Source organism: Actinoplanes rectilineatus (assembly GCF_000962825.1).
Taxonomy (GTDB): domain Bacteria; phylum Actinomycetota; class Actinomycetes; order Mycobacteriales; family Micromonosporaceae; genus Actinoplanes; species Actinoplanes rectilineatus.
Map to the genome: position 1 here is coordinate 1 of NZ_JZKF01000038.1, position 85,878 is coordinate 85,878.

At 69.2% G+C, this 85,878-nt stretch carries 92 protein-coding genes and 3 tRNA genes; 59 read left to right on the plus strand and 36 right to left on the minus strand.

Annotated features, from left to right (window positions below):
* The first annotated feature begins 340 nt into the window (after nucleotides 1-340).
* The gene (locus tag WH85_RS50700) at nucleotides 341-502 is read left to right on the plus strand and encodes a hypothetical protein (RefSeq protein ID WP_157411216.1); all 162 of its coding nucleotides are present in this window, start codon (nucleotides 341-343) and stop codon (nucleotides 500-502) included.
* Here the strand turns inward: WH85_RS50700 and WH85_RS25955 are convergent.
* From WH85_RS25955 to WH85_RS25975, 5 genes are all read right to left on the minus strand, one after another.
* Nucleotides 499-1,665 carry a calcium-binding protein gene (locus WH85_RS25955; RefSeq protein ID WP_052720794.1) on the minus strand — a complete coding sequence of 389 codons (1,167 nt, stop codon included), beginning with the start codon at nucleotides 1,663-1,665 and terminating at the stop codon, nucleotides 499-501. The two genes, WH85_RS50700 and WH85_RS25955, sit on opposite strands and share 4 nt — an antisense overlap.
* A gap of 656 nt (nucleotides 1,666-2,321) precedes the next feature.
* Nucleotides 2,322-2,570, minus strand: coding sequence for a YrhB domain-containing protein (locus WH85_RS50705; protein WP_157411217.1), 249 nt, complete (start codon nucleotides 2,568-2,570; stop codon nucleotides 2,322-2,324).
* 363 nt (nucleotides 2,571-2,933) lie between these two features.
* Nucleotides 2,934-3,383, minus strand: a complete 450-nt coding sequence (locus WH85_RS53155) for a helix-turn-helix transcriptional regulator (protein WP_245674093.1) — start codon at nucleotides 3,381-3,383, stop codon at nucleotides 2,934-2,936.
* A gap of 820 nt (nucleotides 3,384-4,203) precedes the next feature.
* Nucleotides 4,204-4,395, minus strand: a complete 192-nt coding sequence (locus WH85_RS25970) for a DUF397 domain-containing protein (protein ID WP_045744626.1) — start codon at nucleotides 4,393-4,395, stop codon at nucleotides 4,204-4,206.
* 14 nt (nucleotides 4,396-4,409) lie between these two features.
* Complete coding sequence (locus WH85_RS25975; RefSeq protein WP_245674101.1) at nucleotides 4,410-5,384, minus strand: helix-turn-helix domain-containing protein; 975 nt, start codon at nucleotides 5,382-5,384, stop codon at nucleotides 4,410-4,412.
* A gap of 154 nt (nucleotides 5,385-5,538) precedes the next feature.
* Between WH85_RS25975 and WH85_RS53810 the strand changes: the two genes are divergently transcribed.
* Together WH85_RS53810 and WH85_RS52375 are read left to right on the plus strand one after the other, a co-directional pair.
* Nucleotides 5,539-5,709 carry a DUF6879 family protein gene (locus tag WH85_RS53810; protein ID WP_342669804.1) on the plus strand — a complete coding sequence of 57 codons (171 nt, stop codon included), beginning with the start codon at nucleotides 5,539-5,541 and terminating at the stop codon, nucleotides 5,707-5,709.
* The gene (locus WH85_RS52375; RefSeq protein ID WP_063775541.1) at nucleotides 5,703-6,059 is read left to right on the plus strand and encodes a DUF6879 family protein; all 357 of its coding nucleotides are present in this window, start codon (nucleotides 5,703-5,705) and stop codon (nucleotides 6,057-6,059) included. The genes WH85_RS53810 and WH85_RS52375 overlap by 7 nt, the downstream gene beginning before the upstream one ends.
* A gap of 101 nt (nucleotides 6,060-6,160) precedes the next feature.
* On the opposite strand, the gene WH85_RS25985 is transcribed toward WH85_RS52375, so the two are convergent.
* Nucleotides 6,161-6,673 (minus strand): hypothetical protein, encoded by a 513-nt coding sequence (locus tag WH85_RS25985; protein ID WP_045744628.1) that lies wholly within the window; start codon nucleotides 6,671-6,673, stop codon nucleotides 6,161-6,163.
* Between the two features lie 12 nt (nucleotides 6,674-6,685).
* Between WH85_RS25985 and WH85_RS25990 the strand changes: the two genes are divergently transcribed.
* From WH85_RS25990 to WH85_RS25995, 3 genes are all read left to right on the plus strand, one after another.
* Nucleotides 6,686-7,006 (plus strand): hypothetical protein, encoded by a 321-nt coding sequence (locus tag WH85_RS25990; protein ID WP_045744629.1) that lies wholly within the window; start codon nucleotides 6,686-6,688, stop codon nucleotides 7,004-7,006.
* A 779-nt stretch (nucleotides 7,007-7,785) separates the two neighbouring features.
* On the plus strand, nucleotides 7,786-8,421 hold the full coding sequence (locus WH85_RS50710) for a hypothetical protein (RefSeq protein WP_157411218.1): 636 nt from the start codon (nucleotides 7,786-7,788) through the stop codon (nucleotides 8,419-8,421).
* A gap of 370 nt (nucleotides 8,422-8,791) precedes the next feature.
* The gene (locus WH85_RS25995) at nucleotides 8,792-9,427 is read left to right on the plus strand and encodes a tetratricopeptide repeat protein (RefSeq protein WP_281179086.1); all 636 of its coding nucleotides are present in this window, start codon (nucleotides 8,792-8,794) and stop codon (nucleotides 9,425-9,427) included.
* 74 nt (nucleotides 9,428-9,501) lie between these two features.
* Here the strand turns inward: WH85_RS25995 and WH85_RS26000 are convergent, their stop codons facing one another.
* From WH85_RS26000 to WH85_RS26010, 3 genes are all read right to left on the minus strand, one after another.
* Nucleotides 9,502-10,053, minus strand: a complete 552-nt coding sequence (locus WH85_RS26000; RefSeq protein WP_045744695.1) for a Uma2 family endonuclease — start codon at nucleotides 10,051-10,053, stop codon at nucleotides 9,502-9,504.
* Between the two features lie 186 nt (nucleotides 10,054-10,239).
* Nucleotides 10,240-10,312 (minus strand) — tRNA-Arg (locus WH85_RS26005).
* A gap of 41 nt (nucleotides 10,313-10,353) precedes the next feature.
* Nucleotides 10,354-10,444: transfer RNA gene (locus WH85_RS26010), tRNA-Ser, on the minus strand.
* 427 nt (nucleotides 10,445-10,871) lie between these two features.
* Between WH85_RS26010 and WH85_RS50715 the strand changes: the two genes are divergently transcribed.
* Complete coding sequence (locus WH85_RS50715; protein WP_052720796.1) at nucleotides 10,872-11,534, plus strand: hypothetical protein; 663 nt, start codon at nucleotides 10,872-10,874, stop codon at nucleotides 11,532-11,534.
* A gap of 13 nt (nucleotides 11,535-11,547) precedes the next feature.
* On the opposite strand, the gene WH85_RS26020 is transcribed toward WH85_RS50715, so the two are convergent.
* On the minus strand, nucleotides 11,548-12,333 hold the full coding sequence (locus tag WH85_RS26020; protein ID WP_045744630.1) for a CPBP family intramembrane glutamic endopeptidase: 786 nt from the start codon (nucleotides 12,331-12,333) through the stop codon (nucleotides 11,548-11,550).
* A gap of 117 nt (nucleotides 12,334-12,450) precedes the next feature.
* On the opposite strand from WH85_RS26020, the gene WH85_RS26025 reads away from it, so the two are divergent.
* Nucleotides 12,451-13,563 carry a globin domain-containing protein gene (locus tag WH85_RS26025; RefSeq protein WP_045744631.1) on the plus strand — a complete coding sequence of 371 codons (1,113 nt, stop codon included), beginning with the start codon at nucleotides 12,451-12,453 and terminating at the stop codon, nucleotides 13,561-13,563.
* On the opposite strand, the gene WH85_RS26030 is transcribed toward WH85_RS26025, so the two are convergent.
* A complete protein-coding gene (locus WH85_RS26030; RefSeq protein ID WP_045744632.1) occupies nucleotides 13,557-15,086 on the minus strand; it encodes a peptide deformylase in 1,530 nt (509 codons plus the stop codon). The two genes, WH85_RS26025 and WH85_RS26030, sit on opposite strands and share 7 nt — an antisense overlap.
* A 362-nt stretch (nucleotides 15,087-15,448) precedes the next feature.
* Between WH85_RS26030 and WH85_RS26035 the strand changes: the two genes are divergently transcribed.
* Nucleotides 15,449-16,180 (plus strand): ferric iron reductase, encoded by a 732-nt coding sequence (locus WH85_RS26035; protein ID WP_045744697.1) that lies wholly within the window; start codon nucleotides 15,449-15,451, stop codon nucleotides 16,178-16,180.
* Nucleotides 16,181-16,471: 291 nt separating this feature from the next.
* Nucleotides 16,472-16,801, plus strand: coding sequence for a nucleoside triphosphate pyrophosphohydrolase family protein (locus WH85_RS26040; protein WP_045744633.1), 330 nt, complete (start codon nucleotides 16,472-16,474; stop codon nucleotides 16,799-16,801).
* 13 nt (nucleotides 16,802-16,814) lie between these two features.
* On the opposite strand, the gene WH85_RS26045 is transcribed toward WH85_RS26040, so the two are convergent.
* Nucleotides 16,815-16,899 (minus strand) — tRNA-Ser (locus WH85_RS26045).
* Between the two features lie 67 nt (nucleotides 16,900-16,966).
* On the opposite strand from WH85_RS26045, the gene WH85_RS26050 reads away from it, so the two are divergent.
* The 4 genes from WH85_RS26050 (at nucleotide 16,967) to WH85_RS26065 (ending at nucleotide 20,933) form a co-directional block, all read left to right on the plus strand.
* Nucleotides 16,967-17,929 (plus strand): NAD(P)H-quinone oxidoreductase, encoded by a 963-nt coding sequence (locus WH85_RS26050; protein WP_045744698.1) that lies wholly within the window; start codon nucleotides 16,967-16,969, stop codon nucleotides 17,927-17,929.
* Between the two features lie 157 nt (nucleotides 17,930-18,086).
* Nucleotides 18,087-18,689, plus strand: a complete 603-nt coding sequence (locus tag WH85_RS26055; protein ID WP_045744699.1) for a DUF4352 domain-containing protein — start codon at nucleotides 18,087-18,089, stop codon at nucleotides 18,687-18,689.
* A 486-nt stretch (nucleotides 18,690-19,175) separates the two neighbouring features.
* Nucleotides 19,176-20,036, plus strand: coding sequence for a C40 family peptidase (locus WH85_RS53160; RefSeq protein WP_245674094.1), 861 nt, complete (start codon nucleotides 19,176-19,178; stop codon nucleotides 20,034-20,036).
* 366 nt (nucleotides 20,037-20,402) lie between these two features.
* Nucleotides 20,403-20,933 (plus strand): YbhB/YbcL family Raf kinase inhibitor-like protein, encoded by a 531-nt coding sequence (locus tag WH85_RS26065; protein WP_045744634.1) that lies wholly within the window; start codon nucleotides 20,403-20,405, stop codon nucleotides 20,931-20,933.
* 95 nt (nucleotides 20,934-21,028) lie between these two features.
* Here WH85_RS26065 and WH85_RS26070 read toward each other — a convergent pair whose 3' ends face one another.
* Nucleotides 21,029-21,742, minus strand: a complete 714-nt coding sequence (locus WH85_RS26070; RefSeq protein WP_045744635.1) for a class I SAM-dependent methyltransferase — start codon at nucleotides 21,740-21,742, stop codon at nucleotides 21,029-21,031.
* Nucleotides 21,743-22,019: 277 nt separating this feature from the next.
* Here WH85_RS26070 and WH85_RS26075 point away from each other — a divergent pair, with 277 nt between their 5' ends.
* Both WH85_RS26075 and WH85_RS53815 read left to right on the plus strand, forming a co-directional pair.
* Nucleotides 22,020-24,008, plus strand: a complete 1,989-nt coding sequence (locus WH85_RS26075) for a DUF6311 domain-containing protein (protein WP_083449269.1) — start codon at nucleotides 22,020-22,022, stop codon at nucleotides 24,006-24,008.
* 112 nt (nucleotides 24,009-24,120) lie between these two features.
* Nucleotides 24,121-24,249 (plus strand): hypothetical protein, encoded by a 129-nt coding sequence (locus WH85_RS53815; protein WP_281179083.1) that lies wholly within the window; start codon nucleotides 24,121-24,123, stop codon nucleotides 24,247-24,249.
* Between the two features lie 38 nt (nucleotides 24,250-24,287).
* Here the strand turns inward: WH85_RS53815 and WH85_RS26085 are convergent, their stop codons facing one another.
* From WH85_RS26085 to soxR, 3 genes are read right to left on the minus strand one after another with little or no spacing between them, the layout of a single operon-like run.
* The gene (locus WH85_RS26085; RefSeq protein WP_052720797.1) at nucleotides 24,288-24,788 is read right to left on the minus strand and encodes a hypothetical protein; all 501 of its coding nucleotides are present in this window, start codon (nucleotides 24,786-24,788) and stop codon (nucleotides 24,288-24,290) included.
* A gap of 7 nt (nucleotides 24,789-24,795) precedes the next feature.
* Nucleotides 24,796-25,425 (minus strand): DUF433 domain-containing protein, encoded by a 630-nt coding sequence (locus tag WH85_RS26090; protein ID WP_052720798.1) that lies wholly within the window; start codon nucleotides 25,423-25,425, stop codon nucleotides 24,796-24,798.
* Nucleotides 25,426-25,481: 56 nt separating this feature from the next.
* Nucleotides 25,482-25,925: a redox-sensitive transcriptional activator SoxR gene (gene soxR / locus WH85_RS26095; protein ID WP_245674096.1), complete on the minus strand. Its 444-nt coding sequence runs from the start codon at nucleotides 25,923-25,925 to the stop codon at nucleotides 25,482-25,484.
* Nucleotides 25,926-25,971: 46 nt separating this feature from the next.
* On the opposite strand from soxR, the gene WH85_RS26100 reads away from it, so the two are divergent.
* On the plus strand, nucleotides 25,972-26,646 hold the full coding sequence (locus tag WH85_RS26100) for a thiamine pyrophosphate-dependent enzyme (RefSeq protein WP_045744637.1): 675 nt from the start codon (nucleotides 25,972-25,974) through the stop codon (nucleotides 26,644-26,646).
* Nucleotides 26,647-26,648: 2 nt separating this feature from the next.
* Complete coding sequence (locus tag WH85_RS26105) at nucleotides 26,649-27,515, plus strand: transketolase family protein (protein ID WP_211275443.1); 867 nt, start codon at nucleotides 26,649-26,651, stop codon at nucleotides 27,513-27,515.
* Here WH85_RS26105 and WH85_RS26110 read toward each other — a convergent pair whose 3' ends face one another.
* Nucleotides 27,516-27,983, minus strand: coding sequence for a hypothetical protein (locus tag WH85_RS26110; RefSeq protein ID WP_245674097.1), 468 nt, complete (start codon nucleotides 27,981-27,983; stop codon nucleotides 27,516-27,518).
* Nucleotides 27,984-28,100: 117 nt separating this feature from the next.
* Here WH85_RS26110 and WH85_RS26115 point away from each other — a divergent pair, with 117 nt between their 5' ends.
* Entirely contained in the window at nucleotides 28,101-28,523 is a 423-nt protein-coding gene (locus WH85_RS26115; protein WP_045744640.1) for a PH domain-containing protein, read from the plus strand.
* Between the two features lie 2 nt (nucleotides 28,524-28,525).
* On the opposite strand, the gene WH85_RS26120 is transcribed toward WH85_RS26115, so the two are convergent.
* Together WH85_RS26120 and WH85_RS26125 are read right to left on the minus strand one after the other, a co-directional pair.
* Nucleotides 28,526-29,440: a rhomboid family intramembrane serine protease gene (locus WH85_RS26120; RefSeq protein ID WP_045744641.1), complete on the minus strand. Its 915-nt coding sequence runs from the start codon at nucleotides 29,438-29,440 to the stop codon at nucleotides 28,526-28,528.
* Nucleotides 29,441-29,463: 23 nt separating this feature from the next.
* Entirely contained in the window at nucleotides 29,464-29,988 is a 525-nt protein-coding gene (locus WH85_RS26125; protein WP_045744642.1) for a peptidylprolyl isomerase, read from the minus strand.
* Between the two features lie 168 nt (nucleotides 29,989-30,156).
* Between WH85_RS26125 and WH85_RS26130 the strand changes: the two genes are divergently transcribed.
* Nucleotides 30,157-30,705, plus strand: coding sequence for a hypothetical protein (locus WH85_RS26130; protein ID WP_045744643.1), 549 nt, complete (start codon nucleotides 30,157-30,159; stop codon nucleotides 30,703-30,705).
* A gap of 6 nt (nucleotides 30,706-30,711) precedes the next feature.
* Here the strand turns inward: WH85_RS26130 and WH85_RS47400 are convergent, their stop codons facing one another.
* From WH85_RS47400 to WH85_RS26145, 3 genes are all read right to left on the minus strand, one after another.
* On the minus strand, nucleotides 30,712-31,728 hold the full coding sequence (locus WH85_RS47400; RefSeq protein ID WP_052720799.1) for a type VII secretion protein EccB: 1,017 nt from the start codon (nucleotides 31,726-31,728) through the stop codon (nucleotides 30,712-30,714).
* Nucleotides 31,729-31,754: 26 nt separating this feature from the next.
* The gene (locus WH85_RS26140; RefSeq protein ID WP_045744644.1) at nucleotides 31,755-32,870 is read right to left on the minus strand and encodes a magnesium and cobalt transport protein CorA; all 1,116 of its coding nucleotides are present in this window, start codon (nucleotides 32,868-32,870) and stop codon (nucleotides 31,755-31,757) included.
* 150 nt (nucleotides 32,871-33,020) lie between these two features.
* A complete protein-coding gene (locus WH85_RS26145; protein ID WP_045744645.1) occupies nucleotides 33,021-34,115 on the minus strand; it encodes an aminotransferase-like domain-containing protein in 1,095 nt (364 codons plus the stop codon).
* Between the two features lie 121 nt (nucleotides 34,116-34,236).
* Here WH85_RS26145 and WH85_RS26150 point away from each other — a divergent pair, with 121 nt between their 5' ends.
* From WH85_RS26150 to WH85_RS26160, 3 genes are read left to right on the plus strand one after another with little or no spacing between them, the layout of a single operon-like run.
* The gene (locus tag WH85_RS26150; RefSeq protein WP_045744646.1) at nucleotides 34,237-34,968 is read left to right on the plus strand and encodes a phosphocholine cytidylyltransferase family protein; all 732 of its coding nucleotides are present in this window, start codon (nucleotides 34,237-34,239) and stop codon (nucleotides 34,966-34,968) included.
* Nucleotides 34,956-36,017: an iron-containing alcohol dehydrogenase family protein gene (locus WH85_RS26155; RefSeq protein WP_045744647.1), complete on the plus strand. Its 1,062-nt coding sequence runs from the start codon at nucleotides 34,956-34,958 to the stop codon at nucleotides 36,015-36,017. The genes WH85_RS26150 and WH85_RS26155 overlap by 13 nt, the downstream gene beginning before the upstream one ends.
* Nucleotides 36,018-36,051: 34 nt before the next feature.
* Nucleotides 36,052-36,771 carry a CDP-alcohol phosphatidyltransferase family protein gene (locus WH85_RS26160; protein WP_045744648.1) on the plus strand — a complete coding sequence of 240 codons (720 nt, stop codon included), beginning with the start codon at nucleotides 36,052-36,054 and terminating at the stop codon, nucleotides 36,769-36,771.
* Between the two features lie 1,637 nt (nucleotides 36,772-38,408).
* Here the strand turns inward: WH85_RS26160 and WH85_RS26165 are convergent.
* Nucleotides 38,409-39,737, minus strand: coding sequence for an arylsulfotransferase family protein (locus WH85_RS26165; protein ID WP_245674098.1), 1,329 nt, complete (start codon nucleotides 39,735-39,737; stop codon nucleotides 38,409-38,411).
* 249 nt (nucleotides 39,738-39,986) lie between these two features.
* A complete protein-coding gene (locus WH85_RS26170) occupies nucleotides 39,987-41,171 on the minus strand; it encodes a glycosyltransferase family 4 protein (RefSeq protein ID WP_045744650.1) in 1,185 nt (394 codons plus the stop codon).
* 24 nt (nucleotides 41,172-41,195) lie between these two features.
* On the opposite strand from WH85_RS26170, the gene WH85_RS26175 reads away from it, so the two are divergent.
* From WH85_RS26175 to WH85_RS26230, 12 genes are all read left to right on the plus strand, one after another.
* Nucleotides 41,196-42,062, plus strand: coding sequence for an Fpg/Nei family DNA glycosylase (locus WH85_RS26175; RefSeq protein ID WP_045744706.1), 867 nt, complete (start codon nucleotides 41,196-41,198; stop codon nucleotides 42,060-42,062).
* 176 nt (nucleotides 42,063-42,238) lie between these two features.
* Nucleotides 42,239-43,828 (plus strand): sugar transferase, encoded by a 1,590-nt coding sequence (locus WH85_RS26180; protein ID WP_045744651.1) that lies wholly within the window; start codon nucleotides 42,239-42,241, stop codon nucleotides 43,826-43,828.
* 266 nt (nucleotides 43,829-44,094) lie between these two features.
* Entirely contained in the window at nucleotides 44,095-45,240 is a 1,146-nt protein-coding gene (locus WH85_RS26185; protein WP_425394665.1) for a sensor histidine kinase, read from the plus strand.
* A complete protein-coding gene (locus tag WH85_RS26190) occupies nucleotides 45,237-45,971 on the plus strand; it encodes a LytR/AlgR family response regulator transcription factor (RefSeq protein ID WP_045744653.1) in 735 nt (244 codons plus the stop codon). Before WH85_RS26185 ends, WH85_RS26190 begins: the two co-directional genes overlap by 4 nt.
* A 219-nt stretch (nucleotides 45,972-46,190) precedes the next feature.
* On the plus strand, nucleotides 46,191-46,898 hold the full coding sequence (locus tag WH85_RS26195) for a response regulator transcription factor (RefSeq protein ID WP_045744654.1): 708 nt from the start codon (nucleotides 46,191-46,193) through the stop codon (nucleotides 46,896-46,898).
* Nucleotides 46,895-47,923: a HAMP domain-containing sensor histidine kinase gene (locus WH85_RS26200; RefSeq protein ID WP_045744655.1), complete on the plus strand. Its 1,029-nt coding sequence runs from the start codon at nucleotides 46,895-46,897 to the stop codon at nucleotides 47,921-47,923. The genes WH85_RS26195 and WH85_RS26200 overlap by 4 nt, the downstream gene beginning before the upstream one ends.
* 71 nt (nucleotides 47,924-47,994) lie before the next feature.
* On the plus strand, nucleotides 47,995-49,536 hold the full coding sequence (locus tag WH85_RS26205) for a DUF4153 domain-containing protein (protein ID WP_245674099.1): 1,542 nt from the start codon (nucleotides 47,995-47,997) through the stop codon (nucleotides 49,534-49,536).
* Nucleotides 49,537-49,567: 31 nt separating this feature from the next.
* On the plus strand, nucleotides 49,568-49,954 hold the full coding sequence (locus tag WH85_RS26210) for a hypothetical protein (protein ID WP_045744657.1): 387 nt from the start codon (nucleotides 49,568-49,570) through the stop codon (nucleotides 49,952-49,954).
* Complete coding sequence (locus tag WH85_RS26215; protein ID WP_045744658.1) at nucleotides 49,951-51,576, plus strand: sodium/solute symporter; 1,626 nt, start codon at nucleotides 49,951-49,953, stop codon at nucleotides 51,574-51,576. Before WH85_RS26210 ends, WH85_RS26215 begins: the two co-directional genes overlap by 4 nt.
* A gap of 61 nt (nucleotides 51,577-51,637) precedes the next feature.
* Complete coding sequence (locus tag WH85_RS26220; protein ID WP_045744659.1) at nucleotides 51,638-52,300, plus strand: hypothetical protein; 663 nt, start codon at nucleotides 51,638-51,640, stop codon at nucleotides 52,298-52,300.
* 82 nt (nucleotides 52,301-52,382) lie between these two features.
* The gene (locus WH85_RS26225; RefSeq protein ID WP_045744660.1) at nucleotides 52,383-53,168 is read left to right on the plus strand and encodes an ABC transporter ATP-binding protein; all 786 of its coding nucleotides are present in this window, start codon (nucleotides 52,383-52,385) and stop codon (nucleotides 53,166-53,168) included.
* A complete protein-coding gene (locus tag WH85_RS26230; protein ID WP_045744661.1) occupies nucleotides 53,165-54,751 on the plus strand; it encodes a hypothetical protein in 1,587 nt (528 codons plus the stop codon). Before WH85_RS26225 ends, WH85_RS26230 begins: the two co-directional genes overlap by 4 nt.
* Here WH85_RS26230 and WH85_RS26235 read toward each other — a convergent pair.
* Nucleotides 54,748-54,930: a hypothetical protein gene (locus WH85_RS26235; protein ID WP_245674100.1), complete on the minus strand. Its 183-nt coding sequence runs from the start codon at nucleotides 54,928-54,930 to the stop codon at nucleotides 54,748-54,750. The genes WH85_RS26230 and WH85_RS26235 overlap by 4 nt on opposite strands.
* A gap of 195 nt (nucleotides 54,931-55,125) precedes the next feature.
* Between WH85_RS26235 and WH85_RS26240 the strand changes: the two genes are divergently transcribed.
* The 9 genes from WH85_RS26240 to WH85_RS26280 all read left to right on the plus strand — a co-directional run bounded on the left by WH85_RS26240 (nucleotide 55,126) and on the right by WH85_RS26280 (nucleotide 64,193).
* The gene (locus tag WH85_RS26240) at nucleotides 55,126-55,668 is read left to right on the plus strand and encodes a flavin reductase family protein (protein ID WP_045744663.1); all 543 of its coding nucleotides are present in this window, start codon (nucleotides 55,126-55,128) and stop codon (nucleotides 55,666-55,668) included.
* A gap of 105 nt (nucleotides 55,669-55,773) precedes the next feature.
* Nucleotides 55,774-56,115, plus strand: a complete 342-nt coding sequence (locus WH85_RS26245; RefSeq protein ID WP_045744664.1) for a DUF485 domain-containing protein — start codon at nucleotides 55,774-55,776, stop codon at nucleotides 56,113-56,115.
* A complete protein-coding gene (locus WH85_RS26250) occupies nucleotides 56,115-57,788 on the plus strand; it encodes a solute symporter family protein (RefSeq protein WP_045744665.1) in 1,674 nt (557 codons plus the stop codon). Before WH85_RS26245 ends, WH85_RS26250 begins: the two co-directional genes overlap by 1 nt.
* A 193-nt stretch (nucleotides 57,789-57,981) precedes the next feature.
* Complete coding sequence (locus WH85_RS26255; protein ID WP_045744666.1) at nucleotides 57,982-59,154, plus strand: LCP family protein; 1,173 nt, start codon at nucleotides 57,982-57,984, stop codon at nucleotides 59,152-59,154.
* An 87-nt stretch (nucleotides 59,155-59,241) separates the two neighbouring features.
* On the plus strand, nucleotides 59,242-60,462 hold the full coding sequence (locus WH85_RS26260; protein ID WP_045744667.1) for an LCP family protein: 1,221 nt from the start codon (nucleotides 59,242-59,244) through the stop codon (nucleotides 60,460-60,462).
* Between the two features lie 16 nt (nucleotides 60,463-60,478).
* Nucleotides 60,479-60,814 (plus strand): rhodanese-like domain-containing protein, encoded by a 336-nt coding sequence (locus WH85_RS26265; protein WP_045744668.1) that lies wholly within the window; start codon nucleotides 60,479-60,481, stop codon nucleotides 60,812-60,814.
* Nucleotides 60,815-60,843: 29 nt separating this feature from the next.
* Complete coding sequence (locus tag WH85_RS26270) at nucleotides 60,844-61,629, plus strand: glycerophosphodiester phosphodiesterase (RefSeq protein WP_045744669.1); 786 nt, start codon at nucleotides 60,844-60,846, stop codon at nucleotides 61,627-61,629.
* Nucleotides 61,630-61,714: 85 nt separating this feature from the next.
* Nucleotides 61,715-62,938 (plus strand): sensor histidine kinase, encoded by a 1,224-nt coding sequence (locus WH85_RS26275; protein WP_045744670.1) that lies wholly within the window; start codon nucleotides 61,715-61,717, stop codon nucleotides 62,936-62,938.
* A 370-nt stretch (nucleotides 62,939-63,308) separates the two neighbouring features.
* The gene (locus tag WH85_RS26280) at nucleotides 63,309-64,193 is read left to right on the plus strand and encodes a DUF5926 family protein (protein ID WP_045744671.1); all 885 of its coding nucleotides are present in this window, start codon (nucleotides 63,309-63,311) and stop codon (nucleotides 64,191-64,193) included.
* 589 nt (nucleotides 64,194-64,782) lie between these two features.
* Here the strand turns inward: WH85_RS26280 and WH85_RS26285 are convergent.
* Nucleotides 64,783-65,982 (minus strand): arginine deiminase, encoded by a 1,200-nt coding sequence (locus WH85_RS26285; RefSeq protein WP_045744672.1) that lies wholly within the window; start codon nucleotides 65,980-65,982, stop codon nucleotides 64,783-64,785.
* A 286-nt stretch (nucleotides 65,983-66,268) separates the two neighbouring features.
* Between WH85_RS26285 and WH85_RS26290 the strand changes: the two genes are divergently transcribed.
* From WH85_RS26290 to pheA, 5 genes are all read left to right on the plus strand, one after another.
* Nucleotides 66,269-66,997, plus strand: coding sequence for a hypothetical protein (locus WH85_RS26290; RefSeq protein WP_045744673.1), 729 nt, complete (start codon nucleotides 66,269-66,271; stop codon nucleotides 66,995-66,997).
* 106 nt (nucleotides 66,998-67,103) lie between these two features.
* Nucleotides 67,104-67,565 (plus strand): PAS domain-containing protein, encoded by a 462-nt coding sequence (locus WH85_RS26295; RefSeq protein ID WP_045744674.1) that lies wholly within the window; start codon nucleotides 67,104-67,106, stop codon nucleotides 67,563-67,565.
* Nucleotides 67,566-67,647: 82 nt separating this feature from the next.
* A complete protein-coding gene (locus WH85_RS26300; RefSeq protein ID WP_045744675.1) occupies nucleotides 67,648-68,034 on the plus strand; it encodes an ACT domain-containing protein in 387 nt (128 codons plus the stop codon).
* A 24-nt stretch (nucleotides 68,035-68,058) separates the two neighbouring features.
* On the plus strand, nucleotides 68,059-68,655 hold the full coding sequence (locus WH85_RS47405) for a hypothetical protein (protein WP_052720800.1): 597 nt from the start codon (nucleotides 68,059-68,061) through the stop codon (nucleotides 68,653-68,655).
* 30 nt (nucleotides 68,656-68,685) lie between these two features.
* Nucleotides 68,686-69,615, plus strand: a complete 930-nt coding sequence (gene pheA, locus WH85_RS26310) for a prephenate dehydratase (RefSeq protein WP_045744676.1) — start codon at nucleotides 68,686-68,688, stop codon at nucleotides 69,613-69,615.
* Between the two features lie 3 nt (nucleotides 69,616-69,618).
* Here the strand turns inward: pheA and WH85_RS26315 are convergent, their stop codons facing one another.
* From WH85_RS26315 to WH85_RS26325, 3 genes are read right to left on the minus strand one after another with little or no spacing between them, the layout of a single operon-like run.
* Nucleotides 69,619-70,356 (minus strand): AIM24 family protein, encoded by a 738-nt coding sequence (locus WH85_RS26315; RefSeq protein ID WP_045744677.1) that lies wholly within the window; start codon nucleotides 70,354-70,356, stop codon nucleotides 69,619-69,621.
* A gap of 30 nt (nucleotides 70,357-70,386) precedes the next feature.
* Entirely contained in the window at nucleotides 70,387-70,749 is a 363-nt protein-coding gene (locus WH85_RS26320) for a metallopeptidase family protein (RefSeq protein WP_211275444.1), read from the minus strand.
* A gap of 51 nt (nucleotides 70,750-70,800) precedes the next feature.
* Nucleotides 70,801-71,229, minus strand: a complete 429-nt coding sequence (locus WH85_RS26325; RefSeq protein WP_045744678.1) for an OsmC family protein — start codon at nucleotides 71,227-71,229, stop codon at nucleotides 70,801-70,803.
* 44 nt (nucleotides 71,230-71,273) lie between these two features.
* Here WH85_RS26325 and WH85_RS47410 point away from each other — a divergent pair, with 44 nt between their 5' ends.
* The 4 genes from WH85_RS47410 to WH85_RS26345 all read left to right on the plus strand — a co-directional run bounded on the left by WH85_RS47410 (nucleotide 71,274) and on the right by WH85_RS26345 (nucleotide 75,012).
* Nucleotides 71,274-71,990, plus strand: coding sequence for a hypothetical protein (locus WH85_RS47410; RefSeq protein WP_052720801.1), 717 nt, complete (start codon nucleotides 71,274-71,276; stop codon nucleotides 71,988-71,990).
* Nucleotides 71,991-72,045: 55 nt separating this feature from the next.
* Nucleotides 72,046-73,299: a serine--tRNA ligase gene (serS, locus tag WH85_RS26335; RefSeq protein WP_045744679.1), complete on the plus strand. Its 1,254-nt coding sequence runs from the start codon at nucleotides 72,046-72,048 to the stop codon at nucleotides 73,297-73,299.
* 106 nt (nucleotides 73,300-73,405) lie between these two features.
* Nucleotides 73,406-74,218: an HAD family hydrolase gene (locus WH85_RS26340; RefSeq protein WP_045744680.1), complete on the plus strand. Its 813-nt coding sequence runs from the start codon at nucleotides 73,406-73,408 to the stop codon at nucleotides 74,216-74,218.
* Nucleotides 74,218-75,012 carry a Cof-type HAD-IIB family hydrolase gene (locus WH85_RS26345; RefSeq protein WP_045744681.1) on the plus strand — a complete coding sequence of 265 codons (795 nt, stop codon included), beginning with the start codon at nucleotides 74,218-74,220 and terminating at the stop codon, nucleotides 75,010-75,012. Before WH85_RS26340 ends, WH85_RS26345 begins: the two co-directional genes overlap by 1 nt.
* Nucleotides 75,013-75,063: 51 nt before the next feature.
* Here the strand turns inward: WH85_RS26345 and WH85_RS26350 are convergent, their stop codons facing one another.
* Nucleotides 75,064-75,621: a bacterial proteasome activator family protein gene (locus WH85_RS26350; RefSeq protein ID WP_157411220.1), complete on the minus strand. Its 558-nt coding sequence runs from the start codon at nucleotides 75,619-75,621 to the stop codon at nucleotides 75,064-75,066.
* Nucleotides 75,622-75,646: 25 nt separating this feature from the next.
* Nucleotides 75,647-76,477 carry a dimethylargininase gene (ddaH, locus tag WH85_RS26355; protein ID WP_083449271.1) on the minus strand — a complete coding sequence of 277 codons (831 nt, stop codon included), beginning with the start codon at nucleotides 76,475-76,477 and terminating at the stop codon, nucleotides 75,647-75,649.
* Nucleotides 76,478-76,545: 68 nt separating this feature from the next.
* Here ddaH and WH85_RS26360 point away from each other — a divergent pair, with 68 nt between their 5' ends.
* Nucleotides 76,546-76,998 (plus strand): Lrp/AsnC family transcriptional regulator, encoded by a 453-nt coding sequence (locus WH85_RS26360; RefSeq protein WP_045744684.1) that lies wholly within the window; start codon nucleotides 76,546-76,548, stop codon nucleotides 76,996-76,998.
* On the opposite strand, the gene WH85_RS26365 is transcribed toward WH85_RS26360, so the two are convergent.
* From WH85_RS26365 to mobA, 3 genes are read right to left on the minus strand one after another with little or no spacing between them, the layout of a single operon-like run.
* Nucleotides 76,995-78,086 (minus strand): T3SS (YopN, CesT) and YbjN peptide-binding chaperone 1, encoded by a 1,092-nt coding sequence (locus WH85_RS26365; RefSeq protein ID WP_045744685.1) that lies wholly within the window; start codon nucleotides 78,084-78,086, stop codon nucleotides 76,995-76,997. The two genes, WH85_RS26360 and WH85_RS26365, sit on opposite strands and share 4 nt — an antisense overlap.
* Before the next feature lie 47 nt (nucleotides 78,087-78,133).
* Nucleotides 78,134-78,373 (minus strand): DUF6457 domain-containing protein, encoded by a 240-nt coding sequence (locus WH85_RS26370; protein WP_045744710.1) that lies wholly within the window; start codon nucleotides 78,371-78,373, stop codon nucleotides 78,134-78,136.
* Nucleotides 78,370-78,969 (minus strand): molybdenum cofactor guanylyltransferase, encoded by a 600-nt coding sequence (gene mobA / locus WH85_RS26375; protein WP_281179085.1) that lies wholly within the window; start codon nucleotides 78,967-78,969, stop codon nucleotides 78,370-78,372. Before mobA ends, WH85_RS26370 begins: the two co-directional genes overlap by 4 nt.
* A gap of 92 nt (nucleotides 78,970-79,061) precedes the next feature.
* On the opposite strand from mobA, the gene fdhD reads away from it, so the two are divergent.
* Together fdhD and WH85_RS26385 are read left to right on the plus strand one after the other, a co-directional pair.
* The gene (fdhD, locus tag WH85_RS26380) at nucleotides 79,062-79,889 is read left to right on the plus strand and encodes a formate dehydrogenase accessory sulfurtransferase FdhD (RefSeq protein ID WP_045744686.1); all 828 of its coding nucleotides are present in this window, start codon (nucleotides 79,062-79,064) and stop codon (nucleotides 79,887-79,889) included.
* A 59-nt stretch (nucleotides 79,890-79,948) separates the two neighbouring features.
* A complete protein-coding gene (locus WH85_RS26385; RefSeq protein WP_045744687.1) occupies nucleotides 79,949-81,583 on the plus strand; it encodes an alkaline phosphatase D family protein in 1,635 nt (544 codons plus the stop codon).
* Here WH85_RS26385 and WH85_RS26390 read toward each other — a convergent pair.
* Nucleotides 81,562-82,596: a DUF4192 domain-containing protein gene (locus tag WH85_RS26390; RefSeq protein ID WP_045744688.1), complete on the minus strand. Its 1,035-nt coding sequence runs from the start codon at nucleotides 82,594-82,596 to the stop codon at nucleotides 81,562-81,564. The genes WH85_RS26385 and WH85_RS26390 overlap by 22 nt on opposite strands.
* 81 nt (nucleotides 82,597-82,677) lie before the next feature.
* Nucleotides 82,678-83,181, minus strand: a complete 504-nt coding sequence (locus tag WH85_RS26395) for a GNAT family N-acetyltransferase (protein WP_045744689.1) — start codon at nucleotides 83,179-83,181, stop codon at nucleotides 82,678-82,680.
* A 56-nt stretch (nucleotides 83,182-83,237) separates the two neighbouring features.
* On the opposite strand from WH85_RS26395, the gene WH85_RS26400 reads away from it, so the two are divergent.
* The 3 genes from WH85_RS26400 to WH85_RS26410 all read left to right on the plus strand — a co-directional run bounded on the left by WH85_RS26400 (nucleotide 83,238) and on the right by WH85_RS26410 (nucleotide 85,571).
* Nucleotides 83,238-84,176: a fructosamine kinase family protein gene (locus tag WH85_RS26400; RefSeq protein WP_045744690.1), complete on the plus strand. Its 939-nt coding sequence runs from the start codon at nucleotides 83,238-83,240 to the stop codon at nucleotides 84,174-84,176.
* A 132-nt stretch (nucleotides 84,177-84,308) separates the two neighbouring features.
* Nucleotides 84,309-85,325 carry a GTP 3',8-cyclase MoaA gene (gene moaA, locus WH85_RS26405; protein WP_045744712.1) on the plus strand — a complete coding sequence of 339 codons (1,017 nt, stop codon included), beginning with the start codon at nucleotides 84,309-84,311 and terminating at the stop codon, nucleotides 85,323-85,325.
* A 3-nt stretch (nucleotides 85,326-85,328) separates the two neighbouring features.
* On the plus strand, nucleotides 85,329-85,571 hold the full coding sequence (locus tag WH85_RS26410; RefSeq protein ID WP_045744691.1) for a MoaD/ThiS family protein: 243 nt from the start codon (nucleotides 85,329-85,331) through the stop codon (nucleotides 85,569-85,571).
* Nucleotides 85,572-85,878: the final 307 nt, after the last annotated feature.

Sequence of the window (85,878 nt, forward strand, 5' to 3'; positions counted from 1 at the left end):
GGCGCGCTGGACGCCCCAAATCACCACGCTGTTGTGGGTGTGGTGAATTCGGGCGTGCTGAGCGCCCGAAATCACCACAGAGGCAGACCCTGACTGCGATTAGGTGTCTAGCCGCCCGGATGCGCGGCGTCGGGGACCGTTCCGGTGAACGGGGCCGGGACGGTGCGGTGCGGTGCACGAACGTGTCCGCGGCGTGGTCGAGTTTCTGGGCTCGGGCGAGTCCGGTCCGCACTCGAGAGCGGCGCTGCCAAAGTCGGCACGTTACGTTCGAACATCCGCCATGCCCGCGCCATGCTCGTCGCCATGCTCGACGACGATCCGACCGTGCGGGGAGGCAACGATGGATCGTGCCAAGGAGACCGAACTCGATCAGCTCACGAAACGTGCATCCGAGGCCGCGGTACGAGCCCTGGACGCCCGGGTGGACGTCCAGGGCCGGTTACACGACCTGCTGCGTTCAGTGGGTATCGACCCCGATGACGCTCGTGCCGGTGGCCGCTAGCCGGCGAAGGTTTCGCAGGAGACCAGGGTGACGGCGTCCCAGCGGCCGTGGCACTCGTCGGTGTTCGGGCCGCCGTCGAGGAGGTTGACGCCGTAGTAGGTGAGGAGGGTGTCGTCGCCCGCCTCGCCGTACAGCTTGTTGTCGCCCTCGCCGCCCCACAGGGTGTCGTTGCCGCCGCCGCCGCGGATGACGTCGTTGCCCGCCTCGCCGGAGATGGTGTTGGCCGCGGCGTTGCCGGTGAGGGTGTCGTTGCCGGCGCCGCCGTTGAGGCGTTCGACGTCGGCACCGACGGTGTCGTGTTCGCCGGCGATGCCGTCGTCGCGGGACGCGCCGTTCAGGGAAATCGTGAGGGGCTTCTTGTATCCCTGGTAGTCGACCAGGTCGTTGCCGGTGCCGCCGAGCAGGACGTCGGCGGAGACCCTGCGGTCGTCGGGGTCGCCGTACAGCTGGTCGTCGCCGGCGCCGCCCTCGATCCGGTCTGCGCCGTACCAGCCGTTGAGGAAGTCGTTGCCGTTTCCGCCGTACAGCTTGTCGTTGCCGCTGTCGCCGAACAGGTCGTCGTTGCCGTTTCCGCCGTGGATGACGTCGTTGCCGGCGTGGTCGGGCGCGGTGGTGCAGTCGCTGTCGCCGAGGACCCGGTCGTTGCCGTCGCCCGCGGAGACGTAGTCGGCACCGTCGCCGGCGTAGATCAGGTCGTTGCCGGCCTTGCCGTAGATCTTGTCGTTGCCGGATTTCCGCGCGCACATGTCGTCGCCGTACAGGACGTCCGCCTTCGGGCCTCCGACGATCTTGTCGTTGCCGGGGCCGCCGTACGCCTCCATCTTCAGATCGCTCTTGTTGACGATCGAGTCGTTGTGGTCCCAGGTGTTGACGAGGGCCTTGACGGGCGCCTTCTTCGTCGTACAGCGGACCCGGGTCTTGTCGCCTTTGACCTGCTTGCAGCCCTTGCCAGGCTCGATCGCCACCCGGTCGTCGACGGTGACGGTCCGCCCGGAGCGGGTGATCACGACCTTGTTGGTGACGCCGGTGGCGGCGGCGAAGAGAACCGTCGTACCGCTCACTCGGGCGGAGCCGTAGCTCGATGCCTGGGCCGGGCCGCCGAGGCCGGCGGCGATGACGGCGGCAGCCGTGATCACGACCGCCGACCGGAATGTGTGGATCAACAAACCATCTCCCGATGTAGATGTCGCGAGCATCATAGGAGCAGAGAAGGCCACCGGCAGGTCGGCCCAGCGATGGGAAGACCGGGTTGAGACCCTCACCGACGGCGGACCCACAGCGGTGATGTCGAGGGGGTCGAGCAGGGCGGCGATCTGGGTGACCTCGGTGGTGTCGGCCGGAGACTCGGACCCATGCGACAACCACGGCGGCGTCGTGGTTGTCGCATGGCGACGAACAGTTGCACGTCCAGGCCGGTACTGGCGTGGGTGTTACGGACGGTCTTGTTGTCTGGGGCGAGCCCGGTTCCGGCGGTGGTCGTCGGGTGGTGAACCAGGTGCACATCAGCCGGTCCATGACCGCGGCGTCGACTCTCGGCCAGCCAGCGCAGGGTGTCACGACCTGATGGGATTCGGATACCCGGGACGGGATGCCGGCGGGCGCCCGTGGCGTCGACCAGGGGTTACGGGAGTTCCGCAACCCGGTCGGCGGCCTACCGGAACTACCGGACACAACGAAGATCAACGAAATTTGCTTTGGCTCTACCCCGAGGCCGAAGCCTCGGGGCAGCACATCTTCATTAACTCGGCGACTGGGCCGCCGTTCGACACCCTACTCGGAGGCTACATCCAGCGGGGTGCTCTCGAACCACGAAATAAGATCAGCCTCTTCGATCGAATCCAGTCTCACCGTTGGCCTTGAAGACTCTGATTGGAATATTTCCGGCCATTATCTCCGATAGCCTATCCTCTTCTATGTAGCCTTTTCCGTTATACGGGAAAAGCCACGAGTCTCCTTCATACTTGATGTAATCATCCAGGATGACAACCTCGAACGACATTTGAGGACGCACGTTCAGATCGAGAAAATTCTCAGCTTTCTGGCGAGCTTCTTCTGCGCTCAGAACCATTACTTTACCCCTTTCTTGTAAATACGACGATGAACCTCTTGAATCCGTCTCCCAGGCTCGCAGCCCGCCGGACTGGCCATCAAGGAATCTAATGACTCCCATCGCCGGGCTCACCGCCTACCTCGACGTGCGCCACCGCCGGCAACAGGTCAACGGCAACACCTGGCCGAACACCGGACTGTTCTTCGTCCGCCCCGACGGACAGCCCTGACACCCCCAGACCATCAGCGCCCGCTTCGACCACCTCGTCAAAACCAGCGGCCAACCACCGGTACGCCTCGACCTCCGCCGCCCCAACGCCGACGACGCCGCCAACCTCATCCCCCGCAAAGCCGCATAGCCCAGCCCCACACGAAGCAGAGGTCAGCGCACACCGGAATCGCGCTGACCCTGCTCCGTTCGCCGCGCCCCGGCATTCTCGGATGACGCCTCGTCGGCAAACCCGCTGTTGTCGAGGAACAGCTGCAAGAGGTCCGCGAGCACGTCGATGCGGTCCTGCCCGAGGAAGGCATGACTCCGCTCGGCAAGGTGGTCGGCGACCCGCTCGGCCAACTGCTGGGCAGCGTCCTCGTCGCTGTGCTCGACGGCTGCGCCCGACGGCTCTCCCGGCCGCCGGTCACGGATCCAGGCCTCCACCTCGTGCGCCCACCAGACCCGGCCCATCGTCAACTCATGAAACGGCGCCGGGAAGTCCGCACGATCGGCCAACCGCTGAACCCACTGCCGCGACACCCCGAGCCGAACCCCGATCTCTCGCACGCCCACCAACCGCAGAACTCCGCCCAGTCGATCGGGCACACGCGTGCGCTTCACCGAACACCTACCGCTCGTCGTGGCCGCGAGCCGTCGCACCGACCCGGTTGTTCCACGCGACCGCGGCCGGTCACCTCCGCAACGAACCGGCGTAACGCCGCCGGCACGTGTTCCGGATGCGGCCGCAGAAAGATCACGCCACGCCGTTCATCGAGGCCCAGCCCGTCGATGTCCAACGGAATGCCGTCCAAGCTGATCTGCACCTCAGCCTCGACCCCGATAGCGGTCAGTGCCGCGAACAACTCACCTCGCGAGATCACACCCCACCCCACTTCGCTCTTGTACGAACTCAGGCGTTACGCATCCGTTCGACCACCTCAGGCAGCGCCTACAAGGTTCAGCGGTGCTCCGCATTCGGTCCTCGCCGGCCTCTCGGAAGGCATCCCGGGCCGACGCGGACGGCGCTGACCAGTTCCGGGCGCGTGGCGCCGGGCTGACGGGTCGGCAGCCGCAGCGTGCGGGAGAAGATCACCGCCGCGTTCTCTCTGCGCCAACAGGGGCCCAGGGAGTCACAGGCCAGACATCGTCCGGTCGCACTCGACGTCACGTGCTGATCGAGGATCTCCTGAGCACACCTGAGCTACTCTTCTGCCGAATCTGCGTAGTACGTGGTCCCGGTCATCACACCTCCCGATCGGATGGGCGCGCGGCGACTCGCATGCCGTCAGCGACTGAATCTCGTCGATCTGTGCACATGTGCACGCTTGCACATTCTCAGCACCGAGTACAGGGCCGCGACGGCGATTGGGCGATATGTCCGCTATGACAAGCCGAAAGAGGGCCGACCCGATGGGCCGGCCCTCTTTCGGAAGCGTCGCGATTAAGCCAGGTCGAACTCCCCGTCATGGGCTCCGCCGATGAAGGCGGACCATTCCGCTCGCGTGAAGGTCAGCACCGGGCCTTCCGGGTTCTTCGAGTCCTTCACCTGCACGTGGGTCGAATTGTGACGAACCATCACGCAGTTGGCCTGGTTGCCGCTGCGCGTGCTCTTACGCCAGTCTGTGAACTGCATGGCCCGTTCCTCTTTCACGCTTCGTCCACAAGCGAACGAAGGAAGGCAAGTGTCGCGTCAGGAGTCTCGGCCGCCGCTCGGAGCCGGTCGAAGACCACGACGTAACGAGCGAGATCCTCAAGATCTCCCAGCCAGAGATCACTCGTCTCGGACTCGACGCTCACCATATCGTCCTGCTCAGGGTCATCGAAGCGGTAGAGGGCGAAGCTGTTCAACGCCGCGGACAGGTACTCGACCTCGGCATCGAAACGCAGCACGCGCAAGGTGACGTTCTCCAGCGAGGCCACGTCGATCAAGTGACGGATCTGCTTCGTCATCACCGCCGGCGGCGCGGTACGTCGGCGAAGCACCGCCTCGTCGAGGACGGCCTCGTACTCGACACCACGGTCAAGGATCTTCTGTCGCTCCGCCCGGCCCTCCACCGCCGCCGTCAGGTCGAAGTCCTTGACCGCGTCCCGGTCTCTGAACCGCTGGCGAATATAGTCCGGGTGCTGCAGAAGACCCGGCACGTACACCAACGCATGCTCACGGATCCCGAGAACGCTGGACTCCATCTCCGCGAAGCCCATCTGACGAGCCGGCATCCCCGCGAACGCCCTCCACCAGCCTCGCGCGTTCGCCTCACGAGTCAGCGACACCAACCGGTCATGCTCCTCGCCGCCCACCCCATAGGCGTCGAGAAGATCCATGACCTCGCCGACATCGGGCCGCACCTTCGCGGTCTCCAGACGCGACACCTTCGAGTGGCTCCAGCCCATGAGGCCGGCGACATGCGTCACCGACCAGTCCTTGGACTCCCGAAGTTTGCGCAGCTCGTTACCCAGACGGAGACGCTTGCCGATAGGACCTTGACCAGCGGGCATGCAGGCAGCGTACCGACCCTGCCGATAGAGGCCGACTTCAATTCGACTGCCGACCTCACCCGTCGATCCGGGCGAGCGGCTCGTCATCGTCCCCCGGTCGACGATGATCGCAGCGAGGGCGGACATCACCGATGCATGATCTCTTCGATGGCCGAGTCGGCGAGCGGCTCGGCCTCGATGAATACTGGGCCGACTTCGAGCAGCGGTTCTGGAAGACCGGTTCACCGGGCTTCTGGAAGCTGGAACGTCAGCAGCACTTCCAGGAACCGGGTGACGAAGGCTGGAAAGCCTTCGCGCAGGCCGGTGGGACGAGGCGATGCGGATCCTCCAGGAGCGTCGCGACGAGTTCCACGATTACTACCGGAAGGTGGCGAAAGCCGGCTTCGCCACACGCCGGGTTCGGGTCGTCGAGGAGCCGTTGACCCCGTACCTGCAATGGGAAACGTGTTGAACCTGCGGCACGAATACGGCGGTCTCACCCGCGTGATCGGCCCCAAGGCGATCCAGGCGGCAGAGGCCCGCGGCCTGCTGCCCGAGCTTTACACCCTCGGCGCGCAGACCATGTACGAGGCGATCTATGACGCTGACGGCGTGCTGGAGGCGGCACGTCGCTGGCACGATCCGGCCCTGATCAACCGGTGTCAGGCGTTCATCGCCGCGCTGTACGACAACGGTGAGCCGCTCGACGAGTACTTCGCTCGCGCGGTCGCGCCCTTGGAGCCTCCAGCGGAAGTGTCGCGCATGGCAGGAACCATAACGCCCCTCGACCAACAACACGGTAGCGCGTATTCACGAGCGTAACTAGAATGGTCCGTTTGGGGTTTTCGTGTCCCGGCATGGGCGATTCGGAATCTAAAGTTAACCCGCCGCGAGCCCCGGTGAATGCGCGGCCGTCCCGGCGGTCAGCCCGGCGCGCCGATCGCCGGCGGCACAGCGCCCTGCCCACGCACCTGCACCGGCTGGTCGTAGCGGTCGTTCATCTTCTCCTGCACAGCGTCGACCTTCTCGCCGTCCACCCCGACCTTGATCGTCCCGTCGACGTCCACACTGACCGTGTTCAGCACGACGCCCTGGCTCTCCCAGTAGCCACGATCGGCTTCGACACGGTCGAGGATCGCCTGGATCTGCTTACCCGAGTACGGCACGTCGAGGATCTCGACGCACGCGTCGGTGAACTCGCCGGTCACCCACCTGTCGAAGGCGTCGTTGGCCTTGCGGAACACCCGCACCCGGTCGGTGATCTCCACCGCCGAGAACGAATCCGCGTAGTCGGCCTCCCCGGTGACCCGCAGCCGGTGCGCCACCTCGTCGAGCGCCGCCGGATCCGTCGACGCCTTGCCGGTGTCGCAGCCCGCGGTACTCGCCGTCACCGTCAGCGCCGCCGCGACGTCGCGGTGGCCGGCGAGGCCGACCACGGGCGGGGCTCGGTGGACTTCGAGTTCGCCCGGGGCTGGTCGGCGCGGGCGCAGGTGGAGATGAAGCTCGTCGCCAGTTCCAAGTTCTGGGACGGCATCCTCGCCCAGGCCCCGGTGTACGCGATCGCCGGGGACGTCCAGGTGGTGTACTTCGTCGGGATCGCTTACACCGACGCGGAGATGGCCGCCGGCGTGACCGCCAAGGTGAAGCGGGCCGCGCAGATCGCCTCCGAGCGCCACGGCGTGGAGGTGCGGGCGGTCGTCGTCGACGCCCGCCGCGAGGACTCGGCCTCCACCATCAGGCCCCCGCAGCGACGAGGCAGGCGTCCCTGAAGTCGATCGAGGATGAGAAGTGGAGTTCCAGGCCGTGGTCGTGGTCCGGGCCAAGACGCTGGGCTCGGACCACGAGGACACCTTCAAGGCACGCGATCACCGCTTTCGCGTGGTAGCGCTTCGGGTGACAGCCTGGACTTTCCACCGGAAGCGCACCACTCCCGGTCTCAGTCGCCTTGCGGGCGCCAGGGCTGCGGCGGCACTGTTGTGCGTCACCCCCGCTAGCCTGCGCTTTCGTGAGGCGGGCCGCCCATGTAGCAGATCAGTGGCGGCACCGGTGGCCTCCCTGTTCAGTGCACCAGTGGGTCATCTGCCAAGATCAACTAGGCGTCGTCCGTCAAGGCCCGGGTTGCTGCCGCCTGTTGGCGTTCCCGCCGGACAGGGTGACCGCCGCAGCGGAAGCGACCCCAGAAAACCCCAAATAGCGCCGTGGCTGGCCTGACCATCGGCCGCCAGCTCCATGCCGACTTCGGGACCTCCGACAAGATCATCATTGATGCACGTGCCACGCCATTCGAGATGAACACCTTCGTCCTATGCCGAAGTAAGGTGCGGCCGGACAGGCGGACTCTAAGGCGATGGCATGCCTAGCTGACCCGCCGTGATAGCGCAGAACTGGTTTTGAGCGCGATTTTCCGGATTCTGTCCCGCAAAACCCCGGGTAGCATCCGTTCCCTCCGAGCCCGTTCACCCTAGAGCTCTGTAGCCCCGATTCGGAGGCTGCTAGGTCGTATCACCACGGCAGCGACGATACCGCAGGCATGTGAGACAATTGATATATGCTAGATCCGGAACTCATCGACCTGCCGAGCTTCCTGACAAACTGGTACGGCCCGCCAACAAAAACTCCTAAAAACCCTTCGAGCACTCATTCTTGGCTGCCCGAACCACTGAAGAGATGGCATTACCTGGCCTCGCTCTGGGATGCCCGACTGACATATACGACGGTAATGATCTCGCTAGATGAGATCGAGTCCGACGAAGACGGAACGGCAACATTCATGCTTGACTCAACAGGTGATTGGAAATGGTGTTTCGACGTCGCCAACCCTGATACCGTTTTTGACGCAGAAGAGTACGAAACCTGGGAAAAGAACTCAGAGAACCTTTCGCAGTTACTCGTTCACAACACGGTCAGAGAGACCGTCTTCGGCGCAAGCTGCAGAATTAGATGCACTGGCGCTTCCGACCAGACGCTAAGTGAAATTCTGGACGGACTCGACGAGATCGGCTTCCCAAAATGGAGATGGCCTGCATCCGGCTTTCGACTTTTCATTGGACCGGAAACGCTCGTAGAGGTAGGCGAATCGGGTAGCGGCTCCGGCTGGGATGTCGGCGCAGCCGCAACCGATCGCGCAAACCTCTCAAAATTTAGAGGCATTGCTGACGCAGACTGGCGCGAACCAGGGAGGTAACGCGAAGGCGAAAGAGGCGCGGCAGATTTACATTACCTATTTGGCATTTCCAACATATTCTTTAGATTCAAAGATCGAGCCGTCTTTTATTCTAAAATAGATCCTCAGCGTTGCATCCTTCGGCAGCATGTCATTCAGAAGTTCATGGCACACGTCACAGGTCAGGCCCGCAGGCGGCTTGGTGGAGAAGCTCAATGAATGCTGCGCCGTCACCGGCTCGTTCGAGATCAGCAAGACAGTTGCAGAGATCCCGCGCCCGTTGACCTGGAGGCGACACCCCGGGCCGTGGCGCGCTGGACTGTGAGCTCAAGCGCAACGAGTCCACCCGGCCATCTTCGAACGCCTCGGTAACCGGCGCTGGCAGGCACTGCTGCTCAGCAACATCGCCGAAGCCGCCTACGAGACCGGCGACCTCACCGGGGTCGTCACCCTTCTGGAGAACGCGGTCGCCGTCCAACGCGAGATCGGCGACGAGGGCCAGGAGGGCAACTCACTGTTCTTCCTCAGCATGAGCCTGCGGGAACTCGGCCACCTCGACGACGCCCGGCAGGCCATCACCCGAGCCCTCGACATCGCCGACAAACACACCAACCGACTCTGGACGGCACACTGGCTCGTCGAGTACGCCCGGCTCGAACGCGCGTCCGGCCGGCCGGCCATCGCCCTCGAAGCAGCCCACCGAGCCGCCACCATCCAGCGCACCATCGGCGATCAGAGCCGTGAGGCACTGGCACTCGACGAGGCCGGCGAGGCATACCGAGCACTCGGCCAGCCGGAGGAAGCCGTCGCCTTCCACCGGCGTGCAGTCGCCGTCCACCGGCAACTCCACGACACCTGGCAACTCGCACTCGCACTCAGCCACCTCGCCCTCGACCTGGCCGAGGACAGCCGCCCCGAGGAGGCCCGGCAACACTGGCGAGAAGCCGATTCCCTACTGGCCGGCTTTCCCGACTTCCGAGCCGCCAACGCCCGCGAGCACATCCACGGGCTCCTGCCGGATCAGTGACGGCGACCCCGGCACCGAGCCGATCGATCGCCATGGGATCACCACGTCCCGCATCCTGAGCCGAACACTCCAGCTCAGGAGACCTCAGGAACGGTGGTCAACAGCCATGCGATGGGTTGCGCACCGCTGGGGTCCGGCTCGTACTCACCGGTCTCGACGTTGAGACTGTGCCGGTGCACGGCAGTGACGCTGTCGCGCTCGACGATCCAATAGTGCGGAATCCCAGCCTTCGCATACTCCGCCTTCTTGATCACCCGGTCGATCACCTCGGAACCCCGGGACACGACCTCGATCGCGAGCAGCAGCCCCGCCGTACCGGCATAACTCGACCGGGCGCGACGCGGGGGCATCCCCTCCGCCCACACCGTGAGGTCAGGCACCCGTCCACCACCAACGTCGATGCCACAGTCCGTAACGACCTGTTCCGGACCATAGCCGTTGGTCAGAAACCAGGCGAACATCCTGGAGACGAGCAACGCATGGTCGGGATCCGCAGGCGGCACGACTGACAGCACTCCCTCAGGGCTCAGTTCGTAACGATGGTTCTCGTCAGCGGCAGCCATCTGGGCAAGGTCGTCCAGCGTCACCTGGGTCGGCATTCCCGCGCCTACGGCTTCGGCGCTCATCATGCCTCCACGCGATTGACGGGTTCAAAGCCCGATCGGGCGAATTCCCAAAGGGATCGACACGCCTGCGACACGCGATCACCATCCGATCACCACGGCCCCATCGTGTGGGACAACCAGAGCCGAACCCGGGAAAGCAACAAGGCCGTGACCGCATTTCTGCAGTTCACGGCCTTGATTACCTTGTGCGCCCGAAGGGACTCGAACCCCTAACCTTCTGATCCGTAGTCAGATGCTCTATCCATTGAGCTACGGGCGCTCCCTGTGTTGCTCAGTCAGCCTACAACACCGACTTTCGCGCGGAGACTCCGGGATTCGAACCCGGGAGGGGCTTTAAAACCCCAACCGCATTAGCAGTGCGGCGCCATAGACCAGACTAGGCGAAGTCTCCCCGGCAGCCCTGAAGCTACCGAGGCTTGAGAATACCGGACCCCATGAGCGTCGCACAAAGAGGATGCCCCACAACCCGCGAAAGATCTTCCCAAGGGGTCACGAACAGGCGAAACGTCGCGGGAGGGACTAGGCTGCGTGCGATGGAGGAAGACTCTGGTCCCCAAGCTCCGCGGGCTCGGGATCCGCGGGCCTCGTTCAGCGCGCCCGAGCCTGAGGGCTCCGAGGGGCGTCCGGCGCGTGGCCGGGCGCGTCGCGGTGTGCCTCCGGCGGTGACTTTCCAACCCCCGCAACCTGGCCAGGGTGCCGAAGGTCACTCTTCAGAACCTTCAGGGGGTACGCGCCACACCTCCCCACCCGCAGAGGTCCCCTCCCCGAAGAGCGGAGGTGTTCCGCGAACCCCGCGTAAGGCGGCTTCCCGCCCGCCCGTGGTCCCGCCCCAGCCGTCGCCGGCGCCGGGGGCAGCGGTCCCGCCCGTCAAGAGGGCCGCCCCCGCGAAACGCGCGGCACCCCGGAAAGCGGCCAAGAAGGCTGTCCCCGAAGCGGCCCCTGCGCCGCCGTTCCTGGACACCCTGGCCCGTGACCTTCGGAACTCACCCGATCGGGCCCCGGAGACCCTGGCCAGCGCCGCCGTCCAACAGCTCGGGCCGCGAGCCGCCGCCTGGGCCGCCCGCACCCGAGCCTCCTACCCGCGGGCCACCCCGGACGCTCTGGCCCGCCTCGCCGTGCAGCGGTTCGCCCGGGCTGCCGCCGTCCGCGGCGCTCTCGGCTCGTTCGCCGGCGCGTACACCCCGGCCGCCCTCTTCGCCTCCGGCGTGGTCACCCACGCCGGGCTGGTCCTGCATCTCGCCGCCGTCTACGGGCTGGACGCCACGGATCCGCGCCGCGCCGAGGACCTGCTGGCCTGCCTGCACCTGGATCGGCGGAACCTGGCCGGATCGGCCGGCGCGTGGGCCGCCCTGCGACTGACCGGGCGCGCTTTCCCCGGGCTGACGCTGCTCGCCACCGCCGTCACCGCGCACTCGACGGCGGAGGCGGTCGCGGTCCGGGCTCAGCGTCGATTCAGAGCAGTTCGGGCGTACCCGAAATAAGAGATTGAAGGGTCTAGGACGGGTCAGACTTGAGCCAGGTCAGCCACTCGTCGGGCATCGAGGCGTACCCGACGAACGCCACGATGTCGAGCAGGCTGTGCGCGACGATCAGCGGCATCACCCGCTTGGTCCGCAGGTAGAACAGGGCGAACACCACGCCCATCACCACGTTGCCGATGAAGCCGCCGAAGCCTTGGTACAGGTGGTAGGAGCCGCGCAGTACCGACGAGCACACGATGATCCAGGCCGGGGACACGTTCATCGCCTTCAGCCTGGTGATCAGGTATCCGACCACCAGCACCTCTTCGAGCACCGCGTTCTGCACGGCGGCGAGTGTCAGCACCGGCACCGCCCACCAGTACGGCTCCAGGGCGGCGGGCACGATCTGCGCGCTGATGCCGAGCTGTAGCGCGGCGTACACGAGAAGGAGGCCGGGAAGCCCGATGCCGGCGGCGAGGCCCGCGCCCCAGCCCGCGTCGAAGCCGGGTCTGCGGAAGTCGATGCCCATCTCACGGGTGGGGGAGATCCGGTCGCGCCACAGCAGGAAGAGGGCGAGTACGACCGGGATCAACGCGAAGAAGATCTTCAACAGTTGGTACGTGAGGTCGAAGTACGGCCGGGGCGACTGGCTGGCGTTGAGGGTGGCGGTCTGCTGGGCGAGCGGGGTGGCTGCGGTGAGGCTGGCGGTCAGCGAGACCACGGAGTAGATCGCGGACTTGCCGAGGGACAGCAGCAGGACGATGCCGATCTCGACGATGTACACCGTGCGGGTGGACTGCTGCCGCTCTTCCAGGGTCACCCGGCAACTTTACGGCAGGCACAAACACACCTAATTCGCCAAACGACGCGCCGGAGAGGGTGACGAGTCGCACTTTTGGTGCGTCGTGTACCCGACTGCGCTGACCACCCTGAATGCATGGGAGACCTCGCACGCTTGCTCAAGGAGAGCTGGAGCCTCGTCGAGGAGCATCAGGACAAGGTCGCCGGCTATTTCTACGCCCGCATCTTCCTGTCGCACCCGGATCTGCGTGATCTCTTCCCGGTGCACATGGACGTGCAGCGTGCCCGGCTGCTGGGCGCGATCGTCACCTCGGTGCAGACGCTCGGCGATCCGGACAGGTTCGACGACTACCTGCGTGCGCTCGGCCGGGACCACCGGAAGTTCCACGTGGAACCGGAACACTACGAGGTTGTGGGCGGGGCATTGATCGAGGCGATGCGAGCGTTCGCCGGCGAGGAGTGGGGTGTCGAGTACGACCAGGCGTGGGCGGACGCGTACGCGGTGATCGCCTCGAAGATGCTGGCCGGGGCGGAGGCCGACACCAGTCCGCCGTACTGGTATGCCGAGGTGGTGGCGCACGAGCGCCGCTCCAGCGACATAGCCGTCTTCACCGTGCTGCCGATGCAGCCGCTGGACTTCCGGGCCGGGCAGTACCTGAGCCTCGAGTGCCCGCGTCACCAGCCGCGGCTGTGGCGCACCTACTCGCCGGCGAACGCCCCGCGGCGTGACAACACGCTGGAGTTCCACGTCCGCGCGGTCGGTGCCGGCTGGGTGTCCAGCGCGCTGGTCCGCAAGCTCGCGGTCGGCGACATGATCAAGCTGGCCGCGCCGATGGGTGCGATGACGCTGGACCGGCGGTCGACCAGGGATGCGGTGTTCGTGGCCGGTGGGACCGGCCTGGCGCCGATCAAGTCGCTGCTGGAGGAGCTGACCCGGTACAACCGGACCCGCTGGGTGCACGTCTTCTTCGGTGCCCGCAACCGCGACGACCTGTACGACCTGGCCGAACTGAACCGGCTGGCGGCCCGCTATCCGTGGCTGTCGGTGGTGACCGCGTGCAGCGACGACCCCACCTTCTCCGGCGAGCAGGGGAAGATCTCCGACGTGGTGTCCCGGTACGGGCCGTGGCAGGAGCACGACTTCTTCGTCTCCGGGTCGGGGGCGATGGTGAAGGCGACCCTGCGGAATCTCGCCGAGTTGCAGGTGCCGCCGATGCGCATCAAGTACGACAGCTTCACGGATCAGTAGTCCCAGGGGCGTCCGCTCTGCTGGTACTGCGCGACCGGCAGCAGTTTCGAGTCGGATTCCATCCGGTCGACGTAGAGCCGGCCCTCCAGGTGGTCGATCTCGTGGCTGATCAGCCGGGCCAGCGCCCGCTCGAACGTGGTGACCACCCGTGTCCCGTCGAACCGGGCGTGCTCCACGTGGATCTGCAGCGGTCGGGCCACCAGTCCGCGGTAGTCGAAGAACGACAGGCAGCCCTCATATTGCTCGTCGAGTTCCGGGGATTCGCCGACCACCCGCGGGTTGAGCAGGACGACCGGGTCGGTGTCGCGTTCCGGCGGGCGCACCACGGCGGCCGCCACCGGCACGCCGATCTGGATCGCGGCCAGGCCCACGCCCTTGCTGAACTCGTGCAGGTCCTCCAGCCGGCCCAGCGAGGTGAGCAGCCGGGTGACGGCCTCCTGGGCGGAACCGGTCTCCCGGGGCAGCTGGAAGTGCCGGGCCCGCTGCCGGAGCAGGTCGGAGCCGCGCTGGATGATGCCGATGCCCCGCATCTGGTGGGAGGCTCGCGGCAGGACCGGTTCAGCCGGCCCGAGTTCGTCGTAGACCGGGGCGCCCGCACCCCGGAATCGCCACTCCAGGCGGTACCGGGCGTTGAGCAGCGGCGCGTCGGTGGACCATTCGAAGATGGCGCGGCCTCCCTCGGTGTGGCGTTCCAGGGGGGTACGCACCGGCACCTCGGCGGCCAGCGAGGCCTCCACACCCCAGACCTGCGCCTCGAACGTCTCGGGGAAGTTGAGGCGGACCGTCAGCGAGCGGGTCGGCAGGCGTACGGCCCGCTGGAACCACTGGCCCCATTTCTCCTCGCCGACGGTGTACGCGTACTCGATCATCGTCCGTTCGCCGGGGTAGAGCGGGAACTGCCCGCGCTCGTTGGCGAACAGCAGCCAGATCTCCTTGGCGGCGTCCCGGTCGAGTTTGACCCGCCACTGCATCGGCTCGGCGGCCTGTCCCTCGCCGGCCAGGGCCCGCACATCCATCTCCTCGAACGTGAGCGGGTTGTCCCGGTGGTGGCGGTTGGAACCGGCCGGGTCGTGCGGGTACCGGTCCACGGAGATCTTCGCCAGGTAGCGGGTGACCGGTTCGACACCGGCGTTGTAGAGGGCCCGCCGCACCCGGCACCGGTACGCGCCGTCGGTGTAGATCAGCTCGGCGATCTCCTGCTCCACGACGAGCCCGGTGCCGGGTGGCAGCCACTGGACCGGCACGGGCGGGTCACGGTGCAGTGTGGACCCGCGGGCGTGACGGAGTTCGTCGTACTCCTGGAAGCGTTGCCAGATCATGCCGCCCGCGCCCAGGACCGCTTCGGCCCGGCGGGCGAAGTCCTCGGTGGGTTTGTGCCGGCGGCCTTCGACGTGGCTGACGTAGGAGGGATCGAAGCCCATGCGCGCGGCAAGTTGCTTCTTGGTCATCCCGCGCTCGACCCGCCATTGCGCCAGCGCCGTAACGAACTGATCTGCGGCCCGTTCAATGGGCGAGGTGGTCATCACGGATGTCCCCTTCGCGACGGCACATTCAGTGTCGCCGCGTCAGGTGTCCGCACGGAGTTAGTAGCGCGTTGCCGACAGATACCTTGACGAATCCGCCAACGCCGCAACGCTACGTCAAGTAATCATAGCCTTGGGTATTCGTCCGAAAGATCCCGGCGGGGACTGTGGTTAGGCTACCCTTAACCGAGTACGGTGGGTCGCCTTGAGGCCGTTCCGATCAGATCCCGGCTAGGAGTTGCGGTGACCCAGCGTTCCGTGTCGTCACTGGCAGGCGGCTGCCCGTGACGATCACCCTGGAACTCACCCGCTCCCTGCGATTCGGCGAGCCCCTGGCCCCGATCACCGCGACGCTGCAGGCCATGTTCGGCACCAGCACCGAGATCCCCGGCCTGGCCGCGGACCTGATCGTGCCGCACATGGCGGGCTGGACACCGACCGCCCGGCTAGCCGACATCCACCTCGCGACCCTCCTCGACGCGGCCGGCGCCCGCTGGAACGCGCAGCCGCACGCCGCCGCCGCGCTCGCATGGAAGGCCTACACCTACTGGCTGACGTTACCCGCCGTGCTCGGCTGGGCCTCCGCGCGCCGAGTCCCGCTGCTCACCGCCAGTAATGCTGTCATGCATTTCGATGACTCCCGCCCCCTGATCACTCTGGGTATGCATCCGGACACTGAAATCGCCATCCTCCCCAGTGATCCTCTGGCGGCGAGCGGCCACCCGAACGTCCGCGTCGTCCCCGACGAGGCCGCACTGCTGACCGAATTCCGCCGCTCCGTCTTCGACGAACACCTCGGCCCGCTGCTCGACGCCCTCCACACCACGGTCCGTCTCGGCAAGCGCCCCCTGCTGGGTTCCCTCGCCTCCGGCATCGCCTACGGCATCCTGCGCTCGGCCGACGCGGTCCCCGGCCTCCCCGGCTCGTCCGAGGAGAACATCGACGCGCTGACCGGCGCCCTCGGCATCCGCGACCTGATCGAGCTGCACCCGGGCCCGGCCGGCACCCTCGAGCTGCGCCGCAAAACCTGCTGCCTGGCCTTCACCCTGCCCACCCCGAAGGTCTGCCCCGGCTGCTGCATCAAAACCGCATAACCCTTCCGGGGGTACGCGCTGAGGACTTCTGTCACGAGACCGGCTTCGACTCATCCAGCGCTGACGCTCTGCCATCGGCGGGGGTCTCGACCGGCAGGTGTGCCGGGCGTACGGAATCCCGAGCGGTCGGCGTCCTGTCGGCCGGCTCCTCGCAGGCGGCGAGCGCAGCCGTCGCGGCGATTCCGGCCACAAACGCGGTCGTCTCGCCAGGTGCGGTCACCGAGTGTCGGTCATGCATCCTCGTTCGGCCGCTGCTGGGGTGAGCTGTCGGGACGACAGTAGGGTCCCGGAATGCGCATGGACGACTACCAGCAGGCCGCTCTCCGCACCGCCGCCCCTCGCGACAAGCACAACGAGGTGTTCCATCTGCTGCTCGGCCTGGTGGGCGAGACCGGTGAGATCGCCGAGAAGGCCAAGAAGATCGTGCGGGACCGGGGCAGCGACTTCACCCGCTGGGACACCGGCGATCTGACGAAGGAGCTGGGTGACGCCCTCTGGTACCTGGCGGTCCTGGCCGACCACTTCGGCCTGAGTCTGGAGGACATCGCCGCCCAGAACATCGCCAAGCTGGCCGACCGTCAGAGCCGGGGTGTCCTGGGCGGCAGCGGCGACGACCGCTGACGGAACCACGGAGCGGAGGACGTGGGATTCGAACCCACGAAGAGTTTCCCCTTACCGGTTTTCAAGACCGGCGCCATCGGCCACTAGGCGAGTCCTCCCGTGATGCCGCTCCAGTCTGCCACCCGCCCGGGTTTCTTGTCGTACCGGTGGGGCAGAGTCGGATTCATGCACGCGATCGTGATCGACAACAAGCAGTTGGTGAGCGCCGAGGTGCCCGTTCCGGAGGCGGCGGACGGCGAGGTCGTCGTCGAGGTGACCGCCGCCGCCGTCAACCGGGCCGACGTCCTGCAGCGCCAGGGTTTCTATCCGCCGCCGCCCGGCGCCTCCCCCTATCCGGGGCTGGAGGTCTCCGGGGTGATCAGCGCGATCGGTCCCGGTGTCGAGGGCCGGCATGTCGGTGAGCGGGTCTGTGCCCTGCTCGCCGGTGGTGGCTACGCCGAGCAGGTCGCCGTCCCGGCCGGGCAGCTGCTGCCGGTTCCGGCCGGCCTGTCGCTGGTGGAGGCCGCGTCGTTGCCCGAGGTGGCCTGCACGGTCTGGTCCAACGTGGTGGACCGGGATCGTCTGCGGCCGGGTGAGACGCTGCTGGTGCACGGCGGCGGCAGCGGCATCGGCACGTTCGCGGTGCAGCTCGGCAAGGCGCTCGGCGCGCGGGTGATCGCCACCGCGAGCGCGGCGAAACACCAGCGTCTGGTCGCTCTGGGCGCCGATCTCGCGGTCGACTACAAGACCGATGATTTTGTACGGGCTGCTCGCACCCTGACCGGCGGAAAAGGTGTCGACGTGATCCTCGACATCGTCGGTGCGAAATACCTGGCCCGCAACATCGAGGCGCTGGCGCCGGACGGCCGGATCTCGGTGATCGGCATGCAGGGCGGCGCCCGTGCCGAGCTCGACTTCCAGCAGTTGATGGCGAAACGCGGCCGGATCTCGTCGACGTCGTTGCGGGCTCGTCCGGTCGCCGACAAGGCTCGGATCGTGGCGGGTGTGCAGGATCGGGTGTGGCCGCTGGTCGCCGCCGGCCTGGTGAAGCCGATCATCCACGAGACGTTTCCGCTGGCCGATGCGGCGCGGGCGCATCACCTGATGGAGTCCGGCGAGCACTTCGGAAAGATCATCCTTCTGCCCTGATCACTCTTTCCGGGGAACTTCAGCAGAGGTATATGCCGGATATTGTCAGATATGCGGCGAGTCGCGACGTCCTTTTGGCGCGCCGCACCCAGCATGGGCAACGGACAACGTGTCCGGTTTGACCGACACGTCCCGTATCCGATTGCTGGGGGACTCCGTGACGTACGCACCACATGGCTCCGCGACCAACCGGGTCGCCGCGCTGTTCGACTACGACGTCATCGACGCGCAGACGACGCGCGTGAAGACCCGGAACTGGATCGGCGGCGGAATCGCCGCCGTGTTCACGCTCGTCGCATTCGGCACCTGGGCGGTGGTGACCGCCGATCACCGCACACCCGCACAATTGCGGGCACTTCCCGGCGCCGCGCTCGCCGGCACCTTCGAATTGGCGGTGACCGACCTGAGGTGTGGCGTGGACTCGGTCGGCCCGAGCGGCATGGAACAACGGCCCTTCGGACAATTCTGTCTGCTCGGCGTGACGGTGAAGAACGCCGGCACCGAGCCGGAACTGTTCGACAGCGGCGCGCAGCGTGTCTATGACGCCAACGGAGTAGCTTACGCGGTCGCCGACCAGGCCGCGGTCTTTCTCAACGATCACGAGACCACGCTGCTCGACGAGATCCGCCCGGGTGACACCGTCGCCGGCGTGTTGCCGTTCGACGTCCCGTACGGTGCGCGCCTGTCCGAGGTGTCGGTGCACGGCTCGATGTCGACGCCGGGTGTCCGGCTGTTGCTCCCTCCCGAGGAGGAGCAGTAGCCGAAAAACGAACCCGCTCCAGCACCGCACACCGTTTATCGGCCCGTGATCGGCAAAAAATTACGTGAATCCGGCCACGTTGGATTCGATGGTGTGTTGGCATGGTCCACGGAATAAGCACGGTTGTCCGGGTTCCCATTGCCCTCATAGAACGAGGACAAACGAACGGTGGGACGCTTTCCGCCGTTCATCAGATGGGATTCGCGTGAGTGCCCCGGGCCTAAATCGGAGGCAACACTGCACGGTTCGTCCACACGCCGTGCGTTGACCGCCGGCGCTATCGCGCTGGCCGTCATCGCACCGGCCCTAGACTCCGCCGAGCACGCCACAGAGGCCGTGACAACGCCTCCCCAGGCCCTGCCGGCAACGCCGGAGAACCCGGAGATCCCGCTGCGAGCGGCCATCCGGGAGCGGCAGCAACGCATCGTTCACGCTTCACGATCGCTGCGGACCGTGCCTCTGGTCGATCCACCACTGCAGAGTCCCTTGCGGAGCGATCTCCGGGACATCGCGCTCCGGGCACCCGGCGAAAGAGCACTGTGGGTGCGGGCTCTGGGCGAGCGAGCCCAGGGAGAGAACCTGTTGGACGCCGGCGTGCAGAGCCGTCTGCTCGCCAGGCGGGCCGGTCCGCGGGCGCTCCGCTCGTTTCCGCTGGTACGGCCTGGTGCGACGGCACTTCCGGGCGGCCGTCCCGCAACGGCACCGCCCCGCAGCCAGGTCAAGCCCCGGAGCACGCTGAAACCGCGCAGCGTGGTGAACCGGGCGATCCGGGCCGTGGAACGCGCCGCGCGAACCAATGCTCGCCGGGTGGACCGTGGACTCCGTCTCGCTCGTCCCCAGCAGCTGGCCCGGACCGCGGCGCACCGGGCCCTGGCCGAGCAGCGGCGGATCCTCGCACAGCGGGCCCTGGCCGAGCAGCGGCGGATCGCACTGGCGAACCGCGTCAAGCACCGGCGGATCGCGTTGGCGAACCGGGCCACGATGCGCCGGTCCGCCGTGCTCCGCAGGACGAGCGTGCGGAACATGCGGGCGGTCGTGGCGTTCGCGCGGGCCCAGGTCGGCAAGCGCTACGTCCGTGGTGGTGAGGGCCCGAACGGTTTCGACTGTTCCGGGTTCACCAAGCGCGCGTACGCCCGGGCCGGTCTTCGCCTGCCGCATTCGTCCGGGGCGCAGGCCCGCCGGGCGCGGCCGGTGTCGCGGGCCAAGGCCCGTCCCGGCGATCTGGTGGTCGGTCGTGGTCATGTCGGCATCTACATGGGCCGCGGCATGATGATCGACGCGGGGAACTCCCGGACCGGCGTGGTCTACCGCAAGCTCTACCGCGGTCTGCGGGTCGCACGTCTGTGACGACCGGCGCCTGTTTCGTGGGGGCGGGCACTGAGTAGTGGCCCGGCCATTCTGACGAAGCAGGCGCCACGGGCCGGACAGCAGTCAGCACCCGCCGTTCGCTGACGGGTGCCGACTTGCTGACCGCCGTCTCCGACGACCGATCGCGACCAGGCGCGGGGATCTCTGCCACACGCACCCGGTCGGATGTCTGACAAAAGCATGACCCGGCTTCCCTCGAGGTATGCGCACCACCTGTGCGTTTACTCGTTCGGGTGACGGAGTCCGGTTATCCGGACGAAAAGCGCTGGTCACGTCAGACGGTTAGTCTCGGCCCATCGTGGGTAGTCCTGCTCAGTTCCTCACCACGTCGCCGGAGGCCTGAACATGAGTCTTGACCGAGCCCTGGCTCCCGACCCGTACGATCTTCTGCCTCCGGTCCCGTCGTTCACGGTGACCAGCGCGGACGTGACGGACGGACAGCCGCTCGACGTGCTCTTCGTGCACACCAGCGTGGGTGGCAAGAACCTGTCGCCGCAGCTCGCCTGGTCCGGGTTCCCCGAGGAGACCCGTGGGTTCGTGGTCACCTGCTTCGACCCCGACGCGCCGACCGGCAGCGGCTTCTGGCACTGGGTGCTGGTGAACCTGCCGGCTTCGGTCACCGCGTTGGAGCGCGGCGCGGACCCGTACCCGGATGGTGCGTTCTGTGTCCGTAACGACTACGGCGAGCGGAACTACGGCGGTTCGGCGCCGCCGCCCGGCGACCACCCGCACCGGTACGTGTTCGCGGTGCACGCGATCGACGTCGACCGCCTCGACGTGACCCCGGACGCGACTCCGGCGTACGTCGGCTTCAACCTGGCCTTCCACACCCTGGCCCGGGCCACCGTCCGGCCCACTTTCCAGGTGCGCGCCTGACCCGGAGAAGAGATCCGCTCCTGAGGACAGCGAAGGCCGCCGGCTGAACCGGCGGCCTTTCTGGAGAACTACGAATCTGAAAAGTCACGCACGCCTCAGCGCGGCACGCGTCCCACGCAGAAGACCGACTGACCGAACGGCGGCTTCATCAGACTCTCGGCGGCCTTGGTCACCGGCAGCACCGTGCTGTCGTAGAACTTGACCATCGGCCCCTCCTTGGGGGCGAGCTTGAAGATGCTCGTGGCGCCGTAGTAGCCGATCAGACCCAGCGCGTTCGCGTAGTGGATCTTCTCGATCTCGAGGCCGGCCTCGGTGAAGGCCGAGGAGAGCGTCTTCTTGGTGTAACGCCGGATGTGACCGGTCGCGATGTCGACCTGACTCATCGCGAACATGAAGGCCGGCACGATGATGATCACGCGGCCACCCGGGCGGACCAGGTCCTTCATGCTGCTCAGGGCGCCGACGTGGTCCTCGATGTGCTCGAGAACGTTGTACGACACCGCAGCGCTGTACTCCCCGTTGGCCTCCGGCGCCGGAAGCAGCATCTGCTTCACGTCGATGTTCGGACGCTCCGCCATGCGCTCCTTGAGGAGCACCAGGCGGTCCGGGTCGGCCTCGGTCGCGGTGAACCGTGGCAGGTGCTCCGACCACTCCAGCGCATAGTCACCGAGACCACTACCGATCTCGATGGGGTTGTCGCCGAGATAGGGGAGAGCAAGCTCGACGAACCACCGACGGTGGTTCACAGCCGTGGCGAGGCCTTCGAGCACTTCGGACTGGATCCGCTGGTCTCCAGTGATGTCTGCCATAGGTGAGGTTCCCTCATCTTGCCGATCTGAGTTGCAGCGGGACCGGTGAAGTTAACCATCTGACGCGCCTATCCGAAAGTTGAGCGCGGGTCGACACCGATTTTTTGGCCTGATTGAGACATAGGCGGTGCGGGCACTCGTACGGGTTACGCACCTCAAGTCCACCAGGTGGACGCGAGTCTCGGACACGCGGAAAACACGCGTACATATCGTCTCTATCACGCCTGCGGCGCTCACCGCTGTTCTCTTGGAAACCTCGGTTAGGCTCGCCGATGCTATGACGATTACGGGTTATGACTCGACAGGCCAGTCGACCGGCGAGAACGTTCTCCCGCCTCGTCAGGTGACCACCACCGACGATCTGGATGCGGAGCTGCGCGCACTGGAGAGCGAGGTCGCCGCCGAACCGGCGACGATCCTCTCCACCGAGACGGACAAGGCCGATGAGCAGGAGATACAGCCTGCCCGTCGCCGCCTTCCATGGCGCGTGCTCACGTGGCGCGACGTCCTGGCCATCGCCTCTTTCGCCGCCGTGGCCCTCTTCGTCACCGCACCCTTGTGGCTCAATCTTGATCATGAACTGCGTGATGATCCGCAGGATCAGGCTTTCTTCGAGTGGATGCTGGCACACGGTGCCCGCGTGCTCACGGATGGCGTCTATCCGTTCTTCTCGGATCGCTTGAATTACCCCGACGGGGTGAACATGATGGCCAACACCTCGGTGTTGGCCGTTTCGTTGCCACTGACGCCCATCACTCTTCTGTTCGGCCCGCATGTGGCCTTCAACGTATTTCTCACCGGCGCATTGGCATTAACCGGCGCTTCGTGGTATCTGGTGCTGTCCCGGCGCTTCGTGGCTTCCCGGGCCGCCGCCTGGGTCGGCGCACTCGTCGCCACCTTCGCCCCGAGCATGGTGTCGCACGCCGGCGGGCACCCGAACATCGTCTCCCAGTTCCTCGTCCCGCTGATCATCTGGCGCACGATCGAACTGCGTACCCCGCGCCGTTCCGTCCGTAACGGGCTCCTCCTGGCCGGTCTGCTGATCTGGCAGGCGTTCATCAACCTCGAGATCCTGTTCATGACCGCGGTCGGTCTCGGCTTCTTCTGCGCGGCCATGTGGCTGGTGCGGCGCAGGGCGAACCCGGGCGAACTCCGCCCGTTCCTCGCCGCCCTCGGCGTGACCGCGGTGACCACGCTCGCCGTGCTGGCGTACCCGCTGTCGGTGCAGTTCTTCGGCCCGCAGTCGTACCAGGGTCTCGCCGAGTTCGTCCGGGGCTTCGGCGCCGACCTGGGGTCGTTCGTGTCGTACTCGAGCCGCTCGGTGGCCGGCAACGACGCGGTCGCGGCCACCCTGTCGCAGAACCCCGCCGAACAGAACGCGTTCTTCGGGTGGGGGCTGGTCATCCTCTTCTTCGGGCTGCTCCTGTGGATGCGGCGTACCCCCGCGGTCCTTGCCCTGGGTGGGATCGCGCTGCTGTTCGCCGCCATGTCGCTCGGGCCGCGCATCATCCTCGACGGCGTCGACACCGGCATCCCGGGCCTCTGGTCGATCCTGCACAGCATCCCGGTCCTCGACTCGGCCGTGCCGACCCGGTGGGCGATGGCGATCGCCCCGATCGTCGGCATCGTGCTCGCCCTCGGCTGCCAGCGCGCCGCCGAGATGGTCCGCAGCCAGCCGCACACCCGCGGACCGGTCCGGGTCGCGATGGCCACCGCGGTGGTGATGGCGCTGGTCCCGCTCGCCCCGACCCAGCTCGAGACCGTGCAGATGGACCCGGTGCCCGAGTTCGTCACCTCCGGCGCCTGGCGCGAGTACGTCGACGACGACCACGCCGTGGTGGCCCTGCCGCTGCCGGACAGCAGCTACCCGGACCCGCTGCGCTGGAGTGCCGAGACCGGTCACGACATGCGCATCGCCGGTGCGTACGCGCTGCTGCCGAACGAGAACCCGCAGAACCCGGCGGACCGCACCGCGGTCTTCTCGCCGCCGTGGCGGCCCACCAGCGGCCTGATCACGTCGATCCGGATGGGCAACCCGATCCCGGAGATCACCGACGCCCGCCGGGAGATGACCCTGGCCGACCTGCGGTACTGGAACGCCGCGGTGGTGGTGCTCACCCCGCAGACCCGCGACATCGAGATGCTCCGCACGATGTCCGAGCTGCTCGGTTTCCGGCCCACCTGGACCGGTGGCGTCTGGCTCTGGGACGTCCGTGACCTGGTCGACGACCCGGAGGCCCGGCCGGCCGCCGAGGGCGACCGCTGACCACCTCGACCTACCGGCGGCTGCGCTCGTCCTCCAGGTAACCCAGGACGGCGACCACCCGCCGGTCGGTCTGCTCGTCCGGTGTCAGGTCGAGCTTCGCGAAGATGCCCCGATGGCCGTGCCGAGGCCGCCGACCAGTTGTTCGAGGGCGGAGATGCCACGGTCCAGCGCCCTGCGGACCACCGAGGGCGACTCCTGCGCCGCCGTGGGCGGCGACACCCGCATCACCTGCGAACGCTGAACGACGGACGGCCCGGGCCGCCTTGAGGTTTCAACCCGTCACGAGACCGCGGGGTCGTTCACACCGGGCCGTCGCCGCTGGCGCGGTGGCAGATCGCCGGCACGCCCGGGCCAGTAGGCCGGGGGCTGCTCCTTCGGATCGCACAGCACGTATTGAGCCGGCCCGCACCGCACCGACTTGAGTAGCACGATCCGTTGACCGTCGGCCTTCTCCAACACGGGAACGACCGCGGTGAGACCAGCGATGACCGTAGCGATGGCTCCGCCCGCCGCCATCACACCTTTCCCGCTCTGTTCGAAGCGCACGTGATGGAATCCGTACTTTTTGATCAGCTTGCATTCGGCCTGGTCGTGCAACTGATTGACGTCGGCGGTCACGAGCACTTCGTAGCCCCGCGCGGCCAGGTCGGGCAAAAGCTTGAAGTCCTTCTTGCCTTTCCAGCCGATTCTCTGCACGTGATCGATCTGGTGCCACCGGAGAAGGTGGTTGAGCGGGTCGATCACCGGTTCGGGAACCTGCTCGTCCAACAGGATCTTCACCGAGTTGTCACACCGCCACGCCGTTGTAGTCTGCGACGTATCGATCGAGGGCGATCGCACCGGTCACACCCGCTTCACCGACCGACGGGTAGAAGTACGCGATGTCGTCCGCCTGCAGTCCGTCGTGGGCGAGGTCGGCGATGGTGTCGTACGGAATCCGGGTGTTCTCGATGCACGGAAAACCCAGCAGGGTCTCCGGATCGATCGCGACTCCCGGCTTGGGGCTCCGCAACGGCACGACCGGGGCCTCGTTCCATCCGATGAACTCCCCGAACACGTCGCCCATCGTGATGATGAGCCGTTGACCGGGCCTCTTGAGGATGTCGACGCTGCCCTCACCGGTAGCCCAGACGATGGTGTCGCCGTTGCCGTCGCCGACCAGGCGATAGTTGGCCAGATGATCGACGTCGGAGAGTCGATGCAGATTCGCGACGGCTCGCCGGATCTTCTGCAGAGAGAACCCGGTGCGCAGGGCGGCGAACGTCCGGATCGCGATCAGGTCCCGGAAGCTGTATCGGAGAGGGCGTTCGGGGTTCTCCTCGGGCACGAGAAGCGGGCTGGTCCCAGCCCGCCAGCCGCGGAGCTGATGAACGGTCACCCCGCCCAGTGCCGCGGTCAATCCCTCCGGATAGCCCATTCGACTGCCCTCCTCAATGGAATGGTAGCCACCGGTTGTAGATCACGTGCGCACATTCAGTCCGGGAGGGGGTTGAGTATCGCCTGGGGGCCGGCGCCCTGGACCGAGAGACGGTCGCTCGGGTTGACCAGCTTGCACCGCTGCAGCGACAGGCAGCCGCAGCCGATGCAGCCGCTCAACTGGTCGCGCAGCCGTTCCATCATCGCGATGCGCTCGTCGAGGCGGTGCCGCCAGAAGGCCGACAGCCGGGACCAGTCCGCCCTGGTCGGGGTGCGGTTGTCGGGGAGTGAGGCGAGTGCCTCGCGGATCTCGTCGAGGGAGACGCCGACCTGCTGCGCGATCTTGATGAAGGCGACACGGCGGAGTTCGGCGCGTTCGTAGCGGCGCTGGTTGCCGCCGGTGCGGGTGGCGTGGATGAGGCCCTCGCGCTCATAGAAGCGCAGGGCGGACTGGGCGACGCCGCTGCGGGCGGACAGTTCGCCGATGGTCAGGGACTCCACGCATCCTCCTTGAGCTGAAGTCAACTTCAAGTTGCAGCCTATGTCCATGACGGTAACCAGCACATCCGTCCACCGGCTACCGGCGCTGTTGAGCCGGATCACCGGGGACGAGAAGCACGCGCCGAGCGCCCACTCCACCCTGGACGTGCTCTGGACGCTCTACGACCGGGTGCTGAACATCAGCCCGGAGACCGTGGACGACCCGGCCCGCGACCGGTTCCTGCTCTCCAAGGGTCACGGCCCGGCCGCCTACTACGCGGTGCTCGCCGCGAAGGGCTTCATCCCCGAGGAGTGGCTGGACGGCGTCGCCGGATGGGACAGCCCGCTCGGCCACCACCCGGACGCCACGCTGATCCCGGGTGTGGAGATCGGCAGCGGGTCGCTCGGGCACGGTCTCGGACTGGCCGCCGGCGTCGCGCTCGGGCTCCGGGCGCAGGGCCTGCCCGGCCGCACGTTCGTGCTGCTCGGCGACGCCGAACTGGACGAGGGCTCGAATCACGAGGCCATCGCGTACGCGGCCGCCGCCCGCCTGCCGATCACCGCGATCGTCGTCGACAACCAGTCCGCGACGCACGGCTGGCCCGGCGGGATCGCGATCCGGTTCCCCGGATGGGGTGTCTCGCTGGTGAACGGGCGCGACCACGACGAGATCGAACACGCCCTGCGCATCGACGACCGCCCGCACCTGGTGGTCGCCCGGACCGAACCGAAGTGGAGCTGACCGTGCGGGATGTCTTCGTGGCGACGACGACGGCGCTGCTCGAGGAGGATCCGCGTACCGCGCTGGTGCTGGCGGACATCTCGGCGGACGCGTTCGCACCCGCCCTCCGTCGTCATCCGGACCGGGTGCTGAACGTGGGGATCCGGGAGCAGCTGATGGCCGGAGTGGGTGGCGGGCTCGCGCTGACCGGGATGCGGCCGATCCTGCACTCGTACGCGCCGTTCCTGGTGGACCGCTCGTACGAGCAGCTCAAGCTCGACCTCGGGCATCAGGACGTCGGCGCCGTGCTGGTCAGCATCGGTGCCTCGTACGACGCGTCGACGGGCGGCCGCACCCACCAGTCACCGGGCGACGTGGCCCTGTTCGACACGCTCGGCGGCTGGACCGTGCACGTGCCGGGTCACCGCGACGAGGTGCCGGCGTTGTTGCGTGCGGCGGCCGGGCACGACGGCCGGGTCTACATCCGGTTGTCGACGCGGGAGAACCGGGAACCCCACCCGACGATGCGGCCGATCGGATCCGGACGGGGTCCGCTGGTGCTGGCGGTCGGGCCGATGCTCGACCCGGTCCTTGCGGCGACCCGGGACCTGGACGTCACCGTCGTCTACACGAACACGCCACGGCCACTGGACGCCGAGGGCCTGCGGGCGCTGGCCGGGGACGCCGTGATCGTGGTCGAGCCGTATCTCGCCGGCACGTCGGCGGCCCTGGTGGCCGAGGCGATGAGCGGTCGCTCGTACCGGTCGTTGCACCTCGGCGTCGGCCGGGGCGAACTGCGCCGTTACGGCGACCCGGCGGACCACGAGCGGGCCCACGGCCTCGATCCGGCCGGGCTCCGCGAGTCGATCACCCGGTTCCTGAAGGTCTAGCTAGGCCAGGACCGGCACGGAGGAGGACACCGTCCGGGACTTCCGTGCCGGCGCCGGCTCACCCCGTTTACCGAGGAAGATCCCGCGCAGCGATTCCTCGGTCTCCGCCACCGCCACCTCGTCGCCGAGTCGCAGCCGGAAGCGTTCCCGGATCCCGTCCATGACGGTGACCGCGAGTTCGAAGCCCGGCCGGTCCACGTCCGCCCGCCAGGTGACGTTGCTGAGGTGGCGCAGGTTCGTGTTGAGGTGCAGGCGCTGCCGGCGCAGGGGCCAGGTCCGTTGCACGACGACCAGCCGGCGGCGGGTGAGCAGCAGGTGGTGACTGCCGGCCATCGGCTGTCCGGGCCGGGTGCAGCGGGTCACCAGGATCACCGGGTCGTCCGGCTCCACACACCGGGAGAAGATCGACAGGTGCCGGTGGGCGGCCGGATCGGACTCGGCGGCACGGTGGAACGTACTCAAGAACACGTCCATGTGATGTTTAACGGAAAATGAACGCCACGGAGGCGGGCGAGCCCGCTGAATATCGAATTACAGCAGCGCACCGATGGTGGTGCTGGTCATTCCCGATGCCATAGTGAACGCATGCACTGGCGCGTGAGACCCGTCCTGCCGATCACCAAACTGCTGGGCGCGACGGCCGTCGTGGTGCTGGCGACCGCCTTCGCCGGCGGCGACCGGGTCCGCTGGGTGATCGCCGCGGTGATCGCGGCCGGTCTGGGTCTCTGGGCGTTGCGCGACGTCCTGGTTCCGGTCCGTCTGACGGCGGACGCGGACGGCGTCACGGTGGTCACCGGATTCGCCCGGCGCCGGCATCTGCCCTGGTCAGAGGTTGAGCGGGTACGCGTGGACACCAGTGTCCGCCGCGGCCTGCGCAGCGAACTGCTCGAGATCGACACCGGCGAGGAGATCTTCGTGTTCGGTCCGCACGACCTCGGTGCGGTCCCGGAGGACGTCGCCACCGCGCTGGGCGACCTGCGCGCCACCGCCCGCGGTCTGCGGCCCTGAGGTCAGCCCAGGATGTTCTGGGTGCGCCAGACGGCCGCCACGACCAGCACCAGCAGCACCACGGCCAGACCGGCGGCCTGTTTGACGCCACGGTTCTGCTGAGGGGCGTACGCGAGGGCGAAGCTCGCGGCGGCACCGGCCGCCAGACCGCCCAGGTGACCGGCGATCGAGATGTTCGGGATCGTGAACGTGATGATCAGGTTGATGATCAGCAGCGGCATCAGTGAGCTGGTGTCGCGCAGCAGCCGCCGGTTGACCACGATCATCGCGATCACCAGGCCGAAGGTCGCCGTCGACGCGCCCGCCGAGGGCTGGTTCGGCGCCTGGAAGACGTAGGCCGCGACGTTGCCGCCGAGCCCGGCCAGCAGGTAGAGCGCGGCGAACCGCAGCGGTCCGAGCTGTGCCTCGAGATAACGGCCGAGCTGGACGACGAGCATCATGTTGAGCAGCAGATGCAGCACGCCGTAGTGCAGGAACATGCCGGTGATCAGGCGCCACCACTCGCCCTGGGCGATGCCGTGCACCTCGCCGTCGGCGTAGAGGGCCAGGCCCAGCACCTCGCCGAGGTCGGTGAGCGGGGTCCCGGAGCCCATCAGGCCACCGAACCCGCCACCGCCACCGCCGGCGATCGCGCCCGGGCCGCCCAGGACGACCGAGGCGACCATCACCAGCACGTTGACCGCGACGATGCCCTTGGTGACGTAGCCGAGCTGGCCGGCGCTGCTCCCCCCGAAGGCGGTGCGCGCCGGCCGCTGGCCACGATTTCCCTCTTTGACGCAGTCGGGGCACTGGTGACCGACCGCTGCGTCGTTCATGCAACTGGTGCAGATCGGACGATCACACCGGCTGCATCGGAGCATCGTCTCCACCGACGGATGGCGGTAGCACACCGGGACCGTCGACGGAGCCTCACTCATGGCACCAAAGGTACCCCGAGGTGTCAGGCGCGCTCGATCGTGACCCGCTCGATGACGACGTCCTCGCGGGGACGGTCGCCGGGACCGGTCGGGGTGTTGGCGATCGAGTCCACCACCTTGGCGGACTGGTCGTCGGCGACCTGGCCGAAGATCGTGTGCCGCCGGTTCAGGTGCGGGGTCGGGCCGACCGTGATGAAGAACTGCGAGCCGTTGGTGCCGGGCCCGGCGTTCGCCATCGCCAGCAGGTACGGCCGGTCGAAGGAGAGCTCCGGGTGGAACTCGTCGGCGAACTGGAAGCCCGGGCCACCGCGACCGGTGCCGGTCGGGTCGCCCGCCTGGACCATGAAGCCCGGGATGACCCGGTGCGAGATGGTGCCGTCGTAGTACGGCCCGCTGCCCGGCTGACCGGTGCGCGGGTCGGTGTACGCCTTGGTGCCCTCGGCCAGCTCGGTGAAGTTCCGGACGGTCGCCGGGGCGTGGTCCGGGAAGAGCTGCAACCGAATGGCGCCGTGATTGGTGTGAAGGGTGGCGTAAAGCTGCTCGGCCACGGGTACTCCCGTCTGCGTGGGGAACTGTTCTCGTGCAATTCGGATCCTCCCCCATGTCGTGGATCCGGCCGCGCGGGGGTACCCGAGAAGGCAACATGACGTGGGAGAAGACCACAGGAGGTGGGACTGGTGTTCGCAACGATTCGCCGCCGCAGCCGGAGCGCTCGGATGCGCAACGAGATCGGCCAGAGCGTGGATCACTTCAAGCGCGCTGCCACGATCGCGGCCAAGGAGACCAGCTCGACCGTCGGCCCGAAGATCAACGCCGCGCGTGACCGGGTCCAGCCGGCCGCCGGCAAGGCCCGTGACGCCGCCTCGAACAGCTGGGACAGCGCCCTCGCGGCTCTGACCCCGCTGGTCGCCGCCGCCACGGACAACGTCCGCGAGGCCGGCAAGACCAGCAAGAAGGCCGTCAAGCGGCAGGCCAAGGTCGAGCGTAAGAACGCCCAGAAGCTGCAGAAGCGGGCGTCCAAGGCGATGGGCCGCAGCTCCAAGAGCGGCCGCGGCAGCCGGCTGGCCGGGTTCGCCCTGCTCGGCACCGCGGTCGGTGTCGGCGCGGCGTACTACGCCAAGAAGCGCCGGGAGGCCCAGTGGGACGAGTACGACCCGGCGCCCCGCAGCGGCGCTGACGACGCGGCGTTCGAGCCGATCGAGCCGAGCGTCTACACCACGTCCAACGGGACCGTGACCGACAAGAGCGAGCAGAACCCCCGGTAACGACCGCTACGGACGGCCGGCCCGGACGGGGTCCAGGGCTGGTCCGGACGGCAGGTAGGCGACGAGCAGCGCCGGCACAGGCCGGGGCTGCTCGTCGGGGTATCCGAGGCGGTTCAGCAGTTCCGGGCCGGCCAGCGGGAAACGCAGTCCGGCGTCGGTGACCAGACTCACCTTCCGATCCGGGGTGGACGCGGCGGCCACGAGCGCCCCCGCACCCCGCGCTATGTGGATCCGGTCCACCGGGGCGGCCCCGCCGGGTGCCTCGCCACCCGGGAACGTGCTGTTCACGCGTACCCCGGCAGCGGTCGTGGAAGCGGAGAGCGTGACGCACGCGCTCGCCGGATCCGGCAGCAGGCCGGGAAGGACCGTCGGCGGGGCGGGCGCCTCCGGAATCGCCCGCAGCCACGCCGCCGCCACCGGCCAGGACGCTTGCGAGGCATCGGTCAGCGCCGCCGGCAGCAACACCCGATGACCGGAAAAGATCAGATGGGTACGCCCCCGAGCATCGTGCACCAGCAGGCCGCCGGACAACGCCGTGCCGCCCGCCGGGGACGCGCCCACCAGCAGGGTGCCGCGGGGCCGGCCGTCCACCACGGCGGTGCAGACCGACCAGTCGCCGTCGAGCAGATCCGCCGCGGCGGGCAGTGAATCCGGTGCGCCCGGAATGCCCAGTGGAGCACCAAGTGGCACTTCGGCCAGCCGTCGCGCCGACATCGTCGCGATCGCCGGCCGATCCTCTCCCACCAGCAGCAGACCCGACGTGTAGTTGAGGATCGGGTGCAGGCGGCCGTCCTCGCGACGAAAGACGTAACGCGCGCCGGACTCCCGTTCCTGCAGGATCACCCCGGGATCGGTCGGTGCGGTCAGCGTGTGCCCGGTGACCAGCCCGTAGACGGCGAACAGGCCGGTCAGCAGCACCGCGACCAGCAGACCGGTCAGCGCCCGGGCCCCGGCCGACCGCAGCGCCGGACGGGGTGGATCCGGATCGTGGCCGACCAGGGCCGCCACCGCGCGTGCCTGCACGGCACCACTCTATGAATCGACGGGCGTCAAAGCCATCCGTTGCGGCGGAACGCCCGGTACAGCAACACCGTGATCACCGACAACAGCAGGACCAGACCGGGATAACCGTATTTGAAGCCCAGCTCCGGCATGTAGTCGAAGTTCATGCCGTAGATGCCGGCGAACGCCGTCCAGACCGTGGCGATACCGGCCCAGGCAGCGATCTTGCGCATGTCGTTGTTCTGGTCGACGGTGACCTGCGCCAGCCGGGCCTGCAGGATCGAATTGAGCAGATCGTCGTAGGAGGAGACCTGCTCGACCGTGCGGGTCAGGTGGTCCTGGACGTCCCGGAAATACCGGCGGATCTCCTTGGGGACCACACCCTGACTGGAAGTGATCGCCGCCAGCGGGCGCTGCAACGGCACCACCGCCCGGCGGAACTCCACCAGCTCCCGCTTCAGCTGATAGATCTGCTGGATCGGGGCGGTCCGGTCCCGGGAGAAGACGCCCTCCTCGATCAGGTCCAGGTCGTCCTCGACCTCGTCGGCCACCTCGAGATAGTGGTCCACCACCCGGTCGGTCACCGCGTACGCCACCGCCCACGGACCCTGCTGCAACAGGACCGCGCGGCCGGTCTCCAGGTCGGCGCGCACCGGTGCCATCTCGGAGGCGTCACCGTGCCGGACCGTGATCACGAACCGCTCACCGATGAAAATCATCATCTGGCCGGTCTCGACCACCTGCGAACTCTCGGTCAACTCCTGATGCGGCACATACCGGGCGGTCCGCAGGACCAGGAAGTGCACCGCGCCGAACTGCTCCAGCTTCGGACGCTGCTCGGCCTTGACCGCGTCCTCCACGGCCAGCTCGTGCAACCCGTACGTCCGGGCGATCGCGGCCATCTCACCCGCCGTCGGCTCGTGCAGACCCAGCCAGACGAACCCGCCCTCACGCCGGCACGCCTCCACCAGCGCCTGGTCCGGGGTGAACTCACCGGGGATCCGCTCGCCACCGGCATAGACGCCACAGTCGACCACCGCGCTGACCGGACCGTGCACGCCATCCCGGTCGGTGTGCTGCTCGCCGCTGCCGAGGAGCCGGTTCACCCGGGCCGCCAACGACTTACCCAGGGGCTGGCCCCGGGTCCATGCACGCTCCGCCATGCGACCTCCCCCGGTTGTCCCAAACCATCCGAGGCTAGCCCTTCACCGGGCGGTCGAGTGCCGGGTGGGTGACCGCGAGTCGGCGGGGGGAAGGAATCGCGGGCACCACCCGGCATGGAGAGGTATCCCCACGCCGGGCGGAAGCGAAACTCAGCCGCGGATCTCCTCGATCGCATCGGCGATCCGGCGCACGCCCTCGTCGATCTGGTCGACGGTGACCGCGGAATACGCCAGGCGCAGCGAGTGGTTGCCGCCCTCGAGCAGGAAGTCACTGCCCTTGACCACCGCGACGCCCTTCTTCATGGCCGCCGGGAACAGCTTGTCCACATCCACGTCCTCGGGCAGGTCGACCCAGAGGAAGTAGCCGCCGTCCGGCTCGGTGAAGGTCGCGCCGGGGATGTGCTTGCGGATCGACTCCGCCAGCACCCGGGCCCGCTCGCCCAGGGCGGCGCTGACCGTCCGGACCGACTTCTCGATGGCGCCGGAGACACAGAACTGGTGGACGATCGCCTCGGAGACCATGCCCGGGGAGATGTAGAGGTTGGTCGCCTTCTTCGCGATCGCGTCGATCAACGCCGCCGGGCCGACCAGGTAACCGACCCGGACACCCGGGCAGACCGTCTTGGTGAAACTGGAGGCGTGCACCACGAGGTTGTCCGAATCCAGCGACAGCATCGAGGGCAGCGCCTCGCCACGGAACCGGATGTCGACATACGGGTCGTCCTCGAAGATGAGGAACTCGTACTGCGCGGCGAGGGCCAGCAGCGCCTGCCGCTTCTCCAGCGACAGCGTCAGGCCGGCCGGGTTCTGGTAATTCGGGATGATGTGCGCGAGCTTCGGCCGCACCCCCGACTCGAGCAGCCCGCGCAGCTCGTCGATGTCGATCCCGTCCTCCTGCAGCGTCACCTGGTGCACCTTGGCGCCGAGGTTCTGCAGGTTGAGCAGCGTGCGGTCGTACGTCGGCTTCTCCACCACGACGTCGTCGCCCGGCTTCACCAGATGCCCGAACAGGAAGGCGTCGGCCTGCAGCGAGCCGTTGGTCACGATGACCTGGTCGGCGGAGGCGCCGTGCTTGTCGGCGATCCACTTGCGCAGCGGGAGATAACCGACGGAGGTGCCGTAAGCGGTCACACCGGCCGGATCGGCGTCGAAAGCGCGCGTAGCCGCGGCCTTCAGGCCCTCCACGTCGACGATGTCCAGCGACGGGGCGCCTCGGGCAAACGAGATCAGCTGCTCAGCGGTCATGCCCACCAGCTTAGAAGCCGGGTCTATACCATTTTATCGGCGACCCTCACGAGTCCTGCAGATGGGACACGTGCCGCTATCCTCGCTGGGCACCCCCACACTCGTTGGAAGGAACCACCCCATGATCGGTCTGGTACTCGCCGCCGGCGCCGGGCGCAGGCTGCGCCCCTACACGGACACGCTGCCGAAGGCGCTCGTCCCCGTCGACGGGGAGACCACGATCATGGACATCTCGTTGCGGAACCTCGCCGCTGCCGGGCTGACCGACGTCACGATCGTGGTCGGATACTGCGCCGGTGCGGTGGAGGAGCGCGTCGAGGCGTTCGAGAAGAAGTACGGCGTGAAGATCTCCCTGGTTCACAACGACAAGGCCGAGGAGTGGAACAACGCGTACTCCCTCTGGCTCGCCCGGGACCACTTCGCGCAGGGCGCGCTGATGGTCAACGGCGACACCGTGCACCCGGTCAGCGTGGAGCACACCCTGCTGGCCGGGCGCGGCCCGAGCATCCTGCTCGCCGTCGACACTGTGAAGAAGCTGGCCGACGAGGAGATGAAGACCGTCTTCAATGAAGATGGCCAGCTGACCAAGATTACGAAGCTGATGGAGCCCTCCGAGGCCTACGGCGAGTACATCGGCGCCAACATCATCGAGGCGTCCGCCGCCGGCAAACTGGCCGACGCGCTCAAGGCCACCTGGGAAGCCAACCCCGACCAGTACTACGAGGACGGCTTCCAGGTGTACGCGGACCGCGGCGGCGAAGTCCGTGCCGCCCCGATCGGCGACCTGCCGTGGGTCGAGGTCGACAACCACGACGACCTGGCGAAGGCCCGGGACATCGCATGCCGCTACTAGCCCGTAGCGTCCAGACCCCGCTGCACATCGAAGTGCGGCGGGGCGCGGTCGCCGACCTCGGCAAGATCCTCGCGGACGGGCGCATCTCGTCCGGCGGCGAGGTCGCCGTGGTGGTCGGGCCGGGTCTGGGTGAGCGGGTCGTCGAACTACTGCGCCCCTCCCTCCAGTCGGCCGAGGTCTTCGTCACCACCGGCGGCAGCCTCGACGCGGCGCTGGAACTCTCCGGCAAGCTGCGCTCCGGCCACTACGACGCGGTCGTCGGCATCGGCGGCGGCAAAACGGTCGACACCGCGAAATACGCCGCCAGCCGCTGGGGCCTGCCGATGGTGACAGTGGCGACCAGCCTCGCCAACGACGGCATCGCCTCCCCCGTGGCCAGCCTGATCAACGACGGCATCAAGGGGTCGTACGGCGTACACATCCCGTTCGGCGTGATCGTCGACCTGGACTTCGTCGAGAACGGTCCGGAACGGGTCAACCGGGCCGGCATCGGCGACGTGATCAGCAACATCAGCGCGCTCGCCGACTGGGAACTGGCCCGTGAGGTCCGCGGCGAACCCGTCGACGGCCTGGCCGCGTCCCTGGCCCGGATGGGCGCCGAAGCGGTCCTCACCATGCCCGGTGACATGTCCGACGACGCGTTCGTCACGGTGCTCGCCGAAGCACTGATCTCCAGCGGCCTGGCGATGGCGGTCTGCGGCAGCAGCCGGCCCTCCAGCGGCGGCTGCCACGAGATCATGCACGCCATCGACTCGCTGTTCCCGCGCACCGCGTCCCACGGCGAACTGGCCGGCCTGGGCGCGCTGTTCTGCACCTTCCTCCGGGAGGACGAGCGTCGGTTCGTCCAGATGGCAGAATGCCTCCAACGGCACCAGCTGCCCCGCACCCCGAGCGACGTCGGCCTCGACGCCGACCAGTTCGTGCAGGCCATCGACTTCGCGCCGCGGACCCGACCGGACCGCTACACGATCCTCGAACACCTGGCCATGACGCCCGAAGAGACCCGGAGGAAGCTGGCCGAATATGACGACGCCGTCGCGGCCCTCTGACCAGGGCAGAAATCCCCCACCACCGACCGCCACCATGCCGCAGCCGTCCGGTGCCGGCGCCCCCACCGCGGCCGACTACTACGCGGTCAACCGGGGCGGCGGCCTGTTCAGCGAGGCGATCAGCCAGCGACTCGGCTCGCACATCGCGGTGTGGGCCCACAAGTACAAGCTGACGCCCACCGTGCTGACCGTACTGAACCTGGGCATCGGCGGCATGATCTCCTTCGTGGTGATCGCCGCCGCCGGACCGGTGGCGGACGACCGCGTCTGGGCCTTCCCGATCGGCCTGCTCGCGCTGATCGGCTGGCAGTTGGCGTACGCGTTCGACTGCGCCGACGGCCAACTGGCCCGCGTGACCGGACAGTCCAGCCCGGCAGGCGGCCGCCTCGACGTACTCTGCGACGTCGCAGTGCAATCCGCCCTCGTGGCGGCGCTGGCCCAGGTCGCGAAAGCACAGGAGGCGGACACCCCGGCGTGGCTGCTGGCCGCGTTCGCCGCCACCTGGATGGTCAACCTGGTGACATCGGTCATGCAGTCCGGCGCCCAGGCGTCGAGCATGGTGAGCAGCACGTCACTGCCCGTCCGAGCCGTCAAGCTGGTGCGCGACTACGGGGCGGTGATCGCGCTGGCCGGCGCGATCCTGACCGTGGCGCCTCAGTGGACGGTCTGGTTCGTCGGCCTGTTCACCCTGATCAACGGCGGCTTCCTCGCGGCGAGTATCGCTTTCACCGGCCGGGCCGCCCTGCGGGGCTGACCGTCCTCCCCACTCGCGCGGCCACCACAGCCGACCGAGCCGCACCACCCGGCACCGACGGGCCGAGTCCTATCCGGACTCGGCCCGTCGCCGTTCCACCTGGTTCCCGTCACCACTCCACCTGGTTCCCGTCACCACTCCACCTGGCTCCCGTCACCGCTCCACCTGGCTCCCGTCACCGCCGTTTTGCCTGCCTCAACCAGAATTCCGGCGCTAAACAATCGGTTCACCAGAACTCCAGTAGTGGGCGACCTGGCCTCGCCAGAACTCCAGTAGTGGGCAACCTGCCCTCGCCAGAACTCCAGTAGTGAGCGACCTGGCCTCACCAGAACTCCAGTAGTGGGCAACCTGCCCTCGCCAGAACTCCAGTAGTGGGCAACCTGCCCTCACCAGAACTCCAGTGGTGGACCCTGGATTGATCAACAGATGAATCCCGCACCCGATCAAGCCACTGGGTGAGGGCACCGCCCCAAGTCGACGGGCCCACGCCCCCAAACCCTTGATCGCGTGCGCCCACCCCCTCGGTTCGCATGATCGGGAGCGGCCACCGACCCAGCCCTTACAAGTGGGACGGCAAACGCACCCGATCACGAGACTGGGCGCAGCCAACACCCCAGAGCCGAGGGCCCACGCACCCGATCACGCCACCGGGTGCGACCACCACCCGAAACGACAGGCCCACGTCCCAAAACCTTGATCGGGTGCACCCACCGTCCAGCCCCGACCGACGGTGCAGCAAACGCACCCGATCAAGCCATCGGGTACAACCACCGCCCCAAGTCGACGGGCCCACGCACCCAAACCCTTGATCGGGTGCGCCCAACGCCCTCGATCCGCACGACCGGGTGCGGCCAACGCCCTCGACCCGCACGAACGGGAGCGGCCAACGCCCTCGACCCGCACGAACGGGAGCACCCAACGCCCTCGACCCGCACGACCGGGAGCGGCCACCGTCCCAGCCCTCAGAGCGGGGCGGTAAGCGCACCCGATCACGTCACCGGGTGCAACGACCGCCCCGAAACGACGGGCCAACGTCCCCAAAACCTTGATCGGGTGCAGCCACCACCCTCCGACAGCATGATCGGGTGCGCCTGCCTTCCTTGCCACCACAACGGGTTCGACCAACGCCATCGCCATCGCCAGTGGGTGCGACCGCCGCCCTCGCCAACACCAACGGGTGCGGCCACCTCGCTGGCCCTGCCAACGGGTACGGGCACCGCCCTCGGGGCCGTTGACGGACGCCGCCGGGTTGGCCGCCGTGACTGACGGCCGCCATGACAAGCGACCCCCGTCGACTGGCGACCGGTATGACAAGCGACCGCCGTTGACCGGCGACCGCGATGACGGGCGACCGCCGTTGACTGGTGACGGCCGGTGACGGGCAACCGCCGTCGACTGGTGACGGCCGGTGACGGGCAACCGCCGTCGACTGGTGACGGCCGATGACGGGCAACCGCCGTCGACTGGTGACGGCCGATGACGGGCAACCGCCGTCGACCGGTGACGGCCGATGACGGGCAACCGCCGTCGACCGGTGACGGCCGATGACGGGCAACCGCCGTCGACCGGTGACGGCCGGGCGGGTGCGGAGGGCTGGGATGGTGGGGACTGTGCTTTGGGCGTACCCGGAAAGAGGATCAGACCCGGACCGGGATCGCCGAAGAGGAACCAAGGACCTGGTTTGAGGCGTTCAGGGCTTCTGCTACGACATATTCGGGCAAACCCGTGATCGTCAACTCGGTCTCGAAGCCGGCATGGTCCGCCTCGACCGCAGCGGTCAGCGAACCCGGCTGGGAACCGGACCGGGCACGCCACCGTGATACGCCCGTGTGACCGTTCCAGCTCATCGTGACGACGACGTTGCCGCCTTCGGCCCGTAGACCCAGGGCGGGCTGATCTCCGGGCGCAGCGGCCCACTCAGCCTTGTACGCCCGGTACGACTGGTTGTCCGCCGGCAGGCTTCCCGCCAGCCGGACAGTGCCGTCGGCGTGATGTTCGGTGAAGTGTGGCCGCTGGCCCCAGCCTACGAACGAACCGCCGTCGGAGAGTTCCCGGAAGTTGCCCTGTGTGGGGGCGGAGACCCGGTCCGGGTGGACGTGTTCGGCGACAAACGTGACCGTTTTTGCCTTCTCGTCGAGGGTGAAGATCAGGCCGCGGGAGTAGGCCCGTTCGACGGTGATTCCGGCGCCGTTGTCGAAGATGCTGTAGGTGCCGTCGGATCGCCGCTGGAAATCGTGCTGCCACGAGAAGGACGAACGTTCGTCCACCTGGAAGTCGCTCTTCTTGCCGCCGAGTCGCCAGAGCACCTCGCCACTGGCCCGGTCCACCTTGTAGAGCCCCCACGTGTGCCGGGCCGAGAAGAGCAGGTTGCCGTCGGCGTCCAGGCTCACCGAGTTGGGGTGCAGGTAATCGTAGGGCAGGTGCGCCGAGTCGCCCTGTGGCAGCGGCGCATACGACTCGTCGACGCCGAGATGATCGCGGGCCCGCCACTGCGACACCAGGGAACCGGTCGCGATGTCGACCTCCTGGAGCACCCCGTCGTGCAGCACCCCGTCGGCCGGCCCGCCGAACGCGGTCAGGTCGAACGCGACCGGGTCGTAGACCCAGAACAGTGCCGTCCCCCGGTCGGTGATCACGAAGTCGTGCTGGTCAGCCTGCTCGGTGCCGGACGCCCGTACCCGGGTGATCTCCCGGTACGACTGGTCGGCGATCACGAACTCGCCCTGTCCGACGCCCTGTCCGCCGGTGCCGCCGATCGTCCCCTCCCACCAGGTCAGCACCGGCCTGCCCTGGTAGGTCTGTGCCTTGAAGTCGATGGCGACGGTCGCCGGGTCGGGCACCTTGCGGAACCAGACCGGCGAACCCGTCTCGTCCACGATCAGCGGGCCGCGCAGTGCGGTCGCCGCGAACGGGGTCAGGAAGATCGAGCCGGGGACCGTGCCGGCGGCGGGCACGGTGATCGTCACGTCGGGGAGCGCGTCGAGATCCGGCCGCGAATGGTATTCAACCGATTCTCCCGATGCATCCGAAGCAGCGGGCGGATCGTCGCCGGCCGACGCGCTGAGACGACCGCCGAAGAAGCCCGCCGTGGCTGCGGCACCGGCCGCCCCCACGACGCCTACCAGCAACGCACGCCGTGAGACGACGGCCGAATTCGAGTCAGGTCCGGGGGCGGCATCATTCACCCGCCCCGTTTTCCCCGACCAGCCTGTGGATTACCTCAGTAAGCCCTGTGAATCGGCCGCCATCTCGGCGTACACCTCGATGAGACGCTTGGTGAGCACGTCCGGATGGAAGTTTCGCAGGTAGCGCTCGCGGGCCGCACGTGCCGCCACCGCCGCGCCGTCCCGGGCCCGGGGCAGCATCTCGGCGAGCGACGCCGGGTCCGGCGCGGCCAGCCAGCCGGACGCCTCCGCGCCCGCGCCCACCATGTACGGGATCCCGCCCACCGAGGTGCCGAGCACCGCGCGCCCCGCCGACATGGCCTCCAGGATCACCGTCGGCAGCACGTCCTCCCAGGTCGGCACGGCGATCACCACGGCCGACGCGCGGCGTGCGGCGGTCATCCCGGCCCGGTCCAGCGGGCCCAGGTAGGTCACGTCCGACCGTTCCGCGGCGACCTGCTCGGCGAGCGGCCGCAGTTCCCCGTCGCCGGCGATCCGCAGCGGCCCGAGTGATCCGTCCGGGTGCCGCCGCCAGGCGTCCAGCAGCAGGCCGAGGCCCTTCTCCGGGGAGAGCCGGGCACCGTAGAGGAAGCCGTCACCGAGTGGTTCCGGGGCGCCCGGGTCGGGCAGGCCGTTCGGCTTGATCACGATGCGCTCACCGGCGATGCCGTAGTCGGTGAGATGGGCGGCGATCTTGTCGGTCAGGGCGATGTACCGGTCCACCGAGTGCCAGGTCGGCCGGTGCAGGGCCAGGGTGGTCGCCATGATCGCGCTCTGGGCCGCGGAGCCGCGGTAGCACCTGTGCTTGATCGCGGGCAGGCCGATCAGTCTGCCGCGGCAGTCCTGGCAGTTGTGGCCGTCGCGGAAGTACAGGCCGGACGAGCAGACCTGGCGGTAGTTGTGCACGGTCTGGATCACCGGGACGCGGTGCTGGTGGGCGGTCCGGATCACCCAGGGCGACAGCAGGGGATACGGATTGTGGAGATGGAGAACATCCGGTTTCTCCCGCTCCAGCAGACTGGACAGCTCCTTCTGCGCCTCGAACCCGAAGATCGGCGAGACCGGCAGCAGCACCTTGCGTGCCGCCGACATCGTCCCGATCGCGTCGGAGCTGCGCTGGAACGGCACCACCGCCACGCCCGCCTCGCGCAGTTGACCGATCTCGGTGTCGACGATGACGTTCTCCCCGGAGGGGATCGCCTCGCGGTACCGGTTGTGCGCTACCACCACCTTCATGGCGCGAAACGCTACCGTGAGGAGGTGCCCGAACTCCCCGAGGTCGAGGCGCTCGCTGCTTACCTGCGGGAGCGCGCGGTCGGCCACACCGTGCAGCGTCTGGAAGTCTCCTCGTTCAGCGCGATGAAGACGTACGATCCCGCCCCCACCGCGGTCGCCGGGATGCCGGTCGCGAGCGCCGGCCGGCACGGCAAGTTCCTCGACATCGGCCTCGGCGAGGACGACGGGCTGCACCTGGTCGTGCATCTGGCCCGCGCGGGCTGGCTGCACTACCGGGACGCCTTCAAGTCGCCGGCCCCGCTCAAACCGGGCAGCGGGCCGATCGCGATCCGGATGCGCCTCGACGACGGTTCCGGGTTCGACCTGACCGAGGCCGGCACCCAGAAATCCCTCGCCGCCTATCTGGTGCGCGATCCGTCCGAGGTGCCCGGCGTGGCCCGGCTCGGCCCGGACGCGCTGGCGGTCTCCCGCGACGCGTTCGCCGCGCTGCTGAAAAGCCGCAACGGCCAGGTCAAAGGGGTGCTCACCGATCAGGAGGTGATCGCCGGGATCGGCAACGCGTACTCCGACGAGATCCTGCATGTGGCGAAGTTGTCCCCGTTCGCCCTCACCGGGAAGCTCACCGGGGAGCAGGTCTCCGCGTTGTACGAGGCGATGCGAGACGTGGAGACGGACGCGGTCGAACGCTCGGTGGGGCAGCGGGCCGCGGAACTGAAGAGTGAGAAACGTGCCGGGATGCGGGTACACGCCCGGACCGGCCTGCCCTGCCCGGTCTGTGGCGACACGGTGCGCGAGGTGTCGTTCGCTGACAAGAGCCTGCAGTACTGTCCGACGTGCCAGACCGGCGGCAAGCCGTTGGCGGATCGTCGCCTGTCCAAGTTGGTGCGCTGATTTGCCACCAGGCGATTACCCACCGTACAAGTCGGGATTGCCGCCGCATCGTCACCTTTTCTCCGGCCGATCCATCGGTATAGTGGCTCGGTCCCTGGTAACCGTTGTGAACCGAACGGGTACCCACGGACCTGCCGAGATCCAAGGGGTCGTGGCGGTGCGTAATCTTTTTCCGGATGCGGGAGGACGTAGGCGAAGTGACGACTAGCCTGCATCGCCCACCGACCGACAGCAGCCGGAGCCAGCCCGTGCGCTACGACAGCTTCGAGTGGCAGGAACAGCAGCCACCGAGCAACGGCGTTCCCCGTTCGGCGTGGACGCGACAGCAGCGGCGACTCTCGCGCTGGCACCGGCCCTACACCGCGGTCCTGATAGTCCTCGATCTGCTCAGCAGCCTGCTGGCCTCGGCGATCGCCGACGTCGTGCTGGAGAAGTCCAAGAGCGGTTTCATGTACCGCTCGTGGGGACCGTTCGACGACATCGAGCTGTTCAACTTCTTCGCCTACGTGGTCCTGCCGATCGGCTGGCTGATAGTGCTGTGGGGCGGCGGCTCCTACGACCGCCGGGTCCTGGGCCTGGGCAGCGAGGAATTCAAACGGGTCGTCCGCTCGTCGGTCACCGTCGTCGCCGGGGTCTCACTGCTCGCGTTCGCCACCAAGACCGACCTGTCGCGTGGCACGGTCGCCGCGGTGTCGCTGAGCGCGGTCATCTTCATCCTGATCAGCCGGGTCGCCGCCCGGCAGGTGCTGCACTTCTCCCGGCGGCGCACTGGCCACGGCGCGCACCGGATGATCCTGGTCGGCACGCTGCCCGAGGCGCTCGAGGTCTACACCGCGGTCACCCGCAGCCCCGCCGCCGGCCTGATCCCGGTCGCGATCCACCTGACCGACGGTTACGCCGCCGCCCGCGGCATCGAGACGCCCGTCCCGGTCTTCGCCGGACGCGACGTGTTGTCGCTGGTCCGCGAGGTCGGCGCGGACACCATCGCGGTCTGCGGCTCGGCCAGCGCCGAGCCGGGTGAGCTGCGCCGTCTGGCCTGGCAGCTCGAGGGCACCGGCGTCGACCTGGTGGTCGCGCCGCAGCTCACCGACATCGCCGGCCCGCGCGTGCACATCCGCCCGATCGAGGGCCTGCCGCTGCTGCACGTCGAGGAGCCCACGCTCTCCGGCCCCGGCTGGCTCACCAAGAACCTGCTGGACCGGGTCGCCGCCGGCCTCGGCCTGATCGCGGTCAGCCCGATCCTGCTGTTCATCGCCATCGGCATCCGCCTCTCCGACCCGGGCCCGGTCTTCTTCCGCCAGCCGCGGGTCGGCCACGAGGGCCGCACCTTCCGGGTGTGGAAGTTCCGGACGATGTATGTCGACGCCGAGGAACGCAAGGCCACGCTCGAGGAACTCAACGAGTCCGACGGCATGCTCTTCAAGATGAAGCACGACCCGCGCATCTTCGCTTTCGGTCAGAAGCTGCGGGCCACGTCCCTCGACGAGCTGCCCCAGCTGATCAACGTGCTCAAGGGCGAGATGTCCCTGGTCGGCCCGCGCCCGCTGCCCGCCGACGACGGCGACTACCTGGGCGACGTCCGCCGCCGCCTGCTGGTCCGCCCCGGCATCACCGGCCTCTGGCAGGTGAGCGGCCGCTCCGACCTGAGCTGGGACGAGGCGGTCCGGCTGGACCTCTACTACGTGGACAACTGGTCGCTCACCTACGACCTGTCCATCCTCTGGCGCACGATCTGGGTGGTCCTGAAGCGCAAGGGCGCTTACTGAAACCCACGATCAAAATCGGAAGACCGATGTCGTAGCGGGGCGGTGGGTACAGACCGTCGCTCCCGCCGAGGGCCCACCGGCCCGAGCTGGCCGCTACGCGTCCAAAGCACTCGACCCGGTGGGCGACCTGCGTGAATGGTCAGTCCCACAACCACCACCCACGGCGGCATCACCGATCCAGCCTGGTGGATTTCGGGCGCAGGGTCCAGGATCGGGACGTGCAGGGACAGGTCGGGAGTCTGGTGGCGGTGATAGCCGTCCTGGCGATGCTGGGCGCCACCGTCGGGGCGGTGTTCCGGCTCCGCGCACGACGGGGGATCGCCACCGCGATGCAGCGGGCCACCTACGACGTGCTGCACACCGCCACGCTGGCCGCCGAACCCCTGAAGACCGGGCTCACCACGGATTCGGCCGGGAAGGCGTCCCGGCATCTCAGGACGCTCGTCGGCGCGGTCGGGCTGGCGATCACCGACGGGGAGCGGTGTCTGGCGTACGACGGCCGGGGCGGCCACCACGCCGACCAGCTCACCGCCGCCGCGAGCCGCGCGGTGAGGAACGGCCGTTCGGTCGTACTCAATGGATCTGATCTGCCGTGTGACCGTGTGGATTGTGTGGTCGGCGGCGCGGTGGTGGCGCCGCTGACCGGTCCCGGAGGTGCGGCCGAGGCCGCGCTGGTGGCGGTCTCCGACGGCCAGCCGGCGCCCGGTCTGGTGCAGGCCACCCTGGAGGCCGCGCGGTGGGCCGGTTCGCAGCTGGCCGTGGCCGAGCTGGAGTCGTCGCGGGAGCGTCTGGCCCGGGCCGAGGTGCGGGCGTTGCGGGCTCAGATCAGTCCGCATTTCATCTACAACGCGCTGACCGCGATCGCCTCGTTCGTGCGGACCGATCCGGTCCGCGCCCGGGAGTTGATCCTGGAGTTCGCCGAGTTCACCCGGTACTCGTTCCGGGCGCACGGCGAGTTCACCACGCTTGCCGAGGAGCTGCGGTCGATCGACCGTTATCTGACCATCGAGCGGGCCCGGTTCGGGGACCGTCTGCAGGTGCGGCTGCAGATCGCGCCCGAGGTGCTGCCGGTCAACCTGCCGTTCCTGTGTCTGCAGCCGCTGGTGGAGAACGCCGTCCGGCACGGGCTGTCGCGGAAGCCGGGCGTCGGTATGGTGAGCATCGAGGCGCGTGATGCGGGCGCCGAGTGCCACATCACGGTCGAGGATGACGGGGTCGGCATGGATCCGGCGGTCTTCGAGCAGCATGCTCCGGAGAGCGAGGACGCGCATCACGTCGGTCTGGTGAATGTGGACGAGCGTCTGCGTTCCGTCTTCGGTGATCACAACGGTCTGGTCGTGGAGACCGCGCCCGGCGCGGGTACGAAGGTGAGCATGCGGGTGCCGAAGTTCCACCCCGGGGTGCGGGCATGAGTCTCGTCGTGCTCGCCGTCGACGACGAGCCGCCCGCGCTGGACGAGCTGGCCTATCTGCTGAACGCGGACGGCCGGGTGGCGCATGTGCACCGGGCCGGTGACGCCACCGAGGCGTTGCGGGTGTTGCGGGACACCGAGGTCGACGCGGTGTTCCTGGACATCCGGATGCCCGGTTTGGACGGCATGGAGCTGGCCCGGGTGTTGCGCCGGTTCGCGCAGCCGCCGGCGATCGTGTTCGTGACCGCCTACGACGTGGGGGCGGTGGACGCCTTCGACCTGGGCGCGACCGATTATGTTCGCAAGCCGGTGCGCGCCGAGCGGCTGGGCGAGTCGTTGCGCCGGGTGGCCGGTCTGCGGTCGGCGCCGGCGGCGGGCCCGTTGGACGAGCCGTCGATCCCGGTGGAGTTGGCCGGTACGACCCGGATGTTGCCGCGGTCGTCGGTGCGCTGGGTGGAGGCGCAGGGCGACTATGCGCGTCTGCACACCGGGGACGCCTCGCATCTGGTGCGGGTGTCGTTGGCGACGTTGGCGGAGCGCTGGGCGAACGGCGGGTTCGTCCGGATCCACCGGTCGTACCTGGTGCAGTTGCGCCTGGTCACCGAGCTGCGGTTGACGGGTTCGGGTTATGTGGTGGCGTTGGACGGGGCGGAGCTGCCGGTGAGCCGACGGCACACCCGGGAGTTGAAGGACCGCCTGATCCGGGCGGTCAAGCACGACTGGACCCGGTAATCCACACGCTTATCCACAGCTGAACAGAGTTTTCCACCGAGTTATCCACAGGCTGGCGCACCTGACGGTGCACAACCTGTGGACAACGATCTCCACAGGTCGTACACATCTCCACCCCCGCCCCTCCTCAGCGGCTGAATAGGCTCTGGCCACCGGCCGGTGAGTCACGGGGGCGCACCGACCGGTTCCGAACAGAGCGGTGATGGGGGTGCGGACGGCGTGGAGACGATCGAGCGGCGGGTTCTCGTGGTCGAGGACGAGCGGGCCATCGCGGACGCCGTGGCCGCCCGGCTGCGCGCCGAGGGGTTCGCGGTGCACGTCGTCGGGGACGGTCCCAGCGCCGTGACCGCGGCCCGCGAGCTCCAGCCGGACGTCATCGTGCTCGACGTGATGCTCCCCGGCTTCGACGGTCTGGAGGTGTGCCGCCGGGTCACCGCCGAGCGACCGGTGCCGATCCTGATGCTGACCGCCCGCGGCGACGAGACGGACCTGCTGGTCGGTCTCGCGGTGGGCGCCGACGACTACATGGCGAAGCCGTTCTCGATGCGGGAGCTGGCGGCCCGGGTGCACGCGCTGCTGCGCCGGGCGGCCAAGCTCGCCCCGGCCGTCCCGGCGCCGCCGTCCGCGGAACCGGACAGCACCCTGCGGTTCGGCGACCTGGAGATCAACCAGGCGGAACGGCGGGTGCTGCGGGCCGGCGTCGAGGCGCACCTCACCCCGACCGAGTTCGACCTGCTGCTGCACCTGGCCCGCCGGCCGCGCACGGTCCTGCCCCGGGAGCGTCTGCTCGCCGACGTGTGGGGCTGGGCCGACGCATCCGGGACCCGGACCGTGGACAGCCACATCAAGGGCCTGCGCCGCAAGCTGGGCGCCGACCTGATCCGTACGGTGCACGGCGTCGGTTATGCCCTGGAGGTGGACCGGTGATCGACCGGCTCGCCCCGATCTTCGCCTGGCTGCCCCGGCCGCTGGACCCGGTCCGCTCGATCAAGGCGAAGTTGTCGCTGGCTCTGGGCCTGGCCGGCGGCGTGGGTCTGCTGGTCTTCCTCTGGAGCATCGACTTCTACGGCGTCGACCTGCTGTGGATCGCCATCGCGGCGGCGCTGGGCCTGGTCACGCTGCAGGTGATGGCGCACGGCGCGACGATCCCGTTGCGGGAGATGACGGTGGCCGCCCGGGCGATGGCCCGCGGTGACTACACGCGGCGGATCCGGGCCAGTTCGCAGGACGAGGTGGGTGAGCTGGCCGCCGCCTTCAATCAGATGGCCGCGGATCTGGCCGCCGCGGACCGGCAGCGGCGCGAGCTGATCGCGAACGTGTCGCACGAGTTGCGGACGCCGATCACCGCGTTGCAGGCGATGCTGGAGAACATCGTCGACGGCGTCGCCACCGCCGAGCCGGAGACCATGGAGACCGCGCTGGCCCAGACGCAGCGCCTGAGTCGTCTAATCACCGATCTGCTGGACCTGTCCCGGCTGGACGCCGGGGTGGTGCCGCTGCGCACCGCTCCGATCGACGTGCCGTCGTTCCTGGCCGCGGTGGTCCGGGAGGCCGCGGTGAACGCCGAGGGCAGCGGATACTCCGTGCACTTCGAGGTCGCCGCGCCGGAGCTGGTGGTGGCGGGCGACCGGGAACGCCTGCATCAGGTGTTCGCGAACCTGCTGGACAACGCGGCCCGGCACAGCCCGCCCGGCGGCACGGTCGCGGTCCGCGCCGAGCGTCACGACGAGCAGGTGCTGATCGTGGTGACGGACGAGGGCGCGGGCATCCCGGCCGAGGAACGGGAACGGGTCTTCGAACGCTTCACCCGCGGTGAGCGGGCGACCGGTGGCGGCACCGGTCTGGGTCTGGCCATCGCCCGCTGGGTGGTGCAGATGCACCGGGGCACGATCGCGGTGGCCGAGCCGGACGGCCGTCCCGGGTGCCACATCCAGGTACGTCTCCCCCTGTAGAGCAGAGCCCGAGAGGCAAGGACGCCATGACTACGGCACCAGAATCTCCTTCAAAGGGACAAATCACCTTAATGCAGGCGCCGCTCAACGGTCCCTGGCCGCTGTCGACGCCCTGGGGGCGCCGCTGGCCCGGACCGGGACTGCCGGCCTCGGCCACCACCGTCGTCGCCCTGCTGGTCGCCACGATCGTCGTCGCGCTGAGCGTCCCGCTGGACCGGCCCGGCATCGGCTGGCTGGTCGCCGTGCTGGCCGCCGTCGTGGCCCTGATCGTGGCCCGGCTCGCGCCGCAGGCTCCCGCGGTGGCGCCGCTGGTCAGCCCGGCGCCCGCGGAACGGCCCTGGGACCGGTACGCCTGGACCACGGCCACCGTCGCGCTGCTCGCCGTCGGCGCCTTCCGGGCAGCCGGCTGGCTGTTCCTGCTCTGCCTGATGACCGCGACGCTGACCACCGTGCTGGCGCTGACATCCGGGCGGTCCCTGCGCTCGATGGTCGCCACCTACCTGCTCATCCCGGCCGCCACGCTGCGCGGTGTGGGCTGGCTGGTCCGGGGCGCCGTACTGGCCCAGCGCCGGGGACGCGACGGCGTCCCGGTCCGGTTCGTCACCACCGCGGTGCTCTCGCTGGTGCTGCTCACCGTCTTCGGCTCACTGTTCGTCTCGGCCGACGCCGCATTCGCCAGGATCTTCGCGGCGGTGATCCCGGATCTGAACCTGCCGGTGGTCAGCCGTTGGATCTTCGTCGGCCTGGTCACGCTGCCGCTGCTGGCCGGAGCCGCCTACCTGCGGGCCGCCCCGCTCGCCCTCGGCGAACTGGACGCCGCCGAGAGCCGCAAGGTCGGCCGCCTGGAATGGGCGGTGCCGCTCGGCCTGCTGGTGCTGCTCTTCGGCGCGTTCGTCACGGTGCAGCTCACGGTGCTGTTCGGCGGCGCCAAGCACGTGGTGGAGACCGACGGCCTCACCTACGCCGAGTACGCCCGCAGCGGCTTCTGGCAGCTCTGCACGGTGACCGCGCTGACCCTGGCGGTGCTGGCCGGCGCGGCCCGGTGGGCGTCGCGGGAGACCCCGGCCGACCGGACGCTGCTGCGGGCGGTGACCGGCGCGCTGGCCGTGCTCACCCTGGTCGTCGTCGCCTCCGCGATGCACCGGATGAACGTCTACACCGACATGTACGGGCTGACCCGGCTCCGCCTGCTGGTCGCCTGCTGCGAGGCGTGGGCCGGCCTGGTCCTGCTGATGGTCCTGGGCGCCGGGGTGCGCCTGCGTGCCCCCTGGCTGCCCCGGGTCGCCATCGCAACCGGTGTGCTGGCGCTGCTCGGACTGGCCGTGGCGAACCCGGACGCCCGGATCGCCGCGAACCACGTGGACCGGTTCCAGCGGACTCAGCAACTGGATCTGCCGTTCCTCGCCGACCTGTCCCCGGACGCCGCCCCGGCCTTCGCGGAGATCTCCGACGGGTACCGCCGCGGGTGTCTGCTCTGGGCGGTCGGCGGGCAGATGGCCGACCCGGACGACTGGCGCGGCTGGAACCTCGGCCGGGCGACCGCCCGCTCGTTGGTGGCCGGCGATCCCCCGACCGACCCGCAGAAATGCGCCGAAGAGATCTACCGGTATTGACATTGCGGCGAGGGCGGCGAGACTGCCGGACATGGCCGTCGATCCGTCCCCGCTCCCGCGAACCCGGGTGGTCCTGGCCGACGCCACCGCCCGCCGCGACCCGGCGGACCGGACCCGGACCGACCTCACCGAGCAGACACCGGTCGGCGAGGCACTGGTCAAGGGCCTGGTCCGGGCACAGCTGGCACTCGCGCTGCGACTGGCGGCGGTGGTCGTCGCCGGCCTCGGAACGCTGCCGCTGCTGTTCGCGGTCGCACCCGCCGTCGGCCGGTTCCGGGTCCTCGGCGTGCCGCTGCCGTGGCTGCTGCTCGGCTTCCTCTCCTTCCCGTTCCTGGTCGGGGTGGGGGCGGCGTACGTGCACTGGGCCGAACGCAACGAGCAGGACTTCACCGCCCTGATCCGCAGGCCGGACCGGTGAACCCGTACCTGTTGCCGGGCCTGGTCGTGGTGGTGCTGCTGACCGTGGCGATCGGCGCGTACGGCCTGCGGTTCGCCCGGACCACATCGGACTTCCTGGTCGCCTCCCGGTCGGTGAGCCCGTCCTGGAACGCGGCCGCGATCAGTGGCGAGTACCTGTCCGCGGCCTCGTTCCTCGGGGTGGCCGGCCTGGTCCTGCGGTACGGCGTCGACGTGCTCTGGTACCCGGTGGGTTTCGCCGCCGGCTATCTGGCGCTGCTGCTGTTCGTGGCCGCCCCGCTGCGCCGGTCCGGGGCGTTCACCCTGCCCGACTTCTGCCAGGTGCGCCTGCGGTCGGTGCCGGCGCGCCGCCTGGCCACCCTGTTCGTGCTGTTCATCGGCTGCCTCTATCTGCTGCCGCAGTTGCAGGGGGCGGGGCTGACGTTCCGCACGCTGACCGGCGGGCACTACGCGTGGGGTGCGCTGCTGGTGGCGGTCGTGGTCACCGGCAACGTGGCGTTCGGCGGGATGCGGGCCATCACCTTCGTGCAGGCGTTTCAGTATTGGCTGAAGTTGACGGCTCTGGCCGTACCCATGATCTTTCTGATTCTGCAGTGGCAGGCGGACGCGCGACCGGCTGTCACCCCGCCCGCCGGCGCGGTCTTTCCGGCCGCGACGACGGTGGTGATCGAGCAGGACGCGGTGCTGGACAGCGGGCGAGCGGTGCACGCCGGTGAGACGCTGAGCTTCGCGGCGGGCGACCCGGTGCCGACGGTGAGTGCGGTGGACGCCGGTTTCGGCGACGGGTGGCTGCTGCCCGGCGGCCAGAAGTCCCTGTTCGCGACGTATTCGCTGATCCTGGCGACGTTCCTGGGCACGATGGGGTTGCCGCACGTGCTGGTCCGTTTCTACACGAATCCGGACGGTTCCTCGGCCCGCCGGACCACCCTGGTCGTGCTGGCCCTGGTCGGTCTCTTCTATCTGCTGCCCACCCTGTACGGCGTGCTCGGGAGGATCTACACCCCGCAGCTGCTGATGACCGGGAACACCGACGCGGTGGTGCTGCTGCTGCCGGAGGCCGCCCTGGGGCACGGGCACCTGGGCCGCCTGCTCGGTGCGCTGGTCACCGCGGGTGCGCTGGCCGCCTTCCTGTCCACCTCGTCCGGACTGCTCACCAGCGTGGCCGGGGTGATCTTCACGGATCTGCTGCGCAGCGGGCGCAACGGTTCGGTCCGCGACTTCCGGCTGGCCACCCTGCTGGCCGCGGTGGTGCCGACCGGCCTGGCGCTGTTCGTGTCCGACATGGACGTGTCGCAGGTGGTGGGCCTGGCGTTCGCGGTGGCCGCGTCGAGTTTCTGCCCGCTGCTGGTGCTCGGCATCTGGTGGCGCGGGTTGACCGACACCGGGGCGATCGCCGGCCTGATCACGGGTGGCGGGGCGGCGGTGGCCGCGGTGCTGCTGACCGTGCTCGGCCCGCCGCTGGACGGCTGGGCCGCCGAGGTGATCGGCCAACCGGCCGCCTGGACCGTGCCGCTGGCCTTCGCCGTGATGATCGGCGGATCGCTGCTGACCGGCCGACGCCGACCGGACGACATCAACGCCACCATGCTGCGGCTGCACGCCCCGGAATCGCTGCGCACTTGATTTAAGGATCTTTAAGGTTGGATTCCCGGCTGCGATCGAACCCTCTCCCGTAAACCCGGGCATGAGACGACGCAGTGCATACAAGCGACCGGGCCGGGGCATCTCCGGGGGCAACCGCAAGATCGCCATCGGCGCGGCGGTGGCCGCTCTGGTCGCCGGTGGGCTCGCCGTCGGAACCGGGCTGAGCAGCGCGTCCACCGCCTGCGACGGCCTGGACCAGTCGCTGCGGGACACGCAGCAGTTCATGGCCGAGCAGCGGGCCAACCCGAACGCGCAGACCGAGGCGATCCTGAAGAACCGTCAGGAGGTCATCGACCTGATCAACCTGCAGCGCCGGCAGGCGGGTTGCACGGGCGACGTGGCCGCGCCGCCCGCCGCTCCGCCCACCGCTCCGCCGGTAGCGGAGACCACGGCACCCGCTCCCGTCGAGGAGACGACCGCGCCGCCTGCGAACAACGGCGGAGGGGACGCAACGGGCGAGGTCGTCTGCAAGGGCTCGACCGTGACCCTCTCCGGCGAGGCCGGCGCGCCGTTCGCCTCCAGCGGCACCTTCCCGCTCGGGACCCGTCTCAAGGTGACGAACCTGGACAACGACAAGAGCATCACGGTCAGCGTCGAGAGCACGTCCGGCAGCTGCATCCTGCTCAACAACGCCGCGTTCGAGGAGGTCCGCGAGCCGGGCAAGTTCCTCATCCGTCGCGCTGTGATCGAGCGGGTGGGCTGATCGGATCCCGCCCGGACCGGCGGAGGGGTGCCGCCGGTCCGGGTGTTCCTGTTCCACCCGGTCAACCGATACGTTCGGATGCATGAGCATTCCCGCACAGCGCACACCCGGCGCGGACACCCCACCGGCGATGGCGCTCCGCGGTCTGGTCAAGCGTTTCGACACCCGCCTGGCGGTCTCCGGGGTGAGCCTGGACGTGCCGGCGGGCTCCTTCTTCGGACTGCTCGGCCCCAACGGCGCCGGCAAGACCACCACCCTCTCGATGGCCGTGGGCCTGTTGCGGCCCGATGCGGGCCAGGCCGTCCTTCTGGGGTACGACGTCTGGCACGCCCCGTCCGAGGCGAAGGCACTCGTCGGGGTCCTGCCGGACGGTGTCCGGATGTTCGACCGTCTCAGCGGGCCGGAGCTGCTGGCCTATCACGGTCTGCTGCGCGGGATGCCGGCCGACGTGGTCGATCAGCGGGCCGGTGACCTGCTCGACGTGCTGGAGCTGGGCGCCGGCAACCGGACCCTGGTGGTCGACTACTCGGCCGGGATGAAGAAGAAGATCGGGCTCGCCTGCGCGCTGCTGCACGCGCCGCGGCTACTGGTGCTCGACGAGCCGTTCGAGGCCGTGGACCCGGTGTCGGCCGCGCTGATCCGCGACATCCTGCAGCGGTACGTCGCCGGCGGTGGCACCGTGGTCTTCTCCAGTCACGTGCTGGAGGTCGTCGAGCGCCTCTGCTCGCACATCGCGATCATGTCGGACGGCGTGCTGCGGATGCACGGCACACTCGGTGAGGTCCGCGGCGACCGCGCTCTGCAGGACGTGTTCGTGCAGGTGGTCGGCGGCCGGGTGGCCACCGGCTCGGAGCTGGCGTGGCTGTGAGCGTCCTGCCGTTCGTCCGGCTCAAACTCCGCATCACCCGCAACGGCCTGCGCGGGCGCCCGGCCCGGATCGCGATGTTCGTGGTCGGCGCGGTCTTCGCCGGTCTCTTCGCGGTCGGCGGCTACCTGATCTTCGCCCTTCCCGGCCTGCTCGAGCACAGCCGCTCGGCCGGGATCCTGCTGCCGCTCGGCGGCGCGCTGCTGATGCTGGCCTGGACCTTCATGCCGCTGCTCTTCTTCGGCGTGGACAGCGCCCTCGACCCGGCGCAGTTCGCCCTGCTGCCGGTGCCGCGGCGCACCCTGCTCGCCGGCCTGTCGGTGGCCGCGCTGATCGGGTTGCCGGCGCTGGCCACCCTGGTGGCGACCGGCGGCATGGTGCACACCGCGGCCAGGCTCGGCGGTCCGGTCGCCGCGGTCGCCGCGCTGCTCGGCATCGTCTCCGGTCTGCTGCTCTGCGTAGCGCTGAGCCGCTCGGTGACCAGCGCCTTCGCCACGGCGCTGCGGTCCCGGCGGTCCCGGGACACCGCGACCATCCTGTTGGCGGTGGTGGCCGCGTCTCTCGGACCGGCCCAGTTGCTGCTGCTCGGCCTGCTGGACCGGGCGGACTGGGACACCGTGACGATGATCGCCCAGGTCGTCGGCTGGACGCCGCTGGGCGCGCCCTGGTCGGTGGGCGTCGACGCCGCATCCGGGCGGCTCTGGGCCGTACCCCTGAAGCTTCTGATCGTGCTGGCCGTCGCCGGTGTTCTCGTCTGGTGGTGGAGCCGGACGATCGAGCAGGCGATGCTGGGCGCCTCGACCGCGGGCGGCCGGCGCGCGACCACGGCTCCGGATACCCGCCGGCCGGTGGAACGTCTGCTGCTGCGGGGTCTGCCGCGCAACCGGTTCGGGGCGTTGACCTCGCGTGAGGCGCGGTACTGGTGGCGGGAGACGCGGCGGCGCGCCACCCTGGTCACGCTCGGCGTGGTCGGTGTCTTCCTGCCGCTGTCCAGTGCCTTCGGCGGTGCACCGGAGGGTGCGGGCGGCCTGGCGGTGGTGGTCGGTGCCATCGCACCGCTCGGTCTTGCCAACCAGTTCGGGTACGAGGGCAGCGCCTACGCCACGAACATGGCCACCGGGGTGCCCGGCCGGCTCGAGGTGTACTCCCGGGCCGCGGCGCACGCTCTGTTCACCGTGCCGATCCTGCTGCTGGTGGCGCTGGTGACCGAGGTGTCGGCCGGCAAGCCCGAGGTGGTGGCGGCGCAGTTCGGCACGTTGCTGGCCACTTACGGCGTGGGGCTGGCGCTGGTGCTGCCGATCTCGGTGTGGGCGGCCTATCCGCAGCCGGACACCTCGGGGCCGTTCGCCCTGTCGTCCGGCGGTGGTGCGGCCAAGGCGCTGCCCAGCCTCGGTGCCATGCTCGGCGCGTCGATCGCCACCGTGCCGCTGCTGATCGCCGGTTTCCTGCTCGGTCCGGCGTGGTTGTGGGTGGGCCTGCCGCTGGGCCTGGCCTACGGCGCCGGGGCGTTCTGGCTCGGCGCGATCCTGGCCGGCCGGATGATCGACCGCCGGATGCCCGAGTTGCTGGCCGCGGTCTCGGCTTAGGGATGCCGGGCGCCGCCTCCGGTCCGGGGGTCCGGTGCCCGGGTGAGGGCCATCGGCCGCAGACCGTCGCGGCGCACGAAGATCCGGCGGCGCTGCAGGGCGTTGCCCGTCGCGCCGAGAACGTAGCCGTCCAGCCAGATCCACCCGTCGTAGGTGATCCGAGGGTCGACCCGAATCACCCGAAATGTCAGCGCCCGATCCCCAGAAAACTGGACGCTTGCCTCATTTCCAACATGCACGACATCGCCCGGCCGCAACGCCACCTGGGGCATCCGCCATCCCCTCTCCGCTGGTCGCCGTCGCCTCCTAAAATAGTTGTTGATCAATTACACGGGATAGCGGCATGCACAATCTGTAATAGGCAGAATGATCGGGTGAACTCGTACGAACCGGGTGGCCGCATCCACTCCACCGATCCGTTCGCCGTTCCGGAGTCGGACAAGTCCGAGATCCGGCGCCTGCGCGGCCGTCTCGCCGCCCCGGTGACCCTCTGGACCACGCCCGGGACGCCCGGTGCGTCCGGCCTCACCGTCTCGTCGATCGTGGTGGCCGACGGCGATCCGGGACGGATCGTCGGCCTGATCGACGAGGAGAGCGACTTCTGGGATGCCGCCGAGCAGTCCGGCCGCTTCGCGGTCACCCCACTCACTCCGGCCGACCGTCAGCTCGCCGACCGGTTCGCCGGGCTGATGCCGTCACCGGGTGGCCTGTTCGCCCTCGGCGAGTGGCGGCAGACCGACTACGGACCGGTCCCCGCACACGCCGGCACCTGGGCCGGATGCCGGCTGGACGGCAGCCGTCCGTGCGGGTGGTCGCTGCTGGTCGAAGGCGTGATCGAGACGGTCACCGCGGCCGGCGGCGAGGCGCCGTTGCTCCACTATCGAGGCCGGTACGCCGATCTGGGGCCCACCGCTTAGCGCAGTCAGACCACCACTCAGCGCAGACGATGACCAGTCTCAGGTGACCTGGGCCACTCCTTCGTACGGTGCCGGAGAGTCCGACCCCACGAAGGTGGTGATCCCGTGCCGGCACCCGCCGAGAAATACCTCGAAGTCCAACGCTCCGACGAATTCGCCCAGCTTCGCCACAGGCTGCGTACCTTCATCTTCCCGACCACTGTCGCGTTCATCGTCTGGTACTCGCTCTACGTGCTGCTCTCCGCGTACGCGCGAGACTTCATGGGCATCAAGCTGATCGGCAACGTCAACGTCGCACTGATCTTCGGTCTGCTGCAGTTCATCTCGACGTTCCTGATCGCCTGGTACTACTCGCGGTACGCGGCCCGCAACCTGGACCCGCTCGCCGACGACATCCACAGCGCGATCGACAAGGCCCCGGCCACCACCGACGGGGGTAAGAGCTGATGGCGCCCGTGCTGCTCGCCGCCGAGGCGTCCGCCGGCACCTCCCGGACGCTGACCATCACCCTGTTCCTGATCTTCGTCGCGATCACCCTCGGCATCACCATCTGGGCCAGCCGGCAGACCAAGACGGCCACCGACTTCTACGCCGGCGGCCGCCAGTTCTCCGGTTTCCAGAACGGCATGGCGATCGGTGGCGACTACATGTCGGCGGCGTCCTTCCTGGGCATCGCCGGCCTGATCGCGCTGTACGGCTACGACGGCTTCCTCTACTCGATCGGCTTCCTGGTCGCCTGGCTGGTGGCGCTGCTGCTGGTCGCCGAGTTCCTGCGCAACTCCGGCCGGTACACGATGGCCGACGTGCTGGCCTTCCGGATGCGGCAGCGGCCGGTACGGACCGCGGCCAGCGTCTCCACCATCGTGGTGTCGATCTTCTATCTGATCGCGCAGATGGTCGGCGCCGGTGCGCTGGTGTCGCTGCTGCTCGGCATCAAGCCGGACACCGAGTTCCTCGGGATGAACGCGAACACCGCCAAGATCGCCACGATCATCCTGGTCGGCGCGCTGATGATCATCTACGTGACGGTCGGCGGCATGAAGGGCACCACGTACGTCCAGATCGTCAAGGCCTTCATGCTGATGACCGGTGCACTGATCATGGTGCTGCTGGTGCTGGCGCACTACAAGTTCAACCTGTCGGCGCTGCTCGGCGACGCGGCGGCCCAATCCGGCAAGGGTGACGCGTTCCTGGAACCGGGACTGCGGTACGGCGTCGAGTCGGCCAGCGCCTCGGCCACGTTCTACAGCAAGATGGACCTGCTGTCGCTGGGCCTCGCCCTGGTGCTCGGCACGGCCGGCCTGCCGCACATCCTGACCCGGTTCTACACCGTGCCGACCAGCCGGATCGCCCGCAAGAGCGTGCTCTGGGCGATCGGCATCATCGGCACCTTCTACCTGTTCACCCTGGCACTGGGCTTCGGCGCGGCGGCCCTGGTGGGCGGCGCGAACATCACCGCGCAGGACAAGGCCGGCAACACCGCCGCACCCCAGCTGGCCCAGCAGCTCGGCATCGACTACCTGGGTGGGGACAGCGGCGGCGCGATCATGCTGGCGGTGATCGCGGCGGTCGCGTTCGCCACCATCCTCGCCGTGGTGGCCGGGCTGACCCTGGCGTCGTCGTCGAGCCTCGCGCACGACTTCTACGCCAGCGTGATCAAGCGGGGCCAGGCCTCGGAACGTGACGAGGTCCGGGTGGCCCGGTTCGCCGCCCTGCTCATCGGCGCGGTCGCCATCGCTCTGTCGATCTTCGCGCAGAGCCTGAACGTGGCGTTCCTGGTGGCGCTGGCCTTCGCGGTGGCGGCATCGGCGAACCTGCCGGCGATCCTCTACAGCCTGTTCTGGCGCCGGTTCAACACCCGCGGCGCGCTCTGGTCGATCTACGGAGGCCTGGGCGCCGCGGTGCTCCTGGTCTTCTTCTCCCCGGTGGTGTCCGGTTCGGCCACCGCGATGTTCCCGGACCAGGACTGGCACTGGTTCCCGTTGTCCAACCCGGGCATCATCTCCATCCCGCTGGGCTTCCTGTTCGGCTGGATCGGCACGGTCACCTCGAAGGAGACCGATCCGGAGAAGTACGCCGAGCTCGAGGTCCGGTCGCTGACCGGCCACGGCGCCCACTGACCACACTCCCGGTACGGGCCGGCGTCGTCGCCGCGCCGGCCCGTAGCACCCCGGCGTACGGGCCGGCGTCGTCACCGGCCCGGCCCGTACGCCGACTACGGTCAGCATCCGCCCGGCTGCGAATAGCTCCCACGTTCGTGCCGAAGGCACTCTTCGATCCGAATCATCGGGCATCACTCCGTAATCTGGAGTCATGTCAGCCACCACCTCCCCCAGCGGCAACTCCTCCGGCCGGGCGTCGGTGCCCGGGGCCGGCTCCTCCGGTCACGACTGGCCGCCGCGAGGAGGTGGCAGTGGCAACGGCCTCGGTCCGGGCGGTCCCGGGGGCCCCAGCGGACCCGGCGGACCCGGACGGTCCTACCGGGGACGCCGTCCGCGACCGCGCTGGGGCCGCATCGCCCTCGTCGCCGGTGGCGTCATCGTGGTCATCGCGCTGATCGCCGGCATCGTCGGATACGGATACGTGTCCGGACTGGACGACGACCTGAAGCGCACCAACGCCTTCTCCGACATCACCTCGGACCGGCCGGAGAAGACCATCGACGGCGCGTTCAACATCCTGCTGGTCGGCAGCGACTCGCGGGACCCGGACGCCAAGGCCGACGAGGCCGGCCAGTGGCGCGCCGACACGCTGATGATCATGCACGTGCCGGCCGACCACAAGTCCGCCCAGATCGTGTCGATCCCGCGTGACCTCTACGTCCAGATCCCCGGCGGCAACAACGAGTCCTGCGACTCGGGCACCCGCAACAAGATCAATGCGGCGTTCGCCTTCGGCGGCCTGCCCCGCGCGGTGCGCACCGTGGAGTGTCTGACCGACGTGCACCTCGACCACGTGATGGCCATCGACTTCGGCGGCTTCAAGGAGGTCACCGACGCGCTCGGCGGCGTGGACCTCAAGGTCGACCAGTCGATCACGTCGATCCACAAGCCGTTCCGCAAGTTCACCAAGGGCACCATGCACATGAACGGCGCGCAGGCCCTGGACTGGGTGCGCCAGCGCAAGCAGTTCGCCCGTGGCGACTTCGCCCGCGTGCAGCACCAGCAGGAGTTCCTCAAGGCCCTGATGGACAAGGCGGCCAGCAGCGGCACCCTGACCAGCCCGACCAAGCTCGACGCCTTCCTGGACGCGGTCGCGAAGGCGGTGACCGTCGACGAGACCTTCTCGCTCAAGGACATGGTGGTGCAGTTCCGCAGCCTCCGCGGCGAGAACCTGACCTTCATGACCGCCCCCAACAAGGGCAGCGAGACGATCGACGGCCAGTCCGTGGTGGTCCAGGACAAGGAGAAGGGCGGGGCCCTCTATCAGGCGATGGCCGGCGACACGATGGCCGCATATCTGGCGGCCAACGAGCAGAAGAAGTGACTTCAATCTGAAACGTGGAAGATCTTCAGTTGGCCCCTGAGTGTCCGTAAGGTGATGCAGCCTTCGATCTAGCCCCTGGAGCGCTGCATGACCGTCACGTCCGAACGGCAGACGCCGGACCAGGATCGTGTCGAACCTCAGGAACCGCCTCCCGTCGCGGAATCAGCTCCAGCCGGGGCCGTCGAGCCGGCTCCGGCTCCGGCTCCGGCCCTGAAGATCAAGAAGAAGGCTCCGCTCTGGGCCAAGCTGACCACCTCACTCGGAGTGCTTCTGCTCCTCTCCAGCGGCGGTGGGCTGATCGGCGGCCGGATGCTGATCAGCCGCACCACCGAGACCATCGTGGTGGAGGACCTCACCGGTGAGGCGCAGAAGACCGAGGAGGAGGGCGGCGGCAGCACCGTCGAAGGCCCGATCGACCTGCTCCTGATGGGCGTCGACGCCCGGCTCCGGCTCTCCGAGGACAACCTGCGGGCCGACACGATCATCGTGCTGCACATCCCGGCCACCCACGACCGGGCGTACCTCATCTCCATCCCCCGCGACACCGAGGTCGAGGTCCCGGAGTTCGCCCCCAGTAAGTACGAGGGCGGCACCGCCAAGGCCACCGAGGCGTTCTACTGGGGCGCGCAGAACGGCGCCGGCTGGGGTGGTGGCGCCCAACTGCTCGCCAAGACGCTGAAGAAGTCCACCGGCATCAGCTTCGACGGCGCCGCGATCATCAACTTCGGCGGTTTCAAGAAGGTGATCGACCAGCTGGACGGCGTGACCATGTGCGTCGACCAGCAGGTCACCTCGAAGCACATGGTCTACGTCGGCGGCACGGCGATGTTCCTGGCCGACGCCCGCAAGACCGGCAAGGCGACCAAACCGGTGGTGCACAAGGTGGGCTGCCGGGAGATGGAGGGCTGGGAGGCCCTCGACTACGCCCGTCAGCGGTACGGCCTGAAGAACGGCGACTACGACCGGCAGCGCCACCAGCAGCAGCTGATCAAGGCGATGGCCAAGAAGGCCGCCTCCAGCGACCTCCTCACCAACCCGCTCAAAATCAGCAACCTGGTCAAGGCGGGCGGCGAATCGCTCGTCCTGGACACCGGCGACATCCCGATCACCGACTTCGTGCTGGGCCTCAAGGGCATCGCAGCCGGCGACATGGTGCTGCTGCGGACCAACAACGGCACCTTCGCCGGCAACGACAGCGGCCGGGAGATGATCACCGAGGAGAGCCGGGCGATGTTCGAGGCCGTCAAGGACGACGACCTCGACCAGTTCGTGCTCGACCACCCGGACGTCGTCGCCAACGAGAAATAGGTCCTAAGATTCTGGCGTGTTCGGACCTCAGGTACCCAGTGTCTCCGCCGCCGACGTCACCCCCGGCGCCTACCTCCTCGACGTGCGCGAGCCCGACGAGTGGACAGCCGGGCACGCCCCCGGCGCGCACCACCTGCCGATGATGGAGGTGCCGGCCCGGATGGCCGAGGTGCCCACCGACGGCGAGGTGGTCGTCGTCTGCCGGATGGGCGGCCGCTCCGGTCAGGTGGTGGCCTACCTGATGAACAACGGCTGGGACAACGTGCGCAACCTCGACGGCGGGATGCGGTCGTGGGACGCGGCCGGTCGTGACATCGTCAGCGAGGATGGTCAAGCGGCCCGGGTGATCTGAACCCCTGGCCCGGTCCGGCGGAGGACCCGATGGATCACACCCCACTGGTGATCGCCCACCGCGGGGGAGCCGACGCGCTCCCCGAGCACACGCTCGGGGCCTACCGGCGCGCCCTCGACGAGGGCGCCGACGGCGTGGAATGCGACGTCCGGCTCACCCGCGACGGTCACCTGGTCTGCGTGCACGACAGCAGACTGGACCGCACCAGCAACGGCCGCGGCCGGGTCAGCGCGAAGACGCTCGCCGAACTGGACGGACTCGACTTCGGCTCCTGGCATCCGGGCTGCCCGGCCGACGAGGAACTGCCCGACCTGTTCCGGCTGCTGACCCTGGAGCACCTGCTCGACACGCTCCTGCACAGCGGCCGCCGGGTCCGGCTGCTGATCGAGACCAAGCACCCCACCCGGCACGGCGCCGAGGTGGAACGCCGTCTCGTCGCGATGCTCCGGCGCTTCGGGCTGGACGAGCCGAAACCCGGCGATCCGGTCCAGGTGACGGTGATGTCCTTCTCCGCCATCGCGCTACGCCGACTGCGGGCGTGGGCGCCCCGGCTGCCCCGGGTGTACCTGATGGAGTTCGTGCCACCGGGCGTCGGCCGAGGACACCTGCCGTTCGGCGCGCGGACCGCCGGCCCCGGGGTGGAGTTGATCCGGGCCAAGCCCGGACTCCTACCGGCGTTCCAGGCGGCCGGTCACGCAGCGTACGTGTGGACTGTCAACGAGCCCGAGGATCTCGAGCTGGTGATGCGGCACCGCGTCGATGCGGTGATCACGGACCGTCCCCGCTTCGTACTGGAACAGCTCGAAAGGGTGTGACGTACACCACGAGGGGCAGGTCCGGGCACCCGATCCGTGCGGGTTCGTCTGCCCAAATCGGCCGCGGCGAGGCAGACTCGCAGTCATGCCGGAGCGCCCCGATTACCCGACCCTGATCCGGGGTCAGATCGCGGTCCTGGACCGGATCACCACCGGCGCCCCCGGCCTCTCCGTGCTCCAGCAGATCGTCCGGCTCGCCGAGGAGACCCTCGGCGCGCGCGGCGCCTGCTTCGTGGAGTTCGACGAGGGCCACGGCCGGATCATCGCCGCCTCCGGGGTGTGCGAACCGTCGATCGGCCTGCGGGTCGACCCGCTGCCCCTCGAGACGGCGGACGCCGTCGTCGCCACCACCGGCGCCGGGTCGCTGCACGCTTTCTTCGGCGACGGCGGGCCACCCGGCAACGTCGGTGACGGCAGACCGCCCGGAGACGGCGGGCCTCCCAGAGAATTCAGTAATGACGGCGGGACACTCGGGGACGGCGGGACGCCCGGAAACCTCGGGGACGGCGGGACGCTCGGGGACTTCGGTGACGAGCACCAGGCTGTCCTGGCCGTGCTCGCCGGCCTCGTGGACCGGGTCTACGACCTGCGGTCCGGCCTGCCCGCACATCCCGAACCGGCCCGTCACCAGGCCGACCGGGACCTGTGGGTGGCGGTGACCAGCCACGAGCTGCGCACCCCGGTCACCGTGATCAAGGGGTACGCGGACACGCTCACCAACCACTGGGACACCCTCGGCGAACCGGGCCGTCGCGAGGCGGTCCGCGTGATCGGCGCCCGGGCCGGCGAACTGGCCCGGCTCGTCGACCGTCTGCTCTCCGCGGCCAGCGAGGACGGCTCGGTCGGTTCGTCGCCGGCCGGCCCGTTCGACCTGACCGAGGCGCTGCGCGAGGCCGCCGGTGAACTGCCGTCCGACCTGCGGCAGCGGATCCTGTTCGGCGAACTGCCGAGCGGTCTGCCGAAGGCGTACGGCAACCGCGATTCGATCGCCACCATCCTCACCGAACTGGCCACCAACGCCGGAAAATACAGCGCCGACGGCTCCACGGTCGAGATCTGCGCCGGCACCGACGACGACACCCTGCGGTTCCGGGTGTCCGACCGCGGCGTGGGCATCCCGCCCGAACACGTCGAGCGGGCGTTCGAACGCTACTGGCAGGGCGACACCGGCGACCGGCAGCACCACCCGGGTGCGGGTCTCGGGCTCTACCTGGTTCGCCGCCTGGTGGAACGTCAGCAGGGTTGGGTGTCGTTGCGCCCACGCGAGGGCGGCGGCACCGTGGCCGAGGTGCGCCTGCCCCGCGCCTGACCCACCGATCTCTCCGCGGCTCTCGACCTCGACAGTTCCGGCCGACGCCGCCCTCCGATCGACGCCGCCCTCCAACCGATACCCGCCTCCCATCGATGCCGCCGTCCGACCAACGCCGCCATTCGACCAACTCCGTCATTCGACCGGCACTGTCTCCGACCAGCGCCACTTCCGGCCGGCGCTCTCTTCCGGCCGGCGCTGCCATTCGACCAGCGCCGCGTTCCGGCCGGTGGCGTCCTCCGGCAGACGTCGATTTCCGGGTTCGACCGCGGCGGCCTCAGGGCTGGGCCATGGCGCCTCCGGGGCTGGATGTCGCTGATACAGGTGGCCCACGTCACGGACGCGCCGGTCACCGTTAGGCTGGTTCCTCGTGAGTAAGCGTCGCAAGTCCCGCGAAACCGCACCGAAGACGAAGGTGCGTGACATCTTCGTCGCCCGTCCCTTCGAGGGTCTGGCCGACGAGCCGGAATGGGTGGCCCTGCGCGAGCTGGTCCCGGCCGCCTCCGCGCCGCTGACCCTCAAGCCGGAGTTGGTCGAGGAGTTCAGCGAGTTCGGCGCACGCCCGATCACGCTCTCGACGGTGCTGCCGATGGCCTGGCCGGCGATGGCCCGCGCCGACGGGCAGATCTTCATCGGGCTGCAGCGGCACGTCCAGTCCGGTGACGTCTCCCGTGACCTGGCCGTGGCGATCCTCAACGCGCTGGGCACCGCCCCAGGCAACACGGTCGCCGTGCCGGCGCTGCCGGGTGAGGGTCCCCGCCTGCAGGACCTGCTGGTCGACGGTCCGCTCGAGATCACCATGCACGAGGGCTTCGAGTACTGGCTGGACGCCGAGCAGATCCAGGACGCCAACGTGAAGGCGTCGCTGGAGCGAGCCAACGCCTCGATCTACCCGACGGTGCGGCTGGCCGCGGCCAAGTCGGCGTACTGGTGCCGGGTCGCCCCGGACAAGAGCCACGTGCGCTGGGTGCTGTCGGACCCGGAGGACGACGCTCTGGACGCGCTGGCCCGGCTCTCCGCCGCCGGGGAGCTGTTGCTCGGCGAGGACACCAAGTTCGCCGGCATGTTCCGGGCGCACGGCCTGCTGGTCCCGGTGTGGGACGTGCCGGGCGGGCCGGAGGGTGCCGACTTCGAGGCGCCGCTGGCCGCTTTCGCCAAGCGTTACGCCGACACGCTGGCGATCACCGAGCCGCTCGACGCGGCCGGCCGCCGGGCGAAGCAGGGCCTGATCGGCCGCCAGCTGACGCTGCGCTAGACACGTTTCGCAGTCAGGGTCTGCCTCCGTGGTGATTTCGGGCGCTCAGCGCGCCCGAATTCACCACACCCACAACAGCGTGGTGATTTGGGGCGCCCAGCGCGCCCGTATTCACCACGCCCACAACAGCGTGGTGATTTGGGGCGTCCAGCGCGCCCGTAGTCACCACACCACCAGGGGTGTGGTGACTTGGGGCGCCCAGCGCGCCTGAATTCACCACACCCGTGCTGGAGCGTGGTGACTACGGCCGCGTTGGGCGCCCCAAGTCACTGCAGACGCTGAGCGCGGGGCGTAGACCCTTCTTCGGGTACGCGATGATGGGCCGTCCTCTCCAGGGCGGCTCATCCGTCTGTCCCCGCATCCGACACGGGCGCTGTCCGTTTTTCCGACATCCGGCGTGAGCGTCGTCCGTTTTCACCACGTCCGGCGTGAACACCGCCCGGCTGAGAGCCCGCGTGGTCGAGCGTGACCACTCACTCACGTCGCCCGGCGGGCTGAGCGTTCTGGACGCGCCAGCGGCCAGCGAGGACCGCCGGGCCCTCGGCGGGAGCGACGGTCTGCACCACCCACCTCGCTACGACATCGGTCCTCAGATTTTGATCTTCAGGGATTCGCGTTCGATGGGGCAGCTCATGCATCGCGGGCCGCCGCGGCCGCTGCCCAGTTCGGAGCCGCTGATTCGGATGACTTCGACGCCGGCCCGCTCGAGTTGGACGTTGGTTTCGACATTCCGCTCATAAGCCACACAAAGGCGCGGGGCGATGGCCAGCGTGTTGTTCCCGTCGTCCCACTGCTCGCGTTCGGCGGTCACCGGGTCGAGACCGGTCTCGATGGTTCGCAGCCGGTCGATGCCCATCGCCTCGGCGGCCGCCTCCAGGAAGGGCCGCGGCGCCCGGACCAGCAGCTCGTCGTCCGCCCCGGCGGTGATCGTCCAGGCCTGCAGCGTGTCGGCGACCTTGGGGTACATCACCACCGCATCGACGTCCACCATCGTGCACACGGTGTCCAGGTGCATGGTGGCGCGCTCCTGGGCGATCGGCACCGCGAGCACCGTGTGTGCCAGACCGGCCCGGATCACCCGGCGGGCGAGACGTTCGGCTCCGGCGGGGGTGGTGCGCTCGCCGACGCCGATGGCGAGCACCTCGGGGCCGAGCACGAGGACGTCGCCGCCCTCCACATGCTCAAGTGTCGGATCAAAGAGCATCCTGGTGCCGGCGAAGCGGGGATGGTACCGATAGATGGCGTGGGTGAGCGTGCTCTCCCGGCGGCGGGCACGCATGGCGAGGCTGGTCACGGCCACCTGATCGCCGACCCAGACCGACGAGTCGCGGGTGAACAGCAGGTTGGGGAGGGGGTCGACGACGAAGTCGTGGCGGTCCATCATCGGATAGACCAGACCACCCGTCCGCGGTGTGATCTCGTCGTGGGCCAGGCCGGCGGTGAGCACGCCGGCGAAACGTTCCGGGGTGAGGTCGGCGAGGTAGGACGCGACGCCGGCGCGCAGCGAGTCGCCCAGGCGCGGGTCGGAGAGGATGCCGAAGGTGAGTTCGGCGCGGGCCTCCTCGACGGCGAGCACCTCGGTGAGCAGGCCACCGAGATAGAGCACCTCGACACCGTGGGAGCGCAGCGCCTCGGCAAAGGCGTCGTGTTCCTCCTGTGCCCGGCTCACCCAGGGGATGCCGTCGAACAGGAGGGAATCGTTGTTGCGGGGGGTCAGGCGGGCGAGCTCAGGTCCGGGGCGGTGCAGCAGGACCGTGCGGAGCCGGCCGACTTCACTGTCGACGTACACACGACGACGGTAGTCCGTACCGCCTGCGAGCGTGCGGTGACAGATCGACTAGATCTTGGGACACTCATGCATCGTTCACGGTCCGGGGATAGCTTGTGGGGGTGCGACGAGAAACGCGGCGCTCAGGCGCACAGATGCACCATGCGAAAGAAGATGCTGTCGTGAATGCGGCATTCATCCCTACTCATTCCCCTTTCTTTCCCACCCGTCGCCCTGTTCCGTAGGGATTCGAGCACGTACGGTAGTTGGAAAAGAGAGCCCAACTGACCTTTTGCCGGAGGTCGCAGTGACTGTCTTCCCCGCCCGCCCCGCTCTGCCCGTGCCGACCAAAGCGCTCGACGCCGGTGAGCATCCGTCGCCCGAACTCGACCAGTCCCGTCTCACTCCGATGGAGTGGGCACGCCGCCGCCGAGCCGAGCGCGGTGTCCGCCGCGTCGAGGCCGCCGGAGCACGGGCACTCACCCGCCTCGACCGTCTCGGGCCCAACTGGCACATCGTCGACTGGCCGCGGACCGACCTCACCAACGCTTATCACGAGCCGGACCCCGCTGACGACCGCGCCGGTTTCCTGGCGATCGGTCCCGGTGGCGTCTACGCGGTGACCGTGGCCGACCACGGTCGGTCCCGAGTGTTGATCGCCGGTGACGTCGTCCAGATCAACGGCAAGCGCCCGGCGTACGTCGCCGAGGCACGCCGGGACGCCCGTCGCGCTGCCAAGGCCCTCTCCGCCGCCGTCGGCCTCAACGTTCCGGTCACCGCCGTCCTGGCGTTCGTCGGCAACGGGGTGATCAGCGTCCACGGTCTGCCCAAGGACTGTCTGGTCGCCACCGACAAGGAGCTCGACCGCCTGCTGATCGCCGGAGGCGCGAAGATCTCCCCGGCCACCGCGATCAAACTCTCGGCTGTCGCCGCCCATCCGGCCACCTGGGCGAATGCGCCTTACCGGCCGGCCGGTGACTACCGTTGGTACAGCAACGGCCAGACGGCCGCTGACAAGCGGCCGACCCGCCGGTAACGTTCCCTCCTGACGTCGTCGATGTCGGCGTCGCCTCCGACCCGCCGGGAGACCGGCCGGCCGGAGGTGACGCCGGTGTCGCCGCGAAGGAAACGAGGAGGAGCGGGTGGCGCATGTTGAGCTCTCCCTCTCGGGAGCGTTCGTCCCCCAGGCGCGGACACCAGCCGAGGCCGAGTTCGTCAGCAGTGTCGAGCGATGGGCCTCGACGGTGGCGAGCGCCGTCGAGCCGTGCCTGGTCGTCGACCTCAGCGGCCTGATCATCGCCGTCTCACCGTCGTGCAGCGAGCTGCTCGGGCTGGGCAAGCCGGTCGAGGCGCTCGGTCAGCGGCTGGCCTCCGCACTGCGGCTGATCGACTTCACCGCGGGCGCCGGCCGGCTGGAGACCGCCGAGGCCGACAACATCCCGCCGCTGCAGGCGCTGCGCACCGAACGGCTGGCCCGTGGGCTGATGCGCGCGGTGATCGGCGTGGAGGAGACCCCGGTCACGGTCGACGCCGTCGCGACACCGCTGTTCTCGGGTGACCGAGTGGCCGGATCTTTGACGTTCCTGTCCCCGGTGCGGTTCTAAGTCCGGTTTGTCTACGACGTTGTGTCGTTCGACGCAGGCGGTGGGGATTGGGTGTTACCGACTCGCAACGTAGTCTGCCCTCATGCTCGATCTAGACCTGTTACCAGATGAGTACTCGGTGTGCCGATTGCCCGTCGGCTCCACCCTGCCCGACTCGCTGACCGCAGGTCCGGACGACAAGACGGTCGTCTCGGTGACGTGGGGCCTCGACGAGCTCTCGGTGATCTGCCCGAGCAACCGGGCCCCGGCCGGCGCCGAGACCGACACCGCCTGGCGATGTCTGCGCGTGGCCGGGCTGGACCTGGCCATGACCGGCGTGCTCGCCTCGCTGGTGGGCCCGCTCGCGGAGGCCCGGGTCAACATCGTGACCTTCTCGACCTTCGACACCGATTACCTGCTGGTGCCCACGGTCCGGCTGACCGAGGCGGTCAACACCCTGACCCGGGCCGGTCACCGTATCGCCAGCTGATCGACGGACTTCTACCATGGGCGCGTGTCCCCCCGCACGCGCCGCATCCCCCTGACCGTCGGCGTCCTGCTGCTCAGCGCGGCCTGCGGCGCCCCGCCGGAACCGCTGCCCACCGCACCGTCGCTGCCGCACGGCAGTGGTGCGCCGGTGGCCGTCCCGTCGATCGTCATCCCGCCGCCGGCCACGGTCCCGACTGCCGCTCTCCCCACGGTCGCGCCCACGTACACGACGTACACGCCCTACCCGACCTACCCGACCTACACCGTTGTTCCGACGCCGACCACCACGGCGCCGCTGAGCAAGTCGCCGACACCGACACCGGCCCACGCCGCCGCGTGCACCGGCCAGCCGACCGGCGCGGAGATCCTGGCACTGATCGCCGACGACCCGGGCGTGCCGGACAGGGAACTGGAAGTCGCCGAAGGACCGTTCTGCTCCGGTGACTGGTCCTTCACCACCGTGCGGATCGCCGGCTCGGCCACCTCGGTGGAGCCGCTGATGGTCGCCACCACCGGCAAGGGCACCACGCTCGCCCTGGTCGCCGCCGGCACCGACGTCTGCAACCCGCGGATGCAGGCCGAGGCGCCGTCAGGCATCCGCGTCCTGGCGTGTGGTTTCTAGATCCGTTCCGGGCGGTCATAGACTTTCGGGATGTCGACGCGCTTCACGTACCTCGGCCCCGAGGGCACCTTCACCGAGGCCGCCCTGCGCACCATCCCCGCCGCCGAGCGGGGTCGGCGCGTCCCGGCGCGGAGCGTGCCCGAGGCGCTCGAGGCGGTCCGCTCCGGCGACGCCGACGCGGCCCTGGTCCCGTTGGAGAACTCGGTGGGCGGCGCGGTCCCTGTCACCCTGGACGAGCTGATCACCGGCAGCCCTCTGATGATCACGCAGGAGGTGCTGCTGCCGGTCGAGTTCGTGCTGGGCGCCCGGCAGCCGACCCCGCTCGGTGGCATCCGGTCCATCGCGGCGCACCCGCAGGCCTCCGCTCAATGCCGGCACTGGCTGCGGGCGAACGTGCCGGACGCCGTCGTGGTCGACGTGCTGTCGAACGCGGCCGCCGCGGTCAGCGCCGCCACCGGGGAACACGACGCCGCCCTGTGCGCGCCGATCGGCGTCCCCCGCAACAACCTGACCGTGCTGGCCGAGAAGGTCGCCGACCACGCCGAGGCGGTCACCCGGTTCGCCCTGCTCACCCGCCCCGGCGCCCCGGCCGCACCGACCGGCGACGACGTGACCTCGCTGGCCGTGTCGATCCGGCACGACCAGGTCGGCGCGCTGCTGGCGGTGCTGACCGAACTGGCGGTCCGCGGCATCAACCTGTCCCGGATCGAGTCCCGGCCGACCGGGGAGCAACTCGGGACGTACGTGTTCTTCCTCGACTGCACCGGGCACGTGGCCGAACCCCGGCTCGGCGAGGCGCTGCAGGGGCTGCGGCGGATCTGCGCCGACGTCCGGTTCCTCGGCAGTTACCCGAAGCACCGCCTGCAGCCGGAGGCACCGGTCGCGCCCCCGGCGAACCTCGCCGACGCCGACTTCGCCGCCTCCGCCACCTGGCTGGCCGCGATCAGGTCCGGCACCTAGGGCCTAGTCGTCGAAGAGGTTCTCCAGGATGCCGCCGGATCCGCCGGAGCTCCCCTTCTGGGTACCGGCGAGACCACCGGGCGGTTCCTCGGAGGGCTGCACGATGACGAAGCCCTGACCGGCGAAGCTCATCGTGAAACGCTCACCCGTGGTACGCCCGAGCAGCGTGCCCAGACCGAACTGCTCGGCCTTGTGATAACCGGTCTGCAGGCTCGCCGACCAGGCGATGGCCGCCTGCGGGTCGACATAGGTCGGCTGGTCCACGTTGAGCACCACCGGCGTTCCCTTGGTCGTCACCGCAATCCGGCCGTGGCCGCTGAAGACGCAGTTGAACAGGCCCGCGTTGGACATCATGCCGACGCCGCCGACCACCTTGATGTCGTAGTTCAGCGTGCTGTCGAAGGCGAGCACGTTCGCGCCGTTGATGGAGAGCGCGTCACCGGGCTCGAGGTCGATCAGGTGGATGTCGGCGGCGTTGTCGGCGAAGAAGACGTCGCCCTGCCCTTTCACCCGCATCAGAGGGACACCCTCGCCGGTCAGTTTCTGCTTGAGGAACTTGCCGAGGCCGCCGGAGCCGAGCGCCTCGAACTGGACCTGACCCTGATAGGCCACCATCGAGCCGGTCCGGGCGAGCACCTCGCCGTTCAACTCGGCCTTCAGCAGCTTCGCGTTCTGCAGACGGAGACCGGGCTGGGCCGACTCCTTCTCGAGGTTCTCCGGGGAGAAGAGTTCGCTGCGCATGAGTCCAGGTTAGGACGGGGACACAACGCGTCAGCCCCATCCGAGGTGGTGCAGCTGCTCGTCGTCGATGCCGAAGTGGTGGGCGATCTCGTGCACCACGGTGACGGTGACCTCCTCCACCACGTCGTCCTCGGTGTCGCAGACCTTCAGCGTGGGGAGCCGGTAGATGGTGATCCGGTCGGGCAGGAAACCGGCGTAGTCCCAGCCCCGCTCGGTGAGCGCCACACCCTCGTAGAGCCCGAGCAGATCGTCGGTGCCGTCCGCGGGCCGGTCCTCGACCAGGAACACCACGTTGTTCATCAGCGACATCAGCTCGGTGGGAACCTCGTCGAGGGCCTCACCGACGAGTTCCTCGAAGCGTTCGCGACTCATCTCGACCGGCACGCCGACCATTGTGCCCGGGAACGCCGGCGCGACCAGCGCGCCGGCGTCACGGAACCGGACTCAGGCGAGCTTGGCGACCAGGCTGATCTGGGCGCCCGGGCTGAGCAGGCGGGAGATCGGGCAGTTCTCCTTGGCGCTCTCGGCCAGCTTCTGGAAGGTGGCCTCGTCGATGCCGGGCACGTCGCCGACCGTCTCCAGCTCGATCCGGGTCACCCCGAAACCGCCGTCGGTCTTGTCCATGTGCACCTTGGCGGTGGTCTCCACCGAGGTGGGCGTGTGACCCTCGTCGGCGAGACCCTTCGAGAAGGCCATCGAGAAGCAGCCGGCGTGCGCGGCGGCGATGAGCTCCTCCGGGTTCGTCCCCTCGCCCTCCTCGAAGCGGGACTTGAACGAGTAGTTCCCCTGGAGGCCGCCCTTGCCGGTCTTGACAGTTCCGGAACCCTCGGTGAGGTTCCCTTCCCAGCGAGCAGAAGCAGAACGAATAGGCATAACCAGAACGCTAACCCATTTCCGGCTCGGCCATGATGGATCGCATGTCCGAAGAGGTAGTCAACTTCGGCTCACCGGACCCGGAGTCCGGCGAGCCCCGCGGTCGCAGTGTCTCGAACCGGGTCACCACGTTCCTGCACGGACTGCGGGCGGACCGGCGGCTCCCGGTGCTCACCGCCGGGCTGGGCGCGGTGGCGCTCTTCGCGTCACTGGTCTCCGAGTGGCAGGTCACCACGGTCGAGGGCATCTCGTACAGCGACGAGGACCTGGCCGACCGGCAGATACTGCCCGCCGACCTGATCGACCTGGGCGGGATCGCCGCGGGCTACCTGGGCGGGCTGTTCCTGCTGGTGATCGCGGTGGTGCTGACCCTGTTCGGGCCGCCGGCCGGCCGGCGGTACGCGAAACTCACCGGCCTGGCCACCGGCGGACTGCTGACCGCCCTGCTGATGGCCCTGGTCCAGCTGCTCGGCAGTGAGACCCGGCTGGTGTCGCGGTACTTCACCATGCAGCTGGACACCACCCAGACGGCGGTCGCGTACGGGCGCGGCCTCTGGTGTGCCCTGGCCGGGGTGGCCGCCGCGATGATCGCCCTCGGGATCGGCGACCGCACCGACGCGGAGGAGGAGGCGCCGCTGTGGTCCCGAGACGACGAGGACGAGGACGAACCCGAGGTGGACGAGCCCCTCGACCTGACGATCACGTCGTCGACGCCGTTCGCCGCATACCCCGATCAGCCCGGCCAACCGCACCGATCGTGACACCGGGGCATATCCGGGTGTCGACCGGACCGGGCCGCCGGTAGGCTCGGCAACCGTGATTGACCTGCGTCTGCTTCGCGAAGATCCCGAACTGGTCCGCGCCAGCCAGCGACTGCGTGGCGAGTCCACCGAGCTGGTGGACGCGCTGCTGCGCGCCGATGAGGAGCGCCGTTCCGCCACCCAACGGTTCGAGGCGGTCCGGTCGGAGCAGAAGTCCCTGGGCAAAGAGGTCGCCAAGGCCAAGGGCGACGAGCGTGCCGCGCTGCTCACGCGTACCAAGGAACTCGCCGTTGAGGTGAAGGCCGCCGAGGCGGCCGCCGGCGAGGCGGAGCAGACGCTGCGCGCCGCGCACATGGCGGTGCCGAACATCGTGCAGGGCGCCCCTCCCGGCGGTGAGGACGACTTCATCGTGCTGCGCGAGGTCGGCGACCGGCCGGAGATCGCGGCGCCGAAGGACCACCTGGAGATCGGTGAGGCGCTGCGCGCGATCGACACCGAGCGTGGGGCGAAGGTGTCCGGCTCGCGGTTCTACTTCCTGACCGGCGTCGGCGCGCTGCTGCAGCTCGGCATGCTGCAGCTGGCGATCCAGCAGGCGGTGGAGCACGGCTTCATCCCGTCGATCACGCCGACCCTGGTCCGGCCGGAGTCGATGGAGGGCACGGGTTATCTCGGTGCCCACGCCAGCGAGGTCTACCGGCTGGAGGCCGACGACCTCTATCTGGTCGGCACGTCGGAGGTGGCGCTCGCCGCGTTCCACTCCAACGAGATCATCGATCTGGACGGTCCGCGGCGCTACGCCGGCTGGTCGTCGTGCTACCGGCGGGAGGCCGGCTCGCACGGCAAGGACGTGCGCGGCATCCTGCGGGTCCACCAGTTCGACAAGGTGGAGATGTTCTCCTACTGCCGTCCCGAGGACGCCGAGGCCGAGCACCTGCGCCTGCTCGCGATGGAGGAGGAGATGCTGGCCAAGGTCGAGATCCCGTACCGGGTGATCGACGTGGCGGCCGGCGACCTCGGCACCAGCGCGGTGCGCAAGTTCGACTGCGAGGCGTGGGTGCCGTCGCAGCAGCGGTACCGCGAGGTCACCTCGACGTCGAACACCACCACGTTCCAGGCCCGGCGGCTCAACATCCGGTACCGCGACGAGGACGGCAAGCCGCAGACCGCGGCGACGCTGAACGGGACGCTGGCCACCACCCGCTGGCTGATCCCGATCCTGGAGAACCACCAGCAGCCGGACGGTTCGGTGCGGGTTCCCAAGGCTCTGCAGCCGTTCCTGGGCCGCGAGATCCTGGAGCCCGTCAAGTAATGATCTGTAAACCGGGCGGCTACCAATTGTCATAGCAGCTGGTCGCCGCCCGGGTGTACCGTTCTCCTTCCGCCCTCCGCGGGGGTTCATGACCCCGGAGGTGGAAATGCGTAAGCCCGGTCTTCCGAAACTGATCGCCACCGACCTCGACGGCACGCTCGTACGCAGCGATGACACCGTCTCCGCGTACACGCATGAGGTCCTCGACCGGGTTCGCGCCGCCGGCATCCGGATCGTCGCCGCCACCGGCCGCGGCCCCCGCCTGACATCGCTGGTGCGCACCGACATCCGGGTCGCCGACTATCTCGTGCTGGCGCAGGGCGGCTGGGTGCTCGATCAGTCCGAGGACCGTTACCTGCGGCAGGCCCGGATCTCCGGCGAGGCCCTCGGGCAGGCGCTCGGCACCATCGAGTCGGTGGTCGGTCCCCTCTCGGTGATGTTCGAGGCGCTGCACCACGACGAGTCGCCGCTCTGGGGCGACTACGACCCGACCTGGCGTTACCCGGTCCGGGTGGAGGCCCGCACCCGTCCCGAGTGCCTCACCGGCGACGTGATCAAGGCGTTCGCCCGGTCGTTCCAGATCGGTGTGGACGATCTGCTGGCGGTGGCCCGCCGGGTGGTGCCGCCGGAACTGGCGACGGTGACCCAGGCCGGACTGGACTACGTGGAGATCTGCCCGCCGGCCTGCGACAAGGGCACGGGCCTGTCGGTGGTCGCCGAGGCGGTCGGCGTCGATCCGGCCGACGTGCTGGTCTTCGGTGACATGCCCAACGATCTGCCGATGTTCGCCTGGGCCGGCTGGGGCCGGGTGGCGGTCGCCAACGCCCATCCGGAGCTGCTGGCGGTCGCCGACGAGGTGACGCTCACCAATGACGAGGACGGCGTGGCGGTGTTTCTGGACCGGCTATTGTCGAGGTGATGGCACCTTTCCGGCTCGTCGCCACCGACATCGACGGCACCCTCATCACCTCCGAGCGCGTGATCTCCCCCGCCACCATCGACGTCCTCAGCCGGGTTCCGGTTCCGGTCGTCCTGGTCACCGGCCGGCCGGTCCGCTGGCTCGCCCAGCTCAACGACCAGTTGCCCACACCGCTGCCGGCGGTCTGCGCCAACGGAGCGGTGATCTACGATCCGGCCGCCGACCAGGTGCTGCGCGCCCACACCATCGGCGTCGACCTGCTGCTCGAGGTGACCAAGCAGCTCCGTGACGTGGTGCCGGACGTGTCGCTGGCCGTCGAGGTCGAGGACGGCCGGGCCTTCCGGCACGAGGAGACCTGGCAGATCCGGTGGGAGCACGACCGGCGGATCCGGGTGATCGCCTCCCCGGAGGAGCTGACCTCCGAACCGGCGGTGAAACTGCTGGCCCGCTCGGCGACCGCGGACCCGGACGACTTCCTGGAACTGGTCAGTCGCACGCTCGGCGACCGCGTCGAGGCGACCCGGTCGTCCTCGTCGGCGCTGGTGGAGATCTCGGCGGCCGGGGTGACCAAGGCGGCCGGGCTGGCCTGGTTCTGCGAGCAGCGCGGCATCACCGCCGACGAGGTGGTGGCGTTCGGCGACATGCCCAACGACATCCCGCTGCTGGCTTGGGCCGGCCGGGGAGTGGCGATGGGCAACGCGCACCCGGCGCTGCGGGCGGTGGCCGACGACGTGACCGTCACCAACGACGACGACGGCGTGGCCACCTATCTGAGCCGCCTCTTCGCGCTCTGACCCTTTTCGGGTACGCCGGAGAGCCTTTCACGCGTACCCGGAGAAGAGGTTCTAGAGGTATTGCCCGGAGGGCCCGTGCGCCTCGCCGGCCTTGCCCGGCAGGATGCTCCCCATCGGTAGCGCCGGACGGCCGGTGCCGCCGCCGCGCATCTGCTCGAGCTGCAGGCGGGCGGCCATCTGCTGGGCCACCAGTGCCGCCTGGATGCCGTGGAAGAGGCCCTCCAGCCAGCCCACCAGCTGTGCCTGGGCGATCCGCAGCTCGGACTCGCTCGGCGGGGTCTCGCCCTCGAACGGCAGCGTGATCCGCTCCAGCTCCTCACGCAGCTCGGGGGCCAGACCGTCCTCGAGCTCCTTGATCGACCGCTGGTGGATCTCCCGCAGGCGGCCCCGGCTGGCCTCGTCGAGCGGCGCGGCCCGCACCTCCTCGAGCAGCTGCTTGATCATGCTGCCGATGCGCATGACCTTCGCCGGCTGCTCGATCAGGTTGCCGGGCTCCTCCGGGGTGAGCATGCCGTCCTCCCCGACGGTGCCCATCGGACGGCCGTCCGGGCCCACGACGATGACCGTGCCATCGTCCTTGTGCTCAGTGGTTCGGGTGTCGTCGGTCATGCGATCCATCTTTGCGCAACGGGTCTCAGGGGCGTAGTTCGGCCACCGCGCACTTGACGCTACCGCCACCACGCTTGAGCTCGGAGAGGTCCACAGATATCGGGTTGTACCCGGCAGCTCGCACCTTATCCCTCATCGCGGCCGCCTCGGTGTTGAGGATCACATTGAGGCCGTCACTGACCAGGTTGAGGCCGAACGCCTCCGCGTCGCCGCGGTCGGCCAGGACCGCGTCCGGGAAGAGTTGCGCCAGCACCCGCTGGGACGCCGGGGAGAACGCGCCGGGGTAGTACGTGACGTGCCGGTCGTCGAGCGCCGCCAGCGCGGTGTCCAGGTGGTAGAACGCCGGGTCGATCAGTCTCAGCGAGACCACCGGGCGGCCGAGCACCTCCTGCGCCTCGGCGTGCGCGGCCGGATCGGTCCGGAAGCCGTACCCGGCCAGTACGATCCCGCCATAGGCGCCCGGGAGGTACGCGAAGTCGCCCTCACCCTCGTTGACGTGCTCCGGAGCAACGAATCGCCACGACGGCACGGTCCGGTAGAACGCCTGATGCGCGGCGGCCTCGTCGGCCCGTTGCGGGTGCCGGAACCGGGCGCCGTAGACCGTGCCGTCCACCGAGAAGGCGCCGTTCGCCGAGTACACCATGTCGGGCAGGCCGGGCCGCGCGTCGAGCACGTGCACAGCGTGACCGAGTTCGGTCAGGGTGTCCTTGAGCATCGACCACTGCTTCAGGGCGAGCGCCGGGTCGACCGGAACCGAGGTGTCCATCCACGGGTTGATCGCATACTCGACCGTGAAATGCTCCGGCGGACACATGAGGTATGTCCTGTTTCGCGGCAAGCGCTCCGTGTAGCTCATGAGGTTAAAGGGTAGGTAGGCTCCGTTGCAGCAAACAGCTCGAAGTCTTGCTCCCCGGAGGGGATTCGTTGCAGATCGACGCCGTTGACCAGCGAATCATTGCGTTGCTCGTCGCCGACGCCCGCTCTTCGTACGCCGACATCGGCGCGAAGGTCTCCCTGTCCGCCCCGGCGGTGAAACGACGCGTCGACCGGCTCCGATCCTCCGGCGTCATCAAGGGATTCACCGCCGTCATCGAACCGGCCGCGGTGGGCTGGACCACGGAGGCGTTCGTCGAGCTGTTCTGCACCGGGCGGACCACACCGGCGCAGATCGCGGTGGCCGCCCGGCGGCACCCGGAGGTGATCGGCGCCTACACGGTCTCCGGTCAGGCGGACGCGCTCGTGCACCTGCGGGCGGCCGACATCGGCCACCTCGAGCAGGCGTTGGAGAAGCTGCGGGCGGAGCCGTTCGTGACGTCCACCCGCAGCATGGTGGTGCTGTCGCGCCTCCAGGAGACGCCGACCACGATCCCGATCTAGAGGTACATGCCCGGCCGGTGCTCGTCGCTCGACGGAGCCTCCTTGGCCGGAGTCGGCTTGTCGCCCTCACCGAAGAACCGCTTGCCGCCGAACTCGCCGTGCAGCCGATCGTCGAGTTCGTCGGCGAGACCGGTCATCACCTGCACCGCGAGCATCAGGTGGATCGCCTGGAAATTGCGGCCGAACACCGGGATCGACGCCCAGACCGTGTCCTGCGCGCAGTACAGCCGGCCGATCGGCATCCGGTTGGTCAGCTCGGACAGCTTCACATAGAGCTGCTCGGTCGGCTCGACGTCGGTCAGGATCGGCGAGAAGACGTCGACCAGCGGCGGGTTGTCCCGCACCCGGACGAAGACCATCGCCGAACCGGCCCGGATGCCTATGTCGCCGTCCGCATCCACCTGGAGCTGATCCACGGTCGTCTTGGACATGGTGGCGACCACCGTGCGGACCCGGTCGTCGAGCGGGACGACGTCGCCGGTGACACCCTCGAGCGCGGCGTCCAGGGCCGCCTCGTCGTCGAGGTCCTCGAGGCTGATGCCGGCACTGATGCTCGGCTCGTGCCGGGCGGTGCCCAGCGGAGCGGTCTCGATCGGCTCGTCCTCCTCGTCGTGCACCAGATAGACGAGGAAAGCCGGGTGCGGAGCGCCGTAGACGTCCCGCAACGTGCGGGTGACCACGGTGGCCAGCTGGCTCGCCTTGTCCTGGGAACCACGCACCCCGAAGGAATCGCCGGAGTCGGCCAGCACACCGGGCGGGGACCAGCCGAGCGCGACCATCGCGGCGACCGCCGCACGGTCCATCCGGAACTCGGCCGGGAGCGCCGCGTTGCCGACCGCGAGTGCCTCGACGACACCGTCCGCCAGCACCCGGATGCTCACCGAGTAGATCGCGGTGCCGGTGCCGGAGGCAGTCGGGTCGAGGGTGATGTCGACGTGCCCGCCCGACGGCAGCTCCGGGAGCAGGCCGGACAGTGCGGTGGCGAACTCGCGCCAGGCCTGCGTCACCTTCTCCCGCAGGTCAGCCGTGGTCGGTTCGTCTAGCAGGCCGCCCTCATAGGCGTCGCCCGTGGCGCCTTCTGCCGTCATGATCGCACCTCCGTTCCCGTCACCCTATCGAGCGGCGCCGCGAATTTTCACCGGGTGCGATCGGGCCATCTCAACGCCAGCTCGCTGATCGTGGCAGCGGCCGCCGCCGGGTCCGCGCCGCGTCCCACGGCCACACCGATGAGGTACGCCGTGACCGGAGCCCCCGGCCGCAGAACGTTGTGGGCCACATCACGGGCCATGTCGAGCAGCTCGGTCGTCGGCACCTCGTCGGGTCGCACCCCGAGCGCCGCGCCCGCCTCGGCCACCCAGGCGTCCAGGTCACTCATCGCGCCCACTCCTCAGCGGTCCGCAGGTCGTCGTCGGTGTCGCAGTCGAACCAGGGCGGTGGCCCCGGTCGCCGCCAGGACACCTCGGCGACCCGCAGGTGGGAGAGCAACTCGCGCATCGAGGCGCCGTGCAGGCTGCCGCGGTCGTGCGCCAGCCGGACCAGGGCCTCACGCAGCGGTTTCGTCCGCCACACGCCGCACAGCATCTGCAGGTGTCCGTCAGCGTCACGGTAGACCGCACCGGTCATCGGCGCCGACTCCATCGTGAGACGCAGCACGTCGATCGCCTCGCCGGTCAGCAGCGGCAGGTCGGCCGCGAGCAGCGCGGTGAACGCGATGGTCTCGGGCACCAGGGCGAGGCCTGCCGCGGCCGCCGCCACCGGGCCGCCGCCGGGCGGCTCCTCCCGCGTGACGTGCACCGGAACAGGCAGGTCATCGGGCACCCGGCCGACGACGACGCGTGGATCAGCATCGTGCACAGCGGCCAGGACCCGGGTCAGCATCGGCTGGCCGGCAACAGCCAGGTTCGGCTTGTCGGCACCACCCATGCGCCGAGCCGCACCACCGGCCAGCACCACCGCCGCGAATCCCCCCACCCGAGTACCGTATCCCGCCCGGCTGTCGAGCGTGACCGCGCGCTCAGTAAGACGTGCTCGCCGTCTCCGTATCCGCGCCGTAAGCTCCGCCCATGGGGAGGAAGACGACACGCCGGTCCGTGGTCACCGTCGATCTGAGCGCGTCGCCGGGGTCCCGCCGCCGGCAGGACGAACTCGCCGCCGAGGAGCCGCTGGAGATCCGGGTCGGCAAGAAGCCGCTCGCGGTCACCATGCGCACCCCGGGCGACGACATCGATCTGGCCATGGGGTTCCTGCTCGGCGAGGGCGTGATCGGCAAGTCCGGTGACATCGTGACCGCCCAGCTCTGCGCCGGTACGGACACGCCGAACACGTACAACGTGGTGGACATCGTCCTCGACCCGCACGTGCCGCCGCCGGTGACCGACCCGAGCCGCAACTTCTACACCACCAGCGCCTGCGGGGTCTGCGGCAAGGCCAGCATCGACGCGGTCCGCACCAAGTCGCTGTTCGACGTCACGCCCGACCCGATGCGGGTCGCCGCGCAGACCCTGGTCGAGCTGCCCGGCAAGCTGCGGGCGGCACAGCGCACCTTCGACCGCACCGGCGGGCTGCACGCGGCCGGCCTGTTCACCGCCGAGGGCGAGCTGCTGGTGCTGCGCGAGGACGTGGGACGGCACAACGCGGTCGACAAGGTCCTCGGCTGGGCGCTGAAGGAGGGCCGGCTGCCGCTGGCCGGGCACGTCCTGCTGGTCTCCGGGCGGGCCAGCTTCGAGTTGACGCAGAAGGCGTGGATGGCCGGGGTTCCGCTGCTCGCAGCCGTTTCGGCGCCGAGCACTCTCGCGGTGGAACTCGCCGACGAGGCGGGGATGACACTGGTCGGGTTCCTCCGCGAGCCGCGCATGAACATCTACGCTGGGGCGCAACGCGTCACGTTCTGACCACATCGTATTTCCGCTACGGCATATTTGCCGTCATCCATGGCCGCGAGGCTGCGAACATGTCTGTCTCGCGTCGTACCCTGCTGCTGAGCTCCGCCGCCGGAGCCGCCGTCGTCTGGCCGTCGGGCGCCTTCGCGGCGCCCCACCGCGGGCCCTTACGCACCGACCCGTTCACCCTCGGCGTCGCGTCCGGCGACCCGGCACCGGACGGATTCGTGCTCTGGACCCGGCTCGCCGTCACCCCGCTCGCCGAGGACGGGCTCGGCGGCATGCCCGCCCGTGACGTCACGGTGCACTGGGAACTCGCCGCCGACGAACGGTTCCGCAAAGTGATCCGCAAAGGCACGGCCGCCGCCCGGGCGAGCCGGGCCCACAGCGTGCACGTGGAGTTGGACGGGCTCTCCGCGGGACGGGAGTACTTCTACCGGTTCCGGGCCGAGGGCTACACCTCCCCGGCCGGCCGGACCCGCACCGCACCGGCCCGCTCGGCGTCCGGCGGGCCGCTGGCGATGGCATTCGTCTCCTGCTCCCAGTACGAACACGGGTACTTCACCGCGTACCGGCGGCTGGCCGAAGACGAACCGGACCTGATCCTGCACCTGGGCGACTACCAGTACGAGTACGCGCCGGACACGTACACCGTCCCCGGCGGCAATCCGCGCGACCACGAAGGGCCGGAGACCGTCACGCTGGCGAACTACCGCCAGCGGCACGCCCAGTACAAGGCCGACCCGGACCTGCAGGCGGCACACGCGGTCGCCCCATGGGCGGTGGTCTTCGACGACCACGAGGTGGAGAACAACTGGGCCGGCGAGGTGCCGGAACAGCCCGACCCGGATTTCCGTACCCGCCGGGCCGCCGCGTTCCAGGCGTACTACGAGAACATGCCGCTGCGCCGCACCTCCATCCCGCGGGGCATCGACATGCAGTTGTACCGCCGGCTGCACTGGGGCAGGCTGGCCACCTTCCACATGCTCGACACCCGGCAGTTCCGCGACGACCAGGGCTGCGGCGACGGATACAGGGACTGCCCGGCGGCGTCCGACCCGGCCCGCAGCATTACCGGCCCCGAGCAGGAGAAGTGGCTGCTCGACGGGTTCCGCCGGTCGACCGCCCGCTGGGACGTCCTCGGCCAGCAGGTCTTCTTCGGGCAGCGGGACAACAACGCCGGGCCGCAGAAGGTGCTCAGCATGGACTCCTGGGACGGCTATCAGGGCTCCCGGGACCGGATCACCCGCGGCTGGGTGGACGCCGGGGTCCGCAACCCGGTGGTGCTCACCGGCGACGTGCACGCCCACTGGGCCGACGACCTCAAGCTTGACTACGACGACCCGACGTCACGGACGGTCGGCACCGAACTGGTCTGCTCGTCGATCACCTCCGGGGGCGACGGCGCCGACGTGGCGAGCGGCAACCACAGCTGGTCGGCATGGAACCCGCACCTGCGGTTCTACAACAACCAGCGCGGGTACGTCCGGACGCGGATCACCGGTGACGCGCTGACCGCGGACTTCGTGGTCCTGCCGTACGTGACCACCCCGGGTGCGACGGCGCACACCCGGGCCACCTTCGTGATCGAGGACCGGGTGCCCGGCCTGACCAGGGTCGCCGACAACCCGACCCCGTCGGCGACGCTGCGGTCGGCGGCGGAGCAGGGCGCGGAGACCGTCCGTCAGGAGACCGACCGCCCCTGACCGGTTCGTCTCCGGCGCGGCCGCCGCGGCCGGGCACGGACCTCGGTGGAGATCAGCATGCGGGGCGGCACCGCGAACCCGAGCAGTTCGTGCAGCATCGACGCCAGGCGGTGGTCCGGATTCTCGGCGAGCCCGCGGTCCAGCGCGACCCGGGCCAGCGCGCCGTGGCCGGACCGCCAGGCGGCGTACGCCAGCAGGCAGGCCGGGCCGGGCACATAGACCGGTTCGACCCGGCGCAACACGTCGGTCCAGAGCCGGATCCGCCAGTCCTCACCGTCGCACCGGTCCAGCGCGAAATCCTCGGTCCGGACGTCGACGAGCAGCATGCCCAGCCAGGCGGTCTCGTCCGGGTCGAGCGTGCCGCCGTCCCGGTAGCGCCGCTCGGCCGCCCGGATCGCGTCCCGGCCGGCCTGCCGGATCATCCGCCCGTGCCGTCCGGCCCCGAGGTCCGCGGCGGCCAGGTCGGTGAGCCGCTGCCGGGCCCGGTCGGTGGCCGCGACCATCGCCACCCGGACCGGACCGTCCAGCCGGGACACCTGCGCCACCAGGTCACGCCGGCTGGGCAGGGCCACACTCCCGCGGTAGGTGGCCTCGGCGGCGATCACACTGTCGGCGGGCAGGCACGGTGTGCCCTCCGGCGGGCAGCAGCGCGGCTCCCGGCAGACGTAGGACCACCACCGCCCGCCGGTCACCCGGATCGCGTCCTCCACGAACAGGCCGGCAGACCGCAGTGCCTCGCCGAGGACCGCGATCGCCGTGGTGATCCGGTCAGCCGGCCCGTAACCGATCAAGATCACTGTCTGCGACCCCTGCACCGCGACGGCCTCGACGAACTCCGCCGTGCGGGTCGTGGCCGCCGGCGCGGTCAGGTCGTAACAGGCACCGAAATCGAGGTTGAGGCCGGTCACCCCGACCACGACCATGGCGTCAGCGGGGTGATAACCCAGCAGGAACGGCAGGGCGGCGACGAGGTCGGACGGGGTGCGGAGCGCCAGCGCGCGTTCGGTTCTCATGCGGGCAGCGTCGCCGCGGGACCGTGCACGGCGAGTGCCGAATCTCCGGCCTGTGGACGACACGCTCGTCGTCCACAGCGGTCACGAACGGAACGGCAGCTCGTGGAGTTGCAGGCTGTCCTCGCGCCGGGCGTTGCTGTGCCGGTCCAGGTCCATGGTCAGCTCGATCGACGACACCACGTCGTATCCGGCGGCGTGCAGACTGCGGATCGCCTCGACGTTGCGCGACTCGGGGGAGATCGTCAGGGCGGTCATGTTCCGCCGCTTGGCCTCCCCGGCGACGTGCTGCAGCAGCAGACGCCCGACACCCTTGTGCCGGTGCGTGACGGTGACGACCACCGGGTCGACCTCACCGGCCCGCCCCCGGATGATCAGCCCGACCATGCCGACCACGCCGTCGTCCGCGTGGTCCGCGACCCAGAGACCGGAGAGGTCCAGCCTCGTCAGGTACTCCTCGAAACCGGCGCCACCGTCGTCGTCGCCCCCGCCGTACATCTCGTGGTGCTGCCGGGTGAGTTCCGCCCACAGACGCCGGCCCGCGGAGTGGTCACTCGGGCGGTAAGAACGCACAGCGACAGGGGCCATGCGGACATTTTGCCTCTGAATAGGGACTTCCGTCACCCGAAGAGCAAGATAACCACGTGGACATGGCGTACCTGCGCGCGCATCCCCAGCACCTACCGACATTTCTCACCCATCAACGGATCCGGGAGACCCCGGTGGGCCGGTCGGTGCGCCGTCTGACGCTCGACGACGGCACGTCGCTGTTCGCCAAGACCCTGCCCGCCTCCTTCGCCGCCTCCTCTGTCGCTGCTCCCTCTGTCGCTGCCTCCTCTGTCGATGCCTCCTCTGTCGCTGCTTATTTCGCCGCCGAGGCTGCGGGCCTCGATTGGCTGCGGTCAGCGGACGCGGTGCCGATCCCCGAAGTGATCGCCGCCCTCCCGGATCTCCTCGTCACCACCTGGATCGAATCGGGAACGCCGACCCCGAAGGCGGCCGAGGACTTCGGACGCGGCCTGGCGGCACTGCACCGCTCGGGCGCCGACACCCTCGGCGCCGCCTGGCCGGGATACATCGGCCCGCTCCCGCTCGACAACACCCCCTCCGAGGGCCCGTGGGGCACCTGGTTCGGCAACCGCCGCCTGCTTCCCTACCTGCGCATCTCAGCGGACCGCGGTGCTCTCCCGGCCGGTGACGTCACGCTGATCGAGCAGATGATCAACACCCTTGTGGGGTACGCGCAAAGCACCGCGCCCGCCCGCATCCACGGCGACCTGTGGCCGGGCAACCTGATGTGGGGTGCCGACGGCCGGTGCTGGCTGGTCGATCCCGCCGCGCAGGGCGGCCACCGGGAGACCGACCTGGCGACACTGGCGATGTTCGGCGGCGTCCCGCATCAGGACCGGATCCTGGCCGCCTACCGGGAGGCGTGGCCGCTCGACGACGGATGGGCGGATCGGGTCGCTCTGCACCAGCTGCATCTGCTCCTGGCGCACACCGCGGCGTTCGGCGCCGGATACCGCGATCAGGTCCGTGCCGCGGCGGAGAAAGCCGGCCGGTTTCTGGCAGGGCTGCGGTGAGTTTCCGCATCGATGTCGTCCCCGCCGGGCTCGTCGCTGTCCACAGGCCGAAAAATGCGTGTCGGCACCGCGGCATGGGAGAGGATAGATTCGATCGGTGAGTGTTTCGAGGAGATCAGCCGAACCGGCCCGGTGGCGTCCGTGACTGTGCTCGCCGACCGCTTCGGCCGCATCGCCACCGATCTCCGCGTCTCCCTGACGGATCGGTGCAATCTCCGCTGCACCTATTGCATGCCGGCCGAGGGTCTAGCCTGGATGCCGCAGCCACAGCAGCTCACCGACGACGAGGTCAACCGCCTGGTCCGGATCGCGGTGGAGCAGCTGGGCGTCACCGAGGTCCGCTTCACCGGCGGCGAGCCGCTGATCCGTCGCGGCCTGGTCGGCATCGTCGCCGCCGCGGCCCGGCTCGACCCACGCCCGCAGCTGTCGGTCACCACCAACGGCATCGGCCTGGACAGGGTCGCCGGCGCGCTCAAGGAAGCCGGACTCAACCGGGTCAACGTCTCCCTGGACACCCTCGACCCGGCCCGCTTCCACACCCTGACCCGCCGCGACCGGCACGCTGACGTGCTCGCCGGCCTGCGCGCCGCCGCCGACGCCGGCCTGACCCCGGTCAAAATCAACACGGTGCTGATGCGCGGGGTCAACGACGACGAGGCCGCCGCCCTGCTGCAGTTCGCGCTCGACCACGGCTACCAACTGCGCTTCATCGAGCAGATGCCCCTCGACGCCCAGCATCAGTGGACCCGGGCCGAGATGGTCACGGCCGACGAGATCCTGGCCGCCCTCAAGCCGTTCGACCTCCGTCCCGACAATGTTTCACGTGGAACAGCACCGGCCGAAACCTGGCTGATCCCCCACCACGTCGACGCCGCCGGCGAACCAGCCCGCGTCGGCGTGATCGCCAGCGTCACCCGCCCGTTCTGCGGCGACTGCGACCGCACCCGCCTGACCGCCGACGGCCAGATCCGCAACTGCCTCTTCGCCACCGACGAGAGCGACCTGCGCAAACTCCTCCGCGACGGCGCCCCCGACAACGAGATAGCCGACGCGTGGCAGGTAGCCATGCGCGGCAAACGAGCCGGCCACGGCATCGACGACCCCACCTTCTTGCAGCCCGCCCGCCCCATGTCCGCCATCGGAGGCTGACCGATGCCGACCGTCCGCTACTTCGCCGGGGCCCGGGCCGCCGCCGACGGCATCTCCAGCGAACTCGTCGACGCCCCCACCCTGGACGCCTTGACCCAGCTGCTGTCCGACCGCCACGGCGAACGCCTGGCCCTGGTCCTGAAGGCAGCCAGCTTCCTGGTCGACGGCCTCGCCTGCCACGACCGAACCGCCCCCCTCCCCGCCGAGGCCACCGTCGACGTGCTCCCTCCCTTCGCCGGAGGCTGACCCACACCCCGCTCCACCGCACCCGGCAGCCCCCGCCACCAACATCACCCGTCGCTCCGCCCGGCCCTCCCCGTCCACCAAAGCCCCACACACAGCCACCGGACGATGCGGGCAATAACGGCAACGTGCCGGGGTGCTGGCCTGCCGGGGTGCTGGCCTGCCGGGGCGCTGGACTTTGCAAACGATGAGCAACGTGCCGGGTGCCGGGTGCCGGGTGCCGGGTGCCGGGTGCCGGGTGCCGGGTGCCGGGTGCCGGGAGCCGGGTGCCGGGTGCCGGGTGCCGGGTGCCGGGGGTGTTCCTGCCACC

Coding starts and splice junctions, on each gene's coding strand:
- WH85_RS50700 (WP_157411216.1), top strand. CDS start 341: ATGGATCGTGCCAAGGAGACCGAACTCGATCAGCTCACGAAACGTGCA.
- WH85_RS50705 (WP_157411217.1), bottom strand. CDS start 2,570: ATGGTTCTGAGCGCAGAAGAAGCTCGCCAGAAAGCTGAGAATTTTCTC.
- WH85_RS25970 (WP_045744626.1), bottom strand. CDS start 4,395: ATGCAGTTCACAGACTGGCGTAAGAGCACGCGCAGCGGCAACCAGGCC.
- WH85_RS25975 (WP_245674101.1), bottom strand. CDS start 5,384: ATGTCCGCCCTCGCTGCGATCATCGTCGACCGGGGGACGATGACGAGC.
- WH85_RS50710 (WP_157411218.1), top strand. CDS start 7,786: ATGCTAGATCCGGAACTCATCGACCTGCCGAGCTTCCTGACAAACTGG.
- WH85_RS26000 (WP_045744695.1), bottom strand. CDS start 10,053: ATGAGCGCCGAAGCCGTAGGCGCGGGAATGCCGACCCAGGTGACGCTG.
- WH85_RS26025 (WP_045744631.1), top strand. CDS start 12,451: ATGGGAGACCTCGCACGCTTGCTCAAGGAGAGCTGGAGCCTCGTCGAG.
- WH85_RS26030 (WP_045744632.1), bottom strand. CDS start 15,086: ATGACCACCTCGCCCATTGAACGGGCCGCAGATCAGTTCGTTACGGCG.
- WH85_RS26035 (WP_045744697.1), top strand. CDS start 15,449: ATGTTCGGCACCAGCACCGAGATCCCCGGCCTGGCCGCGGACCTGATC.
- WH85_RS26040 (WP_045744633.1), top strand. CDS start 16,472: ATGCGCATGGACGACTACCAGCAGGCCGCTCTCCGCACCGCCGCCCCT.
- WH85_RS26050 (WP_045744698.1), top strand. CDS start 16,967: ATGCACGCGATCGTGATCGACAACAAGCAGTTGGTGAGCGCCGAGGTG.
- WH85_RS26065 (WP_045744634.1), top strand. CDS start 20,403: ATGAGTCTTGACCGAGCCCTGGCTCCCGACCCGTACGATCTTCTGCCT.
- WH85_RS26070 (WP_045744635.1), bottom strand. CDS start 21,742: ATGGCAGACATCACTGGAGACCAGCGGATCCAGTCCGAAGTGCTCGAA.
- WH85_RS26075 (WP_083449269.1), top strand. CDS start 22,020: ATGACGATTACGGGTTATGACTCGACAGGCCAGTCGACCGGCGAGAAC.
- WH85_RS53815 (WP_281179083.1), top strand. CDS start 24,121: ATGGCCGTGCCGAGGCCGCCGACCAGTTGTTCGAGGGCGGAGATGCCA.
- WH85_RS26090 (WP_052720798.1), bottom strand. CDS start 25,425: ATGGGCTATCCGGAGGGATTGACCGCGGCACTGGGCGGGGTGACCGTT.
- WH85_RS26100 (WP_045744637.1), top strand. CDS start 25,972: ATGACGGTAACCAGCACATCCGTCCACCGGCTACCGGCGCTGTTGAGC.
- WH85_RS26115 (WP_045744640.1), top strand. CDS start 28,101: ATGCACTGGCGCGTGAGACCCGTCCTGCCGATCACCAAACTGCTGGGC.
- WH85_RS26120 (WP_045744641.1), bottom strand. CDS start 29,440: ATGAGTGAGGCTCCGTCGACGGTCCCGGTGTGCTACCGCCATCCGTCG.
- WH85_RS26130 (WP_045744643.1), top strand. CDS start 30,157: ATGCGCAACGAGATCGGCCAGAGCGTGGATCACTTCAAGCGCGCTGCC.
- WH85_RS26140 (WP_045744644.1), bottom strand. CDS start 32,870: ATGGCGGAGCGTGCATGGACCCGGGGCCAGCCCCTGGGTAAGTCGTTG.
- WH85_RS26145 (WP_045744645.1), bottom strand. CDS start 34,115: ATGACCGCTGAGCAGCTGATCTCGTTTGCCCGAGGCGCCCCGTCGCTG.
- WH85_RS26150 (WP_045744646.1), top strand. CDS start 34,237: ATGATCGGTCTGGTACTCGCCGCCGGCGCCGGGCGCAGGCTGCGCCCC.
- WH85_RS26155 (WP_045744647.1), top strand. CDS start 34,956: ATGCCGCTACTAGCCCGTAGCGTCCAGACCCCGCTGCACATCGAAGTG.
- WH85_RS26160 (WP_045744648.1), top strand. CDS start 36,052: ATGCCGCAGCCGTCCGGTGCCGGCGCCCCCACCGCGGCCGACTACTAC.
- WH85_RS26170 (WP_045744650.1), bottom strand. CDS start 41,171: ATGAAGGTGGTGGTAGCGCACAACCGGTACCGCGAGGCGATCCCCTCC.
- WH85_RS26180 (WP_045744651.1), top strand. CDS start 42,239: ATGCGGGAGGACGTAGGCGAAGTGACGACTAGCCTGCATCGCCCACCG.
- WH85_RS26185 (WP_425394665.1), top strand. CDS start 44,095: ATGCTGGGCGCCACCGTCGGGGCGGTGTTCCGGCTCCGCGCACGACGG.
- WH85_RS26190 (WP_045744653.1), top strand. CDS start 45,237: ATGAGTCTCGTCGTGCTCGCCGTCGACGACGAGCCGCCCGCGCTGGAC.
- WH85_RS26205 (WP_245674099.1), top strand. CDS start 47,995: ATGCAGGCGCCGCTCAACGGTCCCTGGCCGCTGTCGACGCCCTGGGGG.
- WH85_RS26210 (WP_045744657.1), top strand. CDS start 49,568: ATGGCCGTCGATCCGTCCCCGCTCCCGCGAACCCGGGTGGTCCTGGCC.
- WH85_RS26220 (WP_045744659.1), top strand. CDS start 51,638: ATGAGACGACGCAGTGCATACAAGCGACCGGGCCGGGGCATCTCCGGG.
- WH85_RS26225 (WP_045744660.1), top strand. CDS start 52,383: ATGAGCATTCCCGCACAGCGCACACCCGGCGCGGACACCCCACCGGCG.
- WH85_RS26250 (WP_045744665.1), top strand. CDS start 56,115: ATGGCGCCCGTGCTGCTCGCCGCCGAGGCGTCCGCCGGCACCTCCCGG.
- WH85_RS26255 (WP_045744666.1), top strand. CDS start 57,982: ATGTCAGCCACCACCTCCCCCAGCGGCAACTCCTCCGGCCGGGCGTCG.
- WH85_RS26260 (WP_045744667.1), top strand. CDS start 59,242: ATGACCGTCACGTCCGAACGGCAGACGCCGGACCAGGATCGTGTCGAA.
- WH85_RS26270 (WP_045744669.1), top strand. CDS start 60,844: ATGGATCACACCCCACTGGTGATCGCCCACCGCGGGGGAGCCGACGCG.
- WH85_RS26275 (WP_045744670.1), top strand. CDS start 61,715: ATGCCGGAGCGCCCCGATTACCCGACCCTGATCCGGGGTCAGATCGCG.
- WH85_RS26300 (WP_045744675.1), top strand. CDS start 67,648: ATGCTCGATCTAGACCTGTTACCAGATGAGTACTCGGTGTGCCGATTG.
- pheA (WP_045744676.1), top strand. CDS start 68,686: ATGTCGACGCGCTTCACGTACCTCGGCCCCGAGGGCACCTTCACCGAG.
- WH85_RS26315 (WP_045744677.1), bottom strand. CDS start 70,356: ATGCGCAGCGAACTCTTCTCCCCGGAGAACCTCGAGAAGGAGTCGGCC.
- WH85_RS26320 (WP_211275444.1), bottom strand. CDS start 70,749: ATGGTCGGCGTGCCGGTCGAGATGAGTCGCGAACGCTTCGAGGAACTC.
- WH85_RS26325 (WP_045744678.1), bottom strand. CDS start 71,229: ATGCCTATTCGTTCTGCTTCTGCTCGCTGGGAAGGGAACCTCACCGAG.
- WH85_RS47410 (WP_052720801.1), top strand. CDS start 71,274: ATGTCCGAAGAGGTAGTCAACTTCGGCTCACCGGACCCGGAGTCCGGC.
- WH85_RS26340 (WP_045744680.1), top strand. CDS start 73,406: ATGCGTAAGCCCGGTCTTCCGAAACTGATCGCCACCGACCTCGACGGC.
- WH85_RS26345 (WP_045744681.1), top strand. CDS start 74,218: ATGGCACCTTTCCGGCTCGTCGCCACCGACATCGACGGCACCCTCATC.
- WH85_RS26350 (WP_157411220.1), bottom strand. CDS start 75,621: ATGACCGACGACACCCGAACCACTGAGCACAAGGACGATGGCACGGTC.
- ddaH (WP_083449271.1), bottom strand. CDS start 76,477: ATGAGCTACACGGAGCGCTTGCCGCGAAACAGGACATACCTCATGTGT.
- WH85_RS26365 (WP_045744685.1), bottom strand. CDS start 78,086: ATGACGGCAGAAGGCGCCACGGGCGACGCCTATGAGGGCGGCCTGCTA.
- WH85_RS26370 (WP_045744710.1), bottom strand. CDS start 78,373: ATGAGTGACCTGGACGCCTGGGTGGCCGAGGCGGGCGCGGCGCTCGGG.
- fdhD (WP_045744686.1), top strand. CDS start 79,062: ATGGGGAGGAAGACGACACGCCGGTCCGTGGTCACCGTCGATCTGAGC.
- WH85_RS26385 (WP_045744687.1), top strand. CDS start 79,949: ATGTCTGTCTCGCGTCGTACCCTGCTGCTGAGCTCCGCCGCCGGAGCC.
- WH85_RS26390 (WP_045744688.1), bottom strand. CDS start 82,596: ATGAGAACCGAACGCGCGCTGGCGCTCCGCACCCCGTCCGACCTCGTC.
- WH85_RS26395 (WP_045744689.1), bottom strand. CDS start 83,181: ATGGCCCCTGTCGCTGTGCGTTCTTACCGCCCGAGTGACCACTCCGCG.
- WH85_RS26410 (WP_045744691.1), top strand. CDS start 85,329: ATGCCGACCGTCCGCTACTTCGCCGGGGCCCGGGCCGCCGCCGACGGC.